Origin of the sequence: Pseudomonas sivasensis, assembly GCF_021391435.1 — a bacterium.
Lineage (GTDB): Bacteria > Pseudomonadota > Gammaproteobacteria > Pseudomonadales > Pseudomonadaceae > Aquipseudomonas > Aquipseudomonas sivasensis.
This window is the reverse complement of record NZ_CP090029.1, coordinates 5,736,499-5,851,295: the sequence shown is the minus strand read 5'-3', so window position 1 is coordinate 5,851,295 and position 114,797 is coordinate 5,736,499. Positions and strand designations below refer to the sequence as shown.

103 protein-coding genes (2 of these 103 only partly in view) are annotated in these 114,797 nt (G+C 60.4%); 44 read left to right on the top strand and 59 right to left on the bottom strand.

From position 1 onward, the window contains the following. The 4 genes from LRO94_RS26625 to fba form a co-directional block, all read left to right on the top strand. Window positions 1-790, top strand: partial view of a phosphoglycerate kinase gene (locus LRO94_RS26625; RefSeq protein WP_032884052.1) — the 3' portion only. Its footprint begins 374 nt before the window's first position; 790 of the gene's 1,164 nt are visible here — the last part of the coding sequence; its start codon lies beyond the left edge, outside the window; it ends in the stop codon at window positions 788-790. 29 nt (window positions 791-819) lie between these two features. Continuing rightward, window positions 820-1,047: a hypothetical protein gene (locus LRO94_RS26620; RefSeq protein WP_032884051.1), complete on the top strand. Its 228-nt coding sequence runs from the start codon at window positions 820-822 to the stop codon at window positions 1,045-1,047. A 60-nt stretch (window positions 1,048-1,107) separates the two neighbouring features. Beyond that, window positions 1,108-1,440 (top strand): MliC family protein, encoded by a 333-nt coding sequence (locus tag LRO94_RS26615; RefSeq protein ID WP_017531025.1) that lies wholly within the window; start codon window positions 1,108-1,110, stop codon window positions 1,438-1,440. 272 nt (window positions 1,441-1,712) lie between these two features. Continuing rightward, on the top strand, window positions 1,713-2,777 hold the full coding sequence (gene fba / locus LRO94_RS26610; protein WP_032884050.1) for a class II fructose-bisphosphate aldolase: 1,065 nt from the start codon (window positions 1,713-1,715) through the stop codon (window positions 2,775-2,777). A gap of 117 nt (window positions 2,778-2,894) precedes the next feature. Here the strand turns inward: fba and LRO94_RS26605 are convergent, their stop codons facing one another. Together LRO94_RS26605 and LRO94_RS26600 are read right to left on the bottom strand one after the other, a co-directional pair. Next, complete coding sequence (locus LRO94_RS26605; protein WP_032884048.1) at window positions 2,895-3,671, bottom strand: hypothetical protein; 777 nt, start codon at window positions 3,669-3,671, stop codon at window positions 2,895-2,897. Between the two features lie 647 nt (window positions 3,672-4,318). Further along, a complete protein-coding gene (locus LRO94_RS26600) occupies window positions 4,319-4,984 on the bottom strand; it encodes a polysaccharide lyase family 7 protein (RefSeq protein WP_032884045.1) in 666 nt (221 codons plus the stop codon). Window positions 4,985-5,292: 308 nt separating this feature from the next. Here LRO94_RS26600 and LRO94_RS26595 point away from each other — a divergent pair, with 308 nt between their 5' ends. From LRO94_RS26595 to LRO94_RS26585, 3 genes are read left to right on the top strand one after another with little or no spacing between them, the layout of a single operon-like run. Beyond that, the gene (locus tag LRO94_RS26595; protein ID WP_032884044.1) at window positions 5,293-7,398 is read left to right on the top strand and encodes a putative bifunctional diguanylate cyclase/phosphodiesterase; all 2,106 of its coding nucleotides are present in this window, start codon (window positions 5,293-5,295) and stop codon (window positions 7,396-7,398) included. Between the two features lie 43 nt (window positions 7,399-7,441). Continuing rightward, entirely contained in the window at window positions 7,442-7,942 is a 501-nt protein-coding gene (locus LRO94_RS26590; RefSeq protein WP_032884043.1) for a M48 metallopeptidase family protein, read from the top strand. A 19-nt stretch (window positions 7,943-7,961) separates the two neighbouring features. After that, a complete protein-coding gene (locus LRO94_RS26585; protein WP_032884042.1) occupies window positions 7,962-8,258 on the top strand; it encodes a winged helix-turn-helix domain-containing protein in 297 nt (98 codons plus the stop codon). A 105-nt stretch (window positions 8,259-8,363) separates the two neighbouring features. Here the strand turns inward: LRO94_RS26585 and LRO94_RS26580 are convergent, their stop codons facing one another. Further along, entirely contained in the window at window positions 8,364-8,816 is a 453-nt protein-coding gene (locus LRO94_RS26580) for a GNAT family N-acetyltransferase (protein ID WP_179179792.1), read from the bottom strand. Window positions 8,817-9,017: 201 nt separating this feature from the next. Here LRO94_RS26580 and LRO94_RS26575 point away from each other — a divergent pair, with 201 nt between their 5' ends. Further along, complete coding sequence (locus LRO94_RS26575) at window positions 9,018-9,755, top strand: substrate-binding periplasmic protein (protein ID WP_179179793.1); 738 nt, start codon at window positions 9,018-9,020, stop codon at window positions 9,753-9,755. A 109-nt stretch (window positions 9,756-9,864) separates the two neighbouring features. Here LRO94_RS26575 and yccS read toward each other — a convergent pair whose 3' ends face one another. From yccS to betI, 10 genes are all read right to left on the bottom strand, one after another. Next, the gene (gene yccS / locus LRO94_RS26570; protein ID WP_032884039.1) at window positions 9,865-12,048 is read right to left on the bottom strand and encodes a YccS family putative transporter; all 2,184 of its coding nucleotides are present in this window, start codon (window positions 12,046-12,048) and stop codon (window positions 9,865-9,867) included. Between the two features lie 220 nt (window positions 12,049-12,268). Beyond that, window positions 12,269-13,447, bottom strand: coding sequence for a BaiN/RdsA family NAD(P)/FAD-dependent oxidoreductase (locus tag LRO94_RS26565; protein WP_032884038.1), 1,179 nt, complete (start codon window positions 13,445-13,447; stop codon window positions 12,269-12,271). Window positions 13,448-13,605: 158 nt separating this feature from the next. After that, the gene (dbpA, locus tag LRO94_RS26560; RefSeq protein ID WP_233897098.1) at window positions 13,606-14,943 is read right to left on the bottom strand and encodes an ATP-dependent RNA helicase DbpA; all 1,338 of its coding nucleotides are present in this window, start codon (window positions 14,941-14,943) and stop codon (window positions 13,606-13,608) included. 130 nt (window positions 14,944-15,073) lie between these two features. Then, the gene (mdtD, locus tag LRO94_RS26555) at window positions 15,074-16,501 is read right to left on the bottom strand and encodes a multidrug transporter subunit MdtD (protein WP_032884036.1); all 1,428 of its coding nucleotides are present in this window, start codon (window positions 16,499-16,501) and stop codon (window positions 15,074-15,076) included. A gap of 35 nt (window positions 16,502-16,536) precedes the next feature. Further along, window positions 16,537-17,427 (bottom strand): alpha/beta fold hydrolase, encoded by an 891-nt coding sequence (locus LRO94_RS26550; protein ID WP_179179794.1) that lies wholly within the window; start codon window positions 17,425-17,427, stop codon window positions 16,537-16,539. Window positions 17,428-17,610: 183 nt separating this feature from the next. After that, window positions 17,611-18,927, bottom strand: a complete 1,317-nt coding sequence (locus LRO94_RS26545; RefSeq protein WP_122754258.1) for a TldD/PmbA family protein — start codon at window positions 18,925-18,927, stop codon at window positions 17,611-17,613. Beyond that, window positions 18,927-20,369: a TldD/PmbA family protein gene (locus LRO94_RS26540; protein ID WP_179179795.1), complete on the bottom strand. Its 1,443-nt coding sequence runs from the start codon at window positions 20,367-20,369 to the stop codon at window positions 18,927-18,929. Before LRO94_RS26540 ends, LRO94_RS26545 begins: the two co-directional genes overlap by 1 nt. Window positions 20,370-20,572: 203 nt before the next feature. Beyond that, entirely contained in the window at window positions 20,573-22,276 is a 1,704-nt protein-coding gene (gene betA, locus LRO94_RS26535) for a choline dehydrogenase (protein ID WP_032884032.1), read from the bottom strand. A 143-nt stretch (window positions 22,277-22,419) separates the two neighbouring features. Beyond that, entirely contained in the window at window positions 22,420-23,892 is a 1,473-nt protein-coding gene (gene betB / locus LRO94_RS26530) for a betaine-aldehyde dehydrogenase (RefSeq protein WP_179179796.1), read from the bottom strand. A gap of 110 nt (window positions 23,893-24,002) precedes the next feature. Further along, window positions 24,003-24,596, bottom strand: a complete 594-nt coding sequence (gene betI, locus LRO94_RS26525) for a transcriptional regulator BetI (RefSeq protein WP_032884029.1) — start codon at window positions 24,594-24,596, stop codon at window positions 24,003-24,005. Window positions 24,597-24,985: 389 nt separating this feature from the next. Between betI and LRO94_RS26520 the strand changes: the two genes are divergently transcribed. Continuing rightward, window positions 24,986-26,920 (top strand): BCCT family transporter, encoded by a 1,935-nt coding sequence (locus LRO94_RS26520; protein WP_233897097.1) that lies wholly within the window; start codon window positions 24,986-24,988, stop codon window positions 26,918-26,920. A 177-nt stretch (window positions 26,921-27,097) separates the two neighbouring features. On the opposite strand, the gene choV is transcribed toward LRO94_RS26520, so the two are convergent. The 3 genes from choV to LRO94_RS26505 all read right to left on the bottom strand — a co-directional run bounded on the left by choV (window position 27,098) and on the right by LRO94_RS26505 (window position 30,135). After that, window positions 27,098-28,276: a choline ABC transporter ATP-binding protein gene (gene choV, locus LRO94_RS26515; RefSeq protein WP_032884027.1), complete on the bottom strand. Its 1,179-nt coding sequence runs from the start codon at window positions 28,274-28,276 to the stop codon at window positions 27,098-27,100. Further along, window positions 28,273-29,118: a choline ABC transporter permease subunit gene (gene choW / locus LRO94_RS26510; protein WP_003194913.1), complete on the bottom strand. Its 846-nt coding sequence runs from the start codon at window positions 29,116-29,118 to the stop codon at window positions 28,273-28,275. Before choW ends, choV begins: the two co-directional genes overlap by 4 nt. Before the next feature lie 69 nt (window positions 29,119-29,187). After that, the gene (locus LRO94_RS26505; RefSeq protein WP_032884025.1) at window positions 29,188-30,135 is read right to left on the bottom strand and encodes a choline ABC transporter substrate-binding protein; all 948 of its coding nucleotides are present in this window, start codon (window positions 30,133-30,135) and stop codon (window positions 29,188-29,190) included. A gap of 416 nt (window positions 30,136-30,551) precedes the next feature. On the opposite strand from LRO94_RS26505, the gene LRO94_RS26500 reads away from it, so the two are divergent. Continuing rightward, window positions 30,552-31,928, top strand: coding sequence for an L-serine ammonia-lyase (locus LRO94_RS26500; protein WP_122763909.1), 1,377 nt, complete (start codon window positions 30,552-30,554; stop codon window positions 31,926-31,928). Between the two features lie 609 nt (window positions 31,929-32,537). Further along, window positions 32,538-33,641 carry a choline metabolism transcriptional regulator GbdR gene (gene gbdR, locus LRO94_RS26495; protein ID WP_032884022.1) on the top strand — a complete coding sequence of 368 codons (1,104 nt, stop codon included), beginning with the start codon at window positions 32,538-32,540 and terminating at the stop codon, window positions 33,639-33,641. 104 nt (window positions 33,642-33,745) lie between these two features. On the opposite strand, the gene LRO94_RS26490 is transcribed toward gbdR, so the two are convergent. From LRO94_RS26490 to LRO94_RS26470, 5 genes are all read right to left on the bottom strand, one after another. Further along, entirely contained in the window at window positions 33,746-34,009 is a 264-nt protein-coding gene (locus LRO94_RS26490) for a hypothetical protein (protein WP_032884020.1), read from the bottom strand. A gap of 251 nt (window positions 34,010-34,260) precedes the next feature. Continuing rightward, window positions 34,261-34,737, bottom strand: coding sequence for a thioesterase family protein (locus tag LRO94_RS26485; RefSeq protein WP_095185094.1), 477 nt, complete (start codon window positions 34,735-34,737; stop codon window positions 34,261-34,263). Window positions 34,738-34,877: 140 nt separating this feature from the next. Further along, window positions 34,878-35,843 (bottom strand): L-carnitine dehydrogenase, encoded by a 966-nt coding sequence (locus tag LRO94_RS26480; RefSeq protein ID WP_095185093.1) that lies wholly within the window; start codon window positions 35,841-35,843, stop codon window positions 34,878-34,880. A gap of 124 nt (window positions 35,844-35,967) precedes the next feature. Beyond that, on the bottom strand, window positions 35,968-36,855 hold the full coding sequence (locus LRO94_RS26475) for a BKACE family enzyme (RefSeq protein ID WP_032884016.1): 888 nt from the start codon (window positions 36,853-36,855) through the stop codon (window positions 35,968-35,970). Between the two features lie 73 nt (window positions 36,856-36,928). After that, window positions 36,929-37,873, bottom strand: a complete 945-nt coding sequence (locus LRO94_RS26470) for a choline ABC transporter substrate-binding protein (protein ID WP_032884015.1) — start codon at window positions 37,871-37,873, stop codon at window positions 36,929-36,931. Between the two features lie 193 nt (window positions 37,874-38,066). Between LRO94_RS26470 and LRO94_RS26465 the strand changes: the two genes are divergently transcribed. Together LRO94_RS26465 and LRO94_RS26460 are read left to right on the top strand one after the other, a co-directional pair. Further along, a complete protein-coding gene (locus LRO94_RS26465) occupies window positions 38,067-39,011 on the top strand; it encodes a GlxA family transcriptional regulator (protein WP_164444906.1) in 945 nt (314 codons plus the stop codon). Between the two features lie 68 nt (window positions 39,012-39,079). After that, entirely contained in the window at window positions 39,080-40,258 is a 1,179-nt protein-coding gene (locus tag LRO94_RS26460; protein ID WP_179179797.1) for an AAA family ATPase, read from the top strand. A 124-nt stretch (window positions 40,259-40,382) separates the two neighbouring features. Here the strand turns inward: LRO94_RS26460 and LRO94_RS26455 are convergent, their stop codons facing one another. After that, window positions 40,383-40,799, bottom strand: coding sequence for a DUF3010 family protein (locus LRO94_RS26455; protein ID WP_032884011.1), 417 nt, complete (start codon window positions 40,797-40,799; stop codon window positions 40,383-40,385). Window positions 40,800-40,840: 41 nt separating this feature from the next. Beyond that, window positions 40,841-41,242: a lysozyme inhibitor LprI family protein gene (locus LRO94_RS26450; RefSeq protein WP_032884009.1), complete on the bottom strand. Its 402-nt coding sequence runs from the start codon at window positions 41,240-41,242 to the stop codon at window positions 40,841-40,843. Between the two features lie 219 nt (window positions 41,243-41,461). Between LRO94_RS26450 and LRO94_RS26445 the strand changes: the two genes are divergently transcribed. The 6 genes from LRO94_RS26445 to etfB all read left to right on the top strand — a co-directional run bounded on the left by LRO94_RS26445 (window position 41,462) and on the right by etfB (window position 49,222). Continuing rightward, window positions 41,462-42,439 (top strand): dipeptidase, encoded by a 978-nt coding sequence (locus tag LRO94_RS26445; RefSeq protein ID WP_179179798.1) that lies wholly within the window; start codon window positions 41,462-41,464, stop codon window positions 42,437-42,439. 77 nt (window positions 42,440-42,516) lie between these two features. Then, window positions 42,517-43,047, top strand: a complete 531-nt coding sequence (locus LRO94_RS26440; protein ID WP_005792152.1) for a DUF5943 domain-containing protein — start codon at window positions 42,517-42,519, stop codon at window positions 43,045-43,047. A gap of 15 nt (window positions 43,048-43,062) precedes the next feature. Further along, on the top strand, window positions 43,063-45,123 hold the full coding sequence (gene dgcA / locus LRO94_RS26435; protein ID WP_179179799.1) for a dimethylglycine demethylation protein DgcA: 2,061 nt from the start codon (window positions 43,063-43,065) through the stop codon (window positions 45,121-45,123). A gap of 154 nt (window positions 45,124-45,277) precedes the next feature. After that, window positions 45,278-47,221 carry a dimethylglycine demethylation protein DgcB gene (dgcB, locus tag LRO94_RS26430; protein WP_122763907.1) on the top strand — a complete coding sequence of 648 codons (1,944 nt, stop codon included), beginning with the start codon at window positions 45,278-45,280 and terminating at the stop codon, window positions 47,219-47,221. Continuing rightward, window positions 47,221-48,441, top strand: coding sequence for an electron transfer flavoprotein subunit alpha (gene etfA, locus LRO94_RS26425; protein WP_095185087.1), 1,221 nt, complete (start codon window positions 47,221-47,223; stop codon window positions 48,439-48,441). Before dgcB ends, etfA begins: the two co-directional genes overlap by 1 nt. A 10-nt stretch (window positions 48,442-48,451) precedes the next feature. Continuing rightward, window positions 48,452-49,222: an electron transfer flavoprotein subunit beta gene (etfB, locus tag LRO94_RS26420; protein WP_032884002.1), complete on the top strand. Its 771-nt coding sequence runs from the start codon at window positions 48,452-48,454 to the stop codon at window positions 49,220-49,222. 137 nt (window positions 49,223-49,359) lie between these two features. Here etfB and LRO94_RS26415 read toward each other — a convergent pair whose 3' ends face one another. The 14 genes from LRO94_RS26415 to gbcA all read right to left on the bottom strand — a co-directional run bounded on the left by LRO94_RS26415 (window position 49,360) and on the right by gbcA (window position 62,566). Continuing rightward, a complete protein-coding gene (locus tag LRO94_RS26415; protein ID WP_099601664.1) occupies window positions 49,360-51,279 on the bottom strand; it encodes a secretin N-terminal domain-containing protein in 1,920 nt (639 codons plus the stop codon). A gap of 18 nt (window positions 51,280-51,297) precedes the next feature. Next, window positions 51,298-51,789 (bottom strand): hypothetical protein, encoded by a 492-nt coding sequence (locus tag LRO94_RS26410; protein WP_179179800.1) that lies wholly within the window; start codon window positions 51,787-51,789, stop codon window positions 51,298-51,300. After that, window positions 51,786-52,322, bottom strand: a complete 537-nt coding sequence (locus tag LRO94_RS26405; RefSeq protein WP_032884514.1) for a hypothetical protein — start codon at window positions 52,320-52,322, stop codon at window positions 51,786-51,788. Before LRO94_RS26405 ends, LRO94_RS26410 begins: the two co-directional genes overlap by 4 nt. Window positions 52,323-52,327: 5 nt before the next feature. After that, window positions 52,328-52,882 carry a hypothetical protein gene (locus tag LRO94_RS26400; protein WP_095185084.1) on the bottom strand — a complete coding sequence of 185 codons (555 nt, stop codon included), beginning with the start codon at window positions 52,880-52,882 and terminating at the stop codon, window positions 52,328-52,330. Then, on the bottom strand, window positions 52,879-53,604 hold the full coding sequence (locus tag LRO94_RS26395; RefSeq protein ID WP_095185083.1) for a hypothetical protein: 726 nt from the start codon (window positions 53,602-53,604) through the stop codon (window positions 52,879-52,881). Before LRO94_RS26395 ends, LRO94_RS26400 begins: the two co-directional genes overlap by 4 nt. Next, window positions 53,585-55,222 carry a GspE/PulE family protein gene (locus LRO94_RS26390; RefSeq protein ID WP_122754267.1) on the bottom strand — a complete coding sequence of 546 codons (1,638 nt, stop codon included), beginning with the start codon at window positions 55,220-55,222 and terminating at the stop codon, window positions 53,585-53,587. Before LRO94_RS26390 ends, LRO94_RS26395 begins: the two co-directional genes overlap by 20 nt. Before the next feature lie 4 nt (window positions 55,223-55,226). After that, on the bottom strand, window positions 55,227-56,411 hold the full coding sequence (locus tag LRO94_RS26385) for a type II secretion system F family protein (protein WP_179179801.1): 1,185 nt from the start codon (window positions 56,409-56,411) through the stop codon (window positions 55,227-55,229). After that, window positions 56,408-56,872, bottom strand: a complete 465-nt coding sequence (locus LRO94_RS26380; RefSeq protein WP_179179802.1) for a transglycosylase SLT domain-containing protein — start codon at window positions 56,870-56,872, stop codon at window positions 56,408-56,410. The genes LRO94_RS26385 and LRO94_RS26380 overlap by 4 nt, the downstream gene beginning before the upstream one ends. A gap of 6 nt (window positions 56,873-56,878) precedes the next feature. Next, window positions 56,879-57,310: a type II secretion system major pseudopilin GspG gene (gene gspG / locus LRO94_RS26375; RefSeq protein WP_095185080.1), complete on the bottom strand. Its 432-nt coding sequence runs from the start codon at window positions 57,308-57,310 to the stop codon at window positions 56,879-56,881. 202 nt (window positions 57,311-57,512) lie between these two features. Continuing rightward, a complete protein-coding gene (locus LRO94_RS26370; RefSeq protein WP_032883991.1) occupies window positions 57,513-59,045 on the bottom strand; it encodes a lytic polysaccharide monooxygenase in 1,533 nt (510 codons plus the stop codon). 70 nt (window positions 59,046-59,115) lie between these two features. Then, entirely contained in the window at window positions 59,116-59,622 is a 507-nt protein-coding gene (locus LRO94_RS26365) for a type II secretion system protein (RefSeq protein ID WP_177326407.1), read from the bottom strand. Then, window positions 59,609-59,989 carry a type II secretion system protein gene (locus LRO94_RS26360; protein ID WP_032883989.1) on the bottom strand — a complete coding sequence of 127 codons (381 nt, stop codon included), beginning with the start codon at window positions 59,987-59,989 and terminating at the stop codon, window positions 59,609-59,611. Before LRO94_RS26360 ends, LRO94_RS26365 begins: the two co-directional genes overlap by 14 nt. Beyond that, on the bottom strand, window positions 59,964-60,458 hold the full coding sequence (locus LRO94_RS26355; protein ID WP_032884512.1) for a prepilin-type N-terminal cleavage/methylation domain-containing protein: 495 nt from the start codon (window positions 60,456-60,458) through the stop codon (window positions 59,964-59,966). Before LRO94_RS26355 ends, LRO94_RS26360 begins: the two co-directional genes overlap by 26 nt. 812 nt (window positions 60,459-61,270) lie before the next feature. Further along, on the bottom strand, window positions 61,271-62,566 hold the full coding sequence (gbcA, locus tag LRO94_RS26350) for a glycine-betaine demethylase subunit GbcA (RefSeq protein ID WP_032883986.1): 1,296 nt from the start codon (window positions 62,564-62,566) through the stop codon (window positions 61,271-61,273). A 284-nt stretch (window positions 62,567-62,850) separates the two neighbouring features. Between gbcA and gbcB the strand changes: the two genes are divergently transcribed. Further along, window positions 62,851-63,951, top strand: a complete 1,101-nt coding sequence (gene gbcB, locus LRO94_RS26345; protein ID WP_032883983.1) for a glycine-betaine demethylase subunit GbcB — start codon at window positions 62,851-62,853, stop codon at window positions 63,949-63,951. 1,110 nt (window positions 63,952-65,061) lie between these two features. Here gbcB and LRO94_RS26340 read toward each other — a convergent pair. Further along, the gene (locus tag LRO94_RS26340) at window positions 65,062-66,102 is read right to left on the bottom strand and encodes a threonine aldolase family protein (protein ID WP_179179803.1); all 1,041 of its coding nucleotides are present in this window, start codon (window positions 66,100-66,102) and stop codon (window positions 65,062-65,064) included. Between the two features lie 90 nt (window positions 66,103-66,192). On the opposite strand from LRO94_RS26340, the gene LRO94_RS26335 reads away from it, so the two are divergent. From LRO94_RS26335 to fdhA, 8 genes are all read left to right on the top strand, one after another. Next, window positions 66,193-66,921 carry a TraX family protein gene (locus tag LRO94_RS26335; RefSeq protein ID WP_032883979.1) on the top strand — a complete coding sequence of 243 codons (729 nt, stop codon included), beginning with the start codon at window positions 66,193-66,195 and terminating at the stop codon, window positions 66,919-66,921. Window positions 66,922-67,158: 237 nt separating this feature from the next. After that, window positions 67,159-68,412, top strand: a complete 1,254-nt coding sequence (gene glyA / locus LRO94_RS26330; protein WP_032883977.1) for a serine hydroxymethyltransferase — start codon at window positions 67,159-67,161, stop codon at window positions 68,410-68,412. 22 nt (window positions 68,413-68,434) lie between these two features. Further along, window positions 68,435-69,685, top strand: coding sequence for a sarcosine oxidase subunit beta (locus tag LRO94_RS26325; RefSeq protein ID WP_010207084.1), 1,251 nt, complete (start codon window positions 68,435-68,437; stop codon window positions 69,683-69,685). A gap of 15 nt (window positions 69,686-69,700) precedes the next feature. After that, entirely contained in the window at window positions 69,701-70,003 is a 303-nt protein-coding gene (locus LRO94_RS26320; RefSeq protein WP_003194855.1) for a sarcosine oxidase subunit delta, read from the top strand. Continuing rightward, window positions 70,000-73,017, top strand: coding sequence for a sarcosine oxidase subunit alpha (locus LRO94_RS26315; protein WP_179179804.1), 3,018 nt, complete (start codon window positions 70,000-70,002; stop codon window positions 73,015-73,017). Before LRO94_RS26320 ends, LRO94_RS26315 begins: the two co-directional genes overlap by 4 nt. Before the next feature lie 130 nt (window positions 73,018-73,147). Further along, a complete protein-coding gene (locus LRO94_RS26310) occupies window positions 73,148-73,780 on the top strand; it encodes a sarcosine oxidase subunit gamma (RefSeq protein WP_032883974.1) in 633 nt (210 codons plus the stop codon). Window positions 73,781-73,948: 168 nt separating this feature from the next. After that, the gene (gene purU, locus LRO94_RS26305; RefSeq protein WP_032883972.1) at window positions 73,949-74,806 is read left to right on the top strand and encodes a formyltetrahydrofolate deformylase; all 858 of its coding nucleotides are present in this window, start codon (window positions 73,949-73,951) and stop codon (window positions 74,804-74,806) included. Window positions 74,807-75,002: 196 nt separating this feature from the next. Beyond that, a complete protein-coding gene (gene fdhA / locus LRO94_RS26300) occupies window positions 75,003-76,202 on the top strand; it encodes a formaldehyde dehydrogenase, glutathione-independent (RefSeq protein ID WP_005792122.1) in 1,200 nt (399 codons plus the stop codon). 50 nt (window positions 76,203-76,252) lie between these two features. Here fdhA and LRO94_RS26295 read toward each other — a convergent pair whose 3' ends face one another. The 6 genes from LRO94_RS26295 to LRO94_RS26270 form a co-directional block, all read right to left on the bottom strand. Further along, the gene (locus LRO94_RS26295) at window positions 76,253-76,606 is read right to left on the bottom strand and encodes a hypothetical protein (RefSeq protein WP_122756312.1); all 354 of its coding nucleotides are present in this window, start codon (window positions 76,604-76,606) and stop codon (window positions 76,253-76,255) included. Beyond that, on the bottom strand, window positions 76,607-77,581 hold the full coding sequence (locus tag LRO94_RS26290) for a hypothetical protein (protein ID WP_032883969.1): 975 nt from the start codon (window positions 77,579-77,581) through the stop codon (window positions 76,607-76,609). It abuts the gene before it with no gap. Window positions 77,582-77,728: 147 nt separating this feature from the next. Beyond that, complete coding sequence (locus LRO94_RS26285; protein ID WP_179179805.1) at window positions 77,729-78,142, bottom strand: DUF3757 domain-containing protein; 414 nt, start codon at window positions 78,140-78,142, stop codon at window positions 77,729-77,731. Window positions 78,143-78,276: 134 nt separating this feature from the next. Then, a complete protein-coding gene (locus LRO94_RS26280; RefSeq protein ID WP_032883966.1) occupies window positions 78,277-78,735 on the bottom strand; it encodes an anti-sigma factor in 459 nt (152 codons plus the stop codon). Window positions 78,736-78,811: 76 nt separating this feature from the next. Then, on the bottom strand, window positions 78,812-79,489 hold the full coding sequence (locus LRO94_RS26275) for an anti-sigma factor (RefSeq protein ID WP_095185074.1): 678 nt from the start codon (window positions 79,487-79,489) through the stop codon (window positions 78,812-78,814). Beyond that, a complete protein-coding gene (locus LRO94_RS26270; protein WP_122754275.1) occupies window positions 79,486-80,112 on the bottom strand; it encodes a sigma-70 family RNA polymerase sigma factor in 627 nt (208 codons plus the stop codon). Before LRO94_RS26270 ends, LRO94_RS26275 begins: the two co-directional genes overlap by 4 nt. Before the next feature lie 130 nt (window positions 80,113-80,242). Here LRO94_RS26270 and LRO94_RS26265 point away from each other — a divergent pair, with 130 nt between their 5' ends. After that, window positions 80,243-80,815, top strand: a complete 573-nt coding sequence (locus LRO94_RS26265; protein ID WP_095185072.1) for a DUF2780 domain-containing protein — start codon at window positions 80,243-80,245, stop codon at window positions 80,813-80,815. Here the strand turns inward: LRO94_RS26265 and LRO94_RS26260 are convergent. Continuing rightward, window positions 80,812-81,699, bottom strand: a complete 888-nt coding sequence (locus tag LRO94_RS26260; protein ID WP_122754276.1) for an acyltransferase — start codon at window positions 81,697-81,699, stop codon at window positions 80,812-80,814. The two genes, LRO94_RS26265 and LRO94_RS26260, sit on opposite strands and share 4 nt — an antisense overlap. A 172-nt stretch (window positions 81,700-81,871) precedes the next feature. On the opposite strand from LRO94_RS26260, the gene rloA2 reads away from it, so the two are divergent. From rloA2 to creD, 4 genes are read left to right on the top strand one after another with little or no spacing between them, the layout of a single operon-like run. Next, window positions 81,872-82,372, top strand: a complete 501-nt coding sequence (rloA2, locus tag LRO94_RS26255) for a retropepsin-like aspartic peptidase RloA2 (protein WP_032883961.1) — start codon at window positions 81,872-81,874, stop codon at window positions 82,370-82,372. A gap of 9 nt (window positions 82,373-82,381) precedes the next feature. Then, window positions 82,382-83,050, top strand: a complete 669-nt coding sequence (creB, locus tag LRO94_RS26250; RefSeq protein ID WP_032883959.1) for a two-component system response regulator CreB — start codon at window positions 82,382-82,384, stop codon at window positions 83,048-83,050. Continuing rightward, window positions 83,050-84,489: a two-component system sensor histidine kinase CreC gene (gene creC, locus LRO94_RS26245; RefSeq protein WP_032883957.1), complete on the top strand. Its 1,440-nt coding sequence runs from the start codon at window positions 83,050-83,052 to the stop codon at window positions 84,487-84,489. The genes creB and creC overlap by 1 nt, the downstream gene beginning before the upstream one ends. Before the next feature lie 51 nt (window positions 84,490-84,540). Next, on the top strand, window positions 84,541-85,914 hold the full coding sequence (creD, locus tag LRO94_RS26240) for a cell envelope integrity protein CreD (RefSeq protein WP_032883954.1): 1,374 nt from the start codon (window positions 84,541-84,543) through the stop codon (window positions 85,912-85,914). A 592-nt stretch (window positions 85,915-86,506) separates the two neighbouring features. Here creD and LRO94_RS26235 read toward each other — a convergent pair. The 8 genes from LRO94_RS26235 to LRO94_RS26200 all read right to left on the bottom strand — a co-directional run bounded on the left by LRO94_RS26235 (window position 86,507) and on the right by LRO94_RS26200 (window position 95,807). Then, the gene (locus LRO94_RS26235; RefSeq protein WP_095185068.1) at window positions 86,507-87,136 is read right to left on the bottom strand and encodes a glutathione S-transferase; all 630 of its coding nucleotides are present in this window, start codon (window positions 87,134-87,136) and stop codon (window positions 86,507-86,509) included. 187 nt (window positions 87,137-87,323) lie between these two features. Then, window positions 87,324-87,506 (bottom strand): hypothetical protein, encoded by a 183-nt coding sequence (locus LRO94_RS26230; RefSeq protein WP_095185067.1) that lies wholly within the window; start codon window positions 87,504-87,506, stop codon window positions 87,324-87,326. Continuing rightward, window positions 87,503-88,606: a PepSY-associated TM helix domain-containing protein gene (locus LRO94_RS26225; protein ID WP_032883945.1), complete on the bottom strand. Its 1,104-nt coding sequence runs from the start codon at window positions 88,604-88,606 to the stop codon at window positions 87,503-87,505. Before LRO94_RS26225 ends, LRO94_RS26230 begins: the two co-directional genes overlap by 4 nt. A gap of 64 nt (window positions 88,607-88,670) precedes the next feature. Further along, window positions 88,671-91,109 (bottom strand): TonB-dependent siderophore receptor, encoded by a 2,439-nt coding sequence (locus tag LRO94_RS26220; protein ID WP_179179806.1) that lies wholly within the window; start codon window positions 91,107-91,109, stop codon window positions 88,671-88,673. Window positions 91,110-91,266: 157 nt separating this feature from the next. Further along, window positions 91,267-92,235: a FecR domain-containing protein gene (locus LRO94_RS26215; RefSeq protein WP_179179807.1), complete on the bottom strand. Its 969-nt coding sequence runs from the start codon at window positions 92,233-92,235 to the stop codon at window positions 91,267-91,269. After that, window positions 92,232-92,750 carry an RNA polymerase sigma factor gene (locus LRO94_RS26210; RefSeq protein WP_179179808.1) on the bottom strand — a complete coding sequence of 173 codons (519 nt, stop codon included), beginning with the start codon at window positions 92,748-92,750 and terminating at the stop codon, window positions 92,232-92,234. The genes LRO94_RS26215 and LRO94_RS26210 overlap by 4 nt, the downstream gene beginning before the upstream one ends. 430 nt (window positions 92,751-93,180) lie before the next feature. Further along, window positions 93,181-93,888: a 3'-5' exonuclease gene (locus LRO94_RS26205; RefSeq protein ID WP_122756320.1), complete on the bottom strand. Its 708-nt coding sequence runs from the start codon at window positions 93,886-93,888 to the stop codon at window positions 93,181-93,183. Beyond that, window positions 93,885-95,807 (bottom strand): putative nucleotidyltransferase substrate binding domain-containing protein, encoded by a 1,923-nt coding sequence (locus LRO94_RS26200; protein WP_177434275.1) that lies wholly within the window; start codon window positions 95,805-95,807, stop codon window positions 93,885-93,887. The genes LRO94_RS26205 and LRO94_RS26200 overlap by 4 nt, the downstream gene beginning before the upstream one ends. Before the next feature lie 246 nt (window positions 95,808-96,053). On the opposite strand from LRO94_RS26200, the gene LRO94_RS26195 reads away from it, so the two are divergent. Further along, complete coding sequence (locus tag LRO94_RS26195; RefSeq protein WP_032884510.1) at window positions 96,054-96,500, top strand: response regulator; 447 nt, start codon at window positions 96,054-96,056, stop codon at window positions 96,498-96,500. A 118-nt stretch (window positions 96,501-96,618) separates the two neighbouring features. On the opposite strand, the gene LRO94_RS26190 is transcribed toward LRO94_RS26195, so the two are convergent. Next, window positions 96,619-98,796 carry a malate synthase G gene (locus tag LRO94_RS26190; protein WP_032883935.1) on the bottom strand — a complete coding sequence of 726 codons (2,178 nt, stop codon included), beginning with the start codon at window positions 98,794-98,796 and terminating at the stop codon, window positions 96,619-96,621. A gap of 266 nt (window positions 98,797-99,062) precedes the next feature. Between LRO94_RS26190 and LRO94_RS26185 the strand changes: the two genes are divergently transcribed. Beyond that, complete coding sequence (locus tag LRO94_RS26185) at window positions 99,063-99,575, top strand: glycine cleavage system protein R (RefSeq protein WP_032883932.1); 513 nt, start codon at window positions 99,063-99,065, stop codon at window positions 99,573-99,575. Window positions 99,576-99,686: 111 nt separating this feature from the next. Here the strand turns inward: LRO94_RS26185 and rarD are convergent, their stop codons facing one another. From rarD to LRO94_RS26160, 5 genes are all read right to left on the bottom strand, one after another. Further along, window positions 99,687-100,571: an EamA family transporter RarD gene (gene rarD / locus LRO94_RS26180; protein WP_032883928.1), complete on the bottom strand. Its 885-nt coding sequence runs from the start codon at window positions 100,569-100,571 to the stop codon at window positions 99,687-99,689. A gap of 129 nt (window positions 100,572-100,700) precedes the next feature. Continuing rightward, window positions 100,701-101,675 (bottom strand): serine/threonine protein kinase, encoded by a 975-nt coding sequence (locus tag LRO94_RS26175; protein WP_032883927.1) that lies wholly within the window; start codon window positions 101,673-101,675, stop codon window positions 100,701-100,703. 179 nt (window positions 101,676-101,854) lie between these two features. Then, the gene (locus tag LRO94_RS26170) at window positions 101,855-103,753 is read right to left on the bottom strand and encodes a PhoX family protein (RefSeq protein ID WP_032883925.1); all 1,899 of its coding nucleotides are present in this window, start codon (window positions 103,751-103,753) and stop codon (window positions 101,855-101,857) included. 79 nt (window positions 103,754-103,832) lie between these two features. Beyond that, on the bottom strand, window positions 103,833-104,597 hold the full coding sequence (locus LRO94_RS26165) for a TOBE domain-containing protein (RefSeq protein WP_095185062.1): 765 nt from the start codon (window positions 104,595-104,597) through the stop codon (window positions 103,833-103,835). A gap of 52 nt (window positions 104,598-104,649) precedes the next feature. Continuing rightward, window positions 104,650-105,387 (bottom strand): ComF family protein, encoded by a 738-nt coding sequence (locus tag LRO94_RS26160; protein WP_095185061.1) that lies wholly within the window; start codon window positions 105,385-105,387, stop codon window positions 104,650-104,652. Window positions 105,388-105,479: 92 nt separating this feature from the next. Between LRO94_RS26160 and bioB the strand changes: the two genes are divergently transcribed. From bioB to LRO94_RS26115, 9 genes are all read left to right on the top strand, one after another. Beyond that, window positions 105,480-106,535, top strand: coding sequence for a biotin synthase BioB (bioB, locus tag LRO94_RS26155; RefSeq protein ID WP_032883922.1), 1,056 nt, complete (start codon window positions 105,480-105,482; stop codon window positions 106,533-106,535). Window positions 106,536-106,678: 143 nt separating this feature from the next. After that, complete coding sequence (bioF, locus tag LRO94_RS26150) at window positions 106,679-107,860, top strand: 8-amino-7-oxononanoate synthase (protein ID WP_032883921.1); 1,182 nt, start codon at window positions 106,679-106,681, stop codon at window positions 107,858-107,860. Further along, complete coding sequence (locus LRO94_RS26145; protein ID WP_179179809.1) at window positions 107,853-108,584, top strand: alpha/beta fold hydrolase; 732 nt, start codon at window positions 107,853-107,855, stop codon at window positions 108,582-108,584. The genes bioF and LRO94_RS26145 overlap by 8 nt, the downstream gene beginning before the upstream one ends. Next, window positions 108,577-109,389, top strand: coding sequence for a malonyl-ACP O-methyltransferase BioC (gene bioC / locus LRO94_RS26140; RefSeq protein ID WP_095185059.1), 813 nt, complete (start codon window positions 108,577-108,579; stop codon window positions 109,387-109,389). The genes LRO94_RS26145 and bioC overlap by 8 nt, the downstream gene beginning before the upstream one ends. After that, entirely contained in the window at window positions 109,386-110,066 is a 681-nt protein-coding gene (gene bioD / locus LRO94_RS26135) for a dethiobiotin synthase (RefSeq protein ID WP_032883918.1), read from the top strand. The genes bioC and bioD overlap by 4 nt, the downstream gene beginning before the upstream one ends. A 106-nt stretch (window positions 110,067-110,172) precedes the next feature. Beyond that, window positions 110,173-110,454 carry a hypothetical protein gene (locus tag LRO94_RS26130; protein ID WP_032883917.1) on the top strand — a complete coding sequence of 94 codons (282 nt, stop codon included), beginning with the start codon at window positions 110,173-110,175 and terminating at the stop codon, window positions 110,452-110,454. A gap of 263 nt (window positions 110,455-110,717) precedes the next feature. Next, entirely contained in the window at window positions 110,718-112,523 is a 1,806-nt protein-coding gene (locus tag LRO94_RS26125) for a phenylacyl-CoA dehydrogenase (RefSeq protein ID WP_032883916.1), read from the top strand. 201 nt (window positions 112,524-112,724) lie between these two features. Further along, window positions 112,725-114,014 (top strand): GGDEF domain-containing protein, encoded by a 1,290-nt coding sequence (locus tag LRO94_RS26120; protein ID WP_179179810.1) that lies wholly within the window; start codon window positions 112,725-112,727, stop codon window positions 114,012-114,014. A gap of 90 nt (window positions 114,015-114,104) precedes the next feature. After that, on the top strand, window positions 114,105-114,797 hold the 5' end (the start) of the coding sequence (locus LRO94_RS26115) for an acyl-CoA dehydrogenase C-terminal domain-containing protein (protein WP_179179811.1). The gene runs 1,077 nt beyond the window's last position; 693 of the gene's 1,770 nt are visible here — the first part of the coding sequence; it begins with the start codon at window positions 114,105-114,107; its stop codon lies beyond the right edge, outside the window.

Sequence of the window (114,797 nt, the reverse complement as noted above, 5' to 3'; positions counted from 1 at the left end):
GGCCCAGCAATACGCAGCCCTGTGCGACGTATTTGTGATGGATGCGTTCGGTACGGCTCACCGTGCTGAGGGCTCCACCCACGGCGTGGCCAAGTTCGCCAAGGTCGCGGCTGCTGGCCCGCTGCTGGCTGCTGAACTGGATGCACTGGGCAAGGCCCTCGGCGCACCGGCTCAGCCGATGGCTGCCATCGTGGCTGGCTCCAAGGTGTCCACCAAGCTGGACGTGCTCAACAGCCTCAGCCAGATCTGCAACCAATTGATCGTCGGTGGTGGCATCGCCAACACCTTCCTGGCCGCAGCCGGCCACCCGGTGGGCAAGTCCCTGTATGAACCGGACCTGCTGGATACCGCTCGCGCCATCGCTGCCAAGGTCAGTGTGCCGTTGCCGGTTGACGTGGTGGTTGCCAAGGAATTCGCTGAAAGCGCCGCCGCCACCGTCAAGCTCATCGCTGACGTGGCTGCCGACGACATGATCCTGGACATCGGTCCGCAAACCGCAGCCAACTTCGCCGAACTGCTGAAAGCCTCCCAGACCATTCTGTGGAACGGCCCGGTCGGCGTGTTCGAGTTTGACCAGTTCGGCAACGGCACCAAAGTGCTGGCCAATGCCATCGCTGAAAGCTCGGCGTTCTCCATCGCCGGCGGTGGCGACACCCTGGCGGCCATCGACAAATATGGTGTGGCTGACCGTATCTCCTACATTTCTACCGGTGGCGGCGCGTTCCTTGAATTCGTCGAAGGCAAAGTGCTGCCCGCCGTTGAAGTGTTGGAAGCCCGAGCCAAAGGCTAAGGCCCGTGATCAGGAAAAGGAGCATTCCCATGATCAAGTCGTTGGCACTGTTGATCGCAGCGGGCCTTCTGGCCGGCTGCGGCAGCACGCCAAGCGCGGCGCAGGAGGCTGGAAAGCCGTTGCCTGTGCAGAAAAAGAGCTGCTACCAGGCCGATTGGCAAGCCGAGACCATGCCGGTGATCAACAAGCGCATCGGCAACGAACGGCTGGAGAAATACGACTCCGCGCCCAACGGTCAGGAACAGGGTTGCCCTTGACGGGTCTGATCAACTAACCGACAGCATCGGCGGCCTCTGGCGCCGCTGCGAGGATTGGCAATGAAAGGCGTTTTCGCCCTGGCAGCTCTGGCCCTACTGGCCGGTTGCAGCAGCATGAACATGTTCAACAAGGCAGAGCCTGCCGATAAGTGGACCACTTGGACCTGCGACAGCAAGGCCGAGGTCAACTGGCGATTTGCCAACCAGGCCCGTAGCGAGGTGGATGTACGCCTCGGCGGTTCCGACCAGGTTTACCGCCTTAAACAGGACGTTGCCGCTTCGGGCGTGCTGTACAGCAACGACCAGTTGGCGTTTCACACCAAAGGTGAGGAAGGCCTGGTTTACTGGGTTGCCACCGACGATTTGATCGGGCGGGGCTGCAAGGCCCAGTAAACAGAACACGGTCTCGAATGTATTGAGATCCAAATGTGGGAGGGGGCTTGCTCCCGATTGCGGTGGGTCAGTCACCGAAGTCAGCGACTGATAGATCGCTATCGGGAGCAAGCCCCCTCCCACATTGATTCGGTTCCAAATGGCGAGCCGGACACTGCAATAACGATTCAGCAGGCCAGGCATGCAAAACCTGACCGGCAATAACTTGAATAGCAGCCGCCGCTACGGCAGGCTTGCACGATTAACGACCCTCGACCGGGAGAGACAACACAATGGCACTTATCAGCATGCGTCAAATGCTGGACCACGCAGCCGAGTTCGGCTACGGCGTCCCAGCCTTTAACGTCAACAACCTTGAGCAGATGCGCGCCATCATGGAAGCCGCTGACAAGACCGACTCCCCAGTGATCGTCCAGGCTTCGGCCGGTGCCCGCAAATACGCCGGTGCTCCATTCCTGCGTCACCTGATCCTCGCCGCAATCGAAGAATTTCCGCACATCCCGGTGTGCATGCACCAGGACCACGGCACCAGCCCAGACGTGTGCCAGCGCTCCATCCAACTGGGCTTCAGCTCGGTGATGATGGACGGCTCCCTCGGCGAAGACGGCAAGACCCCAACCGACTACGAATACAACGTGCGCGTAACCCAGCAAACCGTAGCCCTGGCTCACGCCTGCGGCGTCTCGGTTGAAGGCGAACTGGGCTGCCTGGGTTCTCTGGAGACCGGTATGGCCGGCGAAGAAGACGGCATCGGCGCCGAAGGCGTGCTTGATCACAGCCAAATGCTGACCGATCCGGAAGAAGCCGCTGACTTCGTCAAGAAGACCCAGGTCGATGCCCTGGCCATCGCCATCGGCACCAGCCACGGCGCCTACAAGTTCACCAAGCCGCCTACCGGCGACGTGCTGGCCATCGACCGCATCAAGGAAATCCATAAGCGCATCCCTAACACCCACTTGGTGATGCACGGTTCTTCCTCGGTCCCGCAAGAGTGGCTGGCGATCATCAACCAGTACGGCGGCGACATCAAAGAAACCTACGGCGTACCGGTTGAAGAAATCGTTGAAGGCATCAAGCACGGCGTGCGCAAGGTCAACATCGACACCGACCTGCGCCTGGCGTCCACCGGCGCAATGCGTCGCCTGATGGCCACCAACCCGAGCGAATTCGACCCACGTAAATTCTTCGGCGCCACCGTGACCGCGATGCGTGATGTGTGTATCGCTCGCTACGAAGCCTTCGGCACTGCCGGCAACGGCTCGAAGATCAAGCCGATCTCGCTGGAAGCGATGTACCAGCGTTACCTGAAAGGTGAGTTGAACGCTAAGGTGAATTGAGCCTTGGTCGTTTAAAAGAAGCCCGCAGCGATGCGGGTTTCAGCTGGACGTAATGTTCGTTAGTTTATATAAAAACCCGTCGTGAGACGGGTTTTTAGTTTGAGCGGGTTTAGCGCGTTATACAGGGTCCAATTCAAATTTTCCCGCTACAAAATAGGCCGAACTCGTTGGCGTGGTCGTTACAAGGATATACGCCATGTTTGAGGTGGCGAAGGTGAACTTGTCTAAACCCGTAGTTGCTTTTTTTATTGGCACAGTGCTTGTTCCATCAGACCATGAGAAATACACGTCGCCAGCAGAGACGTATGAAAAACTCATTCTGTTAAATTTAATGTAGGTGTCATCTTTTCCGCGTAAAGAGATCTCAACTGATGTGTTCTTGGGGTCTGGTGATCTGAAAGAATAAACGATGTCTGGAAAATTTGCTTCGCGCGTAGCATCATCGATGAAGTTCGTTAGAAGGTTGGTCCTGCTCATGGCCTCTATGGATAACTTGAAAGACCTACCAATGCCGCCATGAGGTCTGAATTTTAAAAAGTTTTTGGTTACGAACTCTTCATCGGTGGCATATCTAAGTTGTTCATGTTCAAAGTTTTCTATGATTGTTTTGTCCACCTCAAGATTTATCGAAACCTCTTTTGGGTTTGCGTCCGTTTCCGTAAGCGTCAAAGTGACAGGGCCTGGGACGGGAGCCATTATGGTGGCGGAAAATCTCGCATCTGGCGCAATTGTTATTGTGTCCACGACCTTGCTGCCGGTAGCACTAAATCGAACCTGTAGTTGACCAGGAAAACCAGTGCCTGTGATTTTGAAAGAGCGTTTAGCGAAATTTCTACCGTTTAGCGACACTGCCGTGCCGTCTATGGTTTGGATCGTCGGAGGGATATTGCTCATTGGAGTGCTCCTTGATTTTTTGGATAACTGAGTTGTAGGTGTTGAGGTTTAAGTGACTGGCGCTGCTGTTAAAATGAGTTGAGTGCTTTACTAATTGCTTTTATCACGTCGTGGCAGGTAGTTTGGAGTAAGGGGGTGGCTATTGAAACCTGTCAGGTTTAACAGTTTTTTATACGATTTTGCGATGCGCGAAATTTAATTTGCTTATAAGAAACGAACCCACGTGAACTGAGCGCTGATCTTCAAAGAAGAGCGAGTCTGCATGTCAGGGTTTATTGCTAAAAACTATAAGCGACTGTTAGTTCTAACAGTTGTTTCTATCTGCTGGCGCGCCATTCTAAGGCTGTAAAAGCCAATCACAGGAGTGCTATGCATGAGTACCCAAAAACCGGTTTCTCCAAAGGGGCCAGCGCCCGCTCGACTTCCGCCGGAAGACGCTCCCGAGCCAACGCCCGTAAAGCCCAAAGGTCCGGCACCTATTACCGTTCCGCTTGAAAAGCCAAGTGAATAATCGTTGCACCTGCCCCCGCAGAGGCAATGCTGTCCAGTTAAGGAAGAACAGTATTGCTTCTCACAGAGGGAGGCGTTTACCCGGAAGTAGTCCTTACGCTGATCGGATGATGTCTCAGCGAAATTAGCTGGTCTGGTTATTCGTGGTCTATATCCAACTTCGCAAAGGTCACCTTCGCGCCTTCCTTGCTGTCCCCACTGTTGTCCTGCACATACGCGCCGGCCTTGAAGTACAGCGGCTTGCTGCCCCACGCTGCGCCAATGCGCTCGTTCCATTCACTGTCGGCGGCGTACACGCTGAGCAGCCCGGCTTTGTTGAGGTTGATCACGTAGGTAAAGCTTTTCTCCAGCGGCACATTGGACGCGACGATGACCACGCGGCTTTCACCTTCATCCGGGCGCATGCGCACTTTGGCGACGATGTTGCCGGTCTGGGTCTTTTCCTTGAACTGGTATTCGAGCTTGATCAGCGGTTTTTGGCTGTCATAGGCGTGGATCTGGCCGATGACGATCTTGCCGCTGGACGGTACTTGGTTCACGGCCAAGGTGGCGCGCAGGAAGTTGTCGGCTTCGGGGTAGGTCCAGTTTCGCAAGCGCCCGTCGGCGTAAGTTTCGCGCAGCTCACTGCGTGGGTAGATGGCGTTTTCGGTGCGGGTGCCGGTGACGGGTGTCCAGAACTGCACGTTGCTGCCTTCGGCCTGGAAGTACTGGTCGTTGAAGCCGCTGAGCAGCTTTGGGGTGTCGATAGTCGCGGGGGGCGAGCCGACCGGAATGCTCAGGTTCCAAGTGGAGAGGTCGATCATGGCGTTGGCCTTTTACAGGGGGTGAAGGCTTTGGCCCGTGGGCCTTACAGGTTCTTTATAGGCGGTGGCCGGCCTGTTGTTAAACATTTGCTGGCAATTTATTGGCGCCAAATGAATGCCAAAAAGCCATGTTTCCCATGAACCGTGGGCTGTAGAGGTTGACCGTTAGTCGGCTGAGTGAACTTTGGCGCAATGATGGTATCCACGTCACTTCTGATTTTCAGTATCCAGGGCTAGAGTGAGCCCTCAATGTTTATCCGCGTTTTCTCTCAGAAGTGACCGGAGTAGACCTAAGGAAGAGACCCAGCATGGAATGCGCTCCACCTCATGGCGATGGCAGTTCGGTTCTTCTGGTCGTCGATGACTACCCGGAAAACCTGATCAGCATGCGTGCGCTGCTACAACGTGATGACTGGCAGGTGGTCACCGCGGAATCCGGGTTGGAAGCTCTGGAGGTGCTGCTGCAGCATGAAGTGGACCTGGTATTGCTGGATGTAATGATGCCCGGCATGGACGGCTTTGAAGTCGCCCGCCTGATGCGTGGCAACCAGCGCACACGCATGACCCCTATTATCTTCCTGAGTGCCAACGCCCAGTCGCCCGCCGCGGTGCTGGAAGGCTATGCCAGTGGCGCCATCGACTACCTGTTCAAACCCTTCGACCCGCATATTCTCAAGCCCAAGGTCCAGGCGTTGCTGGAGCACCAGCGCATTCGCCGGGCCTTGCAGCGCCTGAGCCATGATCTGGAGTCAGCCCGGGCCTTTAATGCCTCGGTGTTGGATAACGCCGCCGAGGGCATCCTGGTGGTGAGTGAGGAGGGCGTGATCGAATACGCCAACCCGGCGATCTCGCGCCTGCTCAATGCCCCGATCCAAGAGTTGCAGGGCCAGGAATTCCTGAGTTTCATGCAAAAGCCCCATGTGCCCACGTGGCTGGATTCGCAGATGTACGCCGGTTACCGCAAGGGCGAAACCTGGCGCCTGCACGATGCGCTTCTGCGCACCGGCCGTGGCCAGCAGGTGCCGGCGGCGTTGTCCTGCGCGCCACTGCCCGCCGAACAGAAGGCCATGGTGGTGACGGTGCTGGATATGTCCGAAGTGCGCCACCTGCATCAGCAGTTGGAATTCCAAGCCGTTACCGACCCGCTGACCGGGCTGCTGAATCGACGCGGCTTCCACCAGGCTGTGGAAAACACGCTGTTGCGCAGTGAGCGCACAGAGCAGTCCTTGGTGTTGCTGTACCTGGACCTCGACGGTTTCAAGCGCGTCAACGATTCTTTGGGCCATGATGCGGGCGACCGGGTTTTACGCTGGGTTTCGGAGCAATTGCAGGGCGGCTTGCGCTCCTACGACATTATCGGCCGCATGGGCGGTGATGAATTTACTGCGCTGCTGGAGTTGGAGTTCCCAGAGCAGGCAGCAAAAATTTCGGAAAAACTGATCGAACGAGTCTCCGTGTGTCAGCAGGTTGACGGTTTGGATGTGATGCTCGGCGTGAGCATTGGCATTGCGACCTTCCCGGACTGCGGTTCGGACCTGAATGGTTTGCTGCGTGCGGCCGACATCGCCATGTACGAAGCCAAGCGCGCGGGCCGTCAGCAGTATCGCTATTACGACCAGGAAATGAACGGCCGCGCGCGCTCGCGGCTGATGCTCGAAGACAGCGTGCGTACGGCCATTCAAAACAAGGATTTCACCCTGGTCTACCAGCCTCAGGTCTCTCTGGCGGATGGGCGCCTGCGCGGTGTCGAGGCGTTATTGCGTTGGCAACACCCCAGCGTCGGCGATGTACCGCCTGGGCTGTTTCTACCGCTGCTGGAGGAAGCGCGACTGATCAGCCAGCTGAGCGCGTGGATTTATCAACAGGTCGCTGCCCAGCGTCAGGTGTGGCAAAGCACCTTCGACGATGAATTGGTGCTGAGCGTCAGCCTGAGTAGCAGCCAGTTCAATATGCCCAACCTGGCTAACCAGTTGCAGCAGGTGATGGAGCGACATGGGCTTCAGGTTGGGCAGTTGGAGGTGGAAATCGGCGAGGATTGCCTGATGAGTAGCTTGGAAGAGGCCACCAAGCAGCTCAAGTTATTGCGCCGAATCGGGGTGCGCATCGCTTTGGATGACTTTGGTTCGGGACAATGTTCCCTGGCGCATCTGCGTGACTTGGAGTTCGACACCCTCAAACTCGATCCGCAATTAGTCGCGCGCCTGCCGGGGTCGGTGAGGGACGCAGCGATGGCACGCAGCATTATCGAACTGTGCGGGCATTTTGACGTGCTGGTGGTGGCCGAGGGTGTGGAAACTCAGGAGCAAGCTCAGTGGCTCAAAGCCCATGGCTGCCCATTTATCCAGGGACCGTGGGCGGCGCACCCCCTGATGGCCGACGAAGTGGTCGACTGGTCACGCGCCCGCCTGCGCTGAATTCGCTACACTGGCGCCCATTCGAACCCTGTTGCAGACCTCAATGACCGCGCTGAAATACCTCCAGGCTTACCCCGCAGCCCTCCAGGAGCAAGTCCGTCAACTGATCGCCAAGGACCAGTTGGGCGCTTACCTGGAGCAGCGTTATCCCGAGCGTCATGCGGTGCAGAGCGACAAAGCCCTGTACGCCTACGCACTGGCGTTGAAGCAGGAACACCTGCGCAATGCGCCAGCGATCGACAAAGTGCTGTTCGATAACCGCCTGGATCTGACCCACCGCGCCCTCGGGCTGCACACCACGATTTCGCGGGTGCAGGGCGGCAACCTCAAATCCAAGAAAGAGATCCGCATTGCTTCGCTGTTCAAGGACGCCGCTCCAGAATTTTTGCGCATGATCGTGGTGCACGAGCTGGCGCACTTTAAGGAATCGGACCACAACAAGGCGTTCTATAAACTCTGCGATTACATGATGCCGGGCTACCACCAGGTGGAATTCGACCTGCGGGTGTACCTCACGTATCGCGACCTGCAGGGCAAGCCCTGAACGCACAAGGCGACTGACCATGGATGTGAGCAAGACCAAAAGCAGCTTCTACCGCCGCCTGTACGTGGCGTACCTGATCGACAGCGGGCTCGCCAGCAGCGTGCCGGCGCTGACCGACGTCACCGGCATGCCCCGGCGAACGGCGCAGGACACGATTGCGGCGTTGGCTGACCTGGATATCGTGTGTGAATTCGAACAGGAAGACGGCGCCCGCAACCATGCCGGGCACTATCGGATTCGCGACTGGGGCGCGATTGATCGGGGGTGGATCGAGGTGAATCTCGACCAGATCAAGCGGGTTCTGGGTTATCCCTGAGTTTGGCGGTGGCTGGTCTGGCGCTATCGGGAGCAAGCCCCCTCCCACATTTGAATGTATTCACACATTCAAACTGTGGGAGGGGGCTTGCCCCCGATGGCGGCCTTAAGCGCGCCGCATACCAATATGTGGAATGTCATCCTCCAGGTATTCCTCACCCGCCACCACAAACCCATACCGCCCGTAATAGCCCTGCAAATGCGCCTGGGCTGACAGGAATATCGGCGTCTCAGGCCAGATCTCATCAATCTGCCTGAGGGTTTCCTCCATCATCTTGTGCCCCAGCCCGGTACCCCGTGCCGCCGGTGCGACGATCACCCGACCGATAACCACATCGCCACCTTGGGATTCCGGATCCAGTAGGCGCAGGTAGGCCATCAGTTCATCGTCTTTCCAAGCCATCAGATGGTGGGTATCACCCGTCAGATCCTGCCCGTCGATGTCCTGATAAACGCACTTCTGCTCGACAACGAAAACCTCGCAGCGCAAGCGCAGGATGGCGTATAGCTGCTCCTTGCCCAGGTCGGTGTGATGTTTGCAGACCCAATCGACTGTCATGGTGTGTTCTCTCGTAAATGTCTGTTCTGGATAGTAGGCGCGACGGGCTTCGGTGTCTAAATCAACTATTTTTGTGAATGAAATCAATTTGCCACTATTGAGTGCAGGCGGCGGCCGTTTCTTTGTGTAATCTGAGCTAATGTTAGAACCTCAGGCGCAGCCTGAGCTAAGGCCACCGCCTGTCCGCCAAGGATTTTGAGCATGCCGCGATTCTCTCGTGCCGTTGCTTTGATTGGAGTGTTGCTGCTGGCAACGCCTGCATGTGCACAGCGCCTGCGCCTGGTCGCGGATGCCTGGCCGCCCTTTACCGATGCCACGCTGATCAACGGGGGCTTGGCCACTGATATTGTCAGCACGGCCTTGGCGCGCGCGGGCTATGCCAGCGATTTCCAGCAGGTGCCCTGGGCTCGCGCGCTGATGGGCGTGGGTGACGGGCGCTATGACGTGCTGGTCAACGCCTGGTACGACGACGCGCGTACGCACTTGGGGCAATTCTCCGGCGAATACCTGCTCAACCGCGTGCGTTTTATCAAGCGCCGTGACGACCCCATCGAGTTTCAGAACCTGCAGCAACTGCACGACTATCCCATCGCGGTGGTACGTGGTTATGCGTATTCAGCGGCGTTCGATGGGGATGCGCAGTTGCAGAAAGTGCCTGTGCATAACTTCGCCATGGCCGTGCGCATGCTGGCGGCGCAGCGGGTGCGGCTGACGGTGGAGGATGAATATGTGGCGCGCTTTTACCTGGCACGGGAGTCGGCCCGGGTGCGCAATACGGTGGAGTTCCTGCCACAGCCGCTGAGTGAAAACAGCCTGCATATTCTGGTGAGCCTGAAGAACCCTGAGCACGCGCAGATTGTGGCGAGCTTTGACCGCGAGATTGCCAAGATGAAGGTCGATGGCAGTTATGCGCGGTTGATGAAGGCCCATGGCATGTAGTGCCTGTGCGGGCCTCATCGGGAGCAAGTCGAATCGTCGTACCGCCCCTCCCACATTTGGACCGTGTGAATCCGATCAAGTGTGGGAGGGGCTTGCCCCCGATAGCGGCCTAAGCCGCGCTGGTATCTTTGATCAGGTGCGCCGCCAAGGTGCGCAACGGCCCCAACTGCCGGCAAATCAAGGCCAACTGTGTCTGCACCAATCGCTGCCCTTCATCAATCTCATCCGGCATCTGCTCCAAGTCCGCCGCCAGGGCTTCCTCGGCGTCGCTTTGGATCGCAATGGGTTGCTTGTTGGCCAAACCAGTCGCGATTTCATCGATGCTCGCAGCGAGGGTTTTACCCGCGCCGTCGATCAGATGCTCGCGCACCTCAGCCGGCAATGGCGTATCGCGGTGGGCTCCGAGGCCTGACAAGTAGCTGAGCAAGGTGTGGGACAACACCAGGAAACGGAAGCCCACATCCGCCTCCTTACGAAAATGCCCCGGCTCCATCAACATGTTCGCCAGCGTGGTGGACAGCGCCGCATCGGCGTTGTGCGCGTTGCGGCGGGCCAGGCGATAGGCCAGGTCGTCGCTTTTGCCGGCGGCGTATTGCTGCATGATCTGGCGCAGGTAGATGCTGTTGCAGGTCAGGGTGTTGGCCAGCACTTTGTTCAGGCGACGGCCTTGCCAGTCCGGCAGGAACAGGAACACGGCCAAGCCGGCGATCAAACTGCCGAGCAAAGTATCGAACAGCCGTGGCAAAAACAGCCCGTAGCCATCCCCCACCTGGTTAAAGCAGAACAGCACCATCAGGGTGATTGCTGCTGTGGCCAGGGTGTAGCGGGTGGTGCGGTTGATAAAGAACACCAGGCCGGCAGCGATGGCGAACATCGATTGCACCAAGGGGCTTGGGAACAGGTCGAACAGCGCCCAGGCCACGGTGAGGCCGATAGCGGTGCCGATGATCCGCTGGCCGAGCTTGCGCCGCGTCGCACCGTAGTTGGGCTGGCACACAAACAGGGTGGTGAGGATGATCCAATAACCTTGGGAGGCGTGGATGGCATGCAAGGTGCCGTAGCCGATGGTCAGCGCCAGTGACAGGCGCAACGCGTGTCGGAACAGCAGCGACGTCGGCGTGAGTTGGGTGCGCAGGCGCGTCCACATTTCTTTGAGGTTGCGCGGCGCGCGGTCCAACAGGTTGCTGTCGGTGGCGTCGGCCAGGGCGTCGGGGTTGCTCGCGTCGCCGAGCAGGCGGTCAAGGGTGGACAGGTTGGCCGCCAGGGCGCGCAACGAACGCAGCAGGCCGCGCCAGGCCGGGTTGCTCTGGATGCGCAAGTGTTCCAGGGAGGCGTTCAGGTCGCTCAGTGCTTCGGCGAAGCTGTCGTCATAGATGAACGGTTGGCGCAGTTGGATCGACTCGGCCAGGGCCTGGCAGGCCTTGCCTTGTTGGCGCAGCAAGCGCTGACAGCGGAACAGCACATCGCTGTGGAAGAACGCATCGGCCAGGGCGTTGTAAGGGTAGTGGGATGAGCTGGCGCGTTCGTGGATGTCCTGGGCCAGGAAGTACAGCTTGAGGTAGCGACTGACCTTCGACCCCGGTCGGCCATTGCCCACGCGGTGCAGGATGATTTCTTTCGCGGCATTCAGCGCGGCCACCACCCGGCCATTTTGCTGGGCAAGTTCCAGGCGGCGCGCCTCCACATCCAACTGGCGGATCGGTTCAAACAGCGACGACTTAAGCTTGAGGTAGCGTCCCAACTCGCGGAACAGCCGCGCCAGGCTCTGCTGCACTGGCTGGTTGGAAAACAGCGCCTGCCACAGCACCGACAACGCGCCGTACCAGGCCGCACCGGCCACCAGCAGCAACGGCTCATGCCAGAAATCACTGACGGCGCCGCCGCGCTGGTCCACGCCGATCATGGTGTAGACCGACAGGATTAACGTGGCCGACGCAATCGCGCCATAGCGTTCGCCCAGCGCCCCGAGCATCGTCAGGCCGAACGTCGCCAGAGCCAGGGAGATGGCGAAAATCCAGGGGTATGGGAACAGCAATTCCACCGACAGCGCGGCGATGCTGAAGCACACCAGCGTTACTGCCAGGGCATTGAGGCGGCCCTGCCAACTGTCGTCGGTCTCAGCCAGGGCGCTGGCGATAATCCCCAGGAACAGCGGGATCAGCAGCGTCATTTCATCCTGATACCAGCACAGCGCCATGCTGCCGGTGAGGGCGATGAATACCCGAATGCTGTAACTGAATTTATCCAGCGCCCACAGGCGCCGCATAGACTGCTTGAACGAGGTCGATGACATGAAGTCGTGAGTCTTCCGGGACGATGCCGTTAAATTGAGCCATCAGTGACGCCACGGCAAGGGTGGTGATCACATCTGACAACAAATTATTCGCAGGCACACCTCAAATCAAAATGTGGGAGGGGACTTGCCCCCGATTGCAGTGTGTCAGCCAGAATATCGGTGATTGATACACCGCTATCGGGGGCAAGCCCCCTCCCACATTTTTTACTGCGTCGTATCAAACAAACTGCGCGGCCGCGTAACCGGAGGCCCACGCCCACTGGAAGTTAAACCCGCCCAGGTGACCGGTCACGTCCAGTACTTCGCCAATAAAGTACAAGCCAGGGCTTTTCAGCGATTCCATGGTTTTGGACGACACTTCCCGCGTGTCCACCCCACCCAACGTCACCTCGGCGGTGCGATAGCCCTCGGTGCCCGCCGGCACCAGCTGCCAGCTCCCCAGCTTCTGCGCGATGTCGGCTATTTCGGCGTGGGTGTACTGCTTCATCGGCTTGGACGCAAACCAGGTGTCCGCCAGCAGGTTGGCCATCTTCTTGGTGAAGATCTCACCCAGCAGGGTTTTCAGCTCGCTGTTGGGGCGCTCGACCTGTTGCTGTTGCAGCCAGGTGTGGGCGTCGTGGTCGGGCAGCAGGTTGATTTCCACGGTGTCGCCGGATTCCCAATAGGAGGAAATCTGCAAGATCGCCGGACCGCTCAGGCCACGGTGGGTAAACAGAATGTTCTCGCGAAAGCTCTGGTCGTTGCAGCTGACCAGACAGTCCACGGAGGTGCCGGACAACTCGCCGCACAAGTCCTTGAGCTGATCAGTGATGGTGAACGGCACCAGTCCGGCGCGGGTTGGCAGCAGTTCGTGACCGAATTGCTTGGCCACTTGATAACCAAAACCGGTGGCGCCCAGGGTCGGAATCGACAAGCCGCCGGTGGCGATCACCAGGGATTCGCAGCGCAACTCACCCAGCGTGGTTTGCAACTGGTAGCCGCCGTCGACCTTGGCAATCTCCTGGATCGAGGTGTCCAAGTGCATGCTCACGCCGGTCTGGATGCATTCGTCGAGCAGCATGCCGAGGATGTCGCTGGACTTGTTATCGCAGAACAACTGGCCCAGCTTCTTCTCGTGATACGGCACGCCGTGCTTGGCCACCAGCCCGATAAAGTCCCACTGGGTGTAGCGGGCCAGGGCGGATTTGCAGAAGTGCGCGTTGTGCGAGAGGAAGTTGGCCGGCTCTGTGTACATATTGGTGAAATTGCAGCGGCCACCGCCGGACATCAGGATCTTCTTGCCGGCCTTGTTCGCATGGTCGATCAGCATCACCTTGCGCCCGCGCCCGGCGGCGGTCAGTGCGCACATCAAGCCTGCGGCGCCGGCGCCAATGATCACAACTTCGGTCGAGCGCAAAACGGTGTCCTCATACAAATTCTGATTTGGAATGCAATTAATGTGGGAGGGGGCTTGCCCCCGATAGCGGCGGTTCAGTCACATCTATATTGACTGACACTCCGCTATCGGGGGCAAGCCCCCTCCCACATTGGATCTCCATTGGTGCAGAGATGGTGTTACAGGATCCGAACGCGCAACGAACGGCCTTTGATCTTGCCGTCATTCAGGCGCTGCAACGCTTGCTTGGCGATTCCGCGCTCAACAGCCACAAAGGCCTGGAAGTCAAAGATCGCGATCTTGCCGACCTGGGCGCCCGGGATGCCGGCTTCGCCGGTCAGTGCGCCGAGGATGTCGCCCGGACGCACTTTGTCTTTACGGCCTGCGGCGATGCACAGGGTGCTCATCACCGGCAGCAACGGACCGCCGCTTTGCGGCTTGAGGTTGTCCAGTTGGTCCCAGTTCAGCGGCGACTTCTGCAGTTGCTCGATGGCTTGGGCGCGGTGCGCTTCGGACGGCGCCACCAGGCTGATTGCGATGCCGGTCTCGCCCGCACGACCGGTACGGCCGACGCGGTGAATATGGATTTCCGAATCGCGGGCCAGTTCGACGTTGATCACCATGTCCAGCGCGTCAATGTCCAGGCCACGGGCGGCGACGTCGGTGGCGACCAGTACCGAGGTGCTGCGGTTGGCGAACATCGCCAGCACCTGGTCACGGTCGCGCTGTTCCAGGTCGCCATGCAGGCCAACGGCGGAAATGCCCTTGGACGTCAGGTGATCGACGGTTTCCTGTACTTGCTGCTTGGTGAAGCAGAACGCCACGCAGGAAGCCGGGCGGAAATGCGCCAGCACCTTGGTCACGGCGTCCATGCGTTCTTCCGGGGAGATCTCGTAGAAACGCTGCTCGATCTGGTCGTCGGAGTGGAACGCTTCGGCTTTCACTTGCTGCGGCGCGCGCATGAACTTCGAGGCCAGCTGCTTGATGCTCACCGGGTAGGTGGCCGAGAACAGGAGGGTTTGGCGGCGTGGTGGGGTCTTGCTGATGATGTCTTCGATCGCGTCGTAGAAGCCCATGTCGAGCATGCGGTCGGCTTCGTCGAGGATCAGGGTGTTCAAGCCGTCCAGCACCAGCGAACCTTTGCGCAGGTGTTGCTGGATGCGGCCCGGGGTGCCGACGATTACGTGGGCGCCGTGCTCAAGGGAGGCGATCTGCGGACCGAGGGACACGCCGCCGCACAGGGTCAGGACCTTGATGTTGTCTTCGGCGCGGGCCAGGCGACGGATTTCCTTGGCGACCTGGTCGGCCAGTTCACGCGTCGGGCACATCACCAGCGCTTGGCAGCCGAAGTAGCGCGGGTTGATCGGGTTCAACAGGCCGATACCGAATGCAGCGGTCTTGCCGCTGCCGGTCTTGGCCTGGGCAATCAGGTCCAGCCCTTTGAGGATCACCGGCAAGCTTTGCGCCTGGATCTGCGTCATCTCGACATAACCCAGCGAGTCGAGATTAGCCAGCATGGCGGCGGACAGGGGCAAAGTATTAAAAGCGGTGGCGATGGTAGTCACGGGACTGGCTCTGCAAAACAAAATGTCGCGCAGTGTACCAGCCCTGTGGGAATTTCCCCGCAAGTTCTAGACGAGACGCCGCTTAATGCTCGATATGTTGGTCCGGGTTGACCACCCGTTTGCCGTCTGTTGGCGACAGTTGCAGGAAGATCGCCGCCGCCAGCATCGCCATGATGCCCACGGTGAGGAAGGTCAACTGGAAGGCGCCCAACACACTTTCCACGCCATCATTGCCCGATTCGGCAGTGAAGCCGCCGAGCAGCGCACCGGCGCAGGCCACGCCCAGGCTCAGAGACAGTTGCGCCACCACCGAAAGCAAACTGTTGCCGCTGCTGGCCTGAGCGTCGTCGAGGTCGATCAGGGTCACGGTGTTCATGGCGGTGAATTGCAGGGAGTTGATCGCCCCCAGCACCGCGAGCATGCCCAGCAGCAAAGGGTAGGGCGTCTGTTCCGTAACCAGGCCCATGCTGGCGAGCATCATCCCCAGCGCCAGGGTATTGCCGGTGAGCACGATGCGATAACCCAGGCGCTCGATCAACGGACGTGCTACGGACTTGGCAAACATCGCCGCCGCCGCCAGGGGCAGCATGCTCATACCGGCTTGCGATGGCGAATAACCCAGCGCTACCTGCAACAACAGCGGCACCAGGAACGGCAGCGCGCCGCTGCCCAAGCGGGCGAACAGGTTGCCCAGAATGCCCACCGCAAACGTGCGCGTCTTGAACAGCACCGGCGAGAACAGCGCATTGTCGATATGCCCGGCCCGCAGCCAATACGCCGCCAGGCACGCCAGCCCGCCGAACAGCAGCAACATCACCCGCAGGTGCGGCAAGTGCAGTTCGCCCAGGCCTTCCATCGCGATGGTGATCAACACCATCGCCGCGCCGAACAGCAAAAAGCCGAGGCCATCGAAGCGTGTGCGCTCGCTGCCGCGCAGGTCGGGGATGAATTTCCACACGGCGTAGCAGCCGATCATGCCCACCGGCAGGTTGATCAGGAAGATCCAGTGCCACGTCAGGTATTGCACCATCCAGCCGCCCATGGTTGGGCCGAGCAATGGGCCGAGCAGGCCAGGAATGGTGATGAAGCCCATGATCCGCACGAGCTCGGAGCGCGGGTAAGCACGGAGAACGACCAGCCTTCCGACCGGCAGCATCAGCGCGCCGCCCAAGCCTTGGATCACCCGCGCACCCACCAGCATGGTCAGGCTGCTGGACAAGGCGCACAGCAAGGAGCCGATGCTGAACAGCATGATCGCGCCAAAGAAGATTTTCTTAGTGCCGAAGCGGTCGGCAATCCAGCCGGACGCCGGGATCAGCAGGGCGACGGTGAGCATGTAGGCGATCACCACACCTTGCATACGCAGCGGGTTCTCGGCGAGGTCCCGCGCCATTGCCGGCAGCGCCGTATTCAGAATCGTCCCGTCCAGCGACTGCATGAAGAAGGCAATCGCCACCACCCAGGGGAGCCAGCGGGCGGTCTTGTCATCGAGCGGGACGCGATTCGGCATGGGAACCCTTTTGTTAGCAGGCTATGTGTTGGCGATTATGCGCTATTCGTCGCGCTTTTTCCCACTGGCGGTTCGTCTAAGTCCGACAACACCGCGTGCTCGCCCACCAAAAAATTCAGCAGCGCGCGGTGCACCGATAACGCGGCCTCGCGGGACTCCAGATCAAGCAAATGACCGGTGTGCTCGGCCACTGCAAAGCTGCTGCGGGCCACGTAATGCTTGAACAGCTGGGCTTCGGCGGCCGGGGTGTATTCGTCCAGGGCGCCGTTGAGGAAATGCACCGGCGTTTCAATCTGCCGCAGTGCTGGCAGGTAGTTGCCGTCGCCCAGACCGAGTACCTGATGGATATGGAAGCGCGCCTGGCGGTACTCGGTGGTGGCCATGGTCGACAGGTGACGGTGGTTATTTCGTTTGAGCCGGGGCGAGAGGTATTTGCCGACCGTCTCGTTGAGCAAGTGGCCGACAGCGGATTTGTCATCGGCCTCGATCAGCACACGCACGCGCTCCACGTAGTCGAGCATGGGTTGGTTGAGGTTGGGCGCCAGGGCCATCACCACAGAGCTTTCGATGGACGGCGGGTTGTGCGCGAGGGTCAGCAGCGTGGAGATGCCACCCCAGGAGGCCGATACCAGGTGGTTGACCTCGAAGCGTTCCACCAGGGCGCGCAGCATCTGCACTTCGTCGTCTTTGGTCACTAGGTCCAGGTCGGTGTTGTGCTCGCGGGAATAGCCGGAGAATGGCAAATCGAAGAGCAGCACATTGAAATGCTCGGCCAGGCATTTGCTGGTGCGGGCGAAGGAGCGGGTGGTGGAGAGCGCGCCATTGACCATCAGTACCGTTTTCTTTTGCGGGTCGTGACCCAGTTGCTCCATGTGAACGTTGTAGTGTTTGAACAGCTTTTGTATGACGAAACTTCCATGGTTCATCGCAGTACTTCCAGTATGTGGCGGTATGCCACTAGCTGTTATAGCGAGGTTTTTTGCAGGCGACAACAGGCCGCCCGTGCAAACGGACAGGAAGAGAATTTACGGTAGGAAGGGCCGAAATCGGGATGTCTGAAATCAGCACAAAACACTGTGGGAGGGGCTCCTCCCACAGGCATTTGATGTTTAGAGAGTCAGGGTCAGGCGTTTTACCAAGGCCCCCGGCAACAGGTTGGATGCAGTGTTGCGCTGTCCGTAGGTGCTGGCCGACAGCAGCAACTCGCGCTCAGCGGTGAGGGCTTCCAACTGCGAGCCGAGCAGGCTGTAGACGCTGTCATCAAACCGCATGGTGCTGACCGGCGCCTTGATCTCGCCGTCTTCCACCCAGAACGTGGCGAAGCGCGTCATGCCGGTGAGGCGGGCGGCGGGCAGGTCTGAATAGTTCAGGTACCACAGGTTGCTGATGTACAGCCCGGTGCCGAGTTGTTTGAGGATGTCAGCTTCGGCCAGGCTGCCCGCTGCCATCTGCAAGGCACTGGGGGATTCGTCGCTGCTGGCGCCGTTGGTGCTGAGACCATATTCGGCGGCACTGCGCGAGTTCACCAGTTGGCCTTCGGCCTTGCCCGCGTTGATCAACGTGACATCGCCGCGCGGGTAGCCCTCGCTGGAAAACGCCTGGCTCAGGGAGCCGCTGACGTGTTCGTTCACTGTTACCAACGGGCTGAGGTGTTGCTCGCCCGCGTACAGCTTTTGCAGTGAGCTGCCTTTGCTGGCGATGGCCTGTGCGGAGAAACCACCCCAAGTGATGATGCTGATGATTTCTTCCAGCGCCGCCGGGGCGAGGTAGGCGCGATACTGCCCGGGCGCCAGGGTGTGCAACGGTCGACCGAGGAACTCAAGCTGGTTGCGGGCCTGTTGCAAGCGGCGGGCGAACTCGGCGCTGTCCCACGTGTGCCCGGCATAGTTTGCCTTTACCGCTTCGCCGTTGGCATGGAACAGACTGAAGTCGAAGTTGAAGCTATTGGCCTGGTGCCAGCCGAATGCCCCATCGGAACTGGCAAAGCCACGGCTGATCGGCCCGGCGGCGTAGATGCCGACCAAGTCCACGCCGTCAGCGGCCTGGCTGATGTCCTCCAGCACGAGGGCCAGGTCGGGCAGCGGCTGGGCCTGTTCGTTGTGGCTGTGCCAGGCATCGTGGTTGAGCAACAGATATGGGTCATGGGGCAGCAACGGCAAGGTTTCGCGCAGTTGTTGCAGGCCATCGGCGAGGCGCTGGCGGTCCAGCTCAGGCGTGCCAGCCAGGGTGATAGCGAGGTCGGCGTGGCGGCCATCGTTGATCAGTTTCAGGTTGAGGCTGGCCTGTTGCACTTGTCCGGCCTGGCGCACCTTGGCGTGGTTGAACCGCACGAATTCGGACGCCTCGGCCGCATAGCTCAGGTGAAATTGTTCCTTTTCGGTGATGGCCTGCTTGAGCCACTCCACCAATGCCTTGAAGGTATTCATCAGGCATCTCCCCCAAATACGTCAATGTTGCTGAACACACACGCGGGTGAGGCGTGGCCGACACGGATCACCTGGTTGGGTTCGCCCTTGCCGCAGTTCGGCGTGCCCAGCACCTTGGTGGTGCTGGCGTCACCCACGGCGCTGAGCTTGCGCCAGAACTGCGCGGAAATAGCTCGGTAGTTGGGATTCTTCACCACGCCCTTGAGCTCACCGTTTTCAATCAACTGGCCCCATTCGCAGCCGAACTGGAATTTGTTGCGCGCATCGTCGATGGACCATGAACGGTTCGTCGACATCAGGATGCCGTTTTCGATGCCGCCAATCAGTTGCGCCAGGCTCTTGTCGCCGGCCTCGATATTCAGGTTGGCCATGCGGTCGATCGGCGCGCGGTTCCAACTGCTGGCGCGGCTGTTGGCTACGCCGCTCATGCCGGATCGAAATTGCGACAGCGCCCCACCCAGCGGCTTGATCAACAGCCCTTCGCGTATCAGGAATTGCTTGCTGGCGGCCGTGCCGTCGTCGTCATGGCTGTAGCTGGCGAGCTGCTCGGGAATGTTCGGGTCGAACGTCACATTGAGCAGCTTGGAGCCGTATTGCAGGTGGCCAAAGTCGCTGGCCTTCACAAAACTGGTGCCGGCGTAGTTGCGCTCGTCGCCGAGAATACGGTCCAGTTCCAGCGGGTGGCCGATGGACTCGTGGATCTGCAGGATCATCTGGTCAGGCATCAGCAGCAGGTCGCGCGGGCCTTGGGGCGTGTTCGGCGCCAGCAGCAGTTGCAGGGCTTCGTCGGCAATGCGCGGGGCCGCGCCGACCAGGCCGAAACGGTTGATCACCTCAAACCCGCCTTGTTGGCCAAAGTTGCTGCCGCCGAGGGTGCGGGTCTGGCTGTCGTTGCCGTCAAAGGCTGTAACGTTGATGCCAGGGAACACAAAACGCTGGGCCTGGCGCAGCTCGGCGCCGGCAGTATTGAGGTAGATCTGCTCGACGTGGGTCAGACCCAGGCTGACGTCCCAACTGACCAGGCGCTCGTCCTTGGGCACGGCGGCCGATTCGTCGCCAAGCAGGTGATAGCAGTCACTTAGGGACGGGAAGGCTTGGTCGAGGTCAGGCGACAGATAGTCGGCGATGTCGCTGGAGACGTGTTGGTCGCGCACATCCAGCAGGGCGTGAGGCTTGATTTGCCGGGCTTGCTGTTCGGCGCGCTCAAGGGCGGCTTGCAGGCCGGCAAGGGAAATGTCGTTGGTCGCGGCGTAGGCTTCGACACCGTTGAGACGCACGGTGAGCATGGCGCCTTCGTCGTTGCTCAAGTGTGGCGGTTCGGCGACGTTCTTGCGCACCGACAGGTACTGGCCGGATTCGCGAACGTAGCGTAGGGAGAAGAAATCGGCGGTAGTGCGCAGGGCACTGAAATGCCGTTTGAGTGTGGCGTGGTGTTCGAACATGGGGCCTTCCTTGTGGGCAGCTCAGCGCGGGCAGGCAAACAGAGTAGGCCTGGGCTGGGGGCTGATCAAGGAAAGTGTAGAGGTAAGGTTTGCAGTGCCTGATAGGGCCCTATCGGGGGCAAGCCCTCTCCCACATTTGATTTGTGAATACATTCAAATGTGGGAGGGGGCTTGCCCCCGATGAAGGCACCGCAGTGAATCAGTTACTGCGCAGTTGGCCCCACTTCACGCAACGGCTTGCCACGCACCGGCGCATCGCCTGCCACGTAGTAATCCGCCGTGCTGCGCGGCAGCGGCTGGCGACCACGGATCTTGTCGGCGATTTTCTCGGCGATCATGATCGTCGGCGCGTTCAGGTTACCGGTGGTGATGATCGGCATGATCGAGGCATCGACCACACGCAGACCTTGCATGCCATGCACGCGACCTTCGCCATCCACCACGGCCATTTCGTCGGTGCCCATCTTGCACGAGCAGGAGGGGTGGAACGCGGTTTCGGCGTGCTCGCGGATGAACTTGTCCAACTGCTCATCGGTTTGCACGTCGATGCCCGGGCTGATTTCGCGGCCACGGTATTGATCGAGGGCCGGCTGCTGCATGATTTCACGGGTCAGGCGAATGCCATCGCGGAATTCCTGCCAGTCCTGCTCGGTGGCCATGTAGTTGAAGAGGATGCTCGGGTAGTCCCGTGGGTTCTTCGACTTCAGTTGTACGCGGCCACGGCTCGGCGAGCGCATGGAGCCCATGTGTGCCTGGAAACCGTGCTCTTTCACACCGTTGCTGCCGTTGTAGTTAATCGCTACCGGCAGGAAGTGGTACTGGATGTTCGGCCATTCGAATTCTTCACGGGTACGGATAAAACCGCCCGCTTCGAACTGGTTGCTGGCGCCGATACCGGTGCCGTTGAACAGCCATTCGGCACCGATAGCCGGCTGGTTGTACCAGAGCAGCGACGGGTACAGCGACACCGGCTGAGTGCACGCATATTGCAGGTACAGCTCAAGGTGGTCCTGCAGGTTTTCGCCGACGCCAGGCAGGTCATGGACCACCGGGATGTCGAGGCTTTCCAGCAATTTGGCCGGGCCCACGCCGGAGCGTTGCAGCAGTTGCGGCGAAGCGATTGCGCCGCTGCACACCAGCACTTCTTTACGCGCACGGGCTTCAACGCGCTCTTCGGCGGCACCGATCAGGTAACGCACGCCAACGGCACGCTTGCCTTCGAACAAGACTTTGTCGGTGAGGGCGTGGGTGACGATGGTCAGGGTCGAACGCTTCTTGGCCGTGTCCAGGTAACCGCGCGCGGTGCTGGCGCGACGGCCGTTCGGCGTGACGGTACGGTCCATCGGGCCGAAGCCTTCCTGCTGGTAGCCGTTCAAGTCTTCGGTACGCGGGTAACCGGCCTGCACGCCCGCTTCAACCATGGCGTGGAACAGCGGGTTATTGCCGGCTTTAGGCGTGGTCACGCTGACCGGGCCATCGCCGCCATGCCAGTCGTTCGGGCCGATGTCGCGGGTTTCAGCCTTGCGGAAATACGGCAGGCAATCGAGGTAGCTCCAGTCTTCCAGACCTGGCAGCTTCGACCAGTTGTCGTAGTCCATGGCGTTGCCGCGGATGTAGCACATGCCGTTGATCAGCGAAGAGCCACCCAGGCCCTTGCCGCGACCGCATTCCATCCGACGGCCGTCCATGTGTGGCTCTGGATCGGTCTCGTAGGCCCAGTTGTAGCGGCGGCCTTGCAGTGGGAACGCCAGGGCGGCGGGCATTTGGGTACGGAAGTCGAGGCGGTAGTCGGGGCCGCCGGCTTCCAGCAGCAGGACGGTGACGCCTTCGTCTTCGGTCAGACGGGTCGCCAGGGTATTACCGGCGGAGCCGGCACCCACAATGATGTAGTCGTATTCTTGGGACATTGAATGCACCCTCTTTGATGTGTGGTCAGGTCGGGCCTCATCGGGGGCAAGCCCCCTCCCACATGTGATCGGGTTCACACCGTCAAAGGTGGGAGGGGGCTTGCCCCCGATGGCGGCCTCAAAGGCAACGCAAGGCTCGGGTCTTAGAACACCGAGGCGTAATCGCCCAGCTCAACCTGTACCGATTTGATGCGGGTGAAGTTATTCAGCGAGCTGATGCCGTTCTCACGGCCAACACCCGATTGCTTGTAGCCGCCGACCGGCATTTTTGCGTCGGACTCGCCCCAAGCGTTGATCCAGCAGATACCCGCTTCCAGTTGATGAATCACGCGGTGAGCGCGGTTCAGGTCTTTGGTGACCAGGCCGGCGGCCAGACCGAAGTCGGTGTCGTTGGCGCGGCGGATCACTTCTTCTTCGGTTTCGTAGGTGAGGATGCTCATCACCGGGCCGAAGATTTCTTCACGCACGATCACCATGTCGTCGGTGCAGTCGGTGAAGACAGTCGGTGCCACGAATGCGCCTTTGGCGAAGTCGCCGTCGGTCAGGCGGTCGCCGCCGCACAGCAGGCGGGCGCCTTGTTCTTTGCCTTTGGCGATGTAGCCCAGCACGCTTTCCATGTGGGCGAAGCTGACCAGCGGACCGAAGTTGGTGTTGTCGTCTTGCGGGTCGCCAACGCGGATGCGCGCAACACGCTCAACGATCTTGGCTTCGAACGCCGCTTGCAGGTGCTTAGGCACGAACACACGAGTGCCGTTGGTGCAGACCTGACCGGAGCTGTAGAAGTTGGCCATCATCGCGATGTCGGCCGCACGATCCAGGTCGGCGTCTTCGAACACGATCAGCGGCGACTTGCCGCCCAGTTCCATGGTCACTTCTTTGAGCGAAGAGCTCGACGCGCTGGCCATGACTTTCTTGCCGGTGTCGGTGCCGCCGGTGAACGAGACTTTCTCGATGCGTGGGTGCTCGGTCAGCCAGGTGCCGACTTCACGGCCGCTGCCGGTCAGTACGTTGAACACGCCGGCTGGAACGCCAGCCTCGGTGTAGATCTCGGCCAGTTTCAAGGTGGTCAGCGAAGTGACTTCGCTTGGCTTGAAGATCATCGCGTTACCGGCAGCCAGGGCCGGTGCGGATTTCCACAGGGCGATCTGGATCGGGTAGTTCCAGGCGCCGATACCGGCGACCACGCCCAGCGGCTCGCGGCGGGTGTAGACAAACGAGGTGTCGCGCAGTGGGATCTGCTCGCCTTCGATGGCTGGCAGCAGGCCTGCGTAGTATTCCAATACGTCAGCGCCGGTGACGATGTCGACGTACTTGGTTTCGGAGAAGGATTTGCCGGTGTCCAGAGTTTCCAGGGCGGCCAGCTCGTCGTTGCGCTCGCGCAGGATATCGACGGCACGACGCAGGATGCGCGAACGCTCCATGGCGGTCATGGCGGCCCAGATTTTCTGGCCTTTTTCAGCGCTGACCACGGCACGTTCAACGTCTTCTTTCGTTGCGCGTTGCACTTGGGCGAGAACTTCACCGTTAGCCGGGTTGATGGCTTCGAAGGTGGCATCGCTGCCAGCGTCGCTGTAGCCGCCGTCAATGTAGAGTTTTTGCAGGTCGAAACGGGCCATAAAGTCCTCGCAAGTGCATAAGTGGTTGGCGTTACCCGCCGCTAAGTGGGCCATAAGGGTGTGGCAACACTGAGCGGCAGACGTTCAGGGGTTGAGCGTTTATAAGGGCTCTAACTCACCTGCTTGGCCAATTGGAAATCCATGTATTCGTAAGCGATCCGTTGCGCTTGCGCCGTGTCGAAAGCGTCTCCCGACAGGGCGCCGCGCAACCACAAACCGTCGATCAACGCCGCCAGGCCTCGGGCTGCTTTGCGTGCATGCGGCAGCGGCAGCGTTCGGCGGAACTGGCAGCACAGGTTGGAATACAGACGTTGATCGTTGATCCGCTGCAACCTGTGCAATGACGGGTGGTGCATGCTGGTGGCCCAGAAGGCCAACCAGGTTTTCATTGCCGGGCCGTTGACCTGGCTGGCATCGAAGTTGCCCTCGATGATCACCTGAAGGTGTGCCCGTGGGCTGTCGTCCGTGAGCGCAAGCCTGCGTTCGTGGACGTTCTCAATCAGCGCGTTCATCAGGTAGCGCATCGTCGCTGCAATAAGGCCGTTCTTGTCCTTGAAATAGTGACTGATGATGCCGTTCGAAACGCCGGCCAAACGGGCGATCAGCGCAATGCTGGCATCTCCCATTCCGACCTGATCGATGGCCGTCAACGTGGCTTCGATCAACTGTTGGCGGCGTATGGGTTGCATACCGACCTTGGGCATGTAGCACCTCTCCTTAGGCCTGCCGACGGGCGATGAACGTTCGTCGACTTGAAGGCCAGTCTATTTTGTTTTGATTGAACGTTCAATCAACAAAGAATAAGCTCTGCGACAAATGGTCGCTGCCTACAGGTATTTCCTACGTGAGGGCGGCGACATCTGACACCTGGGAAACCCTTGAAACAGGCCGCATAAGCGCCTGGCACCGCATCGACGGGGCGCAGGAATTTTCGGGGTGTCTTTATAACACCCGTCCGTCGACTGCCGAAAAATCGATGGCCTGGGATAACCGTTGCCTTGTGTTTCTCTCTCGCACTGCCCGGAGCATCTGCGCCATGAGTTCTGCCTCTCTTATAAAGACCCCGCCGGAAAAGGTGCGGGTCAACGGTTGGGTGTTCTACACCTCCACCGCGCTGATTCTGTTGTTGACTGCCATTCTGATCATCGCCCCGCAGGAGGCCGGGCGCATGCTCGGCGTAGCCCAGGCGTGGCTTTCCAAAAGCTTCGGTTGGTACTACATGGTGGTCATCGCCGCCTATCTCGTATTCGTAGTCGGCCTGGCGTTTTCGTCCTACGGCAAGTTGAAACTGGGCAGCAAGGACGACACCCCGGACTTCAGCTACGGCGCCTGGGCCGGCATGTTGTTCTCGTCGGGCATCGGCATCTCGCTGCTGTACTTCGGCGCCTCGGAGCCGTTGGATCACTACTTCAACCCGCCTGAAGGCGCGGCCGCCAGCAATGGCGCCGCTCGCCAGGCGTTGCAACTGACCTTCCTGCACTGGGGCCTGCATGGCTGGGCGATCTACGCCTTGGTCGGCCTGGCCGTGGCGTACTTTGCGTACCGCCATAACCAGCCGCTGGCGTTGCGTTCGGCGTTGTACCCGCTGATGGGCGAGCGTTGGGTCAAAGGCGCGGCGGGCCACGCGGTGGACGGTTTCGGCATGTTCGTGACCCTGCTGGGCCTGGTAACCAACCTGGGGATCGGTTCGTTGCAGGTGTCGTCCGGGTTGGAAAACCTGTTCGGCATGGAACACAGCAACACCAACCTGCTCATCGTGATCATCGTGATGAGCACCGTCGCCACCATCGCTGCCGTGTCGGGTGTGGAGAATGGCATTCGTCGCCTGTCCAACCTCAACATCGTGCTGTTCAGCGGTTTGCTGATCTTCGTGCTGCTGTTCGGCCCGACCCTGCACTTGCTCAATGGCCTGGTGCAGAACACCGGTGATTACCTCAACGGCATCGTGCTGAAGACGTTTGACCTGTATGTGTATGAAGGCGACGGTGAAAAAACCGAGCGCTGGATGGGCCTGTGGACGCTGTTCTACTGGGCCTGGTGGATTTCCTGGGCGCCATTTGTAGGTATGTTCATCGCGCGTATTTCCCGTGGTCGCACGGTGCGTGAACTGGTGGCCGGCGTGCTGCTGATCCCGCTGGGCTTTACCCTGGCGTGGCTGTCGATCTTTGGTAACTCGGCGCTGGACCTGGTGCTGAACCAAGGGGCGGTGGAGTTGGGCAAGACGGCGCTGGAACAGCCGTCCATGGCCATCTACCAACTGCTGGAGCACTACCCAGCGTCGAAAATCGTCATTGGTGTGTCGATCTTCGTAGGCTTTGTGCTGTTCCTGACCCCGGCGGATTCCGGCGCGGTGATGATGGCCAACCTTTCCTGCAAAGGCGGCAACGTGGATGAAGATGCGCCGCACTGGCTGCGGATCTTCTGGTCGGTGGTGATCACCCTGGTGACCATCGGCCTGCTGTTTGCCGGCAACTTCGAAGCCATGCAAACCATGGTGGTGTTGGCGGGGCTGCCGTTTTCGGTGGTGCTGATTTTCTTCATGTTCGGTCTGCACAAGGCCATGCGCCAGGACGCGGCGATCGAACAGGAGCAGGCGCAACTGGCTGAACGCGGGCGTCGTGGTTTCAGCGAGCGTTTGACGGCACTCGACCTGCAACCGAGCCAGGGCACTGTGCAGCGCTTCATGGACAAGCACGTCACGCCAGCGCTGGAAGAGGCGGCGGTCGCGTTGCGTGAGCAAGGGTTGGAAGTGCAGACGCTGTTGGGCAAGTCCAAGCGTTGCATCGGTGTGCGGATCGAGATGGAAGAGGGCAACCCGTTCGTTTATGAAGTGAGCCTGGATGCTTACTCGTCGGCGCCGAGCGACCTGCCTGAAGAAGAGCGCACCCGCTATTACCGTGCCGAGGTGTACCTGCACAACGGGCCTCAGGAATACGACCTGATGGGCTTCGCCCAGGAACAGATCACCCGGGACGTGCTCGATCAGTTTGAAAGCCATCGGCAGCTCCTTGGCCGTGTCTATAGCTGATGCTTTGAAAGCCCGGTGGTGTTGTCACTGACACCACTGGGGCAAAAAATGTGGGAGGGGGCTTGCCCCCGATTGCAGTGTGTCAGTCAGTTCATCTGTTACTGATCCACCGCTATCGGGGGCAAGCCCCCTCCCACATGTTTGACCCAGTTTCTCCAATGGCGTTTGCGGTGTTTGCTAGCCCAGGTTTTTGCCCAGCAGGGCGTGGTAGAGCTCACTGTCGCCCAGGATCCCCACCACCTGGTTGTTGTCATGCAACACCAGCTTGTTCCCTGTCTGGTAACGAATCTGCAGCGCATCACGCATGCCGATATTCGAATCCACCAGCGTCGGTACCCGGCCCAGGCCTTCTACTGCTTGCCCCGGTGCCCAGTTCTGCAGGTTCATCACCACGCCATTCTGACGGGCGCCCTGGATGGTGTTGCCCTCAGCCAGGTCCAGCCACGAGTCACCGCCTGGATCGAGGCACACCGAGCCGTTCACTCGCGTGCAGTTGTCCAGCGTGCGCATCAGGCTGCGGCCGCACAGCACGTTCAGCGGGTTGGTGTGGGCGACGAAGGTACGCACATAGTCGTCCGCGGGGTTGAGTACGATCTCTTCCGGCACGCTGTACTGAATGATCTTGCCGTCTTTCATGATCGCGATGCGGCTGCCCAACTTGAGCGCCTCGTCGAGGTCGTGACTCACGAACACGATGGTCTTGCTCAGCTTGCGTTGCAGTTCCAGCAACTCGTCCTGCAAGCCCTGGCGGATCAGCGGGTCGAGGGCGGAGAAGGGTTCGTCCATCAGCAGAATATCGGCGTCCATCGCCAACGCACGGGCCAGGCCAACACGCTGCTGCATACCGCCGGAGAGTTCGTCCGGCTTCTTGTTGCGCCACTGGGTCAGGCCCACCAGCTCAAGTTTCTCGTCCACCAGCTTGCGCCGTTCTTTCTCCGGACGGCCCTGCATTTCCAGGCCGAAACTGATGTTTTCGCGCACCGTCAGCCAAGGCATCAGGGCAAATTTCTGGAACACCATGGCGATGCGCTTGGTGCGCATCATTTTCAGCTCGGCAGGGGTGCAGGAGGCGATGTCGATCTGACGACCTTCATGCTCCACAAACAGCTGGCCACGGCTCACGGTGTTAAGGCCGTTGATGCAACGCAGCAAGCTCGATTTGCCGGAGCCCGACAGGCCCATCAGCACACAGATTTCACCTTTCTCGATATCCAGGCTGGCTTTTTCAACGCCGACAATCTGCCCGGTCTTTTTCAGAATCTCGTTGCGATGCATGCCCTGGTCGAGCAGCTTGAGTGCTTCGCGTGGGTCTTTGGAGAAGATCACGTCGACATTGTCGAATCGGATAATGCTCATGCATCACCCCCTACTTTGGCGTCGGGTTGTTTGCAGATGCGGTCGAGCATGATGGCCAGCAACACGATTGCCAGGCCCGCTTCAAAGCCCAGGGCGATGTCGGCGGTGTTCAGCGCGTTGACCACTGGCTTGCCGAGGCCATCGGCGCCTACCAGCGCGGCGATCACCACCATCGACAGCGACAGCATGATGCATTGGGTAATGCCGGCGGCAATGCTCGGCATGGCGTGGGGCAGTTCAATGCGCGAGAGCAACTGACGGCGCGAGCAGCCAAAGGCCTTGCCGGCGTCCATCAACTCTTGCGGTACATCGCGGATACCCAGGTAGGTCAGGCGGATCGGCGCGGCAATGGCGAATACCACCGTGGAGATCAACCCAGGCACCACACCCAGCCCGAAGAGGGTCAGGGTAGGGATGAGGTAAACGAAGGTCGGTACGGTCTGCATCAGATCGAGCACCGGCCGCATCATGGTGTAGAACATCGGTTTGTGCGCGGCAACAATGCCCAGCGGCACACCGATGACCACGCAGACCAGGGTGGCAAACAGCACCTGCGCCAGGGTCTCCATGGTTTCCTGCCAGTACCCCAGGTTGAGGATCAGCAGGAAGGAGGCGATGACAAAAACCGTCAGTCCCCATTTACGTTGAATAAAGTGAGCCAGCAGCGCAATCAGACCGATCAATGCCAGCGGATTGAACCAGGTCAGCGCAAACGTCACGCCGTGGATCATCGTTTCCAGTGTCGATGCGATTGCGTCGAAGTAGTTGGCACCGTGTTGGGTCAACCAATCGACGAAGGCAGCGATGTACTGGCCTAGTGGGATTTTCTGTTCAGTCAGCATGGTAGTGAATGTCCACATGCGAAGAGGGAATACATCCCGGGGCAGCGTACCGCCCCGGGGTCAGCAGTATTACTTGGCGAGATACGCTTTGACGGCCTCCAGACCTGGTTTGCCATCGACGGTGGTGACCCCTGCAAGCCAGGTGTCGAGTACTTCTGGGTTCTTTTTCAGCCAGGCCTTGGCGGCGGCGTCGGGCTTCATCTTGTCGTCAAGGACGTTACCCATCAGGGTGCTTTCCATGTTCAAGGTGAACGACAGATTTTTCAGCAGTTGGCCAACGTTGCTGCATTCCTGGGTATAGCCCTTGCGGACGTTGGTGTAGATGGTGGCCTGGCCGTAGTTGGGGCCGAACGAATCGTCACCCCCGGTCAGGTACTTCATCTTGAAACGGGTGTTCATCGGGTGCGGTTCCCAGCCGAGGAACACGATGGCCTGGTCGCGCTTGGAGGCGCGTTCCACCTGCGAGAGCATTCCGGCTTCGCTGGATTCGACCACTTTGAAGCCGGCGGTTTTCAGGCCGAAGGCGTCTTTATCGATCAGCGTCTGGATGGTGCGGTTGCCGTCGTTGCCCGGCTCGATGCCGTAGATCTTGCCGCCCAACTCATCCTTGAATTTGGCGATATCGGCGAAGTCTTTCAGACCTTTGTTATACAGCGCCTCGGGGACCGCCAGGGTGTATTTGGCGTTCTCCAGGTTGGCGCGCACGGTTTCCACGGTGCCGGCATCACGGTACTGCTTGATGTCGTTTTCCATGGTCGGCATCCAGTTGCCGAGGAAAATATCCATATTCTTGCCGTCGGCCAGGGACTTGTAAGTCACCGGTACCGAAATCATCGTGGTGCGCGGCTTGTAGCCCAGGCCCTTGAGGATTTCGCTGGTGGTCGCGGTAGTGACGGTAATGTCGGTCCAGCCGACATCGGAGAAGTTGACGGTCTTGCACTGTTCCGGTTCTGCAGCGTGCGCCATGACGGGAAGACTCAGCATGGCGGCCAACAACAACGAGGGTGAACCTTTCATCTGGGTAGACTCCTGTGTTTTTTCTGGCGGCCTTCGCCGCGCTTTATAAGTGTTGCGGTTGGAGCGTGCGACAACAGCTCTGCCACGGTGCCTTGCAAACGAGTCGAGACTGATCATGTACCAGTGAAAATCTGACGCCTACAGGGGGCGTCGTATCCAGTACAGGGAGGGTCGCATCCAGTGTCGGTGACGTCGCTTACAGGTTTTTCCCAAGGCAAAACCGCAGTTTTTGCCCATCTGCGCCGCTGAAAACGGCCAAAACAGGCGATCGCACGCGAGCGACGCTGGTGAGCATGGGTGCGTCGGTGTGAGACGCCGTGACGGCAGATAAAACCTTGATGATGCCGCCATCTGGGCGATCTGAGCGTAGCAGCTTGTTCAAGTCCGGCCCGTGCTTATCGAGGAGTTCCACGTTAATGGCTATCAGCGTTTTCGACCTGTTCAAGATCGGCATCGGGCCTTCTAGTTCTCACACCGTCGGCCCCATGCGCGCCGCGGCGTTGTTCGTCCAAGCACTGCGTGAACGTGAATTGTTGGAACAAGTACGGCGCGTCGAAGTTCAGCTGTACGGCTCGTTGTCAGCCACCGGCATCGGCCACGGCAGCGACACCGCTACCATCATGGGCCTGATGGGCGAGTGGCCGGATGCAATTGATCCGTCGCAGATCGGCCTGCGCATCCACACCCTGCGCGAGACCGACACACTGCTGCTGGACGGGCGTTTGCCGGTGCCGTTTGTATGGGCACGAGACATGCGCCTGCTCGATGAGAACCTGCCGTTCCACCCCAACGCCATGACCTTGGTGGTAGTTGGTGATGATGGCGAGCTGCACCGCGACACCTACTACTCAGTGGGCGGTGGTTTCGTGGTGGATGAAGCCCAGGCCCGAAGCGGCGTGGCGGATATGGACCGCACCGAATTGCCCTATGACTTTTCCAGCGCGGTGGAGTTGTTGCAGTTGTGCAAGACCCACAACCTGCGCGTTGCCGAGTTGATGCTGGCCAACGAAAAGGTCTGGCGCTCCGAAGAAGAAATCCGCAGCGGCCTGATGAAGCTTTGGCACGCCATGCAGGCGTGCGTGGAGCAGGGCCTCAAGCACGAAGGCATCCTGCCTGGCGGCCTTAACGTGCGTCGCCGCGCGGCCAAGTTGCACCGCAGCCTGCAGGAGTTGAACAAGCCCAATGTGATTGGCTCGACGTTGAGCGCTATGGAGTGGGTCAACCTGTTCGCCCTCGCGGTCAACGAAGAAAACGCCGCCGGTGGGCGCATGGTCACCGCGCCCACCAATGGCGCGGCGGGGATTATTCCGGCGGTACTGCACTACTTCATGAAGTTCAGCGACGAAGTCACCGAAGCCAACGTGGTCGACTACCTGCTCAGTGCGGCGGCGGTAGGGATTCTGTGCAAGAAGAACGCCTCAATCTCGGGTGCCGAAGTCGGTTGCCAGGGGGAAGTGGGTTCTGCGTGTGCCATGGCCGCGGCCGGGCTGGCCGAGATTCTTGGCGCTACGCCGGAGCAACTGTGCAACGCCGCCGAAATTGGCCTGGAACACAACCTCGGCCTGACCTGCGACCCCGTGGGTGGGTTGGTGCAAGTGCCGTGCATCGAGCGCAATGCGATTGCGGCGGTAAAAGCGATCAACGCGGCGCAAATGGCCTTGCGTGGCGACGGTCAGCACTTTATTTCCCTGGACCGGGTAATCCGCACCATGCGCGATACCGGGGCAGATATGCATGACAAGTACAAAGAGACATCGCGGGGTGGGTTGGCGGTCAGTGCAGTGGAGTGCTGATGAGCTTGTTGTGATGAACAGGGCCTTAGTGATGAACAGGGCTTTTGTGGTGAGCCGGGCTTTTGTGGTGAGCGTGCTTTTGTGGTGAGCGGGCTTGCCCCGCGCTGGGTGGCGAAGCCGCCCCAATCAATAAAGGCACCACATAGTTTCAGATAAAACCCGGTCGCCTGATTTTGGGGCGGCTTCGCCACCCAGCGCGTAGCAAGCCCGCTCACTACAAGTGAACACTCCAACCAAAATCGCCACCTTTTAGCGCGTCGCAAACAGATAAGTAGCTCCCGAACGATTTTCCCTCCGACCACTCGTCACCTGTGCGTGTGGTGACAGACTTTTCCTACACGCTGAAAGCGCCTTCCCACAAGTGCTACCGAACTGCTCACACCCCTTGAGCAGTGCTGCTCCTACGTCCCTTTTCGGCCATATTCCGCACTTCCTGCGCGGGCTTATATAGACGCGTTATCAGGTCGTTTTCAGGAGTTATTGAATAGCCATTCAATTTTAGGCATGGCATTTGCTCTATCTATTTAAAGCGTCGCCTTCCTGAGGCCGACCGCCATAACAAGAGCCTCGCCTGAGGCCAACACCCGCTTAGTGTGAGGAGATACCGCGATGACGTCGTTCAACTCAGGGGCCCAACCCCAGAACCGTGCGCCTCAATCCATCGGCTTTTTGCTGTTGGACAATTTCACGCTGATTTCCCTGGCGTCAGCCGTGGAACCGCTGCGCATGGCCAACCAATTGTCCGGTCGCGAGTTGTATCGCTGGACAACCCTGAGTGTCGACGGCAACCAGGTCTGGGCCAGCGACGGTCTGCAAATCACCCCCGATGCCTCCATGCACAAAGCTCCGGCCCTGGACACCGTCATCGTGTGCGGCGGCGTGGGTATTCAGCGCACCGTTACCCGTGAACACGTGTCGTGGCTGCAAAGCCAGGCGCGCCAGTCCCGCCGTCTTGGCGCCGTCTGCACCGGCAGTTGGGCCCTGGCTTGCGCCGGCCTGCTTGATGGGTTTGATTGCAGCGTGCACTGGGAATGCCTGGCGTCGATGCAGGAAGCCTTCCCGCGCGTGGCCATGAGCACACGCCTGTTCACCCTCGACCGCAATCGCTTCACCAGCTCCGGCGGCACCGCGCCGCTGGACATGATGCTGCACCTGATCAGCCGCGATCATGGCCGCGAACTGTCGGCAGCGATCTCCGAGATGTTTGTGTACGAGCGCATCCGCAACGAGCAGGATCACCAGCGTGTGCCGCTCAAGCACATGCTGGGCACCAACCAGCCGAAGCTGCAGGAAATTGTGGCGTTGATGGAAGCCAACCTGGAAGAGCCGATCGATCTGGACGAACTGGCGGTGTACGTCGCCGTGTCGCGGCGCCAGCTGGAGCGCCTGTTCCAGAAATACCTGCACTGCTCGCCGTCGCGCTACTACCTCAAACTGCGTCTGATCCGTGCACGGCAGTTGCTTAAGCAAACGCCGATGTCGATCATCGAAGTGGCCTCGGTGTGCGGGTTTGTGTCTACGCCGCACTTCTCCAAGTGCTACCGCGAATACTTCGGCATTCCGCCACGGGATGAGCGCGTCGGTTCCAACACCACCCAGCAGGTGGCGATGATGCCGATTCCGCAGGCGTTGGTGTTGTCACCGTTGGCCGGGCCGATGTCGGCGTTGAGTCAGGCGCGCAATGAGTCGACTTTTGCGAGCGTGCGGCTTTAGACCGAGTTGACTGCATCGGGAGCAAGCCCCCTCCCACATGGGAATGGATTCCAAGTGTGGGAGGGGGCGGTGCGACGATTCGACTTGCTCTCGATAGCGGTCTATCAGACACCAGAGTTCTGCTTGAACTGCACCAAAGCCGGCAACAGCTGCTTATCAATCGCCTGACGCACCGCCGGCAGGATCGTCGCGCTGCCGCTGTACATCTGTTCCACCATGCCCTTGAGCGCTTTAGCCCGTGCTTCGCTCAAACCGCGCACGGCGCACTCGCAGGCCTGCTCAGCGGTGGCGCCGCTGGACACGTCGAAACCCAGTGAGCGCAGTTGGCCCAGCAGGTCATCCTGGTCAATCAAATCCGCATGCATCATGACGTTTATCCTGGTGAGGGGAGCGAGGTCTGACTGGGATTCTGGTAGCCGCCCATGCGGTCGGCAAGGGCAGAATGCGCGAATGCCTCAGATGGCTATGAGCGTGTCGTTTTCGGGCCATTTGCCAACCGCACTTATCGGCACACTGAACCCAGGCACACAGCTTGACGGTTTGGTCACCCTCGGGATGTACGGCTCACACAAGGCACTCTGCCCCGATCCACTCCACATTGGATCGGGGTTTTTTTTGCTTATTGTCTGACCGGCAAACCGATGACACGGCCAAGCAGGGCAGGTTTGGGCAGGTCAGCCTGTGCAGCGCTGACAGCGATGATTTTTTCCAGCGTCGGCTCGGTAAACGGCGCCGAATGCGGGCCGGCCAGATCGACGTGCAAGAGCATCTGTTCGTTACCCGCCAGCGCCCGCTCTTCGCCCACAAGATGCAGGCTGTGATAGAGGTGCAGGCGCTTGGCGTCATGGGCGATCAGTTGGGTATGCACCTCAACCTCGGCGCCGAGTTTCACCTCGTGCAGGTAGTTCAGGTGCAGTTCAAGGGTGAACAGTGAGTGGCCGCTGGCGTCGCGGTTTTCGCTGTCCAGGCCCAACGTGTCCATCAGCGCGTCGGTCGCGTAGCTGAAGATCAGCAGGTAGAACGCGTCGCGCAGGTGGCCGTTGTAGTCGACCCACTCGGGGAGGATTGCTGTGGTGTAGGTCGTCAGTGCAGGCATGGAAAACTCCCGGATCAGTACTCGGTCAAAATGTGGGAGGAGCTTGCCCCCGATAGCGGTGTGTCAGTTGCCAGATTTCTTGACTGATCCAATGCTATCGGGGGGCAAGTCGAATCGTCGCACCGCCCCTCCCACGTGGGTTATTCGGCGAAAGTCATACCGTGCTTGGCTTTGGTGGTTTTTACCGCTTCCAGCACCGCCAACAGGCAATCATCACGATAGCGTTCCAGTGCCGAAATGCTGTGTGTACCCAACTGATCGCTAGTGCCATCCACCACATCATCAATCAATTTGTCAGTCAGCTCGGGCGCCGGCAGATACGTCCACGGCAACTGCAGTGCCGGACCAAACTGCGCCATGAAATGCCGCATCCCCGCATCGCCGCCCGCGAGGGTGTAGGTCAGGAAGGTGCCCATGAACGACCAGCGCAACCCTGCGCCAAAGCGGATGGCATCGTCAATTTCGCCGGTGGTCGCCACGCCGTCATTCACCAGGTGCAACGCTTCACGCCAGAGCGCTTCGAGCAGGCGATCGGCAATGAAGCCGGGGACTTCCTTACGCACATGCAACGGGCGCATGCCGAGGGATTCGTACACCTTGATCGCGGCTTGAATAGCGTCGGGCGCGGTGTTTTTGCCGCCGACCACTTCCACCAATGGCAGCAGGTAAACCGGGTTGAACGGGTGACCGACCACGCAGCGCTCAGGGTGGGTCGAGCCCTCGTAAAACTCGCTCGGCAACAGGCCTGAGGTGCTGGAGCCGATCAATGCATTGGGCTTGGCTGCTGCGCTGATCTTGCTGTGCAATTCCAGCTTCAGCTCCAGGCGTTCTGGGGCACTTTCCTGGATGAAGTCAGCGTCTTTTACGCACTCTTCAATGGTGGCGACAAAGCGCAGGCGGTCTTGGGATGCGCCGGGTGCGAGGCCTTGTTTCTCAAGCGCACCCCATGCGTTGGCAACGCGTTTGCGCAGGGCGGCTTCGGCGCCGGGGGCCGGATCCCAGGCGATTACATCAAGGCCGTGGGCGAGGGCGCGGGATACCCAGCCACTGCCGATGACACCGCTGCCGAGCGCGGCGAAGGTTTTGATTTCGGTGATAAAGCTCATGGCACATTCCTAAAGAGGTTGGTAATCCCCTGTGGGAGGGGGCTTGCCCCCGATAGCGGTGTGTCAGTCGATACAACTGGTGCTGATCCTCCGCCATCGGGGGCAAGCCCCCCCCACATGTTGATCAGCGGCGTTTGGTGAGGCCCATCTTTGCCCGGCCCTCTGCGGGGGTCATGACTCGCGCGCCCAAGCGGCTGAGGATCTCACTGGCCCGTTCTACCAACTGCCCATTGGTCGCCAGCACGCCCTTGTCCAGCCACAGATTGTCTTCCAGGCCTACCCGCACATTGCCGCCCAGCAGTACCGCTTGCGCCGCCATCGGCATTTGCATGCGGCCGATGCCGAAGCCCGCCCACACTGCGTCGGCGGGCAGGTTGTCGACCATGGCTTTCATGGTGGTGGTGTCGGCCGGCGCGCCCCATGGGATGCCCAGGCACAGTTGGAACAGCGGGTTGTCGAGCAGGCCCTCCTTGATCATCTGCTTGGCGAACCACAGGTGGCCGGTGTCGAAAATTTCCAGTTCGGCTTTTACACCCAACTCTTGAATGCGTTTGGCACCGGCGCGCAACTGCGCAGGGGTGGACACGTAAATGGTGTCGCCATCGCCGAAGTTCAGCGTGCCGCAGTCCAGTGTGCAGATTTCCGGCAGCAGTTCTTCCACATGGGCCAAGCGCGTCAGCGGGCCGACCAGGTCGGTATTGGGGCCGAACTCCATCGGGTTCTCGCCGCCGCCGATCTCCAGGTCGCCGCCCATGCCGGCGGTGAGGTTGACGATGATGTCGATGTCCGCCTCGCGGATGCGCTCCATCACTTCGCGATACAGCGCCACGTCGCGGCTGAACTTGCCGGTTTCGGGGTCACGCACATGGCAGTGCACCACGGTGGCGCCGGCCTTGGCGGCTTCAACCGCTGCGGCTGCGATTTGTTTGGGGGTGACCGGCACGTGTGGGCTTCTGGCGGTCGTGTCGCCAGCACCGGTGAGTGCGCAGGTGATGATGACGTCGTGATTCATGAGACGGTTCCTTACAGGCGTGGTGATGCCGTTCGCAGCCGTGTCTGGCTGCGAAGCAGTGGTTGAAAGGGTGTTACTTGCCGGTCAATTGCAGGTTGGCGGCGGCCGGTTTGCCATCGAAGGTGGTCACGCCTTCCAGCCAGCGAGCCTGGTCTTGAGGGTGATCCTTGAGCCACTGCTTGGCCGACTCGATAGCGTCCTTGTGATCCAGCAACGGCTGCATCATTCGGCTCTCGTCGGCCGCGGTGAAGGTCAGGTTGGTCAGCAGTTTGTGCACATTGGGGCACTGCTCGGCGTAGGTCGGCGAAGTGACGGTCCAGACGGTCGCCATGCCTTCGTTCGGGCCCAGGGCGTCGTCGCTGCCGGTGAGGTAAGTCATCGCCACGTTGACGTTCATCGGGTGCGGCGCCCAGCCAAAAAACACCACGGCTTCCTTGCGGCGAACGGCGCGGTCGACGGCGGCGAGCATGCCGGCTTCGCTGGATTCCACCAGTTGGAATTTGCCCAGGCCGAACTGGTTCTTGGCGATCATCGCCTTGATCTGGGTGTTAGCCCCCGAGCCCGGCTCGATGCCGTAGATCTTGCCACCCAGTTCTTTTTCGAATTTGGCGATATCGGCGAAGGTTTTCAGGCCCTTGTCCGCCAGGTAAGTCGGCACGGCGAGGGTGGCGCGGGCGTCTTCCAGGCTTGGTTTGTCGAGGACTTTGACTTGTTTGGCGTCGACGAATGGCGTGATGGTCTGGGTCATCAACGGGTTCCAGTACCCCAGGAACAAGTCCAGGCGCTGGTCGCGGATGCCGGCGAAGATGATTTGCTGGGAGGCGCTGGTTTGTTTGGTCTTGTAGCCGAGGCCGTCGAGCAGTACTTGGGTCATGGCGCTGGTGGCGATGACGTCGGTCCAGTTCACCACGCCCATGCGCACGTTCTGGCATGAAGCGGCATCCGCTGCCATCACATTGGTGCTCAAAATAGCGCTGGCACTGAGTGCAAGCACGCAGCGGCTGATCAGTCGATTCATGGTGGATCCCTCGGCAGGTCGTTATTGTGGGGTCCGGCGTCTTTGTGCGCCGTGCAGCCAAGTTACGCAAGCCAGGGGCCAGCAAAACGCACGGCGGCGACCACCTCTTGCACTGCAGCGACCTGCCCCCTTGAATCCACCCCTGAACGGGAGTATCACAGTGCCACGCTGCCCGTCCGACGAGAGCGCCACCATGTCCCAGGATTTCTACTTTCTGCTGATGCCGGGGTTTTCGGCCATTGGGTTTATCTCCGCGCTGGAACCGCTACGGGTGGCCAACCGCTTTCGTGGCGAGCTGTACCGCTGGCATGTGCTGAGTGCCGATGGCGGCGCGGTGTTGGCGAGCAATGGCATGTCGGTCAACGCGGACGCCGGGCTGGAACCGCTGAAAAAAGGGGCGACCTTGCTGGTGGTGGCCGGCTTTGAACCGCTGCAGTTCGCCACCCCCGCCCTGGAACACTGGCTGCGTCGCCTCGACCACGACGGCGTGACCCTTGGTGCCATTGATACCGGCGCCTGCGTCCTCGCCGAAGCCGGCCTGCTTGACGGCCATCGCCTGACCTTGCACTGGGAAGCCATCGACGCGTTCAAGGAGTCCTATCCTCACCTGACCGTCACCCAGGAACTGTTCGAGATCGACCGCCGCCGCATCACCTGCGCCGGCGGCACCGCGTCCATCGACTTGATGCTCGACCTGATCGCCCAGGCCCACGGCCCGGAACTGGCGATTCAAGTCTCCGAACAATTCGTACTCGGCCGCATCCGCCCACGCAAAGACCACCAGCGCATGCAGATCGCTACGCGCTACGGCATCAACAACAAAAAATTGGTGCACGTGATCGGCGAAATGGAGCAACACACCGAGCCGCCCTTGAGCACCTTGGCCCTGGCCGAAGCGATCAAGGTGACTCGGCGCCAGTTGGAGCGGCTGTTTCGCCTGCATCTGAATGACACGCCCAGCAACTTCTACCTCGGCCTGCGCCTGGAAAAGGCCCGGCAACTGCTGCGCCAGAGCGATTTAAGCGTGCTGGAAGTCAGCATTGCCTGTGGGTTTGAGTCGCCGTCGTATTTCACGCGCAGCTATCGCGCTAGGTTTGCGAAGTGCCCGAGGGAGGATCGGCGACGGGAGGTGGTTTGACGGGCAATTATAGTTAATTATACTCGTGGCTATAATTTATAGTCCTTTCCATAATTGAGTATAAAACCATGACCAAGAACAGCGGTTTCGTGTTCCGCCGCCCAGTCCTGGCGCGCAGCATTGCCGATGGTCTTGTGGGGGCCGGTATTCAGGATTTCACTTCCGGCCTGTTTCTCGCAGCGCCGCGCCGCACCGGTAAGAGTACTTTTTTACGCGAAGACCTGATCCCGGAGTGTCAGCTTCGGGGCTGGCTGACCGTGTACGTGGATTTGTGGGCCGACAAGGAAAAGGACCCCGCCGAGTTGATCGCCAGCGCCATAGCCGCTGCGCTGGTTCCCTATGAAAAGGGCATTCGTAAGCTGGCCAAGAATATCGGGATCGAGAAGCTCAGCTTTCTGCGTACCCTGTCTTGGGATTTCAGCAAGCCGCAATTGCCGGTCGGCGCCACGTTGACCCAAGCCTTGGAGTTGCTCCACAGCGTTGCGCAAAAAACCGTCGTGCTGGTGATAGACGAAGCGCAGCACGCATTGACCAGCGATTCAGGTATCAACGCGATGTTCGCGCTCAAAGCTGCCCGGGACCAACTCAACCAGGGCCGTGACGAGGAGGGCAGCGGATTGCATCTCGTGTTCACGGGCTCCAATCGCGACAAACTGGCCCATTTGGTGCTGGGCAAAAGCCAACCGTTTTTCGGCTCCAGCATTACGCCGTTTCCGTTGCTGGGCAAAGAGTTCACCCAGGCCTACACCGTGCACCTCAATGCGCACTTGGCCCAAGACAATCAATTCAGTGCTGCGGATATCGACGAAGCCTTCGAGTTGGTCGGTCGTCGTCCCGAAATGCTGCGCACGATCATCGGCGAAGTGGCGTTGGAGTTGGGCGAGGCCAGCAATCTGGGCGAACTGCTGCACAGCCGCGCCGAACTGCTGCGCGCGGGTGTATGGACCGAGTTCGAAAGCGCCTGGAACGCCCTGACGATCCCGCAGCGTGCGGTGTTGGAGGTGATGGTGGCGCGCTCACACAATAACGAACCTTTTGCGCCGTTTACCGACAGCACACTCATAGCGGTCAGCAAGGCGCTGGAGGACATGGGCAGCGACGTGGTGCCGGGCACCCAGACCATTCAGGCCTGTATCGATGCGTTACGCGATAAGGAGTTGGTGTGGAAGTCGAGCCGGGGTGGGTATGCCCTGGAGGACAAAACGTTCGGCGACTGGCTGCGGCACAAGCGCCATACACCCCACTGAAAACACCACAGACCCAGTGTGGGAGGGGGCTTGCTCCCGATAGCGGTAGGTCAGCCAATGCATGAGCAAGCTGATCCACCACCATCGGGAGCAAGCCCCCTCCCACAGTGGATTTCGGCGTGGCTTATTTCTTCAGCAGGGCGGAGCACGCGGTCTTGAAGGCCTCATGCTGATACTTGTTCAACGTCGCCGGCAGTTCAAAGGTGTGCTTCTTGTTCTGCGCATTGATGGTCTGCGGCGACAGCAACGTCACCTCAACCCCCTCCAGCAGTTGAAACACCCCTTCAATCTTGAACGTGGTCGGGCCACCGGCGAATTCGCCTTTTTTGCTGCGCTTCTTGATCGCGATGCGAGTGACGGCGTTGGCCTGCACGAAGGCCTTCACCTGGGCGGCAAAGGCTTTGACGTTGGCCGCTTCATCATCGTCTTCAAGGGCGATTTTCTTGGTAGCCAGGGCGACGTGGCTCAGCGCCTGGTTGTCCAGGGAGGCGACAGCGATGATGGCTTCGCTGCCTTTGATTTCGATGCCGCAGATAGTCATGAAAAACCTTGGCTCAGAGTAAAAGTGGCGGGGATTGTCGCTTATTCCTGCCCAATCGACTCCAAAAACTCCGACCGCTCATCACTCATCCGCGCCAGGCAGTCATTTTGCGCAATCGCATAGGCTTTGGTGCCGGTCACTGCCGGGAAGGTGTCCACCGCGCAATCGGCGTCACGTAGTTTTTCCCACTTCTGCTGGGCGTCCTTCAGACGAGCGGTAATGTCGGCGAGCTTGGTCTTGTCGCTGCCATAGGTAGAACCCATGCGTTCCAGCAGGCCCTGATAGTTGTCTTTCAACAATTGTTCGGCGGTGGTTTTGTTGTAAGTGGCGCATTCCAGGGTTTGCTTGTCGTTTTCGATGCCATCGCACGGCGTGCTGTCGGTGTCTTCAGCCGCGTGGACGCCGGTTGCGATGAGTGCCAAAGCCAGGAAAATCGATTTCATTGCGCCGTCTCATATCAGGTGATGCAGGAATTCTGGCTCAAGCGTAAGACAAAGAACAGTCGCCAGTCAGAGCTGTCATGTAGGCCTTTGTCGCGGATTGACGCTTTCGGCAATTCCCCTGTCGTTTTTGCACCCGGCTCAGGTTGCCCCTGGGCATATGCTGGCCCCAAAGCGCCGGCAGACGATTCGGCGCATGAATCGCCAATAAGGGGACGCCTGATGAGCCCAGCCGAATTGCACGCCGACAGCATCGTTATCGACGGGCTGATTATTGCCAAGTGGAACCGCGACCTGTTCGAGGACATGCGCAAAGGTGGCCTCACCGCCGCCAACTGCACCGTGTCGGTGTGGGAAGGGTTTCAGGCCACCATCAATAACATCGTCGCCAGCCAGACCCTGATCCGCGAGAACAGTGACCTGGTGATCCCGGTGAAAACCACCGCCGACATCCGTCGCGCCAAGGAACTGGGCAAGACCGGCATCATTTTCGGCTTCCAGAATGCCCACGCGTTTGAAGACCAACTCGGCTACGTCGAGATCTTCAAGCAGCTCGGCGTTGGTGTGGTGCAGATGTGCTACAACACCCAGAACCTGGTCGGCACCGGTTGCTACGAGCGTGACGGCGGCCTGTCGGGCTTCGGGCGCGAGATCGTCGGCGAGATGAACCGCGTCGGCATCATGTGCGACCTGTCCCACGTCGGTTCCAAAACCTCCGAAGAAGTCATCCTCGAATCGAAAAAGCCGGTGTGCTACTCCCACTGCTTGCCTTCCGGTCTTAAAGAGCACCCGCGCAACAAGTCCGATGCAGAGCTGAAGTTCATCGCCGACCACGGCGGCTTTGTCGGCGTGACCATGTTCGCGCCGTTCCTCGCCAAGGGCATCGATTCGACCATCGACGACTACGCCGAAGCCATCGAATACACCATGAACATCGTCGGCGAAGACGCCATTGGCATCGGTACCGACTTCACCCAGGGCCATGGCCAGGATTTCTTCGAAATGCTGACCCATGACAAAGGCTACGCCCGCCGCCTGACCAGCTTCGGCAAGATCATCAACCCGCTGGGCATCCGCACCGTGGGCGAGTTCCCCAACCTCACCGAAACCCTGTTCAAGCGCGGCCACAGCGAGCGCGTGGTGCGCAAGATCATGGGCGAGAACTGGGTCAACGTGCTCAAGGACGTCTGGGGCGAATAAGCCACCGCTGACACTTCTTTACCCTCGGCCATCCGGCGCCGAGGGCATACAAACGAATTTTCTGGAGTTAAGTTTCCATGGCCAAGATCGCCCCTCAATTGCCTATCGAAGTCGACAGCGAAACCGGTGTCTGGACCTCCGACGCCCTGCCGATGCTGTACGTGCCGCGCCATTTCTTCGTCAACAACCACATGGGCATCGAAGAAGTCCTGGGCGCTGACGCCTACGCCGAAATCCTCTACAAAGCAGGCTACAAATCCGCTTGGCACTGGTGTGAAAAAGAAGCTGAATGCCACGGCCTGGAAGGCGTCGCGGTGTTTGAACACTACATGAAGCGCCTGTCGCAACGCGGCTGGGGCCTGTTCAAAATCCAGGACATCGACCTGGATAAAGGCACCGCCAGCGTCAAGCTCGAACATTCGGCATTTGTCTACGTGTACGGCAAGGTCGGGCGCAAAGTGGACTACATGTTCACCGGCTGGTTTGCCGGCGCGATGGACCAGATTCTTGAGGCCCGTGGCAGCAAGATCCGCACTGTGGCCGAACAAGTCTACGGAGGCTCCGAAGAGGGCCACGATGACGGCTTGTTCACCGTCAAGCCGTTGTAAGCCGAGGACCGTGCCATGGCTTTCGAAGCAATGTTCCAGCCGATCCAGATCGGCAAACTGACCATCCGCAACCGCGTGCTCAGTACCGCCCACGCCGAGGTGTATGCCACCGACGGCGGCATGACCACCGATCGCTATGTGAAGTACTACGAAGAGAAAGCCAAGGGCGGTATTGGCCTGGCGATCTGCGGCGGTTCCTCGGTGGTCGCCATCGATAGCCCCCAGGAATGGTGGAGTTCGGTGAACCTGTCCACCGACCGCATCATCCCGCACTTCCAGAACCTGGCTGACGCCATGCACAAGCATGGCGCCAAAATCATGATCCAGATTACCCACATGGGCCGTCGCTCGCGTTGGGACGGCTTTAACTGGCCGACCCTGATGTCGCCGTCCGGTGTACGTGAGCCGGTGCACCGCGCAACCTGCAAGACCATCGAGCCGGAAGAGATCTGGCGCGTGATCGGCAACTACGCCAGTGCCGCCAAGCGTGCCAAGGCCGGTGGCCTCGACGGTGTGGAACTGTCGGCAGTGCACCAGCACATGATCGACCAGTTCTGGAGCCCGCGGGTCAACAAGCGTACCGACGAATGGGGCGGCACCTTCGAAGGCCGCATGAAGTTCGGCCTGGAAGTGTTGAAAGCCGTGCGCGCGGAAGTCGGTGATGACTTCTGCGTGGGCATGCGCCTGTGCGGTGACGAGTTCCACCCGGACGGCCTGTCCCACGAGGACATGAAGCAGATCGCCAAGTATTACGACGACACCGGCATGCTCGATTTCATCGGCGTCGTCGGCTCGGGTTGCGACACCCACAACACCCTGGCCAACGTAATCCCGAACATGAGCTACCCGCCGGAGCCGTTCCTGCACCTGGCGGCCGGTATCAAGGAAGTGGTCAAGGTTCCAGTGCTGCACGCGCAGAACATCAAGGACCCGAACCAGGCCACGCGCATCCTTGAAGGCGGCTATGTGGACATGGTCGGCATGACCCGTGCACACATCGCTGACCCGCACTTGATCGCCAAGATCAAGATGGGCCAGATCGACCAGATCAAACAGTGCGTCGGCGCCAACTATTGCATCGACCGCCAGTACCAGGGCCTGGATGTGCTGTGCATCCAGAACGCCGCGACGTCCCGTGAATACATGGGCGTGCCGCACATCATCGAGAAATCCACCGGACCGAAACGCAAGGTCGTCGTGGTCGGCGCCGGCCCGGCCGGGATGGAAGCTGCGCGTGTAGCAGCCGAACGTGGCCACGACGTAACCCTGTTCGAGAAGAAAGAATTTATTGGCGGGCAAATCACCACTGCTTCCAAGGCTCCGCAACGCGACCAGATCGCGGGGATCACGCGCTGGTTCCAACTGGAACTGGCGCGCTTGAAAGTCGACCTGCGCCTGGGCGTGGCGGCCGATGCCGAGACCATCCTGGACCTGCGTCCAGATGTGGTGGTGCTGGCGGTCGGCGGGCATCCGAACATCGAGCAGAACGAACACTGGGGCGCGGCTGAGGGCCTGGTGGTGAGCAGTTGGGACGTGCTCGACGGCAAAGTCGCGCCGGGCAAGAACGTGCTGGTCTACGACACCATCTGCGAATTCACCGGCATGTCGGTGGCTGACTTCCTGGCCGACAAAGGCAGCCAGGTGGAAATCGTCACCGACGACATCAAGCCGGGCGTGGCGATTGGCGGTACGTCGTTCCCGACTTACTACCGCAGCATGTACCCGAAAGAAGTGATCATGACCGGCGACATGATGCTGGAAAAGGTCTACCGCGAAGGCGACAAGCTGGTGGCGGTGCTGGAGAACGAATACACCGGCGCCAAAGAAGAGCGGGTGGTGGACCAGGTGGTGGTCGAGAACGGCGTGCGTCCGGACGAAGCCATCTACTACGGGCTCAAGGAAGGTTCGCGCAACAAGGGTCAGATTGACGTTGAAGCCCTGTTCGCGATCAAGCCGCAGCCGTGCCTGAGCGAGACGGGCGAGGGGTACTTGCTGTTCCGCATCGGTGACTGTGTGGCCCAGCGAAATACCCACGCTGCCATCTATGACGCCCTGCGCCTGTGCAAGGATTTCTGACACCACAGGGCCAAAAATGTGGGAGGGGGCTTGCCCCCGATAGCGGTGGGTCAGCGACAACTGTTCCAACTGACAGTCCGCCATCGGGGGCAAGCCCCCTCCCACATTCGGGTCAGTTTCGCATTAGATTTGTGTGGTCTGTGGGAGCTTCACCATGTTGAACACCTTGCTGCCTATTCTCTTGTTCGCCGCCCTGGGCCTTGCCGTCCTCGGCGCCCTGCGCCGGGTGAACATGTGGCGCCGTGGCCGCGCGTCCAAGGTCGACCTGCTGGGCGGCCTGCTGGCCATGCCCAAGCGCTACATGGTCGACCTGCACCACGTGGTCGCCCGCGACAAATACATCGCTAACACCCACGTCGCCACGGCCCTGGGCTTTGTGCTGTCGGCACTGTTGGCGATTCTGGTGCATGGCTTCGGCCTGCAAAACCGTATCCTCGGCTACGCCTTGCTGCTGGCCTCGGTGTTGATGTTTGTCGGCGCCACCTTCGTTTACCTGCGTCGGCGCAATCCGCCGTCGCGCCTGTCCAAAGGCCCATGGATGCGCCTGCCGAAAAGCCTGATGGCGTTCTCGGTGAGCTTCTTCCTGGTGACCTTGCCCGTGGCCGGGATTCTGCCGGCGGACTTCGGCGGTTGGTTGCTGGCTGCGCTCTTGAGTGTGGGTGTGCTGTGGGGCGTGTCCGAAATGTTCTTTGGCATGACCTGGGGCGGCCCGATGAAACACGCCTTCGCCGGTGCCCTGCACCTGGCCTGGCACCGTCGCGCTGAACGTTTTGGCGGTGGTCGTTCCACCGGTTTGAAGCCGCTGGACCTCAGTGATAAATCCGCGCCGTTGGGCGTGGAGAAACCCAAGGATTTCACCTGGAACCAACTGCTCGGCTTCGACGCCTGCGTGCAGTGCGGCAAGTGCGAAGCGGCGTGCCCGGCCTTTGCCGCCGGCCAGCCGTTGAACCCGAAAAAGCTGATCCAGGACATGGTGGTCGGCCTGGCCGGCGGCACCGATGCCAAATTCGCCGGCAGCCCATACCCAGGCAAAGCCATTGGCGAACACAGCGGCAATCCGCATCAACCGATCGTCAACGGCCTGGTGGACGCCGAGACCCTGTGGTCCTGCACCACCTGCCGCGCCTGCGTGGAAGAGTGCCCGATGATGATCGAGCACGTGGACGCCATCGTCGACATGCGCCGCCACCTCACCCTGGAAAAAGGCGCCACGCCGAACAAAGGCGCCGAAGTCCTGGAAAACCTGATCGCCACCGACAACCCCGGCGGTTTCGCACCGGGCGGTCGCCTGAACTGGGCGGCGGATTTGAACCTGCCGTTGCTCAGCGACAAAAGCAGCGTTGACGTGCTGTTCTGGGTCGGTGATGGCGCCTTCGACATGCGCAACCAACGCACCTTGCGTGCGTTCGTCAAAGTGCTTAAAGCCGCCAAGGTCGACTTCGCCGTGCTCGGCCTGGAAGAGCGCGACAGTGGCGACGTGGCGCGACGCCTGGGCGATGAAGCGACGTTCCAACTGCTGGCTACGCGCAATATCCAGACCCTGGCCAAGTACAGCTTCAAGCGTATCGTCACCTGCGATCCGCACAGTTTCCATGTGCTGAAAAACGAGTACGGCGCCTTCAACGGCAACTACCGCGTACAGCACCACAGCACTTTCATGGCCGAGCTGATCGGCGAGGGCGCGCTGAACCTGGGCCAGCACAAAGGCAACAGCGTGACTTACCACGACCCGTGTTACCTGGGCCGCTATAACGGCGAATACGAGGCGCCGCGTGAAGTGCTGCGGGCGCTGGGGATCGAGGTCAAGGAGATGCAACGTTCGGGCTTCCGCTCGCGTTGCTGCGGCGGTGGCGGCGGCGCGCCGATCACCGACATCCCCGGTAAGCAACGTATCCCCGACATGCGCATGGACGACATCCGCGAAACCGGCGCCGAGCTGGTGGCGGTGGGCTGTCCACAATGCACTGCGATGCTTGAAGGTGTGGTCGAGCCGCGTCCGTTGATCAAGGATATCGCCGAGCTGGTGGCCGATGCGTTGCTTGACGAGGCATCGCCAGCCAAAGCTCCCATCAAACGTGAACCTGCGGAGGTGCACTGATGAGCGACATTATCCGCCGCGACCCACGGGCCGAATGGATCGCCCGTAACCGCCTGCACCCGTTGCATGCGGCGATGCAGCCGGTACAACACAGCTGGATGGGGCCGAACGGCGTTATCCGCAAAAACGTACATGGCGTCGGTTTTATCGGCCCCAACGGCATCAAGCGCATCGACCGCAGCGGCGCCCAGCAGGGTGGCGTGACCAAGCGTACGGCGGCGATTGAAGTGCAGTTGCCGCTGCATCAGGTGCCTGCGCCGGCGTTCTATATCAACGTGGTGCCGGACATGGTCGGCGGCCGCTTGAGCAGCCACGACCGCGACCTGCTCGGCCTGGCTCGGCAACTTGCCGGCAGCGACGGTGCGGTGTTGGCGGTGGTGTTTGGCGAGCATAAGGAAAACGCGTTCGCCACGGCCGGTGTCGACCGTCTGCTGGTGCTGGACGGCCACGAATTCGACGGTTATTCACCAGAACAACGCGTGCAGGGTTTGCGGGCTGTGGATAACCAGTTCAACCCACGCCATTGGTTGCTGCCCGACAGCCGCAGCGGCGGTGGTGAGCTGGGTCGGCGGTTTGCCGCGAGCCTCAAGGAGCGCCCGGCCACGCGGGTGTGGCAGATCAAGGGCGACGAGTGCATCGGCCGCGCCGGCGCTGGCCAGGAAGACCTGGCGCGGCCACTGCCGCGCCTGATCCTCGCCGCCGTCGAATGTGCCGATCCGGTCAGCGACACACGTCATGAAGTCTTGCCCGTGGAGTTATCCACAACCCTGGCCCGCAGCCTGCCGCGCATCGAAGACCTCGGCGCGGTGGCGGTGGACCCGGCGGCGATCCCCATGGCCGAGGCCGAGTTTATTTTCTCTGGCGGCAACGGCGTGAAGGATTGGAACCTGTTCCACCAGACCGCTGCTGCCCTGGGCGCCACCGAAGGCGCGTCGCGTGTGGCCGTGGACGACGGCTTTATGGCCCGCGATCGCCAGGTCGGCGCCAGCGGCACCTGGGTCACCGCACGGGTGTATGTGGCCGTGGGGATTTCCGGGGCGATCCAGCACCTGCAAGGCATCGGTGCCTGCGACAAGGTGGTGGCGATTAACCTCGATCCGGGTTGCGACATGATCAAGCGTGCCGACCTGTCGGTGATCGGCGAAAGCGCCGCGATACTGCAAGCCTTGATCGATGCGGTCGAGGCCTACCGCAACGGCGCCAAGCGCGATGCGGCTTGAGGACATGACTATGACCACGAATGTAATCAGCCTGGTGTCCATCGGCGCACACCCCACCTCCGGGCGCCCGCGCCGGGCAGAGCAGGATGCGCGAGCCGTTGAACTCGGCCTGCAAATGGCTGGGGATAAGTTGCAGGTGCTGCACGCGGGCAATATCGCCGAACCCACCTTGCGCAGCTACTTGGGCATGGGCTTGCCGCAACTGCATGTACTCGAACAACCGGAGGGTGCCGATGCCTTGCCGGTACTCAGTGATTATCTGCGCGAGGCAGGTGCCCAGGTGGTACTCACCGGCAGCCAGGCCGAAACCGGTGAAGGCTCGGGCATGCTGCCGTTTCTGCTGGCCGAGCAATTGGGCTGGCCGCTGGTTGTCGGGTTGGCTCAGGTGGAGTCCATCGAAGGCGGCGTTGCTCATGTGCTGCAAGCCTTGCCGCGTGGGCAGCGGCGGCGCTTGAAGGTGCGCTTGCCGTTTTTGGCGACTGTGGATAACGCCGCGCCCAAGCCTCGGCAGAGCGCCTATGGCCCGGCACAGCGCGGTGAGTTGGCAGCCCATGAGGTTGAAGTTGAAGCCGATGAGTTATTCACAGGCGCGGTGCTGCAACCGGCTAAGCCTCGTCCCAAACGCCTCAAGGTGATCAAAGCCAAAAGCGGCGCCGACCGCATGAAAGCCGCTACGGCCAAGGCCAGTGGTGGCGGTGGGCAAGTGCTCAAAGGTGTCAGCGCCGAGGAAGGCGCCCAAGCCATTCTCAAGTTGCTCATAGAAGAAGGCGTCGTGCGCTAACCCACCAACACTGCAAAACAAATGTGGGAGGGGGCTTGCCCCCGATAGCGCTGTGTCAGTCACAGATGTACTGAACTGATCCACCGCCATCGGGGGCAAGCCCCCTCCCACATTTTTATCTCCATCAGGTTCTGAGGTTAAGGGGCGGCTGGCGCGGGTTTCGGCACCAGCTCCGGCAGCGGTGGCGGCAGCGGCTGCCAGGTGGCATCCGGCTGTTGCATCGGCGGTGGCAGGGCCGGTGTAGGGTCGCCGCCCATCGGCTTGAGGATCATTTTGTCGGTGGTGTCGCGCAGGATCATGCCCTGGGTTGAGCTGCGCGCTTCGGTGCCGCTGTGAAAGGTGCTGATCTGGGAAATCGGCAGGTCGAGGTTGCGTTCGATCCTCGGCGTCAGCAGCAGGATGATCTCGGTTTTCTGCTGCGTGTTCTGGTTGGTGCCGAACAGCTTCTTGCCGATCCACGGGATCTGGCTCAACCACGGCAGCCCCGAGCCTTCATCGATATCCGAGGTACGGATCAGCCCCGAGACGATCTGGGTTTCGTTGTTGCGCGCGGTCAGCAGGGTCTTGGTGGAACGTGAACCCAGTTCGAAGGTGGCTGGCACGTTTTCCGAGCCGGGAATGCGCTTGGTGATGTGGCTCATTTCCACGTTCAGCTCCAGGTTCACCTCATCGCTCAGGCTGATATTGGGCTTGACGGAGATCTGCAGCCCCACGTCCTGATAAGACACCGATGAGGTGGTGATTTGGTTGGCGGTGGTGGTGGTCACCACCGGGATCTTGTCGCCGATATTCACCTGGGCTTCTTCACGATTGCGCACCCGCACCCTGGGGTTGGCCAGGGTCACGGTGTTGCCGCTGCGCTGCAGCATATTGATACGCGCCGATGTGCTGCCCGAATCCAGCAGGATGTTGTCACCGTTGATGCCGCGAAGCGCGCTGATGGGGATACCTGCGAGCCCGGCGGGCACGTTGGCCAGGTTGCCTACCGACAAGCCGATACCTTCCGGGTACTGGATGCCCAGGTTCAATTCGTCGGTCAGGCTGACCTCCAGCACCTGGATATCGATGGTCACTTCCGACTGCGCAATGTCGATGGCCTCCACTAGTTTTTCCACGGCGCTGAGGGTGTCCAGCCCATCGCGCACAATCACCGCATTCAGGCGCTCGTCTACCAACACCTCCTTGGGCTTGAGCACCTGCTTGATCTCGGCGGCGATGACCTTGGGGTCGCCATGGCTGAGGTAGAAGGTGCGGACGGCCAACTCACGGTATTCACGTTCTTTGTCCGGGCGGCGGGGGTAAACCAGGATGGTGTTAGCGTTAAGGATTTTCTTGTCCAGCCCTTGGGTGGTCAGCAGCAGGTTCAGCGCATCTTCGGCGGTGGTTCGGCTGGCGGTCATGCTTGCCGAGGCGCTGGGATTGACGTCTTTGTCGATGACGAAGTTGACCCCCGAGAGTCGCGCGATGGTCTCGAAAATCGTGGTCAGGCTCTGGGCGCTGAACTCCAGGCTCAGGGGTTTGCGCATGGCCTCGGAAAGGTCGGCGCTGAGGTAGTCGGCGCTGACCAGCTCGCGGGTCAGGGCATTGCGAAAGTCCAGAGCCTCTCGGTAGTTGGGCTTTTGCGCGATGATCCGGCGCACCAGGTTGAGCGCCTCCACTGGGTTTGCGCGTTTCATTTCGTAGGCCTGCGCCAGTTGTGGGCGCAGTTGTTTCATCGCCTGGATGCTCTGGATTTCCTGGCGTGCGCCGAGGTTGCTGGGGTCGTATTTGAGGATGGTTTCCAGGGCGCGGATGGCGGCCGCGTCGTCACCACGCATCAGTGCGGTACTGGCCTCGCGGCTGTACTGGGCCACCAGCAACTCCAGTTTGCTGAAATTGGCGGTGCGCAGTTGCACGTCGTCCGGGTCTTGTTTGGCTTCGGCTTGGAGCACTTCCACCGAGCGGATGATGTCGCCCTTTTGGCGCAACTCATCGCTCTCTTTGATTGCGCGTTGGGTCTGGCACGCGCTGAGCAGAGCCAGGGTCAGGCTCAAGTAAATCCATGTACGTATCGCCATGATCGTGTCCCGCCCTGGTCAGTGAGTGTCAAGCCGCAAGGTGCTGACATGCTTGAGCGGCATGTAGGTCAGCACCACGGTCGTGTCGGTCAGCTTGTCCAGTCGGTAGTGCGAGTCGAGCATCTTGCCGGGCACGATGCGCCCCGGCACCGAGCAGCGGTTGCACAGCGTGTATTGGCGATCGTTACCGCGCAGCACGACGATTTTCGATTGGTTCTCATAACGCCACTGCGCGCTCACGCTGAAGGGCAGCACAGGTGGTTTGGGCGGTGCGGTGTCGACTGGAATGGGGGGCGGCGCAGGTGTCCAGGTTTGGGTGGGGAACAGGTCGACTGTCTCAGCCAAGGTTGGCGCGGAGGGTGACGCTGGCGCTGTGGGGTTGATCTGCGGCGTGGTCGTCACGGGTGACGATGCAGGGGCAGGGCTGTCCACCGTGTCCTGCCAGAACAGCCAGCCACAGCTGATCAGGGTCAATAACAGGAGCACGCGCAAATACAGTGGCAGCTTCATTCCACCACCCCCAGCACACTGACCTTGAGGTTGATGTCCAGCATGCCGCTGCTGATGTCTTTGCGCTCCAGGGTCACGCGCTCGATGCGCACGGCGGGCTCGTTCGAGAGGTCGACCAGGGCATTGCGCAATAAGGCGTAGGGGCCGGAGAGCGGGATCTCCACGTCCAGCCGTTGCAGCCCTGTGTCGCCGGGCGCGGAGTAGGCCAGCGTGGTCTGTTCGATGGCAAAGCCGTAGCGGCTGAGCACACCCAGCAGCGTTTCCAGGCGGGGGGCAAAGTCCTGCGCGCTGGGTAAGCGCTCGACCACCGCCGGTTCGGTGACTTGCACATCCTGAGGCTGTTCATCGATGCCGGCCTGCAGTTCCTGGCGGCGCAGGTTGTCGCTGATGCCTGCCGGGTAGATCACCGTCACTTCGATCACCAGCGCCGCCATCATGGCCCCCACCGCCAGCAGGCCCCAAAATCCCAGGCGCTGTTGCCACTGGGTCAGTTGCCAGCGCAGGCGCGGCAGGTGGCGAGTAAGGGCATGCATGGGCATTACCCCGCGCCAACGGTGAGTTTGACCTGCACCGGGTGTTGCGGGTCGTTGGCCTTGCGGGCGCTTTGTTGCAGGTTCACCTGTACACCGGGTTGCGCCTTGAGTCGCTCGGCAAATCGAAAGGCGTCGCCCAGCACTTTGGCTTCCAGGTCCAGATGAATCAGTTGGGCTTGTGTGTTGATCTCGACGCGGGTCAAGGCGATGTCTCGGGACCAGGCTTGGGCCACGGCATCCATCAGTGCGAAGGGGGTGGCCTTTTGTTGGGCGAAGGTGGACAGCTGCTGTTTTTGCGTGGGCGACAGGCGAATGGCGGCCTGGATCAACTGCTCCTGACGGCGAGTCAGCTGGATGAAGTGCTGCTCCAATGCGTCGGTCTGTTGTTGCTGTTGCTCCATGCGTTGCCAGTGCTGCCAGGTGTTGAACAGCAGGGCGGCCGCGCCCAGCCATAGGACAGTCACCCACGGCCGGCGGGTGGCGCTGGCGCGTAGGAAATCCACGTGTGGCCCTTGAGGCGTACGCAGGTGCTGCCAGACAGTCGCGAGCCTGGATTTCATGCAGACGACTCCTCCAGCCAGGGGTGCACCGGACCCAACCGGTTTTCCGCCGGGGTGTTGGTGACCACCAAGGTGGCAGCGGCATGCCGCTCCACCAGCAGGTCGGCGGTGAACAGGTTGTCGCTCAAGGTGCTGCCGCGTGGGGTGGGTATGACGCAGACCTGATCGATCACACCCTGTTGTCGATAGAGGCAACTGAGGCTTTCGGTTTCGGGCACCACCAGCACACAGTCGGCCGGTAAGTGCCGCCAATACCGCTGCGCCACCGCTGTCAGCAATGGCATACACGTCACCAGCGGCAGGCGACGCAGCTTGAATAGCTCACGCAGGTCGTGCAGCAGCTCCCGATGCATCGCGACCGCCAGGCGTTCATGGCCGAAGGCGCTGTCCGCCACGTGTATCTGCCACTGCTCAGGGTCGATGCCGGCTTGTTGGCTGAACGTGGCCTCGGCGAATCCTTGCCAATCGTCTGCGCTGTACAACCCGGTTTGCCACCCCAGCATCAGGTAATGCACATGGGGAAATCCCAGCAGCACCGTGGCGCGGTCCAGGAACCCTACGCGGCCGCGCGGCGCCTGTTCCAACAGCTCGGCGCAGGCGGCCAAGGGCACGCCTTCATGTTGCGCGCGCCACACCGGCGCACCGCGCCAGCGCGGGCGCGCGGCCCACTCGGCACCGGTGCTGTGCAGCCACACCACGTGCTCAATAAAGGGAAATGACACGGTGGATCTCCTTGAGCGTGGTATCGCCCTGGGCGGCATGGGCCAGGGCGATATCGCGGATAAATACGTGGCCGGCTTCACGCGCCAGTTCACGCAGGCTGGAGGCCGAATTGCGGTTGAGCAGGCCCTCCTTGATGCTGTCGGTCAGCGTCAGCACTTCGGCCAGGGCGAGCCGGCCGCGATAGCCGGTGTGGCGGCAGGTCTCGCAGCCTGTGCCCACACGGTAGTGGCCCTGTCTGAGTTGGGCGTCAGGCAGTTGGGCGAGGCGGACAATATCGGGGTCGGGCTCGGCGTCGACGCCGCAGTCCGGGCAGATGCGCCGCACCAGGCGCTGGGCGACCACCCCGTTGAGGGCTTCGACAAAACTGGCCGGGTCCACGTCCATATAGGTAAAGCGCTCCAGCACACTGAACGCGCTGTTGGCGTGCACCGACGACAGCACCAGGTGCCCGGTCAGCGCCGCCTGCACCGCGATACCGGCGGTCTCGCCGTCGCGGATTTCCCCCACCAGAATCGTGTCCGGGTCGTGGCGCAGGATCGAGCGCAGGCCACGGGCGAAGGTCAGGCCCTTCTTGTCGTTGACCGGAATTTGCAGCACACCGGGCAGTTCGTATTCCACCGGGTCTTCGATGGTGATGATCTTTTTCTCGCCGGTATTGGTCTCCGACAGGGCGGCGTACAGCGTGGTGGATTTGCCGCTGCCGGTGGGGCCGGTCACCAGCAACATGCCATAGGGTTCGCTGGCCAATACGCGGATGCGCGCGATGGTGTCGGCGCTCAGGCCAAGGGTTTCCAAGCTCAGGGATTCGCCGCGCTGGGACTTGTCGAGAATCCGCAGCACCGCATCTTCGCCGTGGATGCTGGGCATGATCGACACACGAAAATCCACCTCGCGGCCCTGGATCTTCATCTTGAAGCGTCCGTCCTGGGGCACCCGCCGCTCGCCGATGTCCAGCTCCGACAGCACCTTGATCCGCGACAGTGCCTGCTCGGCCATGTCCAGGCCGCTGGCCTGGCCCATCTGCTGCAACACGCCGTCGATACGGTATTTGATCACCAGGCCCTGGGGCGTGGTTTCCACATGGATGTCACTGGCGCGGCTTTGCAGCGCATCGAACAACATGGAGTTGACCAGGCGCACCACCGGGTTGTCGTCGCGGGCGATGCTGCTCAATGAGATTTCCTGGGCGGCCTGGCTGACACGGGCGCTTTCATCGTCGCTGCCGAAGGGTTGCATGACCCGTTGGCTGGCTTCGGCCAGTGTCAATTGAGCTTTCACCGCGCCGGGCAGGCTCATGGCGAGGGGTAATTGGCGCAAGGTTTTGGATGACTGCAACCAGTGTCGGCTGGCCAGGGTGAACGGGTCGCCCAGTACCAGGCAGGGCTCGCCGTGGTTATCCACAGGCAGCGCGTTATGGATCAGTGCCTGAGGCAATGCCAGCAGATCAAAACGCCAGTTTTCACTGAGGGTTTGCGGGGCGATGGCAAGCAGGCCGAGGGGCTGGGCGATAGTGCTTAATTGGTCGGGTGCTTTTTCCAGGACCTCCCGCAGGTAATCGGACAAGGGGATGCCTCGTTGTGCCGCAAGCGCTTGCCATTGCAGTGTCTGCTCACTCATCGCGTTACCCCTGAATGGAACCCGCCAGTTCGAAAATCGGCATGTACAGCATGAACACGATCAAGCCGATCAGCCCGCCCACCACCAGCATCAACAGTGGCTCGAACACCTTGCTGAACAGCTCAATGGCGCGCTCCAGTGCTTCATCGTGAAACTGCGCGATGCGCTCACACATGGCCGCCAATTCGCCGCTTTGCTCGCCCACCCGCAATAGGCGTTCGGCGACGGCGGTGGTCAGTTGATGGCGGGCGAGGGCGGTAGAGAGGGGTTGGCCGGCCTGGATATCGGTCATGGCTTGGCGCAAGGCGCCTTGACGTTCCACGGGCAGTAGCGCGCCGGACAATTCCACCGCCGTGACCACCGGCATTCCGCCCATCAGCAACATGCCTGCGGTGCGATAAAACCGCGCGAGCACAAACAGCGTGCGCTGGGCTCCCAGGCTGGGGATTTTCCAGAACAGGCCCGCTGCGCGACGCTTGAACCCGGCGCTGCGAAACATCAGCACCAGTGCGGCGATGACCAGTACCAGGCCGACCAGCATCTCCAGGCTATGGGCGTCCACCAGCGCACCCCACCACACCATGAAGCGCGCGGTGGCTGGCAGGTCGGTGACCGCATCGAATACCGAGGCGAAGCGCGGGATCACGAAAGACAGCAAAAACAGCAGGATCAACGCGCCCACGCTGAGCACCACCAAGGGGTACATCAGGGCGCCGCTGACGCGCTTTTTGACGGTTTCCAAATGCGCTTCGAAATGATGGTAGCGGCGCAGGGCCACGGCCAATTGGCCGCTGTGCTCGGAGGACGCCACGGTGGCGATCAACAGCGAAGGAAACGTCTGTGGCTTGAGCTGCATCGCCTTGGACAGTGAGTTGCCTTCATACATGGAGGCGAGCAGATCGCTCATGACCTGTCGGTTGACGCCCGGCGGCGCCTTGTCGCGCAGGGTTTCCACCGCTTCCACCAGCACCAGTCCGGCGTCCAGCAGCACCACCAGTTCCTGGATAAACAGGCCAAGGGCGAACGTGCTGCGGCGACTCGGCAGTTTGAGTTGGCGGCGGGCTTTGAGCGAGATGACTTGCACACCCTCGGCCTGCAGTTGCCGGCGCGCCTGGGAGAGGTCCACGGCGTGCAGTTGCAGGGACTGCAAATGGCCGTCGCGGATGATGCGTGCGTCGACGTCGATCATGGTGCCTGCCTCGCCAATTGTTGGCGTTGTTGCAGTAACTCACCGTAGTAGCGCCACACCGCCCGGGCGTAGCGCGAGCGCTGTGCCTGGCGATCCGACTTGGCCCCGGCGTTGTAGGCGCCGACTGCCTGCCAGCCATAGCCCTGTTCGCGGATAAACCCGGCGAGGATCCACGCGCCGACCATCACGCTGGTGCAGGGCTGGGTAATCAGGTGTTGTTCGGTGATGCCCCATTGCGCGAGCGCGGGCAAGTGACGGCTGTTGATTTGCATCAGGCCGATGTCCTGGCTGCCGTCACTGTTGACGTTACGCGCGTGTGGGTTGAGGCCGGACTCGACCTTGGCGATGGCGTACAGCAGAAGCGGGTCAACGTGGTAACGGCTGGCCGCCAATTGCCAGCAGTTGGCCTGGGCAACGCCCATGCAGCACAACAGGGTTAAGGCAAGCGGCAGGCGGGGCATGGTGGGTCACAGCCCGTAGACGATGTCGGCGTAGGTGTTCTCACCGCCGGCTTTGCCGTCTCGGCCCAGGCAGATGATCTCTGCGTCGTTGGGCGCAGTACCGGGGTTCTTGAAGAGGTAAGGGTTGCCCCATGGGTCTGGCGGCAGTGACTTGAGGTACGGCCCTTGCCAATTGTTCGCGTTGGCGGGGCGCGTCGTGAGCGCATTCAGGCCGAGTGTTTCGTCGGGGTAGGTGCCATTGTCCAAGCGGTACTGATGCAAGGCATCGGCAAGGGACTTCATCTGTCCCTGGGCTGTTTGCACCTTGGCCAGTTCCAATCGATCAAACATCTTCGGCCCGACGTAGCTGGCGAGCAGGGCGATGATCAGCAGGACTACCAGCAGCTCAAGCAAGGTGAAACCGCAGGAGCGGGTGCGGAAAAAGGCGCGACTGTACATGGAGATACCCTGTGGGAGTGCCAAGGCACGGCGGTTGTGTAGCCATCTCCCGGCCCGCGTTTGAGCGGGCACCGCCGGTAGTACTGCATCGCTATTCGAATTACACCTCTACAACTGTAGCGTTCGTCGATATAAGGCGCCGTGAGGCGCCCTATAACGTTTGGCTCTTGGGGTTATCGAGTTAATGAATATGCGCGTCGGCTTATTCCACCTTTTCCCAAGCGTCGCGCCATGCTTCGCCGGTTTCCGGTGCATAAGCCCATGCGGCACCAGCGCACCAGCCGCTGTTCGGAAACGGTCTGCAGCGGTAGTTACCGCCAGCGTTGCTCACGATGTCCCCGGCTTTGTACGGTGTGCCCTCTACGTAGGCCGGATACTCTCCGCCGCCGCTGTCCGGAGTCACCGTGAAGTCGAACTCCGCCTGGCTGGTCTTGCCGTTTTGCTGATCGCGCACATTCAGGCGTGCCTTGAACGGGGTCGCCTCTGTGACGGTGTAGGCAGTACCGCTGACGTTGGCGGCGTTCTGCGCCCCGGTCATCCCAGGCACCGCCCATTGGTAGAGCAGTTGCCCGTTGCTACCGGTCGAGCCCGTGCCACTGAAGGTAAAAGCCTGGCCGGACTTCAACGAAGTGGGGCCGGTAATACGGGCAACCGGTGGCGCTGGGTTAACAGGCGTTTCCCCACCCGGAATGATGGACATCGCCTTGGAGTAACCCTCGTTCTGGACGAACACTGAGTTGGCGCTTGGGTCGGCTGAGTTGAACGCAATGTCGTTGCCGTGCTTTTCCCCGACTTTGGCGATGCTCGCATTGATCTGACTGGCCAGTTGTTGGCCCCAGATTTTCGCGTCCAGATTGGCCGCCGTGATGGGCAGGGTTATATCGACGACCTCTTGGGCTCGCGGGGTGTTGTCGAGGATGCGGAAGCGCACGGCGTCACCGGGTTTGAGGGCGCCCATGACGGCGTCGATGAACTGGCCAAGCTCGCGCCAGCGCTCCGGAATACCGCCCCCGACGATGTTAATGTCGCTGCAGTTGTAGAACCCTTCCCCGGCCGGATCTATGCGCTGCCATTGCACGAAGAGCGTCGCCTTGCCGGACTGCTGTGCCGGAACCGGAACTGACATTTTGAAGTATCCCGAGGCCGAAATAGCCGGTGGCTTGTTGCCCCAGTTGGTTTGCGCGACCGTGAATTGCTCGGTGTGGATAAGGGTCAAGTCATTCCAGGTCAAGGGCGCGCGGGTCGGGTCAACGCCTGGTTTGGTCAGGAACACCCGCGCAAAACTGGGCACGTGGGGCGCCGTGCCGATGATGCGCACGTCCATTTTGCCGTTTTCGGGCGTCACGTCGGTGCGGTGCCAATCCCATTTCGCCTCCGACGGCGATTCGTTCCCCACCAGGTTCAGGCCGTCTTTTTTGCTGTCGGCTGCCGAGCACAGTTTGCCGTCCGGCACTTCTCGCTTGACGGTCTCCAGGTCCTCATAACCGGGCGCCCGGATCAAATGCGCGACTTCATTCCATTGTTGACCTGGATACTTTTCACTTTTTTTGTCCAGTGCTGCGCACCCAGCGTCACTTTTGCTACCTGACCAAAAGTCCGGAAGCATTCTGCAGTGGATCTGTCGTGCGACGGGGGTATCCACGCCGCCATGGGCTATCGCCAGCGCCGGCATCAGAATTGCCAGTGCGAGCACCCAGTTAATCAAGTTCCTTGTGTAGCGCTGTAGGTTATTCATGTTGTAGTCCGCCTCAATTCAGATAGAAAAGTTCCGAACGGCTGGAACGATCAGTGTGTGTGCAAGGGCATCATTGGTTGGGCTGGTCTCCACGGGGAGTGCTGGGGATTGGAGGGTTACTCTGTCCAGGGCCGTACAGAAACACCCACCCTTGATAACTGCCTTGCCCTGTAAAACTCTGATTGATCACCGCAAAGTTGCTTTGCTTGAACGGCGTGCCGCTGGCGTTGCTGAACACGCCCATGATCGTTTCACCCGGCCCCGGGACCACGCCCCAATCGGCGGTGCCGGTCAGCGGGTCGTCATAGACCCGGCGCAGGTAGCGCTTGATGGTCGGTTGGCGGCGGTCCAGCACCAAATCTTCGAGGGACTTGGGGAACGTATTACCGGCGGCGTAGTACAGGCCGATCGCCCGCCGAATTTCATTGCCTCGCGCCAGCAGTTCCAACTCACGCTCGCGCTGCAACACGCTGGACCACAGCGTGCCTGTTTCCATCAACATCACGGCCACCACGGCCACTGTCACCAACATGCCCATGAACACCGAGCCGTCCTGGCTGTGTTTACCAGTCTGCATAGGCGCTCCCGTCGTGGGCGCTGCCGGGCGCACCGCTGCGCACGTCGCCCAGGCCTTGTTCGTCGGAGGGTTGCAGTTGCCAGGTGTCGCGTTTGCCGGTGAGCGGGTCCATGGGGATTTCGCGCAAATAGCGCCGGTCGACCAGGGCTTGCAGGGACTCGGGATTGTTGCCGTGGTCTTCACGGTATTGGTCCAGGGCCTGGCGGATGGAAGACAGGTTATGGCGCAGCACGGTTTCCTGGGCCTTGGCGTGCTGGCGAAAATACTGGGGCGTCACGAGGGTCATGAGGGTGGCGATGATAGCCATCACCACCAGCAACTCGATCAGGGTAAAACCCCGATTACCACTGGCTGTATGACGTTCCATTCAAACTCTCCCGAGTGCTGCGGGACGAAACGTCGAATACATCTTCCCCCTCTTGTGGGTTATCAGCGGTGCTCTTGTAACTGCGCAGTTGCCAGGTTTGCGCGGGCAACAGTTCCGGACACTCGCAGACGGGGTCGCGGGGGATGCGGCGCAGGAAGAAGAGTTTTTTGCCTTTGAGATCGGTCTTGTCCGTGACCCCCTCGACTAATGCTTGGAGGGAGGGTGGATAACCGCTGTCGCTGATACTTTTTTCAATACGTCCGTCGTCGCTGGCCTCTTTGTAGGCGTCGATCCCACGGCGTATTTCCCGCAACGAGCGTTGCAGGTCAAGTTCCCTGTCGCGTTTACCCATCAACGCCGTCAGCGGATAAGCCACTGTCGAAAGCGTGGCCAGGAGGGCCAGCGTCAGTAGTAATTCAATCAGCGTAAAACCTTTGGCGCAGTGATGGCTGGAATGACCCCGCCCTATCACTGATCTATCTCCCTCTATCGCGCCAAGGACTTCTGCATTAACCCAGGCCAATGGATATAACTGCAAAAGTGAGTGTAGATGAACTTTGAATCTGAGTATTTTTTGTACAGTTGGCCGATAAGCGGTGGTTACCCACAATCACTGTGCACGTGCCTGTGGATAAGGTGTTTGTGGTTGTCCACAGAGCATGTAAATCAAGGCCTGCAGCGCGCTGTACGAAAAACAACCAGGCTAAGTGGCGGTTTTTACAGGCGTTTTGATGTGGATAAGGACGCTGCCCATTCTCGACTTGCCCCCAAACTCTGTTGGCGGTTCTGTGGATAAGATGTTCGCTATCAGCTACAGGCCATATAAACAGTGGCTCTCAGTGAGTTGGTTGTATTTTGATCAATTCGGCCTTTTTGTTCCGCTAAACCGGTAGATGCCCCGGTTTATGAAGGTTTGAGGCGGTTTTCCACAGCGTCGCCAGAGTTGCCCCCAAAGTCTGTTGGCGGATCTGTGGATAAGGTGTTTGCGTACCGCTGTGGGCTTTGTATTACGTGGCTTGCAGGCTATTGATCATAAATTGATCAAAGTAGGGCGAAACCCGTGGAGTTGAATAAGTCACGGATTTTCTTCAGTTAATTTTGGACAAGTAAGCCAGTTGCCCACAATTACTGTGGGTGGCTTTGTGGATAAGTTGTTGGGTAAAGGCTGGAGGGCGCGCTGGCAGAGGCCTGCGAGAGATTTGATCAAATATTGAGCAGTGTGAGGTTCAAGTGCGGGAGGGGGCTTGTCCCCCTCCCACCTTGTTGAGCTGCGGGTATCGGTTATTCGTGTGCAGCCACGCCTTTGAGGTAAGGCGCCGGTGCAGCGCCCAGATTGCTCAGCAGGCGCTCGCTGTACCAGTCCACAAAGTTCACCACGCCGAACTCATAGGTTTTGGAGTACGGCCCTGGCTGGTAAGCGGTGGAGTTGATCCCGCGCTGGTTCTCTTCGGCCAAGCGACGGTCCTGGTCGTTGGTGGCGTCCCACACTTGGCGCATGCGCTCCACGTCGTAGTCCACGCCTTCGACGGCGTCCTTGTGCACGATCCACTTGGTGGTGACCATGGTTTCCTGGGCGCTGATTGGCCACACGGTGAACACGATGATGTGATCGCCCATGCAGTGGTTCCAGGAATGCGGCAGGTGCAGGATGCGCATCGAGCCCAGATCGGGGTTTTTGATGCGGCCCATCAGCTTGGCGCAGCCTTGCTTGCCGTCCAGCGTCATCGACACAGTGCCCTTGAGCAGCGGCATGCGCACGATGCGGTTGCGCAGGCCGAAGCTGGCGTGGGCGTAAGGAATTTTTTCCGCGTCCCAAGCGGCTGCGGAGGCGGCCACGTGGTCCTTGAACGCCTGGTCGGCACGCGGGTCGGTGACATCGTCCCATTCCAGCAGGGTCTTGAGCAGTTCCGGGTGCGAGGCGTTGCAGTGGTAGCACTCGCGGTTGTTTTCCAGCACCAGCTTCCAGTTGGCTTTTTCCATCAAGGTGGTTTGCACCGCCACCTTGGTGTTCTCCATGTCGTACGGTTCCATGTAGTGGTTCAGGGTCGACAGGAAGTCATCAATGGCCGGCGGGTTCTCGGCCAGGCTGATGAAGATGTAGCCACCGGCGGTCTTCACGTTCACCGGCTTCAAACCGTACTGCTTCATGTCGAAGTCGGCGCCCATTTCGGTACCGGCAAACAGCAGGCGGCCGTCCAGCTCGTAAGTCCACTGGTGGTAGTGACACACGAGTTTGGCGACCTTGCCCTTGTCACTGGTGCACAGGCGCGAACCACGATGGCGGCAGACGTTGTGGAACGCATGCACCACGCCTTCGGCGCCACGAATCACGATGATCGGGTTCTTGCCGATTTGCAGGGTCAGGTAGTTGCCCTTGGCGGGAATTTCGCAGGTCATGCCAGCGATCAACCACTCTTTCTGGAAAATCTCCTGCATGTCGATATCAAACAGCCGGTCATCAGAGTAGAACGGCTGCGGCAGCGAAAACGTGCGCTCGCGCTCTTGCAGCATTTGCGCGGTGGCCTTGCGTGCGGGTTCCAGCGGATCGCCCAAGCTTAAGGTTGCGGTGACGTCCATCGTGTGTGTCCTCATGGCCATTCTGTGTGGCCGGCGAATAGTGGCTACGGTTGATGCTATGCAAGGCGTAAAGAAAGCGTAGTTGTTGGGTGCGAGTGTGGGGCCGGCGTTGCGACGATCCTTATCCATGGGCGACATGGCCCAATCTGATCCCGACGCGCAACCCCCTGTCGTTGGGGGCTGGTCGCGATAAGTATGTGAATGTCGCAGATAGGTAAATGGGTGGTTCTCGCGTTACGCAGAATCGCCACCATAAAGCCGAATATCGGCAGTGGAGAATCAGCATGTCCAACAGTTTCCTGAATCCAGTAACTACCCAGACCTGGGCCAATGGTCGGCACATCGTCCGTTGCGTCAAAGTCATCCAGGAAACCTGGGACGTGCGCACCTTTTGCTTCATGGCCGACCAGCCGATCCTGTTCTTTTTCAAGCCGGGGCAATTTGTCACCCTGGAGCTGGAAATCGAAGGCCAGCCGATCATGCGCTCGTACACGATTTCGAGCTCGCCCTCGGTGCCTTACAGCTTCTCGGTGACCATCAAGCGTGTGCCGGGCGGCAAGGTGTCCAACTGGCTGCACGACACGCTGCACGAAGGTCAGGAACTGGCGGTACACGGACCGGTGGGGTTGTTCAACGCCATCGACTTCCCAAGCCCCAAAGTCTTGTACCTCAGCGGCGGTGTGGGGATTACTCCCGTGATGTCCATGGCGCGTTGGTTCTACGACACCAACGCCAATGTCGACATGACCTTTATCCACAGCGCCCGCTCGCCCAAAGACATCATTTACCACCGCGAGCTGGAGCACATGGCGTCGCGGATCGATAACTTCAGCCTGCACCTGATCTGTGAGAAGCACGGTCTGGGCGAACCTTGGGCCGGTTATCGGGGCTACCTGAACCACAAGATGCTCGAACTGATGGTGCCCGACTTCCTGGAGCGCGAAGTGTTCTGCTGCGGCCCGACGCCGTACATGAACGCGGTCAAGCGCCTGCTGGAAGTGGCCGGGTTCGACATGGCGCGCTATCACGAGGAATCCTTCGGTGCGACGCCGCCGGAAGCTCGTGCCGATGCGGTGGAACAAGCCGAACAAGCGGCCGACGCGCCGGAAATCGATTTGGCAGATCTGCATCAGGTGGAATTCATTTCGTCAGGCAAGAGCATCCGCGTGGCGCCGGGCGAAACCGTGCACGCAGCGGCGGCCAAGCTTGGGCTGTTGATCCCGAAAGCTTGCGGCATGGGCATTTGCGGAACGTGCAAGGTGATGAAGCTGGGCGGGGAGGTCGAGATGGACCACAACGGCGGGATCACCGAGGAAGACGAAGCCGACGGTTACATCCTGTCGTGCTGCAGCGTGCCGAAGGGGGATGTGCGTATCGAGTTCTGATTGCTCAAGCAGGCACAACACAGTCCAAATGTGGGAGGGGGCTTGCTCCCGATAGCAGAGTGCCAGCCACTGCATGTGCAAGCTGACCCACCGCCATCGGGAGCAAGCCCCCTCCCACATTTTTTTATGTACATCAGTGAGTCATTGTCAGGCGCCCATGACTTCGCGGATGTCTGCGGCCAGTTCGCGCACGCTCTTCCTCCAGGCACAACACCGTCCAGATGTGGGAAGGGGCTTGCTCCCGATAGCAGAGTGTCAGTCACTGAATGTGCAAGCTGACCCACCGCCATCGGGAGCAAGCCCCCTCCCACATTTTTTATGTACATCAGTGAGTCATTGTCAGGCGCCCATGACTTCGCGGATGTCTGCGGCCAGTTCGCGAACGCTCTTCCTGCAGGCACAACACAGTCCACATGTGGGAGGGGGCTTGCTCCCGATAGCAGAGTGTCAGTCACTGCATGTGCAAGCTGACCCACCGCCATCGGGAGCAAGCCCCCTCCCACATTTTTTATGCACATCAGTGAGTCATTGTCAGGCCGCCCATGACTTCGCGGATGTCTGCGGCCAGTTCACACGCGCTCTTCCTACAGGCACAACACGGTCCAAATGTGGGAGGGGGCTTGCTCCCGATAGCAGAGTGTCAGCCACTGCATGTGCAAGCTGACCCACCGCCATCGGGAGCAAGCCCCCTCCCACATTTTTATGTACATCAGTGAGTGATTGTCAGGCGCCCATGACTTCGCGGATGTCTGCGGCCAGTTCACGCACGCGCTCTTCCTCCAGGCACAACACCGTCCAGATGTGGGAGGGGGCTTGCTCCCGATAGCAGGGTGTCAGTCACTGCATGTGCAAGCTGACCCACCGCCATCGGGAGCAAGCCCCCTCCTACATTTTTTATGCACATCAGTGAGTGATTGTCAGGCGCCCATGACTTCGCGGATGTCTGCGGCCAGTTCGCGCACGCGCTCTTCCTGCAGGCACAACACAGTCCACATGTGGGAGGGGGCTTGCTCCCGATAGCAGAGTGTCGGTCACTGCATGTGCAAGCTGACCCACCGCCATCGGGAGCAAGCCCCCTCCCACATTTTTATGCACATCAGTGAGTGATTGTCAGGCGCCCATGACTTCGCGGATGTCTGCGGCCAGTTCGCGCACGCGCTCTTGCTCGGTATCCCACGCGCACATGAATCGCGCGCCGCCTTTACCGATGAAGGTGTAGAAGCGCCAGCCCTTGGCGGTCAACGCGGCAATGGCTGGTTCCGAGAGTTGCAGGAATACGCCGTTGGCCTGTACCGGGAACATCAATTCCACGCCCGGAATATCCGCCACCAGGCTGCTCAGCAGTTGTGCGCAGTGGTTGGCGTGGCGTGCATGTTTGAGCCAGGCGTCGTTTTCCAGCAGCCCCACCCATGGCGCCGACAGGAAGCGCATTTTCGACGCGAGCTGGCCGGCCTGTTTGCAGCGGTAGTCGAAGTCTTCGGCCAGCTTGTGGTTGAAGAACAGGATCGCTTCCCCCACGGCCATGCCGTTCTTGGTGCCGCCAAAGCACAGTACGTCCACACCGGCTTTCCAAGTCAGGTCTGCTGGCGAGCAGCCGAGGAAGGCGCAGGCGTTGGAAAAGCGCGCGCCGTCCATGTGCAGGTTCAGGCCCAGTTCTTTGCAAGTGGCGCTGATGGCGCGGATTTCTTCCGGGGTGTACACGCTGCCGACTTCAGTGGCTTGGGTCAGGGTGACTACGCGCGGTTTAGGGTAATGGATGTCTTGGCGTTTGAGCGCGATCTCGCGGATCGATTCCGGGGTCAGCTTGCCGTTTTCGGTGCGGGCTACGAGCAGCTTGGAGCCGTTGGAGAAAAACTCTGGCGCGCCGCATTCGTCGGTTTCGACGTGGGCCGTTTCCGAGCAAATCACGCTATGGTAGCTCTGGCACAAGGAGGACAGCGCCAGTGAGTTGGCGGCGGTGCCGTTGAAGGCGAAGAACACTTCGCAGTCGGTTTCGAACAGGTTGCGGAAACCGTCGGCGGCGCGGTGGGTCCATTCATCATCGCCATAGGCGCGTTGATGGCCTTGGTTGGCTTGTTCCATGGCGGCCCAGGCTTCCGGGCAAATGCCCGAATAGTTGTCACTGGCGAATTGTTGGCTCTTGTCGGTCATGGCCCATTCCTGTGGTCGATGTTGGTGCGCACTTTAACCAAGATTGTCGGGCGTACGCACGCTCTGTAAATGCAAAGTCACTGGGGAATTATGCACGGTACTGAAACGATACCTGTCGGACGTGTCCGTGATGGCGCTTTGGATTTGCTCAAGTGGCTGGCGCTGCTGAGCATGGTGCTCGACCACCTGCGTTATGTCGGCTTGAGCCTCGATGGCCTCTACGTACCGGGGCGCTTGGCGTTCCCGTGGTTTTGCCTGGCGATTGCGGCGAACCTGCACCGCGTCGCAAACGCACCGGTGACTGGGCATTGGCGTTACCTGGGCTGGCTGCTGCTGTTCAGTGTGATCAGCGAAGTGCCGTACCGGATGTTTATCGACGATGCCGATACGTTGAATGTGCTGCCGACCTTGGCCTTGGGCTTGCTGGTTGCCCGAGGATGGCAGCAGAAGGCGCTTATTGATCGAGGATTGGCGTTGATCGCCGCCACGATAGCGGCCGTATTTTCATCCCACTTAATGTTCGGTTTCTTTGGTGTATTGCTGCCATTGGCGATGCTGCTGGTGTTTAGTCGGCCTTGGTATTTCAGTGTGTTGCCGGGCCTGGTCTGCGTCGCGGCCAACCAGTGGCAGATCCTGCTCAATAGCGGCACGCCGGTGGCGCTGTTGGGGTTGGCTGCATGCCTGATTGCGCCATTGGCCGGATTGGTCTTATTGCGACATGCCAATAGCGCCGGGCCCCCGGCCATGCGTCGTTGGGCGTATGTGCTCTATCCCGCGCATTTCCTGCTGCTGCTACTCCTTCGCAAGTTCATCACCTGACCCATTGTGGGAGGGGGCTTGCTCCCGATAGCGGTGGATCAGCTTGCACATGCTGTGGCTGACACACCGCTATCGGGAGCAAGCCCCTCCCACATTTGTTCTGTGTTGTTCCGGCAATGTCGTAAACGCACCTTTGCGTGGCGTCCGTAGGCATTTGGCCTGTCTGCGCCAGCCCTACCATCGCATCAAAGGGCCCTGCGACGGGCCTCAACAATACGAAAGGCTGGGAGAGACGCGATGTTCAGCAAACAAGACCAGATCCAGGGATATGACGACGCACTGCTGGCGGCCATGAATGCCGAAGAGCAGCGTCAGGAAGATCATATCGAGCTGATCGCGTCGGAGAACTACACCAGCAAGCGTGTGATGGAAGCTCAAGGCAGCGGCCTCACCAACAAATACGCCGAAGGCTACCCAGGCAAGCGCTACTACGGTGGCTGCGAGCACGTGGACAAGGTTGAAGCCCTGGCCATCGAGCGCGCCAAGCAACTGTTCGGCGCCGATTACGCCAACGTGCAGCCACACTCCGGTTCGTCTGCCAACAGCGCTGTGTACCTGGCGTTGATCAATGCCGGCGACACCATCCTGGGCATGAGCCTGGCCCACGGCGGTCACCTGACCCACGGCGCCAAAGTGTCGTCCTCGGGCAAGCTCTACAACGCGGTGCAATACGGCATCAACACCGACACCGGCCTGATCGACTACGACGAAGTCGAGCGCCTGGCCGTCGAGCACAAGCCGAAAATGGTGGTGGCCGGTTTCTCTGCCTACTCCAAGACCCTGGATTTCCCACGTTTTCGCGCCATCGCTGACAAAGTCGGCGCGCTGCTGTTCGTCGACATGGCCCACGTCGCCGGCCTGGTTGCCGCCGGCCTGTACCCGAACCCGCTGCCCTACGCAGACGTGGTCACCACCACTACCCACAAGACCCTGCGCGGTCCACGTGGCGGTTTGATCCTGGCCAAGGCCAACGAAGAAATTGAAAAGAAACTCAACGCCGCCGTGTTCCCTGGCGCCCAGGGCGGCCCGCTGATGCATGTGATCGCCGGCAAGGCCGTGTGCTTCAAGGAAGCCCAGGAGCCAGGCTTCAAGGTCTACCAGCAGCAGGTGATCGACAACGCCCAGGCCATGGCCGGCGTGTTTATCAAACGCGGCTACGATGTAGTGTCCGGCGGCACCGATAACCACTTGTTCCTGGTCAGCCTGATCCGTCAGGGCCTCACCGGCAAAGAGGCGGATGCCGCCCTCGGTCGCGCCCACATCACCGTCAACAAAAACGCCGTGCCGAATGACCCGCAGTCGCCGTTCGTGACCTCGGGCCTTCGCATCGGCACCCCGGCGGTGACCACGCGCGGTTTCAAAGTGGCGCAGTGTGTTGAGTTGGCCGGCTGGATCTGCGACATCCTCGACAACCTCGGCGATGCCGACGTCGAGGCCAACGTGGCCAAGCACGTGTCTGCCCTGTGCGCTGATTTCCCGGTTTATCGCTGAGCGCGGTTTTGGAGTAATGACTATGCAACGCTACTCGGGCTTCGGCCTCTTCAAGCACTCCCTCAGCCACCACGAAAACTGGCAGAAGATGTGGCGCACGCCGACCCCGAAAAAGGTCTACGACGTGGTTATCGTCGGCGGCGGCGGGCATGGTCTGGCGACCGCCTACTACTTGGCGAAAGAGCACGGCATCACCAACGTGGCCGTGGTCGAGAAAGGTTGGTTGGGCGGCGGTAACACCGCGCGCAACACCACCATCGTGCGTTCCAACTACCTGTGGGATGAGTCGGCGCACCTGTACGAGCACGCGATGAAACTGTGGGAAGGCCTGTCCCAGGACCTGAACTACAACGTGATGTTCTCCCAGCGTGGCGTGTACAACCTGTGCCACACCCTGCAGGACATCCGTGATTCCGAGCGCCGTGTGAGCGCCAACCGCCTCAACGGCGTGGACGGCGAACTGCTCAATGCCAAGCAAGTGGCCGACGAGATTCCGTACCTGGATTGCTCCAAGAACACCCGCTACCCGGTGCTTGGCGCCACCGTGCAACGTCGCGGCGGCGTGGCCCGTCACGATGCCGTGGCCTGGGGCTTTGCCCGCGCCGCTGACGCACTCGGCGTGGACCTGATCCAGCAGACCGAAGTGATCGGTTTCCGCAAGGAAAACGGCGTGTGCATCGGTGTGGAAACCAACAAGGGCTTTATCGGCGCCAAGCGCGTCGGTGTGGTGACGGCGGGTAACTCCGGCCACATGGCTTCGCTCGCGGGTTTCCGCCTGCCGATCGAATCCCACCCGCTGCAAGCGTTGGTGTCGGAGCCGATCAAGCCGATTATCGACAGCGTGATCATGTCCAACGCCGTGCACGGTTACATCAGCCAGTCCGACAAGGGCGACCTGGTGATCGGCGCCGGTATCGACGGCTACAACGGCTACGGCCAGCGCGGCTCATACCCGGTGATCGAACACACCATCCAGGCCATCGTCGAGATGTTCCCGGTGCTGTCGCGCGTGCGCATGAACCGTCAGTGGGGCGGCATCGTCGACACCACGCCGGACGCCTGCCCGATCATCTCCAAGACCCCAGTGCCGAACATGTTCTTCAACTGCGGTTGGGGCACCGGTGGCTTCAAGGCTACGCCGGGCTCAGGCAACGTGTTTGCCGCGAGTCTCGCCAAGGGTGAAATGCACCCATTGGCTGCACCTTTCTCCATCGACCGTTTCCACAACGGTGCGTTGATCGACGAACACGGCGCTGCGGCCGTCGCCCACTAACAGGAGAAATTTCCTATGTTGCATATCTTCTGTCCTCACTGTGGCGAACTGCGCTCCGAAGAGGAATTCCACGCGTCCGGCCAAGCGCACATCCCGCGCCCGCTGGACCCTAATGCCTGCACCGACGAGCAGTGGGGCGACTACATGTTCTTCCGCGACAACCCGCGCGGCCTGCATCACGAACTGTGGATCCATGCCGCCGGTTGCCGCCAATATTTCAACGCGACCCGCGACACCGTGACCTACGAAATTCTTGAAACCTACAAGATCGGTGAGAAGCCGCAATTCACCGCCAAGGCCTCTGGAGAGAAGGTATGAGCCAGATCAATCGCCTGTCCAACGGTGGCCGGATCGACCGGAATAAAGTCCTGACCTTCAGCTTCAACGGCCAGAGCTACAAAGGCTTTGAAGGCGATACCCTGGCCGCTGCATTGCTGGCCAACGGCGTCGACATCATTGGCCGCAGCTTCAAGTACTCGCGTCCACGGGGCATCTTTGCTGCCGGCGCTGAAGAGCCAAACGCGGTGCTGCAGATCGGCGCCACCGAAGCCACGCAAATCCCTAACGTGCGCGCCACGCAACAGGCGCTGTACCAAGGCCTGGTCGCCACCAGCACCAACGGCTGGCCGAGCGTCAACAACGACATGATGGGCATTCTCGGCAAGGTCGGCGGCAAGCTGATGCCGCCGGGTTTCTACTACAAAACCTTCATGTACCCGCAATCGTTCTGGATGACCTACGAGAAGTACATCCGTAAGGCCGCAGGGCTGGGTCGCTCGCCGACCGAGAACGACCCGGACACCTACGACAACTTCAACCGTCACTGCGACGTGCTGGTGGTCGGCGCAGGCCCCGCCGGCCTCGCTGCTGCACTGGCTGCTGCGCGCAGCGGTGCCCGCGTGATCATCGCCGATGAGCAGGAAGAGTTCGGCGGTTCGCTGCTCGATTCCCGCGAAAGCCTCGACGGCAAGCCGGCCACTGAATGGGTCGCGAGTGTCATCGCCGAACTGAAATCCCTGCCGGACGTGGTGCTGCTGCCCCGCGCCACCGTCAACGGTTACCACGACCATAACTTCCTGACCATTCACGAGCGCCTCACCGATCACTTGGGTGACCGTGCGCCGATTGGTGTGGTGCGCCAGCGCATCCACCGCGTGCGTGCCAAGCGTGTGGTGCTGGCGACCGGTGCTTGCGAGCGTCCGCTGGTGTACGGCAACAACGACGTGCCGGGCAATATGCTCGCGGGTGCGGTTTCCACCTACGTGCGTCGCTATGGCGTAGCACCGGGTAAAAAGCTGGTGCTGTCGACCAACAACGACCACGCTTACCGCGTTGCGCTGGACTGGCTCGATGCCGGTCTGCAAGTAGTCGCGGTGGCGGATGTGCGCCACAACCCACGCGGCGCGCTGGTTGAAGAAGCTCGCGCCAAAGGTATTCGTATCCTCACCGGCAGCGCCGTGATCGAGGCTCGTGGCACCAAGCGCGTGACCGCTGCGCGTATCGCCGCGATCGACGTCAAGGCGCATAAAGTCACCAGCCCCGGCGAGTGGCTGGACTGCGACCTGGTGGCCAGCTCCGGCGGCTACAGCCCGGTGGTCCACTTGGCCTCGCACCTGGGTGGCAAGCCGACCTGGCGCGAAGACATCCTCGGTTTTGTACCGGGCGAAGCACCGCAGAAACGTGTGTGCGTCGGTGGCATCAACGGCGTCTACGGCCTTGGCGATTCCCTGGCGGATGGTTTTGAAGGCGGCGTACGCGCGGCCAGCGAAGTCGGTTTTGCCCCGGTGGAAGGTACGCTGCCAAAAGCCTTGAGCCGTCTGGAAGAGCCAACCCTGGCGTTGTTCCAAGTGCCTCACGAGAAAGCAACCGCACGGGCGCCGAAGCAATTTGTCGACCTGCAGAACGACGTCACCGCCGCCGCCATCGAACTCGCCACCCGCGAAGGTTTCGAGTCGGTGGAACACGTCAAACGCTACACCGCGTTGGGCTTCGGCACCGACCAGGGCAAGCTCGGCAACGTCAACGGCCTGGCGATTGCCGCGCGCTCGCTGAACGTGACCATTCCGCAGATGGGCACCACCATGTTCCGCCCCAACTACACGCCGGTGACCTTCGGCGCGGTAGCGGGCCGGCACTGTGGGCACATCTTCGAACCCGTGCGCTACACCGCGCTGCAAGCCTGGCACGTGAAAAACGGCGCCGAGTTTGAAGACGTCGGTCAGTGGAAACGCCCGTGGTACTTCCCGCGCAACGGTGAAGACCTGCACGCCGCGGTGAAACGCGAATGCCTGGCCGTGCGCGACAGCGTCGGCCTGCTGGATGCGTCCACCCTCGGCAAGATCGACATCCAGGGCCCGGATGCGCGCGAGTTCCTCAACCGCATCTACAGCAACGCCTGGACCAAGCTCGATGTGGGCAAGGCGCGTTACGGCCTGATGTGCAAGGAAGACGGCATGGTCTTCGACGACGGCGTCACCGCCTGTCTCGCCGACAACCACTTCCTGATGACCACCACCACCGGCGGCGCCGCCCGTGTGCTGCAGTGGCTGGAAATCTACCAACAGACCGAATGGCCGGACCTCAAGGTGTACTTCACCTCGGTCACCGACCATTGGGCGACCATGACCCTGTCCGGTCCTAACAGCCGCAAGCTGCTGGCCGAAGTCACCGACATCGACCTGGACAAGGACGGTTTCCCGTTCATGACTTGGAAAGAAGGCCTGGTGGGCGGTGTGCCGGCGCGGGTGTTCCGTATCTCGTTTACCGGTGAGCTGTCGTACGAAGTCAACGTGCAGGCCGACTACGCCATGGGCGTGCTGGAACAGATCGTCGAGGCCGGCAAGAAATACAACCTGACCCCGTACGGCACCGAAACCATGCACGTACTGCGGGCCGAGAAGGGCTTCATCATCGTCGGCCAGGACACCGACGGCTCGATGACCCCGGACGACCTGAACATGGGCTGGTGCGTTGGCCGCACCAAACCGTTCTCGTGGATCGGCTGGCGTGGGATGAACCGTGAAGACTGCGTGCGCGAAGAGCGTAAGCAACTGGTGGGCTTAAAGCCGATCGACCCGACTGTGTGGCTGCCGGAAGGCGCGCAACTGGTGTTCGATCCGAAGCAGTCGATCCCGATGAAGATGGTCGGCCACGTCACCTCAAGTTATGCGCATAACTCCCTGGGCTATTCGTTTGCCATGGGCGTGGTGAAGGGCGGCTTGAAGCGCATCGGCGAGCGGGTGTTCTCACCTCAGGCGGATGGCAGCGTGATCGAGGCGGAGATTGTGTCTTCGGTGTTCTTTGATCCTAAGGGTGATCGGCAGAACATCTGACAGACCGCGGCGCGGCCATCGGGAGCAAGCCCCCTCCCACATTTTGATGTGTGAATACTTTCAAATGTGGGAGGGGGCTTGCCCCCGATGAGGCCATCAGTCTCACAACAGAATTCAGGAAAGGTGCTCCATGACAGCAGCCAATGTTTACCAACAACGCCCCACCTCCGGCGCCAAGGCCGAGTCGTCGCTGCACCATGCCGACCTCGCCAGCCTGGTCGGTAAGGGCCGCAAGAACGCCGGCGTGACCGTGCGTGAAAAGAAACTCCTCGGCCACCTGACCCTTCGTGGTGACGGCCATGACGCAGCCTTCGCCGCCGGCGTGCACAAGGCCCTGGGCATCGAACTGCCCGGCGCCCTGCAGGTCATCGTCAAAGGCGAAACCAGCCTGCAATGGCTCGGCCCGGATGAGTGGTTGCTGATCGTGCCAAGCGGTGAGGAATTCGCCGCCGAACAAAACCTGCGCGCCGCTCTGGGTGATTTGCATATCCAGGTCGTCAACGTCAGCGGCGGTCAGCAGATCCTCGAACTGAGCGGCCCGAACGTGCGTGATGTGCTGATGAAATCCACCAGCTACGACGTGCACCCCAACAACTTCCCGGTGGGCAAGGCAGTGGGCACGGTGTTCGCCAAGTCGCAATTGGTGATCCGCCACACGGCTGAAGACACCTGGGAACTGGTGATTCGTCGCAGCTTCTCGGATTACTGGTGGTTGTGGTTGCAGGACGCCTCGGCCGAATTCGGCCTGAGCGTTCAAGCCTGATCGAGTGGGCGCTCTTGTGGCGAGGGGGCTTGCCCCCCGTTGGAGCGCGCAGCGGTCCCAATAAGGTCAGCGCATTTTTTCTGCAATAACCGAGTGGCGGGTTTTGGAGCTGCTTCGCAGCTCAACGGGGGACAAGCCCCCTCGCCACAAGGGCCTGAGGATTCCAGTATGAGCCGCGCACCCGATACATGGATTTTGACCGCCGACTGCCCCAGCGTGCTCGGCACGGTGGACGCGGTCACCCGCTATCTGTTCGAACAGGGCTGCTACGTCACCGAGCACCATTCGTTCGATGACCGTCTCTCGGGTCGGTTTTTTATTCGCGTCGAATTCCGCCAGCCGGATGGCTTCGACGAGCAGGCTTTCCGCGATGGCCTGGCCACGCGCGGTGAAGCCTTTGGCATGATCTTCGAGCTGACGGCGCCGAACTACCGGCCAAAAGTGGTGATCATGGTCTCCAAGGCCGATCACTGCCTTAACGACCTGCTGTACCGCCAGCGTATCGGTCAGCTGTCCATGGATGTGGTCGCAGTGGTGTCCAACCATCCCGATCTCAAACCTTTGGCCGACTGGCATCAAATTCCCTACTACCATTTCCCCCTCGACCCCAACGACAAACCGTCCCAGGAGCGTCAGGTGTGGCAGGTGATTGAAGAGACGGGCGCCGAATTGGTGATCCTTGCGCGCTACATGCAAGTGCTGTCGCCGGAGCTGTGCCGCAAGCTGGACGGCAAGGCCATCAATATCCACCACTCGTTGCTGCCGGGGTTCAAGGGCGCCAAGCCTTATCACCAGGCGTACAACAAGGGCGTGAAACTCGTCGGCGCTACGGCGCATTACATCAACAACGATCTGGACGAAGGTCCGATCATCGCCCAAGGCGTGGAGGTGGTGGATCACAGCCACTATCCCGAGGATTTGATTGCCAAGGGGCGGGACATCGAAGGGCTGACATTGGCTCGGGCGGTGGGGTATCACATTGAGCGGCGGGTGTTCTTGAATGCCAATCGGACGGTGGTGCTCTGACTGCCGCCATCGGGAGCAAGCCCCCTCCCACATTCGACCGCATTCCAAAGGTAGAACTCGGTCAACTGTGGGAGGGGGCTTGCCCCCGATGAGGCCCTCACAAACAACGCAATAACAGCATCTGTACCCGAGCACTCAACGCGCTGCCCACCCAACGGGCAACGCAGTTCCATAAAAACAACAGCGAGGTGAAAGCATGTCTGGTAATCGTGGTGTCGTGTATCTCGGCAACGGCAAGGTCGAAGTACAGAAAATCGACTATCCCAAAATGCAGGACCCCCGTGGCAGGAAGATTGAACACGGCGTCATCCTGCGCGTGGTCTCCACCAACATCTGCGGCTCCGACCAACACATGGTGCGCGGCCGCACCACCGCCCAGACCGGCCTGGTGCTCGGTCACGAGATCACTGGTGAAGTGATCGAGAAGGGCAGCGACGTCGAAAACCTGAAGATCGGCGACCTGGTTTCCGTCCCCTTCAACGTCGCCTGCGGCCGCTGCCGCTCCTGCAAAGAACAGCACACCGGCGTGTGCCTGACCGTCAACCCGGCCCGTGCCGGTGGTGCTTATGGCTACGTCGATATGGGCGACTGGACCGGTGGCCAGGCCGAATACGTGCTGGTGCCATACGCCGACTTCAACCTGCTGAAACTGCCCGACCGTGACAAGGCCATGGAGAAAATCCGTGACCTGACCTGCCTCTCCGACATTCTCCCCACCGGCTACCACGGCGCGGTGACTGCTGGCGTTGGCCCTGGCAGCACCGTCTACATCGCCGGCGCCGGTCCCGTCGGCCTGGCAGCTGCTGCGTCTGCACGCCTGTTGGGCGCGGCGGTGGTGATCATCGGCGACGTCAACTCCATCCGCCTGGCCCACGCCAAGGCCCAGGGTTTTGAAATCGTCGACCTCTCCACCGACACCCCATTGCACGAACAAATCGCCGCGCTCCTCGGCGAGCCCGAAGTGGACTGCGCGGTTGACTGCGTAGGCTTTGAAGCACGCGGTCACGGTCACGACGGCGTCAAGGCCGAAGCTCCGGCCACGGTGCTCAACTCACTGATGGGCGTGGTGCGCGTGGCGGGCAAGATTGGTATCCCTGGCCTGTACGTCACCGAAGATCCAGGTGCTGTGGATGCCGCCGCGAAAATGGGCAGCCTGAGCATCCGCTTCGGCCTGGGCTGGGCCAAATCTCACAGCTTCCACACTGGGCAAACGCCAGTAATGAAGTACAACCGCCAACTGATGCAGGCGATCATGTGGGACCGTATCAACATTGCCGAAATCGTCGGTGTGCAGGTGATCAGCCTGGATGACGCACCACGTGGGTATGGCGAGTTCGATGCGGGCGTGCCGAAGAAGTTTGTGATTGATCCGCATAAGTTGTTTAGTGCGGCGTAGTTGATAGATAAGGGCGACTTAGAGTCGCCCTTTTTTATCGCAGATAAGTCTTATATAAAAAACCAACTGATAAACATGCCGGCAAAGGATAGGCAGGCAGTGAGTGTCGGTATCACCATCCAATACCTAAGGTGTCTTGGTATTCTTTCAACGTCCTCAACAAGCACCAGATGTTTCCATTGAAGTATTTTTGGAATAAGAATAATCGTCGCCATGGCGAATACGCGCTGGGGGCGTCCTTCAAAGTGTGAATTACGGAAGATATGTTTTTGCACGACTAGATAGGTGCTGTATTGCACATAGCCTTCTGCAGCATCCAGCTTTTTATACATGGCACAAAAGATCAGCGGAAAGCTCAATAGCATCAGGATGACTGAACCAATACCGAGGTAGAACCAGACCATTTAATCCCTCGCAGTCTTATAGATAAAATCGCCTGTGCTTTGCGCAAGTCCGGTTCCCAGCGCGGCTCCCCCTAGGCCGCCTGCGGCACCGCCGACGATGGCACATGCCAAGGCTCCGGCGCCAGCCGTGGGTATTCCAAAAACTAACATGCAGGCGCCGATGCCAATCGAGGCTCCAAGTCTTGCTCCCAAGTATGAGCCACCAACGCCAGCTACCAACTTGCCTCCTTCAACATATTTCGCCCGCGTACATTCTTGCTCACGCCCGGTGGAACACGCCTCTGCTATCTCCAATGCTGTCGACCCAACATCCAGCGCAAGACCAATGTAAGTGCCCTTCTTCAATATCTGCGACGCCTTGGCTATACGCTCGACTGTGTCCTCATACCCGCGAATCTCCCCGTGATGCCAATAGCTCTTGCTGGAGATCCCCAGCATTCTCTTGATTGAACCTTCATTCTTCAGCCCCGTACCAAAGCGCGCCATCCCGGAGAGTTGGGTATCCAGCTTCGCAAACAACGCCCTACGCTTAGCCAGAAATTCATTTCTCGCACTCACGGTACCGTTCCTCAGGTACTGCTTATGCAATTCATCGATTTCCTTGAGCGTCTGCTCGATCTGCGTCAGGTGATTGCTCCAAGCACCGCTCACACTGCCGATGCCCAAAGACGCATGGGACATGATGGTCTGCAATTGATCGTAGTTTTTGATCATAAATTGATCCGCGGCGGAGTGTGCCAACAGCGCATGCTTGATGTTGGCTGCCGATCGCATCAGTCGGGCTTCTTCAGCGGTACAGGAAGCTGTTCGGCTGTCCCCGATAATGACCAAATGTCCAGGCAGTACTACGGTGTTGCGAATGTGTTGGTTGAGGATGTCGAACTTGGTTTGGGTATTTGGGGTGAGAGAAAGGCTCAGTTTGAGCAACGGATAAGGCTGCGGCCGTTCATTGATAAATGCGTAAGGTCCCTGCATCGCGTACACCTCCAAGACTGAGGTGCAGGACTATAAGAAGGCGCCATAAGGGATGTAAGGCGTGTACAAGGAAGTTGGTAGCGCTTCGGAAACGGACTACCTAAGTTAGGGCTGATGACTACAAATCAGCCCTACGCAGCGCAACGTTCATTGATGGTTGAACATGCATTTCAAGTTGTCATTAGCCTTGCAGTAGTTGGCTTCCCAGAACGTATTGGGCGCATGTGAGAACTGATGCACAGGTTTTAGTACCAGTCTCACGGCGTCATCGCCGGCCCCGGAGTAATCACAGATGACCGCAGGCATGCTGTTTCTCTCGTCGTTTAGGGGCTTGTAGTTTGCCGCCGTGAATTCCAGGCTTGCCATGCGCAGTTCTTTAGCGGTCTCGTTCTCGCCGGCCCATTTCTGATCCAAGGGACCATCAGCCACATAGTGGTAGCCGCCTTTGTCCATCCGGTATTGCTTGATGTCGGCAGGCTTGGGGCAGGAAGAAGTTTGTGCAAAGACGTGACCGCTCACAGTGAGCATTGCCAGTAGGCAAACAACACGGTTGAGGTTCATGAGAGAGACTCCCTTGTGCATTGGACTTGAATGCTGAGGGAGTTTTTATCAAGCATCTACTGTGAGAAATGACAGTGGCTTAGATTCAATTTTGATAAAAAACGGGGTGCTCAGAGCACCCTGCGGCAATGGGCTCAGCGCGTTGCCAAAGCCCCCTGATAGACCGTCGGCCCCGTCGGTTGCTTGCTCACTGAGCCGCCTTTGCTCTCCGCGCTCACCATCAATTCCACCGGTTTGCTGATCGAGGCCTGCTGCCTCGGGTTCAAGCCGATGATGCCTTCGCCATCCTCCGGTATCAGTCCAAGTGACACGGGCTTGCCGCCGTCGGGTATCGCCCACAGTTCCAGGCTCTGGTCCGGCGCGGGTGCGGTGATTGCGATGGGTTGCACTTCCAGGTAATCCTTGTGCGCCATGACCTGCGCCGCCGGCTGTTGGGTGGTGGTGATCAGGGTGGCGGCGGACTTGACGTTGTCCTGAGTGTAGAACGCGCCGCCGAGGCCGGCGATCACGGCCACGCAGACGCCGATAAACAGGCGTGGACGGCTCCAGAAAGGCGGCTTGGGCTCAATGATTGTGGGGCGTGTCGCGCTCATAACGTTGTTCCTGACAGGGCTTTCAGTGCTGTCATGGACTCTGGTTTGCGCGATGGGTTCCTGGCCCCCTTGCAGGTCAAAGTGATGCCAATTGGCCCTGATACAGCACCGGTCCGGTGGGTTGCCCGGTGGGCGAGCCGCCGTGTGGTTCCAGGCTCACGGCCAAGGTCAGCGGTGCGGTAAGCAAGGCTCGCTGCGCTTCGCTCAGTTGGATTCGGCCTTTGCCCACTGCGGGCACCAGGCCCAGGGAGATCGGTTTGCCTCCGGGCTTGATGGCCCACAATTCCAGGTCCTGTGCCGACGTCACGGCGGCCAGTGACAAGGGTTCCACTTGCAGGTGGTCGGCAAAGGCCTTGATCTGCAACGCGGGTTGTTGGTTGGCGGCGACCAGTGTGGCGTTGTACGCCACACCCAGGTCGCGCTGGTACAACACGCCCACCAGCACTGCGATAACAATCCCGAACGCCGCCGCCCACAGTCGCAGGTTCGTCCACAACGGTTTCTTGGCCGGCATGTGCAGCACCTGCGGCTCGATCCGTGACTTGATGCCCGCCCACACATGCTCGGGCACCGGCCGCTCGGGCAATGCGCCGGTCAGGCTGGCAAGCGCTTCCTGCCAATGGCCCAGTTCAACGCGCAGCGCGGCGTCTTCCAATAACAGCGCATCAAAACGCCGACGGGCGGTGGCGGGCATCAGTCCGATGGCGTAGTCGGCGGCCAGGGCGCGGCGCAGGGCTGTGGTTTTGTAGTTCATGATTCAAGGCACCTGCGCAGGCGCTCCATGCCACGGCGAATCCAGGATTTGACCGAGCCCAGCGGCGCGGCCAAGTGTTCGGCCAACTCCGAACACGACAGGCCCTGGAAGTAAGCCACAGTGATCGATTGACGCTGCATGCCGTCGAGGGTGTCGAGGCAGCGGTTGAGCGCGCGGGCTTCGCGTTCGCTGTCGAGCCGTTCGTAGGCGCTGGGGCCTTCGTCGAGCAAGGCGTCCTGTTGACCGTCGGCCAAAGGCTGTTCGCGGCGTTTACGCAGTTGGTCGATGGCCAGGTTGCGGGTGATGTTGATCATCCAGGTCATCGGCGCCGCCAGGTGGGCTTCGTAGCGCGAGGCGTTGTACCAGATGCGTACGAAGGCTTCCTGCAGCACCTCTTCAGCCAGGTCCTGGCGTCCCATAAACACCATGGCGACCCCGTGCAGACGCGGCGAAACACTGCGATAGAGCGTTTCAAACGCTTGGCGATTGCCCAAGGCGCATTGGGCCAGCAGGGGCCGCAACGTGTCAGCATCAGTGAGCGTAATAGGGCTTCTCCAGGCTCTCGTTTGAGGGCGACGGGACTGCGCACGGTAGGCAGAGGTTAGTTCAGCTTGGGCATTCATTCCATCCAGCTCCGGGCAGCGTATGAAGCCTATACGTAGGGCAGGGCGATTCGGATGCGTGTGTGGGAACAATCCCCCGGAATGCCCAGTCAAACGCCTGCTTTCGCACCTATATCCAGAGGTTGTTTCAATGAAGATTTCACGCGGTTTCGCCCTTTCCTGCCTGATGACTCTGGCGGCCGGCCCCGTACTCGCCGCGGGCTTCAGCCTTGGTGATGCGGCCAATGCCATTTCCGGCATGCAGGGCGGTAGCAACAAAGCCGCTGCCGCCGCACCGTCGTCCGAGACGGCCGGTTTGCTGAGCGCGCTGACCTCGCAACTCAATATCACCCCCGAGCAAGCCGTTGGTGGCACCGGCGCGATGTTGGGCCTGGCCAAGAACAAACTGAGCGGCAACGATTATTCGCAACTGGGCAACAGTGTGCCGGGCCTGGATCAGCTGTCGGGCAACAATGCATTGGGCAGCCTCGGGGCCTTGAGCGGGATGCTCGGCCAGACCGGTGGCAGCAAAACCAGCGGCCTGGACGGCTTGCTGGGTAACGTGAAGAACACCAACGACCTCAACACCGCGTTCAGCGCGTTGGGCATGGACAGCGGCATGATCGCCCAATTTGCTCCGGTGATCCTGCAATACCTGGGCGGCCAGGGCGCCAGCAGTTCGGTGCTGGGCAAACTGGCCCAGGCCTGGGGCACCGGCAGCTAAATGCTCTGCGCGCGCAGTTGTTCGATGCGCGCGTCTTTCTCCTTCCAGAGCTGGTTGACCCAGTTCTGGACGGTCTGGCGAAATGCTGGATCGTTTTCGTAATCTCCCTGCCACAACGCCGGGTCCAGCTCACGGGTCTGGATGTCGATGATCACCTTCGGCACCGCGCCGCTGATCAAGTCCCAGAACCCCGGAATCTTCTGCTGCGGATAGACCACCGTGACGTCGAGGATTGCGTCCAGCTGTTCCCCCATCGCTGCCAGCACAAACGCCACACCGCCTGCCTTGGGTTTGAGCAACTGGGTGAAGGGTGAGTCCTGCTGTGTGCGTTTGGCCTCGCTGAACCGCGTGCCTTCCAGGTAATTGACCACCGTCACCGGCTGGCGCTTGAACAGCTCACAGGCTTGTTTGGTGATCTTCAAATCCTGGCCCGCCAGCTCGGGGTGCTTGGCCAGGAACGCCTTGGTGTAGCGTTTCATGAACGGGTAATCCAGCGCCCACCAGGCCAGGCCCAGGAAGGGCACCCAGATCAGTTCTTTTTTCAGGAAGAATTTAAAGAACGGCGTACGCCGGTTGAGCGCCTGGATCAGCGCCGGAATATCCACCCAGGACTGGTGGTTGCTGATGACCAGGTAGGAGGTGTCCCTGCGCAAGTCGTCGCCGCCGCGAATGTCCCATTGCGTCGGGATGCAGCGGGCGAAGATCAGTTTGTCGATCTCGGCCCAGGTCTCGGCGATCCACATCACCGCCCATGACGCATAGTCACGGTAGCGCCCCGGTGCCACCAGCTTGAGCAGGGCGAACACCAGCAAGGGGCCGATCAGGATCAGCGTATTGAGTAACAGCAGCAGGGTGACCAAACAGCCGGTGAGCAGGCGGCGCATAAGCAACTCTTGGGATCTTGTGGGCGGATCATGATAAGCAAGCTGAGTCTAGAGGCCAAATCGCAAAGTGTCGGACGAATGTTTCACAATGTTCCGGGTATGTTGGGCTGACTAACTAACGGTCGCTTTTGCGGTCTAGAATCCGACTACTTAATTCAAGGAAACCACCTACGTGAAATCTATCCTTGCCTTGCTTGCCCTCGTTGCGCTGCCTGTCATGGCAGCCGAACCGACCCTTTACGGCCGCTACGAATACATTCAACTGCCGGAGATCGGCGAAACCTTCAAGGCCAAGATGGACACCGGCGCGCTGACCGCCTCGCTGTCGGCCCGCGACATCGACACCTTCACCCGTGATGGCGATGATTGGGTGCGCTTCCGTCTCGGCGGCAAGGACGCCTCCGATAAGGTCTACGAACACAAGGTCTCGCGCATCAGCAAGATCAAGAGCCGCGCCGACGAAGACGACGACAAGGACGAAGCCAGCGTCGCCAAGCGCCCGGTGATCGACCTGGAAATGTGTCTGGGCAACGTCAAGCGGACCGTCGAGGTCAACCTGACCGACCGCAGCAGCTTCAATTATCCGTTGCTGATCGGCGCCAAGGCCTTGCGTGAATTTGGCGCAGCGGTAAACCCGGCTCGTCGGTACACTGCCGACAAACCGGACTGCTGATTTGAACCCATGCCCCACATCCTGATTGTCGAAGACGAAGCGGCGATAGCCGACACGCTGATATTCGCCCTGCAAGGCGAGGGCTTTACCACCACCTGGCTGAGTCTCGGCCAGGAGGCATTGGCCCATCAGCGTCAGACGCCCGCCGACTTGATCATCCTCGACATCGGCCTGCCCGACATCAGCGGTTTTGAAACCTGCAAGCAATTGCGCCGCTTCACCGAAGTGCCGGTGATGTTCCTCAGCGCGCGCGATGCAGAGATCGACCGGGTAGTGGGGCTGGAAATCGGCGCCGATGATTATGTGGTCAAGCCGTTCAGCCCACGGGAAGTGGCGGCGCGGGTCAGGGCGATTCTCAAGCGGGTCGGCCCTGGCGTTGCACCGGCGGTGTTCCAGGTGGACCTGGAACGCATGCAGATCACCTATCGGGGCCAGCCCCTGAGCCTCACGCGCCATGAATTCCGCCTGCTGCAGAGCCTGCTGGAGCAACCCGAGCGGGTGTTCAGCCGCGAGCAATTGCTGGATGCGGTAGGCGTACCGGCGGATGCCGGCTACGAGCGCAATATCGACAGCCATATCAAAAGCCTGCGCAGCAAACTGCGTAGCGTGGCGGCGGACGCCGAACCGATCCAGACCCATCGCGGCCTGGGCTACAGCTACAGCCCGAGCAACAGCTGATGCGCCTGGGGCTGCGGATTTTCCTGGTGTACGCGCTGTTTATCGGCCTCACCGGTTACTTCGTGCTCAGCACGGTGATGAAGGAAATCCGTCCCGGCGTGCGCCAGTCCACCGAGGAAACCCTGGTGGACACCGCCAACCTGTTGGCCGAGATCCTGCGCGATGACGTCAAAAACCGCACCCTCGGCCAAAGCCACTGGCAGGAATTGCTCAAGGCCTACGGGAACCGTCAGCCGGGCGCGACCATCTGGGGCCTGCCGAAAAACCAGGTCAACCACCGGATCTATGTCACCGACGCCAAAGGCATCGTGTTGCTCGACTCCACAGGCGAAGCGGTGGGCCAGGACTACTCCAAATGGAACGATGTTTACCTGACGCTGCGCGGCGAATACGGCGCACGCTCCACCCGCAGCCAACCGGATGACGCCACTTCATCAGTGATGCACGTAGGTGCACCGATCCGCGACAACGGCCAGATCATCGGCGTGGTCACCGTGGCCAAGCCCAACAGTTCATTGCAGCCTTATGTGGATCGCACTGAGCGGCGCCTGCTGTGGTACGGCGCCGGATTAGTCATCCTGGGCCTGCTGTTGGGCGCGCTGTTGTCGTGGTGGTTGAGCGTCGCGCTGCGACGGCTGACGGCCTATGCCGAGGCGGTCAGCGAAGGCCGGCGCGCCGAGTTGCCTCACTACCGTGGCGGCGAGTTGAAGCAGTTATCCACTGCCGTGGAGCACATGCGCACGCAACTGGAGGGCAAGGCCTACGTCGAGCATTACGTGCACACCCTGACCCATGAATTGAAAAGCCCATTGGCGGCGATTCGTGGCGCGGCAGAGCTGTTGCAGGGTGATATGACCCGCGAGCAGCAGCAGCGTTTTGTCGGCAATATCGACAGTGAAAGCGCACGCCTGCAGCAGTTGATCGAGCGCTTGCTGAACCTGGCGCAAGTGGAACAACGCCAAGGCCTGGAAGAGCAGGTGAGTATCCCGCTGGCAGCCTTGGTCGACGACGTGCTCAAGGCCCAATGTGCGCGGATCGAAGGCGCCGGCTTGCAAGTGGAGCAGACGATTGCGGCGGATGTGAAGGTGTTCGGCGAGCCCTTCCTCCTTCGCCAGGCACTGGGCAATCTGCTGGAGAACGCCTTGGATTTCACCCCCCCTGGCGGCCTGTTGGCATTCGCTGCACAGACGCACCATAACGATGTGCAGGTGAGCCTGTTCAACCAGGCCGCACCGATTCCCGACTACGCGTTGCCGCGCCTGAGCGAACGTTTTTATTCCCTGCCACGCCCGGCCAGCGGACGCAAAAGCACGGGGCTGGGCCTCAACTTTGTCGAGGAAGTGATGAAGCTTCACGGCGGCGCATTGCAGATCGGTAACGTCCCTGGCGGCGTGCGCGTAGAACTGCATCTCCACACAGTCTCCACATTGCCCACATAAATCCCCCACATGCGCGGCCCACTCTCTCTCCATCAAAACAGGGAGAGACCCATGAACCGCAGCCTGCTTTTCAAACTTGGCGCGATTGCGCTGCTGATCCTGCTGTTGCTGATTCCGTTGCTGATGATCAACGGCATCATCAGCGACCGCCAGCAACTGCGCGACGGCGTACTGATGGACATCGCACGCAGCTCCAGCTACGCCCAACGCCTCACCGGCCCGGTGATGGTGGTGCCGTATCGCAAGACCGTGCGTGAGTGGAAGCTCAATGAAAAGCTCAACAAGCGCTACGAAGAAACCCGTGAAGTGCGTGGTCGTTTGTATTTCCTTCCGGAGCGTTTTGAACTCGACGGCAAGGTGCAGACAGAACTGCGCGCACGGGGCATTTACCAAGCTCGGCTGTTCCACGCCGACAATCGCATCAGCGGGCGTTTTGTGCTGCCGGAGCAATGGGGCATCACCGAGAACTATGCCGATTACCGCTTTGAGCCGGCGTTTCTGGCGGTGGGCATCAGCGATATTCGCGGTATCGAAAACGCGCTGAAACTGGAGCTGGGCAGCCAGCGCCTGGAGTTCTCGCCGGGCAGTCAGGTCGGTTGGTTGGGTGAAGGTGTACACGTCGAACTGCCGGCGCAGGACAACAAGAAACCGGCCGCCATGGACTTCACCTTTGACCTGCGCCTGCAGGGCACCGAGCAACTGCAAGTGGTGCCGGTGGGCAAGACCAGCCAGGTCTCACTCGCGTCCAACTGGCCACACCCGAGCTTTATCGGCAACTTCCTGCCGGCTCAGCGTGAGGTCACCGACCAGGGCTTCACCGCCAACTGGCAGACTTCGTTCTTCTCCACCAACCTCGAAGAAGCCCTGCGTGGCTGCTTGTCCGAAAACAGCTGTGAGGACTTCAACAGCCGCAGCTTCGGGGTGAACTTCATCGATCCGGTGGACCAGTACCTCAAGAGCGACCGTGCGATCAAATACGCGCTGCTGTTCATCGCCCTGACCTTTGCCGGCTTCTTCCTCTTCGAAGTGCTCAAGAGCCTGGCAGTGCACCCGATTCAATACGCCTTGGTGGGTGTGGCGCTGGCGTTCTTCTACCTGCTGCTGTTGTCGTTGTCCGAGCACTTGGGTTTTGCCCTGGCGTACCTGATCTCGGCGAGTGCCTGTGTGATGTTGATCGGCTTTTATGTGTGCCATGTGCTGCGCAGCGTCGCCCACGGCCTGGGGTTTTCGGCGGGGTTGGCGGCGTTGTACGGCTTGTTATACGGGCTGTTGAGCGCCGAGGATTACGCGCTGCTGATGGGCTCGCTGCTGTTGTTCGGCCTGCTGGGAACGGTGATGGTGCTGACGCGCAAACTGGATTGGTACGGCGTGGGCAAGCGCAAGGTGGTCGAGCCGTTGGCGTTTGATCTGGAGGCGGTGCAATGAGTGGGTTACGAGAGGATCGGCAAGAGCGGTCGCAGTTGGTGGAGAAAATTAACGCGCTGTTTTCCGCTGTTGTGGTGAGTGAGGTTTGCGTGGTGAGCGGGCGGGCTGTGGAGAGTGAGCGGTCTGTGGTGAGTGGACGGTCTGTGGTGAGTGGACGGTCTGTGGTGAGTGGATTTTTGGGGTGAAGGGGCTGTCTGTGGTGAGTGGATTTTTGGGGTGAAGGGGCTGTCTGTGGTGAGTGGATTTTTGGGGTGAAGGGGCTGTCTGTGGTGAGTGGATTTTGGGATGAAGGGGCTGTCTGTGGTGAGTGGATTTTTGGGATGAAGGGGCTGTCTGTGGTGAGTGGGTTTTTTGGGGTGAACGGGTTGTCTGTGGTGAGCGGGCTTGCCCCGCGCTGGGCTGCGAAGCAGCCCTAATCCAGACACCGCGTTTTTTCAGCAATACCCGATTGGCAGGTTTTGGGGCCGCTTCGCTGCCCAGCGCGGGGCAAGCCCGCTCACCACGGACAGCCCACTACCACAGACAGCCCGCTCACCACGGATAGCCCACTACCACAGACCGTCCACTCACCACAGGAAAGCTGAGCGGTTTGCTAGACCGGCGGCTGGGTCTCCAGCATCGAAGGTCGCTGGCTGACTTCGGCGTACCAGCCGGCAAGCTTAGGGTTGTCGACTCGCCACTGCATGTCCGGATGACGGAAGTCGAGGTAGCCCAAGGCGCAGGCCACGCTGATCGAAGCAATGTCAAAGTGGCTGGTCAGTTCGGCGATGGCATCCTGTTCCAGCTCGGCGAGGGCGCGGCGGATCTTGTTGCGCTGCTCGTCGAGCCAAGGCGCCCAATGTTTCTCCACCGGACGCAGGGTCGATTCATAACGCACCAGCACGGCGGCATCCATGATGCCGTCGGCCATCGAGGCCAGGGTCAGACGGCGCCAGCGGGCCGCGCCGTCGCGGGGGATCAGCGGGTTGCCAACATGCTGGTGGTCGAGGTAATCAAGGATCACCCGACTGTCGTGCAACGCGCTGCCGTCCGCCAGGCGCAGGGCCGGGATCTTACCCACGGGGTTGCCTTGCACCACCTGCGCGTCCGGGTTGACCGGGGTCGGCATGCACCCTTGCAGGGCCACGCGATCCTGCTGGCCGGTTTCGATCAGCAGCACGCGGACCTTACGAACGAACGGTGACGCGGGGTTATGGAACAAGGTCATGCTGGGAGTGGACATGGGCAAGCCTCAAAATTGACTGTGGCTAGCCTAGAGGGTTGCGCGGTGGCTGGCGAGGGGGAGTGCGGGTGTTTTTGAGGGCCTCATCGGGGCAAGTCGAATCGTCGCACCGCCCCTCCCACGGTTGACCGAGTTGTCATGACGACCACGGAACACCTGTGGGAGGGGCTTGCCCCCGATAGCGCCCTCAGCCACGCCGCTTGAACAACGCCCACATGCCAATGGCGGCCGGTATCCCCAACCCCACCCAACTCAACGAATCCCACGGACCATCACCCAGCAACGCCGCAAACAACCCGGCGGCGCTGAGCAGGCCAATCCCCAGCGGGATGCCAAATACCTTCCAGAAACTCGACTGTCTTGGCTTCATGCCTTGCCCGCCTTGCGCCGGACGATCCACAGATAAATCCCGCTGATCAGCACAACGATGGTCAACACATCCAGCACCGCCCACAGGATTTTCATCGGCATGCCGCCGTAGTCACCGAAGTGCAGCGGCTGAGACATGCCCATGGCGTCCATGTACCACGGCCGTTCGGCAACGGCGGTGACGGCCAGGGTGCTCGCGTCGATCAGCACCGGCGTGAGCAGGTGCGAGGTCAGGTGGGTGCTGCCTTTCATGAACACCGCGTAATGATGCTCGCTGGAAAAGCGTGTACCAGGGAAGGCGATAAAATCCGGCTGCATACCGGGGGCGGCCTTGGCGGCGATGGTCAGCAGTTCCGTTGCTGGGGCACGCTGGGTCAGCGGCGGGGCATTCTTGTACGGTTCGATCATCGCGCTGAGGCTGTCCTGACGCCACGCGGCGATGATCAGGTCGGCGCAGGCGCTGATCACGCCGGTCACGCCCACCACCAGCGCCCAGGTCAGGGTGACCACGCCGATCAGGTTGTGCAGATCCAGCCAGCGCAGGCGGGTGGATTTGTCCTGGCGCACAGTGGCGAACTTCAATCGGCGCATAAACGGCAGGTACAACACTGTGCCGGAGATGATCGCCAGCACAAACAACACGCCCATGAACGCCAGCAGCAACTTGCCCGGCAGCCCGGCGAACATGTCCACATGCAGACGCAGCAGGAACAGCGTGAAACCGCCATTGGCCGAAGGCATCTCCACCGACTCGCCGGTGCGCGCGTCGAGCATAAAGGTGTGGGACGAATTGGGCTCAGTGCCCGCAGTAGCGGCCATGATCGCGATCACACCGTTCTTGTCGTCCTCGTCCCACGCCAGGTATTGCATGGCTTCACCGGGGCGATGGGCCTGCGCCTTGGCGACCAGTTGCTCAAGGTTGAGCTGCGGCGTATCGGCAGGCATCTGCGCCAGTGTGGGCTCGTTGCCCAGCAGATGGTCGATCTCATGGTGAAACACCAGTGGCAGGCCGGTGAGGGCGAGCAGCAGGAGGAATACGGTGCAGATCAGGCTGGTCCAAGTGTGGATGAAGGACCAGCGGCGGATGGTTTTGCTTTTCATCACGGCTCCAAAAGGCAAAAGGGCCGCAGTTCAGGCGGCCCTTCATCAGCGGTTTTTCACCGTCTTAAAATTTGTAGTTCACGCTGGCGACCACGTTACGCTGGTCGCCGTAGTAGCAGTAGAAGCCGTCGCAGGTCGACAGGTAATCCTTGTTGAAGATGTTCTTGGCGTCGACCGCCACCGTCACACCTTTCATAGAACTGTTTACGCGGCCCAGGTCGTAGTGCACGGAGGCGTCATATACGGTGTAGGACCCCACATGACCGAGGTCGGTGTTGGCAGCATTGCCGTAGGTGTCGCCGACGTAGCGCACACCTGCACCCACGCCGAACCCGTCCAGCATGCCGCTGTGCCAGGTGTAGTCGGCCCAGCCTGTGGCTTGGTTGCGAGGCAACTGGTTCAGGCGATTGCCTTTTTCTGCCGCAACCCCTTCGGTGATTTCACTGTCGTTATAGGTGTAGGAACCTACGAGCTTGAGGCTTTCGGTGACGTCGGCACTGGCTTCCAGTTCAAGGCCTCGAACCCGTACCTCACCGACTTGGCGAGTGATGCTGCCTTCGGTGACCGAGGTGTTTTGTTGTGTCAGGTCGAACACTGCAGCGGTGAATAATGCTTTGGTGCCGGGAGGCTGGTATTTGATACCGGCTTCATATTGCTTGCCTTCGGTGGGCTTAAATGCTCCGGTGCTGGCTACTTGTGTACCCGAGCCGGCCTGGAATGATTCAGCGTAGGACAGGTACGGAGTGATGCCGTTGTCGAAGACATAGCTCAGCGCCGCGTTACCGCTGAAATGTTTGTCACGCTGAGTATTGGTTGCGTCGTTGAGGTTATGAAACGTGGTGCCGGTATGGACCCAGTCTTCACGCCCGCCGAGGGTCAGGCGCCAGTTGTCGAGGGCCATTTGGTCTTGAAGGTAGAGGCCGGTCTGCTGGGTCTTCTGGTTGTAGTCATACATGGTGAAGTAGGTGACTTTCGAGAAGTCCTGCCCATACACCGGACGGTTGAAGTTGATGGTCGGCACGCCCGCCGATCCCCACAACCAGCGCGCATCGCTGTCGGAGCGCTGGTGGTCGAGACCCAGCAGCAGGGTGTGATTGATTGCGCCGGTCTTGAAGTCTGCCTGGAAGTTGTTGTCGACGGCGAATTGGCCGATGTTTTCATCGACCTTGCCAGCGGAACGACTCACGTTGCCATCGGCATCAACCGCAACTTCAGGCCCATTTGGAAAGAACGCGCCACCGGCGGTAATGCCCTGGAAGGACAGGTCATTCTTGGTGTAACGCAGGTTTTGGTGGAACTGCCAGGTGTCGTTCAGGCGCGTCTCGAACGCGTAACCCAGCGCGTAGTAAGTGCGGTCATAGAATTCCCAGTCCGGATCGCCAAGGTTTTTGTGGTGGGAAATCTTGCCGGCCGGTGAACTCAACTTGGTGCCTTGCAGTGGCAGGAACTGCCCGGTGATACCCGTATCGTCGCGGGTGAACTGGGTCAGCAGCGTGAACCTGGTGTCGTCGTTGATATTCCACGTCAGGCTGGGTGCGACGTTGTAGCGCTTGTCCGGGATGTGGTCGACGGCGGTGTTGCTGTCGCGCACCACGCCGCTTACGCGGTAGAGGAACTGTCCTTCATCGTCGATCTTGCCGGTGCTATTGAAGTTGATCTGTTTGTGGTTATTGCTGCCTGCCTGAACTTCAATTTCGTTCGAGCTTTCGGCCTGGGGGCGGCGACTGACCATATCCAGCAAACCGCCGGGTGGGGTTTGCCCGTAGACCGACGAGGCCGGACCTCGGAGGACTGCGATGCGTTCCAGGTTCCAGGTGTCAATCTTCGGCGTGGCGTAGTTGCCTTTGGGCAATGGCAGACCGTCAAGGAATTGGGTTGGGACAAACCCGCGTACCAGCAGCCAGTCACTGCGCGAGTCTGATCCGTAGCCACTGCTCTGCACGCCAGCGGTGTAACGCAGTGCATCGTTAAGGTTGAGAACGGAGCGGTCTTCCATTTGCTGGCGAGTGATCACCGTGACCGAGCGAGGCAACTCGGCGATAGGAGTATCGGTCTTGGTGCCAGCCGCTGTGCGGGTGGCGACATAACCATCCACCGGCCCCCATGCGCTTTCATAACTGCCCTGTCCGGTGATGCTGGTCTCTGGCAACGCCACAACCCCCTCAGGAATCGCCACCAAGGTAAACGTCCCCGCACCACCCTGTTCCAATTGCAACCCAGTCCCACGCAACGCCTCGCGCAGTGCACCTTGTGCATCGAACTGGCCCTGGACCGGCGCCGAGGTCTTGCCGGCGGCCAGCGACGGGTTGAGGGTCAGCGCGATGCCGGCCTGGCTGGCGATTTGGTTCAGGGTGGTGGCCAGCGGTGCAGCCGGCAGGTTGTAGGCGCGCACGCTGGACGCTTGTTCGGCGGCAAACAGTGAAGGGCTGGCCAGCGGGGCGCTGAGGGCTATGGCCACGGCTAACAGGCTGGGGCGCAACAAGGTGTCTAGCGTGCGGGACATGGGGCGGCTCCTGAATGGAAGTAATTCGCAATTGCCTATGTGCCGAACGAGAATCGAGAAGTGATAGGGCAGGATCAAAATATTTTTGCGGTGGGTGTGAGGGCCTCATCGGGGGCAAGTCGAATCGTCGATAGCGATAGCCCAGCCACCCCAGAACCTAAGGCTTACCCGTGACCGTTACCCACCACGGCGTGTGCTGCTCGATCCGCACCGGCAGGGTCGGCAGCAGAGCGTTGAGCGCAAGGGTGGTGTCGTGCAGCGGGAAGCTGCCAGTGATGCGCAGGTCAGCCACGTTTTTATCCACACCCAAGTAGCCGGTGCGGTAGCGGCTGAGCTCATTCACCACATCGCCCAGGCGGGCGTTGTCGACCACCAGCATGCCGCGGGTCCAGGCGTCGGTGGCAGGGGTGACGGCCAGTGCTGGGCCGAGGCCGTCGCCACGCATCAGCACTTGCTGGCCTTCCTTGAAAATCTGTTCTTGATGCAATGCTTGCGGCTGCGCCGCGACTGCCGATTGCAAGACGCTCAACCGCGTGGCGTCGTCTTCGCGCCTGACGATAAACCGCGTGCCCAGCGCCCGCAGGCTGCCGTCGCGGGTTTGCACGTAGAACGGGCGCGCGTCGTTGTGGCCGGTCTCGACGAGGATTTCTCCTTCCTGCAACACGATCAGCCGGCGTTTTTCATCAAAGCGTACGTCGATGGCGCTGTGGGTATTGAGGTTGATCTGCGTGCCGTCCGCCAGTTTCAGCGTGCGCTGTTCGCCGGTGGCGGTGCGTTGGTCGGCCAGCCAATAGTGGATCGGCACATAACGCTCGCCGGCAAACAACGCCAAACCGCACACCAGCGCGATACTCGCCAGGCCAGTACCGAGCTTGCGCACCCGTTGGCGAATACCTTCACGCGATTGCAACAACGCCGCCCGCGCCGGGCCCGAGGCCACGCCAAAGCGCTGGTCGAGCATCCCCAACTGGCGCCAGGCGCGAGCGTGTTCTTCATTGCTGGCCAACCATTTGCTGAACTCTTCACGTTCCACCGCGCTGCCGTCGCCGGAATCCAGGGACAGCTGCCAGGCAATCGCCGCATCCAGCACACGGGCGGAGACCGGTTTTGAGCTGATGGCACTCACAACGGTTCGCCATACAACGCGATGTAGCACTGGCGAATGCCCTGGGCCAGGTATTGGCGCACACGGGGTACTGACACGCCGAGGCGCTGGGCGATTTCCGCGTGGCCCAGGCCGTCGAGGCGGTTATAGAGGAACGCGGCGCGGGCCTTGCTCGACAGCTTGCCGAGCAGGCGGTCGATGGCCTTGAGGTCTTCCAGGATAAGTTGCTGTTCTTCCGCAGAAGGGTGTTCGCTTTCCGGGACTAGCATTAATTCGGCGAGATAGGCCTGTTCCAAGGCGGCGCGACGGAAGTAGTCGAACAGCAAGCCTTTGGCGATCGCCACCAGAAATGCCCGTGGCTCGCGGGGTGCGCGCAGCTCGTCACGGCTCAGCAGGCGCATGAAGGTGTCCTGACTCAGGTCTTCGGCGCGACTCGGGCAGGCCACATTACGCCGCAGCCAGGCCAACAGCCAGCCACGATGGTCGCGATACAACGCGCCAACAAGCTCACTGTGTGGGTTCTGGACCGACGACAAGGCATCACCGAATAAACAAGGGGTTTAAACTAACGAGAATTATTCGCGATTGTGTCAGAGGCGTGGGATGGGCGCAATTGGCGTCCGTCGGGTTGAAGGCTTAATGACATCTCATTGGTAGATGAGCGTTGCCTGGTGAGACGGGCTCTTTGTGGTGAGCAGGATTTCTGTGGTGAGCAGGTTTTCTGTTGTGAGGGGGCTTTCTGTGGTGAGTAGGTTTTCTGTTGTGAGGGGGCTTTCTGTGGTGACTAGATTTTCTGTGGTGAGCGGGCTTGCCCCGCGCTGGGCTGCGAAGCGGCCCCAACACCTGCCAATGGGTTATGACTGAAGAAACGCGGTGCCTGGATTAGGGCTGCTCCGCAGCCCAGCGCGGGGCAAGCCCGCTCACCACAATGAAAGCCCTTTCACCTAAAGGTCATTTATTAAGTGGTTAGAAAGAGGGCGCTTGCTTGCGCCGTTTCCATTGGCTCAAGCGCTCCTGAAGCGCCTTCGGGGAGTCGATCTGCTGTTGTCGCGCACGACTGAATAAGATAAGCATCAGCTCCGCCGTGGCCAGGGCGTCGGCGCTGGCGTGATGGCGTTCGCCCACGTGCAGTTTGAAATGGTTTATCCAGTCGTCCAGCCCGGCTTCGCGGATAGGCGCCTCGGGGCACAGCAGTGGGGCGATGTCGGCCACATCCAGAAACGGATGCGCCAGGCGATAACCCAGGCTGTCCTTGAGTGCGCGGCCGAGCATGTGCTGGTCGAACGGTGCATGGAAGGCCAGCAATGGGCTGTCGCCGACAAATGCCATGAAGTCCAGCAGCGCTTCCACCGGATCACTGCCAGCGGCGATGGCGCTGGGCCCCAGACCATGGATCAACACGCTGGGGCTGAGCTTTGTTTCGGCGCGCTGCAGGGTGCGTTCGAACAGCTGTGAAAAGTCCACCGCGCCGTCTTCGATCACCACCGCGCCGATGGACAGCACTTGGTCACGGTTGAGATTCAGGCCGCTGGTTTCCAGATCCACCACCACCCAGCGTTGGGTACGCAGTGGGTTATCGCCCAATGCCGCAGGCTTGGACAGTTGCACCAGGCGCCGTTGTTGCGCGGCATCAAGGCCAGGTTTTTTCGCACGTAACCAGTCGAATAAACTCACAGTTGATACCGCAACGTCAGGCTGCTTTGCAGGCGTTGGGCCTGGCGCAGGGATTCGCGCAGAATGCGGCGGTCCAGGTGGTTGAGGCTATCGGGGTCGACGCGGTTGGAATACGGCTGGTTCTCGCGGGTCTGTAACTGGTGCTGTTGCATGCGGGTTTGCTGGATAAAGTGGTACGCCTCTTCATACGCGGCGCCGTCCAGCGGTTCGATGACTTCCTTGGCCACCAACTGGCGCAGACGCTCCAGGGTGTTGTTGGCGTGGATGCCATTGGCCAGCGCCAGCAGGCGCGCGCCGTCGACAAACGGTGTGAGGCCCTGCACCTTGAGGTCGAGCGTGGCTTTTTCACCGCTTTTGCGTGTCAGCACGAATTCGCGGAAACGTCCTACAGGTGGCCGTTGGCGCAAGGCGTTCTCGGCAAGCATGCGTTGAAACAGCCGGTTATCTGCGACCTGATCCAGGACGTTTTGGCGCAAAAAATCGCCCCCCTGTTCATCGCCCCACACCACCCGCAGATCAAAATAGATGCTCGAACCCAACAGGTTCTCCGGCGTTGCTTCACGAATAAACGCCGCAAACCGCCGCGCCCATTCCGCCCGCGATAGGCACAGCTCGGGGTTGCCAGCCATGATATTGCCCTTGCACAGGCTGAACCCGCACAGCGCCAAGCTCTGGTTGATCTGCTGCGCCAGGGGCAGCAACCGACCGCGAATCTCGGCGGCCTCCACCGCGTCCTTGGCCTCGAACAGAATGCCGTTGTCCTGGTCGGTGTACAGCGTCTGCTCGCGGCGGCCTTCGCTGCCGAAACACAACCAACTGAACGGCACGCCGGGGTCGCCTTTTTCGGCGAGGGTCAACTCGATTACTCGACACACCGTGTGATCGTTGAGCAGGGTAATGATGTGAGTGATCTGGGTGGATGACGCGCCATGGGCGAGCATCCGCTCGACCAACTGGCCAATCTCGCCGCGAATTGCCACCAGGTTCTCCACCCGGGGCGCATTGCGGATGGTGCGGGCCAGGTGCACCAGATCGACCCGTTGCAGGGAAAACAGATCGCGTTCGGATACCACGCCACACAGGCGCTGGTCCTTGACCAGGCACACGTGGGCGATATGCCGTTCGGTCATGGCGATGGCGGCGTCGAATGCGCTGTGGTCCGGGGTCAGGAAAAACGGCGCCTGGGTCATGTGACTGTCGATCGCCTGGGTGAAATCGCTGGTGCCGTCGGCGACCACTTGGCGCAGGTCGCGCAGGGTAAAAATCCCCAGGGGCGACTGATGGACGTCGACGATCACAATGCTGCCCACCTGTTGCTCGTGCATCAGCGTCACCGCTTCGCGCAGCGGCGTGTCCGGGCTGCACATTACCGGGTGGCGCATGGCCAATTCGCCCAGACGGGTATTGAGCGAATACTGCGTGCCTAGGGTTTCCACGGCTTTTTGCTGCACTTGCTGGTTGACCTGATCCAGCAGGCTGCTGACGCCGCGCAGGGCAAAGTCGCGAAACGGGCTGGAGAGGGCAAACAGTTTGATAAAGGCGGGCTTGTTCAGTTGCAGGCAGAAGGTGTCTTCGGCGGCTTTATGCTCGGTGCGCGTGGCTCGTTCACCTAAAAGCGCAGCAAGGGGGAAGCACTCGCCAGTGGTGATTTCGAAGGTGGTTTCTGCCGAGTCCGGTCGTTCGCCCACGACGCGGCCTTGTTTGACGATGTAAAAGTGCTCCACCGGCCCGCCCGACGGCTTGAGAATGCTCTCGCCAGGGCCGAAGAAACGTAATTGACACTGTTCAACCAGAAATGCCAGGTGCGCATTTTCCATTTGATTGAATGGCGGGAAACGTTGCAGGAATTGCAAAGTGCCGTGGATGTTCTGCAACACGGCGGTTTTACCCGCCTGCGTGAAAGCATCAGCTTTACTCATAACAGTGACCGCAGTTTTTTTGTCGTTATCGTCCTGCATGGTCGACTCCTACGCGATAGGTGCCCATTGGACGTAAGTCTAGGTCGATGAAAACAGCGTAGAGCTAGGGAAAAACCTTACATGAATATCGTCCAAACCCCGTGGAACACCCACTAGTCAAACTTTCCGACGAAGTGCACATTGATCGCCCTTCCGCAGATGTCTGACGAGTGTGCTGGGAGATTGATGAAAATTGTTGAGAACCGTATGTCCGACCACGATATTTTGAGTGATGCCGAGCGCGAGGCCCTGAGCGCCGTGATGCTGGAGCCTGATTTACCGCCGCAACGCGTGCTGATTGTCGATGACGACAAGGATGCGCGAGAACTGCTGGCGGAGATCCTTGCTCTGGACGGTATTCGCTGCATGACTGCCGAGAGTGGTGAGGCAGCGTGGAATTTGTTGAAATCCAGCAGCTCCATCGGTTTGCTGATCACCGACTTGCGCATGGCACCGAGCAATGGCCTGGAGTTGATCCGCCAAGTGCGCGAATCCACCCGCGCGGCGCTGCCGATCATCATCATGTCGGGGGACGCCGAAGCGCCGGATGTGATCGATGCGATGCATTTGAGTGTGGTGGACTTTTTGCTCAAGCCGATCGACAGCGTGAAGTTAGCGAAACTGGTCAAGCGCGAGTTGGGGATGGCTTCCTGATTTTTGCGGTATCTGCACGGGCCTCATCGGGAGCAAGCCCCGTCCCACAGTTGACCGCGTACATCCACAACACAGTCCCAAAGAAAAAGCCCTGATCTCTCGATCAGGGCTTTTTCATTTACAGGCCGTTTTTAGCCTTGAACTCCCGACGCCGACGGTGCAACACCGGCTCGGTGTAACCGTTGGGTTGCTTGGTCCCTTCAATCACCAACTCCACCGCTGCCTGGAACGCGATGTTGCTGTCGAAGTCCGGGGCCAGTGGGCGATACAGCGCGTCCCCTGCGTTCTGACGGTCCACCACTGGCGCCATGCGCTTGAGGCTTTCCATCACCTGGGCTTCGTTGACGATGCCGTGGCGCAACCAGTTGGCGATGTGCTGGCTGGAAATACGCAGGGTGGCGCGGTCTTCCATCAGGCCCACATCGTTGATGTCCGGCACTTTGGAGCAGCCGACGCCTTGGTCGATCCAGCGGACCACGTAGCCGAGGATGCCCTGGGCGTTGTTGTCCAGCTCGTTGCGGATTTCTTCCTCGGACCAATCGGTGTTGCTGGCCAGTGGGATGGTCAGGATGTCGTCCACCGAGGCGCGCTCGCGCGTGGCCAGTTCGGCTTGGCGGGCGAATACGTCAACCTTGTGATAGTGCAGGGCGTGCAGCGCAGCCGCCGTAGGCGACGGTACCCAGGCGGTGTTGGCACCGGCCAATGGGTGAGCGATTTTCTGTTCGAGCATCGCGGCCATCAGGTCGGGCATCGCCCACATGCCTTTACCGATCTGTGCGCGGCCTTGCAGGCCCGTGCTCAAGCCGATATCGACGTTCCAGTTCTCGTAAGCGCCGATCCATTTTTCGGCCTTCATGGCGGCCTTGCGCACCATCGCGCCAGCTTCCATGGAGGTGTGGATTTCGTCGCCGGTGCGGTCCAGGAAGCCGGTGTTAATAAACACCACGCGCTCGCTGGCCGCCTTGATGCAGGCCTTGAGGTTGACCGTGGTGCGGCGCTCCTCGTCCATGATCCCGACCTTGAGGGTGTTGCGCGGCAGGTTCAGCACGTCTTCGATGCGACCGAACAGCTCGTTGGTAAACGCGGCCTCTTCCGGACCGTGCATTTTCGGCTTCACGATGTACACCGAGCCGGTGCGGCTGTTCTTGCGGGTGTTGTTGCCGTTGAGGCTGTGGACCGCCGCCAGGCTGGTGACCAGGCCGTCGAGGATGCCTTCCGGCACTTCATCGCCGTTCTTGTCGAGGATCGCGTCGATGGTCATCAAGTGACCAACGTTGCGCACGAACAACAGCGAACGGCCATGCAACGTCACGTCCTGACCGTCGATGCCGGTGTAGACACGGTCAGGGTTCATGGTACGGGTGAAGGTCTTGCCGCCCTTGGCCACTTCTTCGGCCAAGTCGCCCTTCATCAGGCCGAGCCAGTTGCGGTAGATCACCACTTTGTCGTCGGCATCCACGGCGGCGACGGAGTCTTCGCAGTCCATGATGGTGGTGAGCGCAGCTTCCATCAGTACGTCTTTCACGCCGGCAGCGTCGGTCTGGCCGACCGGGGTGCTGGCGTCGATCTGGATTTCGAAGTGCAGGCCGTTGTGTTTGAGCAGGATCGCAATCGGCTCGGCCGCCGGGCCCTGGAAGCCGATCAGTTGCGCATCGTCACGCAGGCCGCTGTTGCTGCCGCCCTTGAGGCTGACGATCAACGTGCCGTCGACGATCTTGTAACCGGTGGAATCGACGTGGCTGCCGGCGCTGAGCGGCGCGGCTTCGTCGAGGAAGGCACGGGCGAAGGCAATCACTTTGTCGCCACGCACTTTGTTGTAGCCCTTGCCCTTCTCGGCGCCGTCGGCTTCGCTGATGGCGTCGGTGCCATACAGCGCGTCGTACAGCGAACCCCAGCGCGCATTAGAGGCGTTGAGGGCGAAACGGGCATTCATCACCGGCACCACCAGCTGTGGGCCGGCCATACGGGCGATTTCGTCATCGACGTTTTGGGTCGAAGCCTGGAAGTCTGCGGCTTCTGGCAGCAGGTATCCGATGTCTTGCAGGAAGGCTTTGTAGGCCACCGGGTCGTGAGCCTGGCCGGCATGGGTCTGGTGCCAGGTATCGATGCGCGCCTGGAAATCGTCGCGTTTGGCGAGTAGGGCTTTGTTCTTCGGTGCCAGGTCATGGATGACCTTGTCGGCGCCGGCCCAGAACTGGTCGGCAGTGATGCCGGTACCGGGAATGGCTTCGTTGTTCACGAAGTCGAACAGGACTTTGGCGACCTGCAGGCCACCGACTTGAACGTGTTCAGTCATTGCTTGCCTCACTCTGCGGAGCTTATGCGCTTTTTCAGATTTTCATTATGTAGTGCACGGTTGGGCATACTACATGATGACTTGCGGTTGTGAAAATTAGACTAAATACGTCGTTTAGCGACCCACTTTGGTCGTACGGTCACAGCGGAGAACAGGATGTTCTCAAAAAACTATTAGATTGTTCCAGATAAATATAAAAATGGTACACGATTTGTTTTCGTGGGCCCCCGGGTCCACCTTGTAGATTGAATTCAGAGGGCTTCGCCATGGACCATCTTGTACTCACAATTATCGCCGCCGACAAACCCGGCCTGGTCGAGCGCATCGCGCAGAACATTGCCGCCCACGGTGGCAACTGGCTGGAAAGCCGCATGGCCCATATGGCCGGGCAGTTTGCTGGGATCCTGCGGGTCAGCGTACCTACGGAAAGCCGTCAGGCGTTATTGGGGGCGCTGGAGGACTTATCCACACACGGCATTCGCGTGCTGGTGGGTGAGGGCAGCACTGGGCAGGCCTCGGCGTCCAAACCAATTGTGATGACGTTGGTGGGCAATGACCGTTCGGGCATCGTGCGTGAGATCACGGCGTTATTGAGTCAGCAGGGCGTGAACCTGGAGCGCTTGAGCACGGATGTGCGCCCGGCCCCTATGAGTGGCGACCCGCTGTTCACAGCTGAAGCGTTGTTGCAGGTGCCACCATCGTTGTCCCTGGAGAGCTTGCAGCAATCCCTGGAAACCTTGGCCGATGACTTGATGGTGGAGCTGCGTAACGAGGAATAATTTGTCCACAAGGTTATGCATGGAAATCTTGCATGGGCCTGTGGATAACCTTGGGGTGAATGCCTGCAAGCCATGCCGGCTGTGGCTTGCAGGATGCTGTACGTTATTTGATCAGCGTTTGCGCACGGTCAGCCAGGCGTCCACGCTGTAGACCACCAACCCAGCCCAGATAAAGGCGAAGGCAATCAGCGTGCTTGGCGCCAGGTGTTCGCCGAACAGCAGTACGGCTTCGAGCAACACCAGGGTCGGCGCGACGTACTGCAAGAAACCCAGCGCGGTGTACGGCAAATGCCGTGCGGCGGCGTTGAAGCACACCAGCGGGATGAGCGTTACCGGACCCGCGGCCACCAGCCACCAGGCTTCGGACGTACTCCAGAACGCCAGTTGCGCACTGTGGGCGGAGGGGTTGAACAGCAGCCACGCGACGGCAATTGGCACCAGCATCCAGGTTTCCACCACCAGCCCTGGTAGCGCCTTGACCGGTGCCTGTTTGCGGATCAGGCCGTAGAAGCCAAAGGTCAGCGCCAGCACCAACGACACCCACGGCAAACTGCCCACTTGCCACACCTGTTGCGCCACGCCCACTGCGGCCAGGCCCACGGCAGCCCATTGCAGGCGACGCAAGCGTTCGCCGAGAAGCAACATGCCCAGCAGTACATTCACCAACGGGTTGATGTAGTAACCCAGGCTGGCTTCCAGCATGCGGCCACTGTTCACCGACCACACATACGTCAGCCAGTTACCGGCAATCAACGAACCGCTGAGGGCAAGGATCGCCAGACGCTGGGGGTTGTCGCGCAGCTCGCGGAACCAACCGGGATGCTTCCACACCATCAACAGCAAGCCACCGAACAACGCCGACCACAGCACACGGTGAACGATGATCTCGGCGGCGGGTACGCTGGCGATGGCTTTGAAGTAGAGCGGGAACAAGCCCCAGATGACATAGGCGCTCAGGCCCAGGATGTACCCCTTGCGGGGGTTGGCGGCGTGCATTGCAGAATCCTTGCTTAGGCAGCTAACAAAGCGCGATTGTAAGGATATTTGTCAGGCAATGGGACTGGCTTGGTAATGAGGTCTGCTTAGTGTAGGAGGGTGCAAGCCCCCTCCCACGTTCGAAAGCAATCAGAAGAGTTTGAGCGGCTCTTCATTGAGCGCCGAAAGCTGCTCGCGCAGTGCCAGCACCTGATCACCCCAATACCGCTCGCTGCCGAACCACGGGAAGCTGTGGGGGAAGGCGGGATCGTCCCAACGCCGCGCCAGCCAAGCGCTGTAGTGCATCAGGCGCAGGGCGCGCAGCGGTTCGATGAGCGCCAATTCCCGCGGGTCGAAATCGTGGAATTCCTGATAGCCGTCCATCAACTCGGACAGTTGGCCCAGGCATTCCTGACGGTCGCCAGCGAGCATCATCCACAGGTCCTGCACCGCCGGCCCCATACGGCAGTCATCCAGGTCGACGATATGGAACATCTCGTCGCGGCACATCATGTTGCCGGGGTGGCAATCGCCGTGCATGCGGATGTTCTTGTGCGGTGTGGCCTTGTAGACCTCTTCCACACGCTTGAGCAGGTCGCGGGCAACGGACTCGTAGGCCGGCAGCAGGCTTTTGGGAATGAAATTGCCTTCGAGCAGCGTGTTGAGTGAATCGTGACCGAAGTTCTTCACGCCCAGGGCTTCACGGTGTTCGAACGGGCGGGTCGAACCCACCGCGTGCAAACGGCCGAGCAGTTGCCCGAGTCGATACAGTTGATCAAGGTTGCCGGGCTCTGGCGCACGGCCGCCACGGCGAGGGAACAAGGTGAAGCGGAAACCGGCGTGTTCGAACAGGCTCTCGCCGTTGTGGATCAATGGCGCGACTACTGGCACTTCGCAGTCGGCCAGCTCGAAGGTGAAGCGGTGTTCTTCAAGGATCGCGTCGTTGGTCCAGCGTTGAGGGCGATAGAACTTGGCGATCAGCGGTTCACCGTCTTCGATACCCACCTGATACACGCGGTTTTCGTAGCTGTTGAGCGCCAGAACACGAGCATCGCTGAGGAAACCGATGCTTTCGACGGCGTCGAGCACGAGGTCAGGGGTGAGGGTTTCAAACGGATGGGCCATGGGAACTCCTGCGGGCAGCAGGGCGCCGCTTCCGGCCGGGTATGGTAACGCACCAAGCCTGAGATAGGGGGCGCCTGTGCCATTGTCATCGGGGGCAAGCGCCCTCCCACAGGTGACCGCGTTTATCCTGTAGGAATGCGGTCTGATGTGGGAGGACGCTTGCCCCCGATAGCGGTCTATCAGGCGCCGACAATCCCGCCATCATCTCGCCGAATCGCTATCACCGACGAACGCGGCTTGCCATTCGGCAGATGCTCCGGCCAAGTCGAGCCGCCGGTTTCCCCCGGATGCTGAATCCCCACAAACAACGTCTTCTGATCCGGTGAGAAGCTGATACCCGTCACTTCACACGCCACCGGCCCGACCATGAAGCGGCGGATTTCTCCGGTGACCGGGTCGGCGCAGAGCATCTGGTTGTTGCCCATCCCGGCAAAGTCGCCCGCGTTGCTGTAATCGCCATCGGTGAGGATCCACAGGCGTCCGGCCTTGTCGAAGCCCAGGCCGTCGGGGCTGTTGAACATGTTCTGCGGGTTGATGTTGGACGATCCGCCCTTGGGCTTGCCCGCGTGTACGCCGGGGTTGCCGGCGACCACAAACAAGTCCCAGCTGAAATCGGCCGCGCCGTGGTCATCGGCATTGGCTTTCCAGCGCAGGATCTGGCCGTAGACGTTCTTTTCCCGTGGGTTGGGGCCGCCTACCGGTTGGCCGTCTTCGCCGCGCTTGGCGTTGTTGGTCAGGGTGCAGTAAACCTGGCCATCGGTGGGGCTGACCACGATCCATTCCGGGCGGTCCATGCGCGTGGCTTTGACCACACTGGCGGCCAGGCGCGCGTGGATCAGCACTTCTGCCTGGTTGGCGAAACCGCTGCTGGCATCGATACCGTTTTTTCCATGGGTCAACTCGACCCACTGGCCTTTGCCCTTGGGATGATCGGCATCGCCGTTGCCCGCGTCGAAGATCGCCACGTACAAGGTGCCGTGGTCGAGCAAGTCTTTGTTGGCCTTGGGGTTCTTGTGGTTGATCTTGTCGCGGCTGACGAACTTGTAGATGAACTCACCGCGCTCGTCGTCGCCCATGTACACCACCGCGCGGCCGTCGCGGGTTTCAGCGAGGGCGGCGTTTTCGTGCTTGAAGCGGCCCAAAGCCGTGCGTTTGGCCGGGGTGGATTGCGGGTCGAATGGGTCGATTTCCACCACCCAGCCATGACGATTGAGTTCGTTGGGGTTCTTGGCCAAGTCGAAGCGTGGGTCGTGCTGGTGCCAGTTGATGTCTTTACTGGCGGCCACCACGCCGTAGCGTTTCTGTCCGGCGTCGAAAGTTTGTTGTGGGTTGCTGCTGCCGAAGCAGTCGGTGAAGTTCTCTTCACACGTCAGATAAGTGCCCCACGGTGTCTTGCCGTTAGCGCAGTTCTGGAAGGTACCGAGGGCTTTCTTGCCGGATTTGTCGGCGCTAGTTTTCAGCCAGTCGTGGCCAGCAGCCGGGCCGCTCAGGCGGATTGGCGAGTTGCCGTGGATACGGCGGTTGTAACGCGAGTCCTGAACGAACTGCCAGGTGTCACCCTTGCGCCGCACTTCAATTACCGACACGCCTTCGCTGGCCTGGGCCTTGTGCACATCTTCCGCCGATTGCGGCGCGCCGCCGTGGGCGTAGAGATAGCGGTAATTGGTGTATTCGTTGTTGATCGCCATCAGCGCGCGGTTGTCGTCGCCGGGGAAGGCGAACAGGCTCATGCCATCGTTGTTGTCGCCGAATTGCTGTTCCTGGGCCTTGGCCGTGCCGTTGCCGGAAGGGTCGAAAGCCGGCGCGCTTTTGTGCAGCGGCTGGCCCCAACTGATCAGCACCGAGGCGCTGTAGCCCGGCGGCAAGGTGATGGTGTCGCTGGTGGCGGCAGCGATGCTGGCAAACCCCAGCAGCGGGCTGGCGGACGCGGCGTTCACGGCCAGTGCGCTGCGGCTCAGCAGGTTGCCGCCCAGGAACATCGCGGCACCGCACAGGGCGCCGGCGCCGATGAAGCGGCGGCGGGTGAGGCCAACCATCTGTTCAAGGTCGGTGGCTTGGTTTTCTTCTAATAGGCTCATCTCAGGCTCCCTGCGGTTTTTGCAGACACCATAAGGAGCGGGTGTGACGAAGTTGTTGCAGTTTGAAGAACTCTGCGGCTCAGACCGGTGTGCCGAGCAGCACATGACTGGGGGCAAATTGCACTTGGATCGCCTGGCCTTCGGCGGCGTCCAGGGCGATGAGTACGTCGGGCTGCGCCAGGGCGCATAAAACCTGGCCATTGGGCAGGGCGATACGCACTTCGCTGGGACCGTCCTCGGCGTGGAGAATGGCGTCTAGTGTCCCGCTCATACAATTGTGTCCGAGTGTTACGGCGCCATCCGGTGCCAGCAATTCCAGCCAGCCAGCCTTGATCAGCGCGACGACTTCCACGCCGATCTCCAGCTCCAGCCGTTGTGTGCTGTCGTGGGTGATTTGCGCCGCGAGGGTCAATCCACCCGCGAGTTGCAAATGAATCAGGTCGTTGCGGCCATGGCTTTCAATTCTGATGACCAGGCCATGCAACTGGTTGCGCGCGCTGGTTCGCAGCATCAGACGGCCCAGCAGATTGAAGTCACTGGCGGCTTCGTCCGAGCCCAGCACCTCTGCCTGCAAGGCTTGCAGGCGTTGATAGAGGCGCAATACCCGTTCCCCTTCAGCCGTGAGCCTGGCGCCGCCGCCGCCTTTGCCGCCGACGCTGCGTTCTACCAGCGGTTTTTGCGCGAGGTTGTTCAGTTCATCAATGGCATCCCAAGCGGCCTTGTAGCTCAAGCCAGCACTCTTGGCGGCGCGGGTGATGGAGCCCTGTTCGGCGATATGCCCCAGCAGGGCGATGCGTTGGGGGCGGCGGACGATGTGTTGGCTCAGTAAAGTCGGAAGAGACATGGGCATATGCTGTGTTGGGATGAGCGGACGTTGCGGCTGTGAGACATGAGAGTCAAGTGCCGGGCTTGGGTGTGCGGGCCAGGCAGTACACGTCCACCTGTCGCGCGCCGGCGTTGATCAACAGCCGCGCCAGGCTGTGGGCGGTGGCGCCGGTGGTGAGCACGTCGTCCACCAGCGCCAGGTGGCGGCCTTGTACAAGGGCGTCAGGGGTCAGGGCGAAGGCGTTGAGCAGGTTGCGTTTGCGCGCCTTGGCGTCGAGGGTCTGTTGCGCCATGGTTTCATGGGGGCGTAATAACAGGTGTTCATCGTAGGGGATATTCAGGTCGGCACTGAGCCAGCGCGCCAGCATCAGCGCCTGGTTATAACCACGCTCGCGCAAGCGCTGGCGGGCCATGGGTACCGGCAGCAGAACGTCTGGGCGGGTGAGTTCGTTGTTGTCGAAGCGATCCCGCAGGTGTTGCCCCAGCAAGTGCCCCAGTAGATGCCCGAGGGGCCAGCGCGCCTGGTGCTTGAAGCGACTGATCAAGGTGTCCACGGGAAAGCTGTAGGTCCAGGGGGCGATTACTTGTTTAAAGGCGGGGGGGTGTTTCACGCATTGGCCGCAGATCAAACCGTCCATCGCCAAGGGTAGCGCGCAGGTCTGGCAGTGCTCCATCAGCCAGGGCAGCTCGGTTTCGCAGACGTTGCACACACAATCGTCTGTTTCTGTGGCCTCATCGCAGATTAAACAGGTGCGTATGTTTTTTAACCAGATGTAAACTTCGTGTTTGTATCTTGGTTGACAGTGCATGAATCTTCCTTAAATATGCCGAGCATCCGTGTCGCGCCTGTGGGTATTGCCCTTCCCGCAGCGTTTGCCAAAGCATAATCAAGGAATCGCCCATGAGCGCCAGCATCACCGCCACCTTGCGTCACGATTGGTCCCTGGCTGAAGTCAAAGCACTGTTTGTGCAGCCGTTCAATGACCTGTTGTTCCAGGCGCAGACCGTACACCGTGCGCATTTCGACGCGAACCGTGTGCAGGTGTCGACCCTGCTGTCGATCAAAACCGGCGCCTGTCCGGAAGATTGCAAATATTGTCCGCAGTCGGGCCACTACAACACTGGCCTGGAAAAAGAAAAGCTGATGGAAGTGCAGAAGGTCCTCGAAGAGGCTGCCCGCGCCAAGGCCATCGGTTCGACGCGCTTCTGCATGGGCGCCGCCTGGAAACACCCGTCGGCCAAAGACATGCCGTACGTGCTGCAGATGGTCAAAGGCGTGAAGGCCATGGGCCTGGAAACCTGCATGACCCTCGGCCGTCTTGACCAAGACCAGACCGAAGCCCTGGCCCAGGCCGGCCTCGACTACTACAACCACAACCTGGACACCTCGCCGGAGTTCTACGGCAGCATCATCACCACCCGCACCTACAGCGAGCGCCTGCAAACCCTGGCCTATGTACGTGATTCGGGGATGAAGATCTGTTCCGGCGGCATCCTCGGCATGGGCGAGTCCCTCGACGACCGTGCCAACCTGCTGATCCAGTTGGCCAACCTCCCGGAGCATCCGGAGTCGGTGCCGATCAACATGCTGGTGAAAGTCGCCGGTACGCCGCTGGAAAACGCCGAAGACATCGACCCGTTCGACTTCATCCGAATGCTCGCCGTGGCGCGCATCCTGATGCCTCAGTCCCATGTGCGGCTGTCCGCCGGCCGTGAAGCCATGAACGAGCAGATGCAGGCCCTGGCGTTTTTCGCCGGCGCCAACTCGATTTTCTACGGCGACAAACTGCTGACCACCGCCAACCCGCAGGCCGACAAGGACATGCAACTGTTCTCGCGCCTGGGCATCCTGCCGGAAGCCCGTGAAGAGCACGCCGATGAAGTGCATCAAGCGGCGATTGAGCAGGCGTTGGTCGAGCAGAAGAGCAGCGAGCAGTTCTACAACGCTGTCGTCTGATTGAAATGAAAGGCCCATGTGGGAGGGGGCTTGCCCCCGATGAGGGAGTGTCAGTCGATAAATAAAGTGACTGGCCCACCGCTATCAAGGGCAAGCCTCCTCCTACAATTTGATCGAGTTAATCCTGCTAGTCCGAGGCCTGCATGTCTTTTGATCTATCCGCGCGCCTCGCTGCCCGCCGTGCCGAACACCTTTACCGTCAGCGGCCACTGCTGCAGAGCCCCCAAGGTCCTGAAGTGGTGGTCGACGGCCAACCGTTGCTCGCCTTCTGCAATAACGACTACCTGGGCCTGGCCAATCATCCTCAAGTGATCGAAGCCTGGCGTGCTGGTGCGTCCCGTTGGGGCGTGGGCGGTGGCGCATCGCATTTGGTGGTCGGGCACGCCACGCCGCACCATGAACTGGAAGAGGCTCTGGCTGACCTGACCGGTCGCCCCCGTGCGCTGCTGTTTACCACGGGCTACATGGCCAATATGGGCGCAGTCACGGCGCTGGTGGGGCAGGGCGATACGGTGCTGCAAGACCGTCTCAATCACGCGTCCTTGCTGGATGCGGGCTTGCTGTCCGGTGCGCGGTTCAATCGCTACCTGCATAACGACGCCGCCAGCTTGGCCAAGCGCCTGGAGAAAGCCACCGGTAATACGTTGGTGGTCACCGATGGCGTGTTCAGCATGGACGGCGATTTGGCCGACTTGCCCGCGCTGGCCCGTGAAGCCAAGGCCAAAGGCGCCTGGCTGATGGTGGACGACGCCCATGGTTTCGGCCCGTTGGGGGCCAACGGCGCAGGGATCGTCGAGCATTTCGGCTTGAGTCAGGAAGACGTGCCGGTACTGGTGGGCACCCTGGGCAAAGCCTTCGGCACCGCCGGCGCGTTTGTGGCGGGCAGTGAAGAATTGATCGAAAGCCTGATCCAGTTCGCCCGGCCGTATATCTACACCACCAGCCAACCACCCGCGTTGGCCTGCGCCACGTTGAAAAGCCTGGAGCTGCTGCGCACCGAACATTGGCGGCGTGAACACCTTAATGGCCTGATCCGCCAGTTCCGGCAGGGCGCCGAGCAGCTCGGCCTGGACTTGATGGACAGCTTTACGCCGATCCAACCGATCCTGATTGGCGACAGCGCCAGAGCCGTGCGTTTGTCCCAGATGCTGCGCGAGCGCGGCTTGATGGTCACTGCGATCCGACCACCGACGGTGCCCGTCGGCAGCGCCCGTTTGCGCGTGACATTGACGGCGGCCCACAGCGAGGCGCAGGTGCAGCTATTGTTAAACGCATTGGAAGAGTGTTTCCGCTTGCTAGGCGCCCTGGAGCCCGACCATGCGTGATCGACTGATATTGCTGCCCGGATGGGGCCTCGGCGTATCGCCGCTGGAACCTTTGGCCGCCGCATTGCAAGGGCTGGACGAACACCTGCACGTACAGATCGAGCCGTTGCCGGTGCTGGACTCCAGCGATCTCGGCGAATGGCTGGATGAACTCGACGCCACATTGCCGGATAACGCCTGGCTCGGCGGCTGGTCCCTGGGCGGCATGCTGGCTTCGGAATTGGCGGCGCGACGTGGCGAACGCTGCTGCGGGTTGCTGACCCTGGCGAGCAATCCATGTTTTGTCGCCCACGAGGGTTGGCCGAGTGCGATGCCTGCGCAGACGTTCGATTCCTTCCTCGCCGGCTGCCACGCCGATTCCCAGGTCACCCTCAAGCGCTTCGGATTGTTGTGCGCCAAAGGTGCCGAAGACCCTCGCGGGCTGGCGCGTTTGTTGGTCAGCGGCGCGCCGCAGGCGCTGTCCGGCGCGTTGATGACCGGTCTTGAACTGCTTGCGCAATTGGACACCCGCGAAGCCTTACTGGCCTATCGCGGTCCGCAGTTGCATCTGTTTGCCGGTATGGACGGGTTGGTGCCTGCCGAAGCCGCCAGCGACCTGCTGACGCTGCTCCCTGATGTTGAAATCGGTCTGATTGAACAGGCCGGTCACGCTTTTCTTCTGGAGGATCCCCACGGAGTAGCGGGGGCCATCCAGGCTTTTTTGCATGAGTGCGTTGATGACTGATTTATCCCACCCCCCTCTGCCGGGTGCCTTGCCGGACAAGCGCCAAGTAGCGGCGTCGTTTTCCCGTGCGGCGGCCAGTTACGACAGTGTGGCCGAGCTGCAGCGAGCGGTGGGGCATGAACTGCTGTCGCGCCTGCCGTCAGCGTGCGCGCCACGACGTTGGCTGGATATGGGATGCGGCACTGGGTATTTCAGTCGCGTGCTGGGTGAGTTATTGCCGACCAGCGAGGGCGTGGCGCTGGATATCGCTGAAGGCATGCTCAACCATGCGCGGCCTTTAGGCGGCGCAGCGCATTTCATCGCGGGAGATGCCGAGCGTTTGCCCGTGCACGATGCAAGCTGCGGGCTGATCTTCTCCAGCCTTGCGGTGCAATGGTGTGCCAACTTCGACGCAGTGCTCAGCGAGGCCCATCGCGTGCTGCAACCGGGCGGGGTATTGGCCTTTGCCAGTTTGTGTGTGGGTACATTGGATGAACTGCGCGAAAGCTGGCGCGCCGCCGATGGCCTGGTGCACGTCAATCGCTTTCGCACCTTTGAGGCTTACCAGCAACTGTGTGCGGCCAGCGGCCTGCGTGTGGTCAGCCTGGAGCGCCAGCCCCATGTGCTGCATTACCCGGATGTGCGCAGTCTGACCCATGAATTGAAGGCTCTTGGTGCACACAATCTCAACCCCGGACGCCCCGGAGGGCTGACGGGCCGCGCGCGAATTGTTGCACTGGTCGAGGCTTATGAGCGATTCCGCCAGTCCCAAGGCCTGCCGGCGACTTATCAAGTGGTGTACGCCGTACTGGAGAAACCTCTATGAACGCCGCTTATTTCATTACGGGCACCGACACCGATGTCGGTAAGACCACCATCGCCGCCGGCCTCCTGCATGCAGCCGGCCAAGCCGGCAAAAGCACCGCCGCTGGTAAACCTGTCGCCTCCGGTTGCGCAGTAACCCCCGAGGGCCTGCGCAATGCCGATGCATTGGCGCTGCTGGCCGAATGTTCATTGCCGTTGAGTTATGCCGAGGTCAATCCGGTGGCTTTCGAGCCCGCCATCGCCCCGCACTTGGCAGCAAGGGAGGCAGGGGTTTCGCTGACGGTGCAATCGCTGCTCAAACCCATGCAGCAGATTCTGGCGCGGCAAGCGGATTTCACCTTGATTGAGGGCGCAGGTGGCTGGCGCGTGCCGTTGGCTGACCAGGCCAATCTGTCGGACCTGGCCATCGGGCTCAAACTGCCGGTGATCTTGGTGGTAGGCGTGCGCCTGGGCTGTATCAGCCATGCTTTGCTCACCGCCGAAGCCATCGCAAGGGATGGTCTGTCGCTGGCGGGCTGGGTGGCGAACATCATCGACCCCAAGACCTCCCGTCTGGAAGAAAACCTCGCCACCCTGGCCGAACGGCTGCCTGCTCCGTGCCTGGGTCGAGTGCCGAAACTCAAGCACGCCAGCGCCGAAGCCGTGGCGCAATACTTACAGTTGGACTTGCTTGACTGATTTTGGCTATCGCTAAGGCATTATGCCATTAGTGTTTTTGACGGGCGTTTTGCCAGGTTCTCTGCTTCAATCAACATTCACGATTCTCTAAAGGCAGGCTCAAGCCATGGAAATCTCTGGAAGCAGCGCGTTTTATTCGGGCCTGAACACCATTCAGTCCGGGCAGAGCCGTGTCGACCAGGCCGCTGGCAAGATCGCCAGCGCAGCCACCAGCCAACCTTCCGATGCCCAGAATGATCGCTTGCAGGCGATCAACCGTGGCCAGCCGACCGATTCCGCCAGCAATATGGTGGAACTGGCAGAAGGCAAGTTTCAGGTGGAGCTAGGCGTCAAAGTCGCCAAGGCTTCCGACGAAATGCTCGGCACCTTGATCGACACCTACGCCTGATCTGCTGGCGCTCGAAATGTGAGAGGGGCTCGTCCCCCTCCCACATTTGTCCTGTTTTATTCTGATCCCTCTCTACACTCTCCCCGATGTGGCATCTCGCCTCAGGCCTTGTTGCGCCTGAGTTGACGTGCGTCATGACAGACGGCATCTGCCCGACGCTTGACATCCCCAGGTCGTAAACGTATGTTTCAAACACCTGTTTGACCGCCACAACACATCCACGCGGTTGTTCATTCCAGCTACATCAGCAGAGGTTTATCGCTATGCCTGACTACAAGGCCCCCTTGCGTGATATTCGCTTCGTTCGTGACGAACTGCTCGGTTATGAAGCGCACTATCAGAGTCTGCCGGCTTGCCAGGACGCTACTCCGGACATGGTTGACGCCATCCTTGAAGAAGGCGCCAAGTTCTGTGAACAAGTGCTGGCACCGTTGAACCGCGTGGGCGACATCGAAGGGTGCACCTGGAGTGAGTCAGGCGTTAAGACGCCGACGGGTTTCAAAGAAGCCTACAAACAATTCGTCGAAGGCGGCTGGCCTAGCCTGGCCCACGACGTGGAGCACGGCGGCCAAGGCCTGCCGGAATCCCTGGGTCTGGCCGTGAGCGAAATGGTCGGCGAAGCCAACTGGTCGTGGGGCATGTACCCAGGCCTGTCCCATGGTGCGATGAACACCATCTCCGAGCACGGCACCCCCGAGCAGCAAGAGGCCTACCTGACCAAGCTGGTATCGGGCGAGTGGACCGGCACCATGTGCCTGACCGAGCCACACTGCGGCACCGACCTGGGCATGCTGCGCACCAAGGCCGAGCCTCAGGCCGACGGCTCCTACAAAGTCTCCGGTACCAAGATCTTCATCTCGGCCGGTGAACACGACATGGCCGACAACATCGTCCACATCGTATTGGCCCGCCTGCCGGACGCACCGGCCGGCACTAAAGGCATCTCGCTGTTTATCGTGCCCAAGTTCATGCCTAACGCCGACGGTTCGGTGGGTGAGCGCAACGCGGTGACCTGTGGTTCCCTGGAACACAAGATGGGTATCCACGGCAACGCCACCTGCGTGATGAACTTCGACGCGGCCACCGGTTTCCTGATCGGCCCGGCGAACAAAGGCCTGAACTGCATGTTCACCTTTATGAACACCGCTCGCTTGGGCACTGCGCTGCAAGGGCTGGCCCATGCCGAGATCGGCTTCCAGGGCGGCCTGAAATACGCCCGCGATCGCCTGCAAATGCGCTCCCTCACCGGCCCCAAAGCACCGGACAAGGCCGCTGACCCGATCATCGTGCACCCAGACGTGCGCCGCATGTTGCTGACCATGAAAGCCTTCGCCGAAGGCAATCGCGCAATGGTGTACTTCACGGCCAAGCAAGTGGATATCGTCAAGTACGGCACCGATGACGAAGCCAAGAAACAGGCCGATGGCCTGCTGGCTTTCATGACGCCAATCGCCAAGGCATTCATGACCGAAGTCGGTTTTGAATCGGCCAACCATGGCGTGCAGATCTACGGCGGTCACGGCTTCATCGCCGAGTGGGGCATGGAGCAGAACGTTCGCGACAGCCGCATTTCGATGCTGTACGAAGGCACCACCGGTATCCAGGCGCTGGACCTGCTCGGCCGTAAAGTGCTGATGACCCAAGGCGAGGCGCTCAAGGGCTTCACCAAGATCGTGCACAAGTTCTGCCAGGCCAATGAAGGTAACGCGGCCGTTCAGGAGTTCGTTACACCGCTGGCTGCACTGAACAAAGAGTGGGGCGAGTTGACCATGAAGGTCGGCATGGCCGCCATGAAAGACCGTGAGGAAGTCGGTGCCGCTTCGGTGGATTACCTGATGTATTCCGGTTACGCCTGCCTGGCTTACTTCTGGGCCGACATGGCACGCCTGGCGGCCGAAAAACTGGCTGCCGGCACGACCGAAGAGGCGTTCTACACCGCCAAGTTGCAGACTGCGCGCTTCTACTTCCAACGCATTCTGCCGCGTACTTTGGCGCACAAAGCCACCATGCTGTCGGGCGCCAACAACCTGATGGACATGAAAGAGGAAGACTTCGGCCTGGCTTACTAAGCCTCACCGGGTTTCCCTGAACCGCCGCTTCCCTTGGAAGCGGCGGTTTTTTATGGGCGATAAAAAAACACAGCGCAGCGCTCAGGGATTGTCGCCGCCTGCCGTTACAGTGATGGCAATGTGATACGTGACAGGCAGGGTGTGCTTAACTGTCCGCGCTAAGGCACATAGCCATCATTTTTGCGGGTCGGAGTTCTACCCTTGTCACGCGTGTCCGCTGTTCGTTTCAGTCATTTCCTCCCTTCGTTGCTGCTCTTGCTGGCCGGGCTCTCGGCTGCGTACGTCAAGGACCTCAACGTCTTCTTCACGTCACTGTTCAATGTGTTGCCAACCTTGGTGCTGTTGCTCGGCGGTTCGTACTGCGCTGTGTATCGGCGCCAGCGTGAGCTGTTTTTGATGATCACGGTGTACATCGCCTACTTCCTGCTCGATACCCAGACCGATTTCTATCGCGACAACGGCCGCGTGCGAGAAGACGCTGCCGTGGTGTTTCATCTGTGTTGCCTGTTGTTGCCGCTGCTGTTCAGCATCTACGCGCTGTGGCAGGAGAAAACCCACCTGTTCCGCGACTTCGTGGCCCGTTGCGCTGTGGTACTGGCGATAGGCAGCGTGGCGCTGGCCCTGGAGCAAAGTTATCCCCAAGCGGTGCTGAACTGGCTGGCGGAGATCCGCTGGCCGGCGCTGCACGGGACCTGGATGAGCCTGATCCAGTTGTCGTACCCGATGTTCCTGATCGGTTTTCTCACCCTCGCCGCCCAATACTGGTACCAGCCGCGCCCGCTGCACGCGGCGCAATTGGTGGGGTTGCTGGGGCTGTTCTGGATGCTGCCGAAAACCTTCATCCTGCCGTTCACCCTGAACATCATGTGCAGCCAGGTGATGTTGATGATCGCGGCCGGCGTGGCCCATGAGGCCTATCAAATGGCGTTCCGCGATGAGCTGACCGGCCTGCCGGGACGCCGCGCCCTCAACGAGCGCATGCAGCGGCTGGGGCGCAACTATGTGTTGGCGATGACCGACGTCGACCACTTCAAACGGTTCAATGACACCCATGGTCACGATGTGGGTGACCAAGTGCTGCGCCTGGTGGCGAGCAAGTTGTCCAAGGTCAATGGCGGTGGACGCGCCTACCGCTACGGCGGTGAAGAGTTTGCCGTGGTGTTTGCCGGCAAAACCCTGGATGAGTGCATGCCGCACCTAGAGGAAATCCGCGAAATTATCGCCAACTATGACATTAAGCTGCGCAACTCGGACCGTCCCCAGGATGATCAACAAGGCCGTCAGCGCCGGGCGGGCAGCGGCGCGACGAGTGTGTCGGTGACGGTCAGTATCGGCGTGGCCGAACGCCAGGCCGAGCAGCGCAGCTCCGAAGAAGTCCTCAAGTCCGCCGACCAGGCGCTGTATGCGGCCAAGGGCGCCGGGCGTAACTGCGTGATCGCCGCCGGGCAGACGCGCCGTGGCGCGGTGCGTATGGACAGCGCTGCCGGTTAAGTAATGGCGGTGTATTCAGCGGTTCTACAGTGATTGTTTGCGACGCTGGCCAGCAGTAGGTTGAGACCATCTGCTGCCGGAGACATGACCATGCCTGAGTACAAAGCTCCCCTGCGCGACATGCGCTTTCTGATCGACAACGTATTTGATTTCCACGGCCACTACGCCACGCTGGGCGCAACCGACGCCAGCCCGGACATGGTCAGCGCTATCCTCGAAGAGGGCGCCAAATTCTGCGAGAACGTGCTCTCGCCCCTCAACCGCAGCGGTGATGAAGAGGGCTGCCATTTCGACAATGGCGTCGTGACCACGCCCAAGGGCTTCAAGGAAGCCTTCGCCCAATACGTCGAAGGCGGTTGGCACGGTGTGGCGGCGGATCCGGCTTACGGCGGCCAGGGCTTGCCGCAATCGTTGGGCCTGGTGCTCAGCGAGATGATCGGCTCTAGCAACACCTCATGGGGCATGTATCCGGGCCTGACTCACGGCGCGATGTCGGCGATCCACGCCCACGGGACGGAAGAGCAGAAGGCCACGTTCCTGGGCAAACTCACCGCAGGCGAATGGACCGGCACCATGTGCCTCACCGAAGCCCATTGCGGCACGGACCTGGGCCTGATCAAGACCCGCGCCGTGCCCCAGGCCGATGGCAGCTATGCGATCACCGGCAGCAAGATCTTCATCTCAGCCGGTGAGCATGACATGAGCGCCAACATCATCCACCTGGTGTTGGCCAAACTGCCGGATGCACCCGCGGGCACCAAAGGTATCTCGCTGTTTATCGTG

Coding starts and splice junctions, on each gene's coding strand:
- LRO94_RS26270 (WP_122754275.1), bottom strand. CDS start 80,112: ATGAATGCCCAAGCTGAACTAACCTCTGCCTACCGTGCGCAGTCCCGT.
- choV (WP_032884027.1), bottom strand. CDS start 28,276: ATGAGCATTATCCGATTCGACAATGTCGACGTGATCTTCTCCAAAGAC.
- gbcB (WP_032883983.1), top strand. CDS start 62,851: ATGTCCAACAGTTTCCTGAATCCAGTAACTACCCAGACCTGGGCCAAT.
- LRO94_RS26260 (WP_122754276.1), bottom strand. CDS start 81,699: ATGCGCCGCCTGCTCACCGGCTGTTTGGTCACCCTGCTGCTGTTACTC.
- yccS (WP_032884039.1), bottom strand. CDS start 12,048: ATGTCATCGACCTCGTTCAAGCAGTCTATGCGGCGCCTGTGGGCGCTG.
- LRO94_RS26400 (WP_095185084.1), bottom strand. CDS start 52,882: ATGAAATCCAGGCTCGCGACTGTCTGGCAGCACCTGCGTACGCCTCAA.
- LRO94_RS26440 (WP_005792152.1), top strand. CDS start 42,517: ATGGCCAAGATCGCCCCTCAATTGCCTATCGAAGTCGACAGCGAAACC.
- LRO94_RS26540 (WP_179179795.1), bottom strand. CDS start 20,369: ATGTTCGAACACCACGCCACACTCAAACGGCATTTCAGTGCCCTGCGC.
- LRO94_RS26500 (WP_122763909.1), top strand. CDS start 30,552: ATGGCTATCAGCGTTTTCGACCTGTTCAAGATCGGCATCGGGCCTTCT.
- LRO94_RS26315 (WP_179179804.1), top strand. CDS start 70,000: ATGAGCCAGATCAATCGCCTGTCCAACGGTGGCCGGATCGACCGGAAT.
- LRO94_RS26460 (WP_179179797.1), top strand. CDS start 39,080: ATGACCAAGAACAGCGGTTTCGTGTTCCGCCGCCCAGTCCTGGCGCGC.
- LRO94_RS26450 (WP_032884009.1), bottom strand. CDS start 41,242: ATGAAATCGATTTTCCTGGCTTTGGCACTCATCGCAACCGGCGTCCAC.
- LRO94_RS26165 (WP_095185062.1), bottom strand. CDS start 104,597: ATGTCTCTTCCGACTTTACTGAGCCAACACATCGTCCGCCGCCCCCAA.
- LRO94_RS26340 (WP_179179803.1), bottom strand. CDS start 66,102: ATGACCGACAAGAGCCAACAATTCGCCAGTGACAACTATTCGGGCATT.
- LRO94_RS26590 (WP_032884043.1), top strand. CDS start 7,442: ATGACCGCGCTGAAATACCTCCAGGCTTACCCCGCAGCCCTCCAGGAG.
- LRO94_RS26170 (WP_032883925.1), bottom strand. CDS start 103,753: ATGAGCCTATTAGAAGAAAACCAAGCCACCGACCTTGAACAGATGGTT.
- etfB (WP_032884002.1), top strand. CDS start 48,452: ATGACCACGAATGTAATCAGCCTGGTGTCCATCGGCGCACACCCCACC.
- LRO94_RS26455 (WP_032884011.1), bottom strand. CDS start 40,799: ATGACTATCTGCGGCATCGAAATCAAAGGCAGCGAAGCCATCATCGCT.
- LRO94_RS26230 (WP_095185067.1), bottom strand. CDS start 87,506: ATGAAGCCAAGACAGTCGAGTTTCTGGAAGGTATTTGGCATCCCGCTG.
- LRO94_RS26265 (WP_095185072.1), top strand. CDS start 80,243: ATGAAGATTTCACGCGGTTTCGCCCTTTCCTGCCTGATGACTCTGGCG.
- LRO94_RS26580 (WP_179179792.1), bottom strand. CDS start 8,816: ATGACAGTCGATTGGGTCTGCAAACATCACACCGACCTGGGCAAGGAG.
- LRO94_RS26190 (WP_032883935.1), bottom strand. CDS start 98,796: ATGACTGAACACGTTCAAGTCGGTGGCCTGCAGGTCGCCAAAGTCCTG.
- LRO94_RS26505 (WP_032884025.1), bottom strand. CDS start 30,135: ATGAAAGGTTCACCCTCGTTGTTGTTGGCCGCCATGCTGAGTCTTCCC.
- bioF (WP_032883921.1), top strand. CDS start 106,679: ATGTCTTTTGATCTATCCGCGCGCCTCGCTGCCCGCCGTGCCGAACAC.
- LRO94_RS26360 (WP_032883989.1), bottom strand. CDS start 59,989: ATGGAACGTCATACAGCCAGTGGTAATCGGGGTTTTACCCTGATCGAG.
- LRO94_RS26470 (WP_032884015.1), bottom strand. CDS start 37,873: ATGAATCGACTGATCAGCCGCTGCGTGCTTGCACTCAGTGCCAGCGCT.
- LRO94_RS26310 (WP_032883974.1), top strand. CDS start 73,148: ATGACAGCAGCCAATGTTTACCAACAACGCCCCACCTCCGGCGCCAAG.
- dgcA (WP_179179799.1), top strand. CDS start 43,063: ATGGCTTTCGAAGCAATGTTCCAGCCGATCCAGATCGGCAAACTGACC.
- creB (WP_032883959.1), top strand. CDS start 82,382: ATGCCCCACATCCTGATTGTCGAAGACGAAGCGGCGATAGCCGACACG.
- dgcB (WP_122763907.1), top strand. CDS start 45,278: ATGTTGAACACCTTGCTGCCTATTCTCTTGTTCGCCGCCCTGGGCCTT.
- LRO94_RS26365 (WP_177326407.1), bottom strand. CDS start 59,622: ATGCAGACTGGTAAACACAGCCAGGACGGCTCGGTGTTCATGGGCATG.
- LRO94_RS26335 (WP_032883979.1), top strand. CDS start 66,193: ATGCACGGTACTGAAACGATACCTGTCGGACGTGTCCGTGATGGCGCT.
- LRO94_RS26415 (WP_099601664.1), bottom strand. CDS start 51,279: ATGGCGATACGTACATGGATTTACTTGAGCCTGACCCTGGCTCTGCTC.
- LRO94_RS26145 (WP_179179809.1), top strand. CDS start 107,853: ATGCGTGATCGACTGATATTGCTGCCCGGATGGGGCCTCGGCGTATCG.
- bioC (WP_095185059.1), top strand. CDS start 108,577: ATGACTGATTTATCCCACCCCCCTCTGCCGGGTGCCTTGCCGGACAAG.
- LRO94_RS26185 (WP_032883932.1), top strand. CDS start 99,063: ATGGACCATCTTGTACTCACAATTATCGCCGCCGACAAACCCGGCCTG.
- creD (WP_032883954.1), top strand. CDS start 84,541: ATGAACCGCAGCCTGCTTTTCAAACTTGGCGCGATTGCGCTGCTGATC.
- LRO94_RS26370 (WP_032883991.1), bottom strand. CDS start 59,045: ATGAATAACCTACAGCGCTACACAAGGAACTTGATTAACTGGGTGCTC.
- purU (WP_032883972.1), top strand. CDS start 73,949: ATGAGCCGCGCACCCGATACATGGATTTTGACCGCCGACTGCCCCAGC.
- LRO94_RS26490 (WP_032884020.1), bottom strand. CDS start 34,009: ATGATGCATGCGGATTTGATTGACCAGGATGACCTGCTGGGCCAACTG.
- glyA (WP_032883977.1), top strand. CDS start 67,159: ATGTTCAGCAAACAAGACCAGATCCAGGGATATGACGACGCACTGCTG.
- LRO94_RS26290 (WP_032883969.1), bottom strand. CDS start 77,581: ATGCAGGGACCTTACGCATTTATCAATGAACGGCCGCAGCCTTATCCG.
- LRO94_RS26275 (WP_095185074.1), bottom strand. CDS start 79,489: ATGAACTACAAAACCACAGCCCTGCGCCGCGCCCTGGCCGCCGACTAC.
- LRO94_RS26485 (WP_095185094.1), bottom strand. CDS start 34,737: ATGCCTGCACTGACGACCTACACCACAGCAATCCTCCCCGAGTGGGTC.
- LRO94_RS26390 (WP_122754267.1), bottom strand. CDS start 55,222: ATGAGTGAGCAGACACTGCAATGGCAAGCGCTTGCGGCACAACGAGGC.
- LRO94_RS26200 (WP_177434275.1), bottom strand. CDS start 95,807: ATGAGTAAAGCTGATGCTTTCACGCAGGCGGGTAAAACCGCCGTGTTG.
- betI (WP_032884029.1), bottom strand. CDS start 24,596: ATGCCCAAGGTCGGTATGCAACCCATACGCCGCCAACAGTTGATCGAA.
- creC (WP_032883957.1), top strand. CDS start 83,050: ATGCGCCTGGGGCTGCGGATTTTCCTGGTGTACGCGCTGTTTATCGGC.
- betB (WP_179179796.1), bottom strand. CDS start 23,892: ATGGCCCGTTTCGACCTGCAAAAACTCTACATTGACGGCGGCTACAGC.
- rarD (WP_032883928.1), bottom strand. CDS start 100,571: ATGCACGCCGCCAACCCCCGCAAGGGGTACATCCTGGGCCTGAGCGCC.
- LRO94_RS26615 (WP_017531025.1), top strand. CDS start 1,108: ATGAAAGGCGTTTTCGCCCTGGCAGCTCTGGCCCTACTGGCCGGTTGC.
- LRO94_RS26410 (WP_179179800.1), bottom strand. CDS start 51,789: ATGAAGCTGCCACTGTATTTGCGCGTGCTCCTGTTATTGACCCTGATC.
- LRO94_RS26280 (WP_032883966.1), bottom strand. CDS start 78,735: ATGAGCGCGACACGCCCCACAATCATTGAGCCCAAGCCGCCTTTCTGG.
- LRO94_RS26220 (WP_179179806.1), bottom strand. CDS start 91,109: ATGTCCCGCACGCTAGACACCTTGTTGCGCCCCAGCCTGTTAGCCGTG.
- LRO94_RS26175 (WP_032883927.1), bottom strand. CDS start 101,675: ATGGCCCATCCGTTTGAAACCCTCACCCCTGACCTCGTGCTCGACGCC.
- LRO94_RS26235 (WP_095185068.1), bottom strand. CDS start 87,136: ATGTCCACTCCCAGCATGACCTTGTTCCATAACCCCGCGTCACCGTTC.
- LRO94_RS26465 (WP_164444906.1), top strand. CDS start 38,067: ATGTCCCAGGATTTCTACTTTCTGCTGATGCCGGGGTTTTCGGCCATT.
- mdtD (WP_032884036.1), bottom strand. CDS start 16,501: ATGCCGAATCGCGTCCCGCTCGATGACAAGACCGCCCGCTGGCTCCCC.
- LRO94_RS26575 (WP_179179793.1), top strand. CDS start 9,018: ATGCCGCGATTCTCTCGTGCCGTTGCTTTGATTGGAGTGTTGCTGCTG.
- LRO94_RS26550 (WP_179179794.1), bottom strand. CDS start 17,427: ATGAACCATGGAAGTTTCGTCATACAAAAGCTGTTCAAACACTACAAC.
- LRO94_RS26595 (WP_032884044.1), top strand. CDS start 5,293: ATGGAATGCGCTCCACCTCATGGCGATGGCAGTTCGGTTCTTCTGGTC.
- LRO94_RS26380 (WP_179179802.1), bottom strand. CDS start 56,872: ATGCCCCGCCTGCCGCTTGCCTTAACCCTGTTGTGCTGCATGGGCGTT.
- choW (WP_003194913.1), bottom strand. CDS start 29,118: ATGCTGACTGAACAGAAAATCCCACTAGGCCAGTACATCGCTGCCTTC.
- dbpA (WP_233897098.1), bottom strand. CDS start 14,943: ATGCTGGCTAATCTCGACTCGCTGGGTTATGTCGAGATGACGCAGATC.
- LRO94_RS26130 (WP_032883917.1), top strand. CDS start 110,173: ATGGAAATCTCTGGAAGCAGCGCGTTTTATTCGGGCCTGAACACCATT.
- etfA (WP_095185087.1), top strand. CDS start 47,221: ATGAGCGACATTATCCGCCGCGACCCACGGGCCGAATGGATCGCCCGT.
- LRO94_RS26385 (WP_179179801.1), bottom strand. CDS start 56,411: ATGATCGACGTCGACGCACGCATCATCCGCGACGGCCATTTGCAGTCC.
- LRO94_RS26320 (WP_003194855.1), top strand. CDS start 69,701: ATGTTGCATATCTTCTGTCCTCACTGTGGCGAACTGCGCTCCGAAGAG.
- gbdR (WP_032884022.1), top strand. CDS start 32,538: ATGACGTCGTTCAACTCAGGGGCCCAACCCCAGAACCGTGCGCCTCAA.
- LRO94_RS26605 (WP_032884048.1), bottom strand. CDS start 3,671: ATGAGCAATATCCCTCCGACGATCCAAACCATAGACGGCACGGCAGTG.
- bioD (WP_032883918.1), top strand. CDS start 109,386: ATGAACGCCGCTTATTTCATTACGGGCACCGACACCGATGTCGGTAAG.
- fba (WP_032884050.1), top strand. CDS start 1,713: ATGGCACTTATCAGCATGCGTCAAATGCTGGACCACGCAGCCGAGTTC.
- LRO94_RS26480 (WP_095185093.1), bottom strand. CDS start 35,843: ATGAGCTTTATCACCGAAATCAAAACCTTCGCCGCGCTCGGCAGCGGT.
- LRO94_RS26160 (WP_095185061.1), bottom strand. CDS start 105,387: ATGCACTGTCAACCAAGATACAAACACGAAGTTTACATCTGGTTAAAA.
- LRO94_RS26195 (WP_032884510.1), top strand. CDS start 96,054: ATGTCCGACCACGATATTTTGAGTGATGCCGAGCGCGAGGCCCTGAGC.
- LRO94_RS26325 (WP_010207084.1), top strand. CDS start 68,435: ATGCAACGCTACTCGGGCTTCGGCCTCTTCAAGCACTCCCTCAGCCAC.
- gspG (WP_095185080.1), bottom strand. CDS start 57,310: ATGTACAGTCGCGCCTTTTTCCGCACCCGCTCCTGCGGTTTCACCTTG.
- LRO94_RS26125 (WP_032883916.1), top strand. CDS start 110,718: ATGCCTGACTACAAGGCCCCCTTGCGTGATATTCGCTTCGTTCGTGAC.
- fdhA (WP_005792122.1), top strand. CDS start 75,003: ATGTCTGGTAATCGTGGTGTCGTGTATCTCGGCAACGGCAAGGTCGAA.
- betA (WP_032884032.1), bottom strand. CDS start 22,276: ATGTCCCAAGAATACGACTACATCATTGTGGGTGCCGGCTCCGCCGGT.
- LRO94_RS26620 (WP_032884051.1), top strand. CDS start 820: ATGATCAAGTCGTTGGCACTGTTGATCGCAGCGGGCCTTCTGGCCGGC.
- LRO94_RS26475 (WP_032884016.1), bottom strand. CDS start 36,855: ATGAATCACGACGTCATCATCACCTGCGCACTCACCGGTGCTGGCGAC.
- LRO94_RS26405 (WP_032884514.1), bottom strand. CDS start 52,322: ATGCATGCCCTTACTCGCCACCTGCCGCGCCTGCGCTGGCAACTGACC.
- LRO94_RS26585 (WP_032884042.1), top strand. CDS start 7,962: ATGGATGTGAGCAAGACCAAAAGCAGCTTCTACCGCCGCCTGTACGTG.
- LRO94_RS26445 (WP_179179798.1), top strand. CDS start 41,462: ATGAGCCCAGCCGAATTGCACGCCGACAGCATCGTTATCGACGGGCTG.
- LRO94_RS26295 (WP_122756312.1), bottom strand. CDS start 76,606: ATGGTCTGGTTCTACCTCGGTATTGGTTCAGTCATCCTGATGCTATTG.
- LRO94_RS26285 (WP_179179805.1), bottom strand. CDS start 78,142: ATGAACCTCAACCGTGTTGTTTGCCTACTGGCAATGCTCACTGTGAGC.
- bioB (WP_032883922.1), top strand. CDS start 105,480: ATGAGCGCCAGCATCACCGCCACCTTGCGTCACGATTGGTCCCTGGCT.
- gbcA (WP_032883986.1), bottom strand. CDS start 62,566: ATGGACGTCACCGCAACCTTAAGCTTGGGCGATCCGCTGGAACCCGCA.
- LRO94_RS26225 (WP_032883945.1), bottom strand. CDS start 88,606: ATGAAAAGCAAAACCATCCGCCGCTGGTCCTTCATCCACACTTGGACC.
- LRO94_RS26545 (WP_122754258.1), bottom strand. CDS start 18,927: ATGAATACCTTCAAGGCATTGGTGGAGTGGCTCAAGCAGGCCATCACC.
- LRO94_RS26600 (WP_032884045.1), bottom strand. CDS start 4,984: ATGATCGACCTCTCCACTTGGAACCTGAGCATTCCGGTCGGCTCGCCC.